Genomic DNA, 110,856 nt, shown 5'->3' with positions numbered 1-110,856 from the left:
GCCGCCGGCCGGACGCCCGCCGGGCGCACCAGCAGCGTCCGCTCGCCCGACGGCGCGCCCTCCGGCACCGGGACCCGGCCCCACACGGTCTCCGCGACCGTGCCCCGCACGGTCGCCGCCACCACGTTCTCGAAGCCGAGGAAGCGGGCCACGAACTCCGAACCCGGCCGCTGCCACACCTCCACCGGCGTGCCCGACCGCACGATCCGCCCGTCCCGCATCACCACCACCCGGTCCGCGAGCGCGAACGCCTCCCCCTGGTCGTGGGTGACCGCCAGGACCGTCGTCCCCAGCCGCCCGAACAACGACCGCAGCTCCACCACGAGCCGCTCCCGCAGCCCCCGGTCCAGCTGCCCCAGCGGCTCGTCCAGCATCAGCAGCCGGGGCCTCGGCGCCAGCGCCCGCGCCAGCGCCACCCGCTGCTGCTCGCCGCCCGACAGCGCGGCGACCGACCGGCCCCCGGCCCCCGGCAGACCCACCAGGTCGAGCAGCTCCGCCACCCGACCGGCCCGCTCGTCCTTCGCCACCCCGCGCATCCGGAGCCCGAAGGCCACGTTGCCGGCGACGTCCCGCTGCGGGAACAGCTGGTGGTCCTGGAACATCAGCCCCACCCCCCGCCGGTGCACCGGCACCCCCGCCTGGTCGGCCCCGCCCAGCAGCACCCGCCCCGCGTCCAGCGCCTGGAGCCCCGCGACCGCCCGCAGCAGCGTCGACTTCCCGGACCCGCTCGGCCCCAGCACGCACACGATCTCGTGCTCGCCGACCTCCAGGTCCACCGCGTCGAGGACCGCGCGCGCCCCGAACCGTACCGTCGCTCCCTCAAGGGTCAGCATCAGAACTCCCCGGTGGTCCGGTCGGTCCGCAGCCGCTCCAGCAGCAGCAGGGAGACCGCGCACACCACCATCAGAATCGTCGACAGGGCCATCGCCTGCCCGTAGTTGAGCTCGCCCGGCCGGCCGAGCAGCCGCGCCACCGCGACCGGCAGCGTCGGACTGTCGGGCCGGGCGATGAAGACGGTCGCGCCGAACTCGCCCAGCGACACCGCGAACGCGAACCCGGCCGCGATCAGCAGCGCCCGCCGCACCAGCGGCAGGTCCACCTCCCGCCAGGCCCGCCACGGCGACGCCCCCAGCACGGCCGCCGCCTCCCGCAGCCGCTCGTCCACCGCCCGCAGCACCGGCAGCATCGTCCGCACCACGAACGGCACACCGACCAGCGCCTGCGCCAGCGGCACCAGGATCCAGCTGGCCCGCAGATCGAACGGCGGCTCGTCGAGAGTGATCAGGAACCCGAAACCCACGGTGACCGCCGACACCCCGAGCGGCAGCATCAGCAGCGCGTCGAAGCCCCGCACCAGCCGCCCCGCCCGCCTGGTCAGCGCCGCCGCCGCGAGCCCGCCGATCACCACCGCGATGGCCGTGGCCGCGACCGCGTACCGCAGCGAGTTCCCCACCGCCTCCAGCGGCGGCACCAGGAACGTACCCGCCTCGTCGAGCGAGCCCAGCGCCCGGTAGTAGCGCAGCCCGTACCCCTCCGGCGTGGCGAAGGAACGCTCCACCAGCACCCCGAGCGGCAGCAGGATCAGCACCGCCACCGACACCAGCACCCCGGCCAGCAGAACCCACTGCCCGGCCCCGCGCGGCCTGCGCGCGGTCAGCTCCGGCGGGACCAGCCGCAGCGCCGTCTCCCGCCTCCGCACCGTCCGGGCGTGCACGGCGAGGATCGCCCCCACCGCCACGAACTGCACCAGCGTCAGCACCGCCGCCGTCCGCAGGTCGAGCAGCCGGGCCGTCTGCCGGTAGATCTCCGCCTCCAGCGTCGTGTACGCGTCCCCGCCGAGGATCTGCACGACGCCGAACGAGGTGAAGGTGAAGAGGAAGACCATCAGCGCCGCCGCCGACACCGCCGGCACCAGCGCCGGCAGCGTCACCGCCCGCCACGCCCGCCACCGGGACGCGCCGAGCACCCGGGCGGCCTCCTCCTGGCGCGGATCGAGCTGCGCCCACAGCCCGCCGACCGTCCGCACGACGACCGCGTAGTTGAAGAAGACGTGCGCGAGGAGGATCGCCCACACCGTCGTGTCGAGCCGCAGCCCCCACAGCTCGTCGGTGAGGCCGCCCCGCCCCACCAGGGCCAGGAACGCCGTGCCGACCAGCACCGTGGGCAGCACGAACGGCACGGTGACGACCGCCCGCAGCACGCCCTTCCCGGGAAAGTCGAAGCGGGCGAAGACGTACGCCCCCGGCAGCGCCACCAGCAGCGTGAGCCCCGTGGAGGCGGCCGCCTGCCACACGGTGAAGCCGAGCACGCCGAGGATGTCGGACCGGCCCAGGGTCGTCCCGATCACGCCCAGGTCCCAGGCGCCGCCGGGCCGCAGCCCGCGCTCGACGATCGACACGACGGGCCAGGCGAAGAAGACCGCGAAGAACGCGACGGGCAGGGCCATCAGGCCGAGCCGCGCCGCGCTCCCCCTGCGGTCACGCCTCACTTGAGGAGCGACGACCACTGCTGGATCCACGCCTCACGCTTCTCGGCGATCTTCTCCGGCGCCATCGTCCGCGGCTTCTCGACGACCACGCCGTGCCGCGTGAACAGCTCCGGCAGGACCGCGTCCTTCGCCACCGGGTTCACGAACATCTGGAGCGGCATGTCCTCCTGGAACTTCTTCGAGATCAGGAAGTCGATGAGCGCCTTGCCGCCCTCGGGGTTCTTCGCCCCGTGCAGCAGGCCCGCGAACTCGATCTGCCGGAAGCAGGTGCCGGTGGACACCCCGGTGGGCGCCTCCTTCGGCTGCGGCTCCGCGTACAGCACCTCGACCGGCGGGCTGGAGGCGTAGGAGACGACCAGCGGACGGTCGCCCTTGGCCTCCTTGCCGCCGGCCGAGCCGGAGAACTCCTGGTTGTAGGCGAGCTCCCAGCTGTCGACGGTCTTCACGCCGTTGGCCTTCAGCTTCGACCAGTAGTCCTGCCAGCCGTCGTCGCCGTACTGCGCGACCGTACCGAGGAGGAAGCCGAGGCCCGGGGAGGACCGCTCCGGGTTCTCCACCACGAGCAGGTCCTTGTACTCCGGCTTCGCCAGGTCGTCGAAGGTCTGCGGCGGCGCCAGCTTCTTGTCCGCGAAGTACTTCTTGTCGTAGTTCACGCAGATGTCGCCGGTGTCGATCGGCGTGACGCGCTTGTCGAGCCGGAAGGTCTCCGGGATCCGGTCCAGGCCCTTCGCCTCGTACGTCTCGAAGATGCCGTTGTCGAGGGCGCGGGAGAGCAGCGTGTTGTCGACGCCGAAGAAGACGTCGCCCTGCGGGGACCCCTTGGTGAGGATCTCCTTGTTGACGGCCTCGCCCGCGTCGCCGGCCTTCAGCACCTTCACGGTGAAGCCGGTCTGCTTCGTGAACTCCGCCAGCACCTCCTTGGAGGCGTTGAAGGAGTCGTGGCTCACCAGGGTCACGGACTTCGGCGCGGGCGTCCCGGTCTTGCCCGCGGCCCCGCGGATGTCCTCGGTGGAGCAGGCGGCGAGGCTCGTGACGCCGAACGCCGCGGCCAGCGCGACGGCGGCTGCCTTCTTGGTGTGCATGTGTTGTCCTCCTGGGTGGGACCAGGAAGAGACGCGGCCCTGCCCGCGTCCGGGAGACCGGACGCGGGCAGGGCGCAACAGCTCGAGTTACGACCGAACTTCCTACCCAGAATGACCTGGGCGAGGTTCAGAGGGTCTGCGGTCTACGGTTACCGCACTCTCAGCGCTGTGGCGCTCCCCTGTCGGAATATGCAGGTGTGTTCGAGCACAGGGTACAAGGTCAGCGTTCGGAGGCCGCGAGCTGTCCACAGGCACCGTCGATCTCCTGGCCCCGGGTGTCGCGGACGGTCACCGGCACGCCATGGCGGGCGATCGCGTCGACGAACGCCTTCTCGTCCTCCGGGCGGGAGGCGGTCCACTTCGAGCCCGGCGTCGGATTCAGCGGGATGAGGTTGACGTGCACCCGCTTGCCCTTCAGCAGCTTGCCCAGCAGGTCACCGCGCCACGCCTGGTCGTTGATGTCCCGGATGAGGGCGTACTCGATGGAGATCCGGCGGCCGGACTTCTCCGCGTACTCCCAGGCCGCGTCCAGCACCTCCCGCACCTTCCAGCGCGTGTTCACCGGCACCAGCGTGTCCCGCAGCTCGTCGTCGGGGGCGTGCAGCGAGACCGCGAGCCGGCACTTGAAGCCCTCGTCGGCGAAGCGGAGCATGGCCGGCACCAGACCCACCGTGGACACGGTGATGCCGCGCTGGGAAAGCCCCAGGCCGTCCGGCTCGGGGTCGGTCAGCCGGCGGATGGCTCCGACGACCCGCTTGTAGTTGGCGAGCGGCTCGCCCATGCCCATGAAGACGATGTTCGACAGCCGCGCGGGCCCGCCGGGCACCTCGCCGTCACGCAGCGCGCGCATGCCGTCGACGATCTGGTGCACGATCTCGGCGGTCGACAGGTTCCGGTCGAGACCGGCCTGACCGGTCGCGCAGAACGGACAGTTCATGCCGCAGCCGGCCTGCGAGGAGATGCACATCGTCACCCGGTCCGGGTAGCGCATGAGCACCGACTCGACGAGCGTGCCGTCGTGCAGCCGCCACAGCGTCTTGCGGGTGGTGTCGTCGTCGCACGAGATGTGCCGCACCACCGACATCAGGTCGGGCAGCAGCTCACCGGCGAGCTTCTCCCGCGCGGCGGCCGGGATGTCGGTCCACGCGGCGGGGTCGTGCGCGTACCGGGAGAAGTAGTGCGTCGACAGCTGCTTCGCGCGGAAGGGCTTCTCGCCGATCGCGGCGACGGCCTCCTTCCGCTCGGCGGGCGTCAGGTCGGCGAGGTGCCGCGGCGGCTTCTTGGCTCCGCGCGGGGCGACGAAAGTGAGTTCTCCGGGGGCCGGACGAGCCACGGCGGCGTCTCTCCTCAAACAGGCACGAGGTCGGACGTCCCGCGACGGCGGGGAGCGCGGCACGGCGGTGCCGGAGCGACCTCACTGGACCGTCCCCGCGGTGGCGAGGACGACGAAAGGGCCCGGGGCGCACGCCCCGAGCCCTTCCAGAGTACCCGCTGTCCGTCAACCCGTTCCGACGAAGAGCTCCGGCGGCCGGCCGGCCGTCCGGTGCCGCCGGAAGGCGCCGCCGCCGTGACCGCTCAGCCCGTGCCCACGAACAGCGCCAGCAGCAGCCACACCACGGGCGCCGTCGGCAGGAGCGAGTCCAGCCGGTCCATGATGCCGCCGTGACCGGGGAGCAGCGTCCCCATGTCCTTGATGCCGAGGTCCCGCTTGATCATCGACTCGCCGAGGTCGCCGAGCGTCGCGCTCGCCGCCACCGCCAGGCCGAGGATCAGACCCTGCCACCAGGAGCCGTCGTCGATGAGGAACTGCATGCACAGCGCGCCGGCCGCCATCGCGAAGGCCACCGCGCCGAACAGCCCCTCGCGGGTCTTGCCGGGGCTGATCCGCGGCGCCAGCTTGTGCTTGCCGAACCGCCAGCCGACCGCGTACGCCCCGGTGTCGCTGACCACCGTGAGCAGCAGGAAGGTCAGCACCCGCCCCGGCCCGTCGTCGGCGGTCAGCAGCATCGCCACGAACGTCGCCAGGAACGGCACGTAGAACGCGGCGAAGACGCCCGCCGTGACGTCCTTCAGATACCCCTCGGGGGGTTCCGTCATCCGCCAGACGAGCACCGCGAGCGCCGTCAGGGCCATCGCGACCCAGGCGCCCTCGGGGCCCCGCACGTACCCGGCGACGACCATGGCCGCGCCGCCGACCGCCAGCGGCACCAGGGGCGCCTTGATCCCCTTGCGCTCCTGGAGGCGGGAGGTGAGCTCCCACAGACCGACGACCACCGCGACCGCCACGACGCCGACGAACGCCGGCGGCCAGATGTACAGCGACGCGATGATCACGGCCCCGAGGCCGACGCCGACCCCTATGGCCGCGCCCAGGTCCCGGCCCGCGCTCTTCTTCTGCCGCGGCGCGGGGGCCGTGGAAGGCGGAGGAGGCGGGGCGGGGCTGGGCATGGGCTCCTGCGGGTGCTCGTGCGGCTGCTCGTCACGGAACAGGGGACCGCGCTGGTGAGCGGCCCCCCGTCCGTGTCCGTCCTGGAATCCGCCGGCGGGTACGTCGGGCACGATGGGCATGGGGCGAGTCTGCGCCGCCTGGTGCCGATCGTGGGCGGGACCCGCCGGGGCAGGCCCCTGGTGGGGTCCGCCGGGACCTGAACCGGCCGCCGGCGCCCCCCAGGATGAGTCGTTCATCAGACCTCGAGGAGCTCGGCTTCCTTGTGCTTCAGCAGCTCGTCCACCTGCGCGACGTACTTCGCGGTGGTGTCGTCGAGCTCCTTCTCCGCGCGGCGGCCCTCGTCCTCACCGACCTCGCCGTCCTTGACGAGCTTGTCGATGGTCTCCTTGGCCTTGCGGCGCACGGAGCGGATCGAGATCTTGGAGTCCTCGGCCTTGCCCTTGGCGACCTTGATGTACTCCTTGCGGCGCTCCTCGGTCAGCTCCGGGAAGACCACACGGATGATGTTGCCGTCGTTGCTCGGGTTGACGCCGAGGTCCGAGTCGCGGATGGCCTGCTCGATGTTGCGCAGCGCGCTCTTGTCGAACGGGGTCACCACGGCCATGCGCGGCTCCGGCACCGAGAACGAGGCCAGCTGGTTGATGGGGGTGATGGCACCGTAGTAGTCGGCCACGATCTTGTTGAACATCGCCGGGTGCGCACGGCCGGTGCGGATCGCGGCGAAGTCCTCCTTCGCGACCACGACGGCCTTCTCCATCTTCTCCTCGGCCTCGAGGAGGGTCTCTTCGATCACCACTTGCTCCTGCGTGTCGTCGCGTTGTGTCCTGCACGGTGTACGACCGGCAGGGCTGTCGTCCAGCCCCGTGCGGGGCGGTTCCCGGCTGGGTCGGGCCTCAGGCCCGGGTGCCCTGGTCGCTCACGAGTGTGCCGATCTTCTCACCCGTCACGGCGCGCGCGATATTGCCCTCGGCGAGCAGTTCGAAGACGAGGATCGGGAGCTTGTTGTCGCGGCACAGGGTGATGGCGGTGGCGTCGGCGACCTTGAGGTCGCGGGTGATGACCTCGCCGTACTCCAGGGCGTCGAACTTCACCGCACCGGGGTTGGTCTTCGGGTCGGAGTCGTAGACGCCGTCCACGCCGTTCTTGCCCATGAGCAGGGCCTCGGCGTCGATCTCCAGAGCACGCTGGGCGGCGGTGGTGTCCGTGGAGAAGTACGGCATGCCCATGCCGGCGCCGAAGATGACCACGCGGCCCTTCTCCAGGTGGCGCACGGCGCGCAGCGGGATGTACGGCTCGGCGACCTGGCCCATGGTGATGGCCGTCTGGACGCGCGAGTCGATGCCCTCCTTCTCCAGGAAGTCCTGGAGGGCGAGGCAGTTCATCACGGTGCCGAGCATGCCCATGTAGTCGGAGCGGGCCCGGTCCATGCCGCGCTGCTGGAGCTCCGCGCCACGGAAGAAGTTGCCGCCGCCGATCACGATCGCGATCTGGGCGCCGTCTCGGACGACGGCCGCGATCTCACGCGCGATGGCGTGCACGACGTCGGGGTCGACACCGAGACCGGTACCGCCGGAGAAGGCTTCCCCGGACAGCTTCAGCATGTAGCGGCCGAGCTTCTTGCCGCTGTTGTCGTCGTCGCCCTGTACGGCGCCCTGATTCATGGAGATCTCCTCGTGCACATACGAAGAAGGCCATTGCCCTGGGTCCTCGTGGGTTTCCCGTACGGCAATGGCCTCCTCGTCACATCTGCGGTCGTCCCGCGCGGGGCGGGACGACTGTCTCAGACCCTACCCGGGTCTGTTGTCCGTCGCGTGGGCGAAGGACTCAGATGCCGACCTTGATGCGGCTGAAGCGCTTCAGGGTGACACCGGCCTCGTCCAGGATCTGCTGGACGGACTTCTTGTTGTCCAGGGCGTACGGCTGGCCGAGCAGCGTGGCGTCCTTGAAGAAGCCGTTGACGCGACCCTCGACGATCTTGGCGATCGCGGCCTCGGGCTTGCCCTCGGCGCGGGTGGTCTCCTCGGCGATGCGACGCTCGGACTCGACGACCTCGGCCGGGACGTCCTCACGGGTGAGGTACTTCGGCGCGAAGGCGGCGATGTGCTGCGCGACACCCTTGGCGACCGCGGCGTCCTCCTTGTCGAGCTCGACGAGAACGCCGATCTGCGGCGGGAGGTCCGGCATGGTGCGGTGCATGTACGCGGCGACGTAGCCGTCGGCGTAGGCGGCGAAGCGGTCGAGGACGATCTTCTCGCCGAGGTTGGCGTTGGCCTCGTCCACGAACGCCTGCACGGTCTTGCCGGCCTCGATCTCGGAGGCGAGCAGGGCCTCGATGTCGGCCGGCTTGGTGGCGGCGACGTGAGCGGCGAGGGCGTCGGCGACGGCGAGGAACTTGTCACCCTTGGCGACGAAGTCCGTCTCGCACTTCAGCTCGACGATGACGCCGGAGGTGTTGTCGTCAGCGATGAGGGAGACCACGGCGCCGTTCTCGGCGGAGCGGCCCTCACGCTTGGCGACACCCTTCTGGCCCTTGATGCGCAGGGCCTCTACGGCCTTGTCGACATCGCCGCCGGCCTCCTCGAGGGCCTTCTTGCAGTCCATCATGCCGGCGCCGGTGAGCTCACGGAGCTTCTTGACGTCAGCGGCGGTGTAGTTCGCCATGAGTCTGTTTCTCTCTCGAAGTCAGAAAGATCTACGAAGATCTACGGCGGGACGGCGGGGGCTTCATGGGCCCCCGCCGTCACCTCCGTGGTGTTCCGGAGTGCGGAAGGGTCAGGCCTGCTCGGCCGGAGCCTCAGCCTCGGCCTCGGCCGGAGCCTCGGCCTCGACGGCCTTCTCGGTCTCGGCGGAGGTCTGGACCTCGGCGCCGGCCTCGTCGGCCTTCTTCTCGCCCTCGAGCAGGTCGCGCTCCCACTCGGCGAGCGGCTCGCCGGCGGCCTTCTCGCCCGGCTTCGAGTCACCGGTCGCGGCACCGGAACGGGCGATGAGGCCCTCGGCGACGGCGTCGGCGATCACGCGGGTGAGCAGGGTGACGGAGCGGATCGCGTCGTCGTTGCCCGGGATCTTGTAGTCGACCTCGTCGGGGTCGCAGTTGGTGTCGAGGATCGCGACGACCGGGATGTTGAGCTTGCGAGCCTCGCCGACGGCGATGTGCTCCTTCTTGGTGTCCACGATCCAGACGGCGCTGGGCACCTTCTGCATCTCACGGATACCACCGAGGGTCTTCTCCAGCTTGGCCTTCTCGCGCGAGAGGACCAGGAGCTCCTTCTTGGTGAGACCCGAGGCCGCGACGTCCTCGAAGTCGATCTGCTCGAGCTCCTTGAGGCGCTGCAGACGCTTGTAGACGGTCGAGAAGTTGGTGAGCATGCCACCGAGCCAACGCTGGTTGACGTACGGCATGCCGACACGCGTCGCCTGCTCGGCGATGGCCTCCTGGGCCTGCTTCTTCGTACCGACGAACATGACGGAGCCACCGTGGGCGACCGTCTCCTTGACGAACTCGAAGGCGCGGTCGATGTACGACAGCGACTGGAGCAGGTCGATGATGTAGATGCCGTTGCGCTCGGTGAAGATGAAGCGCTTCATCTTCGGGTTCCAGCGACGGGTCTGGTGACCGAAGTGGACGCCGCTCTCCAGCAGCTCCCGCATCGTGACGACGGCCATGGCCATCTCCTTGGGTTTCTCGGTTGTGTTCCTGACGCCCCGGCGCGCCGTGCCACGAAGGACCGAAAGGCGCTGCCACCGCGCTCAGCGAGACGAGTGGCGGGGCGTGCGAAGTCGACCCGGTGACCCGGGTCGCCATAGGAAGTGTACGGGAACCCTGGAGCGCCGGGTGACGGCACTGTCCACAGCCGCCCGCCCGTCCACAGAAAACGCCCGCCCCGGTCACCGTCGGTACGCACCGGACACCCTCGTCCCATGCACACGACGACGCTCCTCCTCGCCCTGGCCCTCTGGTGGCCCCTCGGCCCGCCCGCCCCCGAGATCCTCCGCCCCTGGCAACCCCCCGCGGGCCCCTACGCCGCCGGCCACCGGGGCATCGACCTCGCCGCCCCCGAAGGCGCCACCGTCCACGCCCCCGCCGCCGGCACCGTCACCTTCGCCGGCCCCGTCGGCGGGCGAGGCGTCCTCACCCTCACCCTCCCCGGCACCGGCGCACCCCCGCTCCGCACCACCTTCACCCCCGTCACCCCCCTCGTCCCCGCCGGCACCCGCGTCCGCGCCGGAGACCCCCTCGCCCGCGTGGCCCCCGGCGCCCACTGCCCCCGCGCCTGCCTCCACTGGGGCCTCCTCCGGGGCGACCTCTACCTCGACCCCCTGACCCTCCTGAGGAGGACACCGTCACGACTGCTGCCCTTGACGAGGTGACCCCTGCCCACGGGCGCGCGGGGGGGTGGGTGGGGGTGGGTGGGGCGGGGGGGGGAGGGGGCGGGGGGGGAAGGCCCCCTGGATCGTCCGCAGGGCTCGCGGTTCCGTCAGGTCGTGGGGCCCGTGACGCCGTGGAGGGCCATGGTGACGGCGGCTTCGGCGATGCGGTCGGGGTCCTCGGCGGCGCCGAGTTCGATGCGGCGGACGGCCGCGTCGACGACGCCCTGGAGGAGCATGGCGCCGAGGCGGGGTTCGGTCATGCCGAGGTCGGCGAGGGCTTCGACGACCATGGCGACGAGGCCGCCGTGGGCCGCGCGGATCTTCTCGCGGGCGCCGTCGTCGAGCTCGCCGGCGGAGATGGCGACGACGGCGCGGTGGCGGCGGTCGCCGACGAGGTCGAGCTGGGTGCGGACGTAGGCGGCGACCTTGGCCTCGGGGGTGTCCTCGCCGGCCATGGCGAGTTCGACCTCGGCGGCCCAGACGGGGAAGTCGACCGCGCAGAGTTCCTCGACGACGGCGGCGCGGGAGCGGAAGTACTCGTAGACCGACGAGCGCGCGAGACCGGTGCGCTCGGCGAGCGCGGGGAAGGTCAGCGCCTCCGTCCCGCCCTCGGACAGCAGGGATCGCGCGGCGTCCAGCAGGGCGCCGCGCTGCATGGTCCGGTGCTCGGCCACGGAGGCCGCTCGAATCCTGGGCACGGCTCCACTGTACGACCGGTCGGGCGGGGTCAGCGCCCGACGTCGGCAAGCTTGGCGCGAAGCTGGAGGACGGACTTGGTGTGGATCTGGCTGACGCGGCTCTCGGTGACGCCGAGGACGTGGCCGATCTCGGCGAGGGTCAGGCCCTCGTAGTAGTAGAGCGTGACGACGGTCTTCTCCCGCTCGGGGAGGGTGTTGATGGCGCGGGCGAGGAGCCGGCGCAGTTCGCGGTCCTCGGCGACCTCGACGGGGTTGTCGGCGGCCGTGTCCTCCAGGGTGTCCATGAGGGAGAGGCGGTCGCCCTCGCCTCCGACGTGGAGGAGCTCTTCGAGGGCGACGACGTTGGCCAGGGACAACTGGCTGAAGACGGCGTGCAGTTCCTCCAGCTGGATGCCGAGTTCGGCGGCGACCTCGCTCTCGCTGGGGGTGCGGCGGAGCTGAGCTTCCAGGGTGGCGTAGGCGCGCTCGACGTTGCGGGCCTTCTGGCGCACGGAGCGGGGGATCCAGTCGAGGGCACGGAGTTCGTCGATCATCGCGCCGCGGATGCGGGTGATGGCGTAGGTCTCGAACTTGATGGCGCGCTCGACGTCGAACTTCTCGATGGCGTCGATGAGGCCGAACACCCCGGAGGAGACGAAGTCCGCCTGTTCGACGTTGGACGGCAGACCGACGCTGACGCGTCCTGCGACGTACTTGACGAGCGGCGAGTAGTGCAGGATCAGCTGTTCCCGCAGCCGCTCGTCCCCGGTGGTCTTGTACGAGCGCCACAGCTCGTCGAGGGAGGTCGGCGCGGGTGGCCGCACGGTGCCCCGGGCCGCGGGGGGCACCGCAGCGCGGTCAGACCCGGAGGTGTGCTGGGGCATGCGTTGCCTTGAGCCGTTCTGCTGTCGGGTGCGTCGGTCTGGGTGTCCTGTGGGGAATCCTGGTGAGCGTAGCGTGAGTGCGGTGTCGCGGTGAGCGAACGGGAGCGGATCGCGCCGGTCCGGGGGGACACGGTCGGCCACATCTTCGAAGCGGGGCCGTGGCGCGCGTCGGCCCGACGGGTGCGGCCGAGAGAACTCGGTTCCTCATCGGCTTCACCTTTTCACCCGAATGCGCCAGGTCAAGGACCGCCTCGCCGCGCGTTCGACACCGGCTTGCCGTTGTTCGTCAACCTCCATCCGTCGCCGTCGCGCTCGGCGTGACCGAGGGCGTGGAGTTCGTACAGCCGGGCGAGGGCGTCGTCGGGTGTGGTGCCGGCGCGGCGGGCGATCTCCGTGGTGGGGGCGGGCGGGTGGGCGGGGAGGGCTTCGAGGACCTGGGCGGTGGCGGGGTGGAGGAGGTCGCGAGGCAGGACGGGGCCTCGGCGGGCGGGGGCGAGGTCGCCGATGGCGCCGACGAGTTCGACGATCTCGTCGGCGTCGGTGACGAGGGTGGCGCCGTCGCGGAGGAGTTCGTGGACGCCGGCGGAGAGGGCGCTGGTGACGGGGCCGGGGACGCCCATGGTGTGGCGGCCGAGGCGGATGGCTGCGCGGGCGGTGACGAGGGAGCCGCTGCGGTGCTGGGCTTCGACGACGACGGTGCCGCGGGTGAGGGCGGCGATGACGCGGTTGCGGAGGATGAAGCGGCTGGGGGTGGGGTGGCTGCCGGGTGGGAGTTCGCCGATGAGGAGTCCTTGGTGGGCGATGCGGTCGAGGAGTCCGCCGTGGCCTCGGGGGTAGGGGGTGTCGACGCCGCTGGCGAGGACGGCGGCGGTGGCTCCGCCGGCGGCGAGGGCGCCGCGGTGGGCGGCGCCGTCGATGCCGTAGGCGGCGCCGGAGACGACGATCCAGCCGTGGCGGCTGAGGCCGGTGGCGAGGTCGGCGGCGGTGTGGGCGCCGTAGGGGGTGCAGGCGCGGGCGCCGACGAGGGCGACGGAGCGGAGGGCCCAGGTGCGGAGGGAGGCGGGGCCTCGGGTCCAGAGGCCGACGGGGCGGGCGGCGCCGAGGTCGTCGAGCTGGGTGGGCCAGTCGGGGTCGCCGGGGACGAGGAAGCGGCCGCCGAGCCGGGTGATGTGGTCGAGGTCGGCTTCGGGTGTGGTGGTGCGGGCGCGGTGGCGCCAGCCGGCGAGGCGGCGGGTGGGGGTGCCGGGGAGCGGGGGTTCGCGGGGGTCGCGGAGGAGGGCGAGGAGGCCGGTGGCGCCGTGGGTGCGCAGGGCGTTGCCGGCGTGTTCGTCGCCGGGTTCGACGATGCGGGTGAGGGCGGCGCGGGCGAGGCGTTCGGCGTCGGGGTGGGGGCCGGGGGTGGGGGTGGGCCGGTGGGGGGTCATGGGCGGTCTCCGGTGGTGAGGGGGACGCCTCGGGTGATGCCGGTGCGGAGTTCGAGGGCGTGGGCGATGTCGTCGTGGCCGGGGCGGTCGTGTCCGGCGAGGTCGGCGATGGTCCAGGCGACGCGGAGGACGCGGTCGAGGCCGCGGGCGGTGAGGAGTCCTCGTTCGATGTCGCGTTCGGCGTGGGCGAGGGCTCCGGGGGCGGCGAGGTAGCGGGTGCGGAGTTCGTGGCCGGGGATCTCGCTGTTGAGGGTCCAGGGGGTGCCGGTGAGGCGGGCGGTGGTGCGGGCGCGGGCTTCGCGGACGCGGTCGGCGACGGTGGCGGTGGATTCGCCTCGGCCGCCGTGGCCGAGGAGGTCGGCGCGGGTGACGGGTTCGGCTCCGACGCGGAGGTCGACGCGGTCGAGGAGGGGGCCGGAGAGGCGGGCCTGGTAGCGGCGGATGACGGAGGGCGGGCATTCGCAGCCGGCGCCGTGGAGGGTGTGGCGGCCGCAGGGGCAGGGGTTGGCGGCGAGGGCGAGGAGGAAGCGGGCGGGGAGCCGGACGACGCCGGCGGTGCGGGCGATGACGACGTGTCCGGATTCGAGGGGCTGGCGGAGGGCGTCGAGGGCTTTCGTGGAGAACTCGGGGGCTTCGTCCAGGAAGAGGACGCCTCGGTGGGCGAGGGAGACGGCTCCGGGCCGGGGGATGCCGTTTCCGCCTCCGACGAGGGACTGCATGGTGGCGGAGTGGTGGGGTGCGCAGTAGGGGGCGCGGCGGACGAGGGGTTCGCCGGGCGGGAGGATGCCGGCGACGGAGTGGACGGCGGTGACTTCGAGGGATTCCTGCCGGTTCAGGGGCGGGAGGATGCCGGGGAGTCGTTCGGCGAGCATGGTCTTTCCGGCGCCGGGTGGTCCGTGGAGGAGCAGGTGGTGGCCGCCCGCGGCGGCGATCTCCAGGGCGCGGCGGGCGGTGTGCTGGCCGGCGACGTCGGCGAGGTCGGGGCCTTCGCCGGGGTCGGGGGCGAGTCCGGTGCCGATGCCGGCGCCGGGGACGAGGAGTCCGGCGAGCATGGCGTCGGGCCGGCCTTGTTCGATGGGGTCTTCGTCGGGGACGGGTTCGTCGGTGAGGACGGCGATGAGCTGGCGGAGGGTGCGGATGCCGAGGACGGAGACGCCGGGGACGAGGGATGCCTCGCCGGCGGTCTGTTCGGGGACGACGACCTGGTGGTAGCCGGCGTCGGCGGCGGCGAGGACGGCGGGGAGGATGCCGCGGACGGGGCGGACTCGGCCGTCGAGGCCGAGTTCGCCGATGAGGACGAGGTCGGCGACGGAGCGGGGGTCGATGCGTTCGGCCGCGGCGAGGACGGCCGCGGCGACGGCGAGGTCGAAGCTCGAACCGCTCTTCGGGACGGAGGCGGGGCTGAGTCCGACGGTGAGTTTCTTCTGGGGCCATTCGGCGCCGGAGTTGACGACGGCGGCACGGACGCGGTCGCGGCTCTCGCTGAGGCTCTTGTCGGGGAGGCCGACGAGGGTGAAGGCGGCGACGCCCGGTTCGAGGTCGGCCTGGACCTCGACGACGACGCCTTCGACGCCGACGAGGGCGACGGAGCAGGTGCGGGCGAATCCCATCAGGCCACCCCCTGGGCGTGGGTGAGGACGGGGGCGCCGCGTCGGGGCAGGACGATGCCGATGAGGTCGATGCGGACGCCGCCGGCGGGTGGCGGGGTGCCGGTGCGGTCGAGCCAGCAGTGGGCGAGGTGCCGGAGCCGGGCGGCTTTCTCGGCGGTGACGGCGGCCATGGGGTGCTCGAAGCGGCCGATGCGTCGGGTCTTGACCTCGCAGATGACGAGGGTGTCGCCGTGCAGGGCGACGATGTCGATCTCTCCTGTGCGGCCGCAGCGCCAGTTGCGGGCGAGGATGTGCAGGCCGGTACGGGTGAGCCGGCGGGCTGCCAGTTCTTCCCCGTACCGTCCGAGTGCTCGGGTCGCGTTCATGAGGACCACCTCCGTCACCGACTGTGACGGAAGGGTCCTGGGCGTGTGCGGGGCTGTGGACGAGTGGGCGGTCCCGGAGAACCGCGTCACTCACATGGGCGAGTGGAGCGGGGGTCAGCTGCCGGGCAGTTCGAGGTCGCTCTTGTTGAGCTCCTCGATGTTGACGTCCTTGAAGGTGAGGACGCGGACCTGCTTGACGAACCTGGCCGGTCGGTACATGTCCCAGACCCAGGCGTCGGCCATGCTGACCTCGAAGAAGACCTCGCCCTGGACCGAGTGCACCTGCATCTCGTAGTCGTTGGTGAGGTAGAAGCGCCGCTCGGTCTCGATCACGTATTTGAACAGCCCGACGACGTCGCGGTACTCCCGGTAGAGCTTCAGCTCCATCTCGGTCTCGTACTTCTCGAGGTCCTCGGCGCTCATGGCATGTTCCCCTTCAGCCGTGCGTCCCCCTATTGTGCGCCAGTCGCGGGCGCCCCTTGGACGATTTCCGGGGCGAGTACGACGGGCGTGCTCGGGGGTCCCTCGTCGAGCAGCGTGCGCAGCAGCTCGGCGAGCCTGATGGGGTACACGGTCTCATGGGCCACCGACAGTTCGGCGGAGGTCCACCATCTCAGGCCGGAGAGACTGCGGGTCTCCAGTTCGGTGAGGGCCTGGGGGCCGGGTACGGGGCCGGTGCGGCGGGTGCGGGCGAGGTAGTACCACTCGTCCTGGTCCCAGCGGCGGCCGGCGAAGGGGAAGGAGCAGCGGCGCTGCCAGAGGACGGGGCCGAGTTCGACGTCGGTGAGGCCGGTCTCCTCGGCGAGTTCGCGGAGGGCGGCCTGTTCGCGGGTCTCGTCGCCCTCCAGGCCGCCGCCGGGGGTGAACCACCAGGTGTCGGAGGGGTCGTCGGGTTCGTGGCCGTGCATGAGGAGGACGCGGTCGTCGGGGTCGAGCAGGATGATCCGGGCGACCTGCCGTACTTCGGTGGGCGTCGCGTCGTGGCCGGGGGTACGGCCGTCGGGCAGGGCGTCGCCGGCGGCGGAGCCCGTACCGCCGCCGATGGAGGAGCCCGCGCCCGTCCCCGTACCGCCGCCGTTGGAGGAGCCCGCGTCCGTCCCCGTACCGCCGCCGTTGGAGGAGCCCGCGCCCGTCCCCGTAGCGGAGTCCGTTCCGTCCGTCATGCCTTCACCTTCTCGCCCGCGGGCTTCCTCCGCGCTCCCAGCCGGTTGGCCAGCGGCCCGTAGGCGGCTCCGGCGAAGATGAGGGCGGCGCCGGTTGCGATGGCGGTCAGGAGCGGGGTGAGGGGGCCGGGGGTGGAGGTGCCGCCGGGGAGGGCGGCGAAGGAAGCGGGGCGTTCCACGCGTCCGCCGGAGAGGGGCCAGGCGACGGCGTCGACGCGGGCGACGACGGTGGAGCGGGGCACGGAGCCCTGGGCGGCGTCCTCCAGGTGGGTGCGGGAGTCGAGGGAGGAGGCGCGGTCGTCGCCGAGGAGGAAGAGGCTGTCCTCGGGGACGGTGGCGTTGAAGTCCTCGGTGGAGGCGCGGACGGTGCCGTCGGGTCCGGGCCGCAGATACGGTTCTTCGATGGGGGTGCCGTTGACGGTGAGGCGGCCGTCGTCGCCGCAGCAGGCGACGGTGTCCCCGCCGACGGCGACGACCCGCTTGACCATGGTCGCGTCTCCCCACAGCGGGTCCTTGAAGACGACGACGTCGCCGCGCCGGATCTCGTCGCCGTCGACGCGCTGGGCGAGGAGCTTGGAGCCCCCCTCGAAGGTGGGGGCCATGGAGCCGGTGGGCACGGTGTACGGCCGGTAGAGCAGTGCCGCGCCGGCGAAGCCGCCGAGGAAGAGCAGACAGCCGACGGCCACGGCCAGCCCCGACAGCACGCTGCCGAGCCGGCCGTGGCCGTCACGCTTCTTGGTGGTCCCGCTCATGTGCACCCCAGAGGTCCGTGGACGATCTGGGACGGCACCCTACCCGCGGAAAGCTACTCGGCGGTATGCCGCGCGGCCCGCTTCTTGCGCCGCCAGAGGACCAGCGGGATCGCTCCGGCGAAGCCGGCCGCCGCCGCGGCCGGGGTCGCCGCCGCGACCGGGACGGCCGCCGCGACCGGGTTGAGACCCGGCTGGTCGAAGACCTCGGGGACGGGGAGGGTCGCCCAGCGGGTGACGGGCCAGGCGACGACCACGGCGCGGCCGACGACCTGGTCGTTGGCGATGGTCCCGCCGCCGGGGAGCTCCTGGTGGAAGCGGGAGTCCAGCGAGTTCTGCCGGTTGTCGCCCATGACCCAGATGCGGTCCTGGGGGACCTTGATCGGGCCGAAGGAGTCCTGGCAGGGCATGGAGCCGGGGTACAGGTAGGCGGTCTCGTCGAGCTCCTTGCCGTTGAGGACGACCTTGCCGCCCTCCTTGCAGGAGACGGTGTCGCCGCCGACGGCGATGACCCGCTTGATGAGGTCCTTCTCCTCGGCGGACGGCATGAGGCCGATGAAGCTGAGGAACTTCTGGATCGCGTTGGGCTTGGGCGTCTCCGCGGTCTCCAGCCAGCCGCCCGGGTCGTGGAAGACGACGACCTCGCCGCGCTCGGGCTCGGAGCCGAACCAGGGCGTCAGCTTGTCGACGAGGACCCGGTCGCCCTTCTTCAGGGTGTTCATCATCGATTCCGACGGAATCGAGAACGCCTGCACCAGGAAGGTCTTGATCAGCAGCGCGAGGATCAGCGCGATGCCGATGAGGAGCGGCAGTTCCTTCCAGAAGGAACGCTGCTTCCTGGGCCTGGCGCCGTTCTCGTCGGTGTGGTCCGGCTCGCCGCCGGACGACGCACCGTCGCCGCTGGTGTTCTCTTCCGTCACGCTCTCACCTCTGGCCCCGTCGGCCCTGTCCTCGGGCCCGTCGTATCCGGAACGTGCGCCGACGGCCACTTCCCCCACATCCACTCCTCACTCGGTGCAACCGCCCGTCCCGGTTCAGGGACAGGCCCACTACTCCCATAACGAGCAGGAGTTCCGCGGGGGTCGGCGGCCATGGCATTCCGTTCACGTTCCGCGAGGACACACTATGCGACAGACCGAGCGCGGTCTCGGTGGTCGTACGCGCGTCCGGCACCGCGGCGAAGGTCTCGCGCTCCTCCAGGCCCCGCCAGTGGCCGAACGGCCAGGCGATCACCACCGCGCGGCCCACGATCTGCTCCTCGGCGATGGTGCCCCGGCCCGGTTCGTCCAGGTGGTAGCGCGAATCGGCGGAGTCGGAGCGGTGGTCGCCGAGGACGAAGACGCGCCCCGCGGGGACCTTCACCTCGAAGGGGATCGCGGACGGCTTGTCGCCGGGGTTGAGGTACGGCTCGTCCAGCGGCACGCCGTTGACGGTGATCCGGCCGTCCTTGCCGCAGCAGCGGACGGTGTCGCCGCCGACCGCGATCACGCGCTTGATGAGGTCCCGGTCGTCGGCGGAGGGCATCAGGCCGATGAAGGTCAGGGCCTGCTTGACCTGCTTGATCCCGATGGGGTCCTCGGTGGCGGGGGCGGTCTCCTGGTGGAGCCAGTCGCCGGGGTCCTTGAAGACGACGACGTCGCCGCGCTGGGGCTTCGAGCCGAACCACGGGGTGAGCTTGTCGACGAGCACGCGGTCGTCGATCCGGATCGTCTGCTCCATGGAGCCGGAGGGGATGACGAACGCCTGGACCAGGAAGGTCTTGAGGACGAGCGCGATCAGCACCGCGACGCCGACGAGGATGGGGATCTCGCGGAGCGCGGAGCGCTGCCGGCGCCGTTTGACCTTGCGGGCGAGCCGGCGGCGCTCGGCGCGGCCGGGCGGTGACCCCTGGGTGCCCGGTTCGGCGCCCGCACGGATACCGCGGCTACCCATGTCCGCTCCCCCGCGGCCCGACGGTGTGCCCGCCGTCGGGCGGGGCCGGTACGGAGTCGTACGCGTCGGTCTCGGTCACGGTGGTCCAGCGGCCGACGGGCCAGACGATCCAGTCGGCGCGGCCGACGACCTTGTCGACGGGGACCATGCCGCCGCCGGGGCTGCCGAGGTGGTCGCGGGAGTCGCTGGACTGGCTGCGGTGGTCGCCCATCACCCAGAGGGTGCCCGGGGGGACGACGATGTCGAAGGGCACGTCGGAGGGCCGGTCGCCGAGGGTGAGGTACGGCTCCTCGACACGGGTGCCGTTGACGGTGATCCGGCCGTTCCTGTCGCAGCAGACGACCCGGTCGCCGCCGACGCCGACGACGCGCTTCACGAAGTCGGTCTCGTCGGGGGCGGCGAGCCCGAGAGCGGCCGCGGCGTCGTGCAGCAGGCCGGTGACGGGATTGCCCGCCGGCTCCTCCTGGACGAAGGATCCGGTGCCGTCGAAGACCACGACGTCACCGCGGCGCGGCTCGCTGCCGAAACGGTACGCCAGTTTGTTGACCAGGATCCGGTCCCCGACCTGGAGGGTGGGCTCCATGGAGCCGCTGGGGATCAGGAAGGGCTGGGCGACGAAGTGGCTGACGAGCAGCAGGAAGACCACGCAGGCGGCGCCGGTGAGGCCCGTCCTGCGCCAGGAGGGGGCGCGCCCCGCGGAGTCGCCGGCGGCGTCGGCGCCGGGAGCCTCGTCAGCGGCGTCGCCGGGGGTGCGGTCCGGGCCCGGGGACGCGCCGGACGGTGGTGCGGGTGCGTCGTCCGGGGGCGCGGGCGCCCCGGAAACGCGCACGGAGCGCGACCCGTCGTCCGCGGCGGGATCCGGTGGGGGATCCGCCGGGGACGAGGGGTCGCGCTCCGTGTGCTGTGCTTCGGTGTCCATCGGGGGGTGAGCCTATCCGGCCCGCCTGTACGAGGAGTGTGAAGCGCCGCGCGAGCGGTGAGCCGGGGCTCAGCGGTCGCGCTTCTCCTTGATCTTCGCGGCCTTGCCGCGGAGCTCACGGAGGTAGTAGAGCTTGGCGCGACGGACGTCACCGCGGGTCACGACCTCGATCTTCTCGAAGATCGGGCTGTTCACCGGGAAGGTGCGCTCGACGCCGACGGAGAACGAGACCTTGCGGACGGTGAAGGTCTCGGAGACGCCGGAGCCCTGGCGGCGGATGACGACGCCCTTGAACTGCTGGATACGGGAGCGGTTGCCCTCGATGACGCGCACGTGGACGTTCACGGTGTCGCCGGGACGGAAGGCGGGCAGGTCGGAGCGGAGGGAAGCCGCGTTCACCTGGTCGAGCAGGGAGGCCATGGAGGTCTCTTTCCTCGCCGATGCCACAGGCCATCAGCGGTGACGTACGAATCATGGGAGTGCCGTCCGGTCGTTGGCGGGCGGCTCCCCCTGTGGCAGGGGCGCGCGCCGGACGGACGGCAGTCGCCTATTCTTCCACGCCCTCGACCCTGCGCCAAAATCGGCCGCCGGGCTCGGGGGCCCAGCCGAGGATCGAGAGGGTCTCGCGGTCCTTCTTGTCGAAGGCGGCGGGGTCGCAGCGCTCGATGAGGTCGGGCCGGTTGGCGGTGGTGCGCCGGAACGCCTCGTCGCGGCGCCAGCGGGCGATCTTGCCGTGGTGGCCGCTGAGCAGCACCTCGGGGATCTCGCGGCCGCGCCACTCGGGGGGCTTGGTGTAGACGGGGCCTTCGAGCAGGTTGGCCATGGCGCCGGGGGCGAAGGAGTCGTCGCGGTGGGACTCGGCGTTGCCGAGGACACCGGGGAGGAGGCGGGCGACGGCCTCGGTGATCACGAGGACGGCGGCCTCGCCGCCGGCGAGCACGTAGTCGCCGATGGAGACCTCGTAGACCGGCACGCGGGTGGCGTACTCGTCCATGACCCGGCGGTCGATGCCCTCGTAGCGGGCGGGCGTGAAGATCAGCCAGGGCCGCTCGGAGAGCTCGACGGCGAGTTCCTGGGTGAAGGGGCGGCCGCTGGGGGTGGGGACGACGAGGACGGGGCCGTGGGCGCCGGTCTCGTAGCCGTCGGCGAGGGTCTGGTCGAGGGCGTCGCCCCAGGGGTCGGTCTTCATGACCATGCCGGGGCCGCCGCCGTACGGGGTGTCGTCGACGGTGTTGTGCCGGTCGTACGTCCACTGCCGCAGGTCGTGGACGTGGACGTCGAGCTGTCCGCGGGCGCGGGCCTTGCCGACGAGGGAGACGTTCAGCGGTTCGAGGTACTCGGGGAAGATCGTGACGACGTCGAGCCTCATGCGTCGTCGTCCTTCTCGTCCGTCTCCTCGGCGTCGCGGGCGGAGGCGATCTCGGCGCGGTCGTCGATGAGGCCGGGCGGCGGGTCGATGACGGCCCGCTGGTTCTCCAGGTCGATCTCGGTGACGATCTGCTCGACGAACGGGATCATCAGCTCGGTGCCGTCGGGGCGCTCGACGATGAACAGGTCCTGCGAGGGCAGGTGGGAGATCTCGGTGATCGCGCCGACGAGGGTGCCGTCGGCGAGGACCACGTCGAGGTCGACGAGCTGGTGGTCGTAGTACTCGTCCTCCTCCTCGGGCAGTTCCTCGGGGTCGATCTCGGCGATGAGGAGGGTGTTGCGGAGCGCCTCGGCGGCGTTGCGGTCGCGGACGCCCTCGAAGCGGAGCAGCAGCCGGCCGCTGTGCACCTTGCCGGACTCGATGGTCAGCGGTCCGGCGGAGGCCGGGTCGGTGAGCAGGACGGCGCCGGGGCCGAGCCGCAGCTCGGGCTCGTCGGTGCGCACCTCCACGGTGACGTCGCCCTTGATCCCGTGGGCGCGGCCGATCCGCGCGACTACCAACTGCACTGGTGAACTCTCCTGTCGTACGGCAACGGGCCGGGGTGGGCGGTCTGCCCTCCCCGGCCCGTGCCGGTGTCAAACTTTCAGCGGACCTGGTCCACGTCGACGAGGTCGACGCGGATGCCACGACCGCCGATGGCGCCCACGACGGTACGCAGCGCACGCGCGGTGCGGCCGTTGCGGCCGATCACCTTGCCGAGGTCGTCGGGGTGGACCCGGACCTCGAGTACGCGGCCGCGGCGCAGGTTGCGCGAGGCGACCTGCACGTCGTCGGGGTTGTCGACGATGCCCTTCACGAGGTGCTCGAGAGCCTCCTCGAGCATGATCAGGCCTCGGTGGACTCGGTGGACTCGGCCTCGGCCTCGTCCGCCTTCGCCTTCTTGGCCTTCGGGGTGATGGCCTCGCCCTTGTCCTCAGCGCCCTCGAGGGCCTTGGCGAACTCGTCGAAGGAAGCGCGCTTCTCTTCCTTGGTCGCCGGGGCGAGCAGCGGCTTCTCCGGGGCGGGAAGGCCCTTGTGCTTCTGCCAGTCGCCGGTGAGCTTCAGGATGGCGAGGACGGGCTCGGTCGGCTGGGCGCCGACGGAGAGCCAGTACTGCGCACGCTCGGAGTCGACCTCGATACGCGACGGGTTGTACGTCGGGTGGTAGAGGCCGATCTCCTCGATCGCGCGGCCGTCACGGCGGGTGCGCGAGTCGGCGACGACGATGCGGTAGTGCGGCTGGCGAATCTTGCCGAGGCGCTTGAGCTTGATCTTGACTGCCACTGGAGTGGTGTCTCCTGGTCTTGACGTGGTGGGGCACTTGAGATGCCACGTGGGGTTGCGGTACTCGGGTGCCCGATGGACGCGTCAGCCGGAGGAGAGAGGGGTCCTGTGCGACTGTCGAGTACAGCTGACCATTGTGCCACACGCCGCCAGGTCAGCCGGCGGCGCCCACCGTCTCCGGGATCCGGAAGGGCTTGCCGCAGCCGCCGCAGACGATCGGGGCCTGGGCGAGCACCGAGGGCACCACGCGGACGTTGCGCCCGCAGTCGCAGACGGCCTTGACGCGGACGCCGCCGCCCGAGGATCCGTGCCGGGCGGCCGGTCCGCGGAAGGAGCGCTTGGTGTCGGCGGCCGTGGCGACGGTGTGGGCCTTGAGGGCCCGCTGGAGCCGCTCGATGGTGGGCCGGTAGCGCCGCTTCGCCTCGGGGTTGAGCGTGACCAGGGAGAAGCCGCTGCTGGCGTGCGGCTCCTCGGGATGGTCGAGGCCCATCTCCTCGGCGATCGCGAGGAATCTGCGGTTGTGGTAGCGGCCGGCGCGGGAGGTGTCACGGACACCCCGGGCGGCGGCGATGCCGTGGACTGCCTCGTGGAGCAGTCGCTCGAAGGAGAGTTCGGCGCCGCAGGCGGACGAGGACTCTCCGATCAGGGACTCGGGCGCGGCGAGGTCCGGCAGCTCGGGGTGGTACCGCTGAATGTCGGCCCACGCCTGCGCCAGCTCTGCGGCGAGAACAGGTGGTGTCGTGCTCACGTCGGGTACAACGAGCCGGATCCCCTCCGGGTTCCATTCCGGGGCAACTCAAATATTTTGCACGTACCCGTCAGTCGGTACCCAGGCGTCCACAGCTGGTGCACAGCGGCGCATACGCCCCGGCGCGCGGTCGTGTCACGCGCGCCGGAGCGGTGTGGGAGGGGACGTTACCGGGCCGGTGCCCGAGTTCGGGCACCGGCCCCCCTCTCCCGGGGGCGTGCGTCCGCGGGCCCGGCCCGAACTCGTCCGGAGTCGTCCGGCCCGAGCACTGGACGCCGGACGCGAAGCGCAGTTCCCTGGCTACGGGGGGCTTTCGTCCGGCACGGAATGGGGCCTGATCGATGACACCTACGCTCGTCCCGCACCACCCCGCGCGCGACTGGGCCGAGATCCAGGAGCGGATGCTCGTCCCGCTCTACGAGGCGGCCTACGAACGTCTCGGCGTGGGCCCGGGCACCCGCCTCCTCGGCCTGGACTGCGGCACCGGCCTCGCCCTGCTGATGGCGGCGGCCCGGGGCGCGTCGGCCACCGGGGCGGAACGGGACCACACGCGCGTGGAGCTGGCCAGAACCCGTCTCCCCGAGGGCGTGACGGTCGCCTCGGAGGTGCCCGCCGACGGCCCGTACGACGTGATCACCGCCTTCCACGCGGCCGACCGCACCGGCTTCGGGCCGGCCGACCTCACCCGGTCGGCCCAACCGGGCTCCGCGGTCGTGCTGGCGGGCTGGGGGCCGCCGGAACGCTGTGCGACGGAGCCGCTGCTGCGGCTCGCGGACCGGCTCGCGGACCGGCGCCCCTCCCCCCGTACCGACCTCGGCGCCCTCGCCGTCCGTGCCGGACTGCGTCCGGTCGGCTCCGGGCGGGTCTCCTGCCCCTTCGGGTACGCCGACGAGGCCAGCGCGGTCCGCGGGCTGCTCTCCACCGGCGCCTTCGACGCGGCGGCCCGGGCCACCGACCCCGCGCAGGTGGAGAAGGAGATCGAGGAGGCTCTGACCCCGTACCGGCGCCCGGACGGCACGGTGTGGATGCCGAACGTCTTCCGGTACGTGGTCGCGCGCATGCCGTAGCCCGCGCGGTACGGACGAAGGGTCCGGGGTCGGGGATCCGAGGTCCCGGACCCCGGGCTCAGGCCGACCGCTCCGGGCTCAGGCCGGCCGTTCCGGGTTGGGGCCGACGCCCGGCTCCGGGGCGTTCGGGTTGGGCCGTTCGATGCCGGCGGCCCGGTAGGCCGCCTCCTCCTCCAGGGTCTCGCCGGCGAGGAGGGCGGCGCTGAGGGCGTCCAGCTTGTCGCGGTGCTCACGGAGGAGCCGTACGGCGTCGCCGTAGCACTCGTCGACGATCCGGCGCATCTCGGCGTCGACGGTGTCGAGGGTCGCGGGGGCGGCGGAGAGCCCGTACGCCTGCTGGGCGTCGCTGGGGATGGCGGTGAGCCGGCCGACGGTCTCGCTCATGCCCCAGCGGCCGACCATGCCTCGGGCGATGTTGGTGACCTGTTCGAGGTCGCTCTCGGCGCCGGTGGTGATGACGCCGAAGACGACCTGCTCCGCCGCCATGCCGCCGAGGGCGCCGATGATCCGGCCGCGCAGGTACTCCTCGGTGTAGGCGTACTTGTCGGAATCGGGGGTGGAGAGGGTGACGCCGAGGGCGCGGCCGCGCGGCACGATGGTGATCTTGCGGACGGGGTCGGCGCCGGGCTGGAGCATGCCGAGCAGCGCGTGTCCGCTCTCGTGGTACGCGGTGCGGCGGCGTTCCTCCTCGGGCATGACGAGGGGGCGCTCGGCGCCGAGCTGGACCTTCTCCAGGGCGTCGGAGAGGTCTGACTGGGTGACGGCCTTCTGCTCGCGCTTGACGGCGAGGAGGGCGGCCTCGTTGGCGAGGTTGGCGAGTTCGGCGCCGGTCATGCCGGGGGTGGTGCGGGCGACCTGTTCCAGGTCGACGTCCTTGGAGAGCGGGATCTGCCGGGTGTGGATCTTGAGGATGGCCTCGCGGCCGCCGCGGTCGGGCGGGTTGACGTGGACGATCCGGTCGAAGCGGCCGGGGCGGGTGAGGGCGGGGTCGAGGACGTCGGCGCGGTTGGTGGCGGCGAGGACGATGACGCCCTCGGAGCCGGTGAAGCCGTCCATCTCGGTGAGGATCTGGTTGAGCGTCTGCTCGCGCTCGTCGTGGCCGCCCATGCCGGAGCCGCCCCCGCGGGCGCGGCCGATGGTGTCGATCTCGTCGATGAAGATGATCGCGGGGGCGACCTTGCGGGCCTCGGCGAAGAGTTCGCGGACGCGGGAGGCGCCGACGCCGACGATCATCTCGATGAACTCGGAGGCGGAGGCGGAGAAGAACGGCACCCCGGCCTCGCCGGCGACCGCCCGGGCGAGGAGGGTCTTGCCGGTGCCGGGAGGGCCGGCGAGGAGGACGCCGCGGGGCATCCTGGCGCCCATGTCTCGGTATGCCTGCGGGTTCCTGAGGAAGTCGACGACGTCGTTGAGCTCGCCCTCCACCTCGTCGATGCCCGCCACGTCGGCGAAGGTGGTGCGCTTGCCGCCCTCCAGCTCGACCGGCTTGGGCGGCTGCTTGCGGCCGAGCATGCCGCCGGCGCCGCCCATGCCGGCGCTCATCCGCCGGGCGATGAAGACCCAGAGGAGGACGAGGAGGAGCATCGGGGCGAGGGAGAGGAGGAGGTTGGCGAGGAAGGACCGTTCCTGCACCACGGGCTCCGCGGTGACGGTGACCTTCTGCCGGGTGAGCTGTGCCCACAGGTCGTCGTCGGCGAAGGCGGGCCGCTGGGTCTGGAACTTGGTGTAGTCGCCCTTGCCGTCGGGCACCGGCTGCTTGTCCTTCAGCTGGCCCTGGATGGCGTCGCCCTTGGAGTAGATCTTGGTGACGTTCCCGGCGGCGACCTGCTTGCTGAACTCGGTGTACGAGATCGTCGGCCCGTCGCCCCCGTTGAAGAAGGAGAGCACGAGGTTGGCGATGAGGTAGACGGCGAGCGCGGTGAGGATGAGACCGCCCCAGCCTCCCGGCATCTTCTTCTTCGGCGGCGGGGGCGGCGGCGCCCCTTCCGAGCGCCAGGGCTGGTCGGTCCGGTCGCGCGGGGGTACGGGGTTGGCCACGTCGCTCTCCTCGGGGCGGCAGTGGCCTCAGTATCGAAGATCGCGACGAAAGCGGCATTCCGGGTGGCCCGGGTGGACGAGAAGGGGCCCGGGACGGTTTCGCACCGCCTCGGGCCCCTTCTCTCGGGCGTCCTCGGAACGTCAGCCCATGAACTTCTTGAACTCGTCCGGCAGCTCGAAGTCCTGCGGCCCCTGGCCGGCGCCCGGCAGGCCGAAGGCGCCGCCCTGCTGGGCCTGCTCCCGCTTCTGCTGGGCGGCCTGCTCGTCGGCCTTCCGCTTCATCGGGTTGCCGCTCTTGCGCTTGCCCTTGGCCTGCTTGATCTGCTTCTTCTGCCGGCCGGGGCCGCCGCCCATGCCCGGGATGCCGGGCATGCCGGGCAGGCCGCCGCCCTGAGCCATGCGGGACATCATCTTGCGGGCCTCGAAGAACCGCTCGACCAGGCCCTTCACGGCGCTGACCTCGACGCCGGAACCCTTGGCGATACGGGCGCGGCGGGAGCCGTTGATCAGGGTCGGGTCCTGGCGCTCGGCCGGGGTCATCGACTTGATGATGGCGGCGGTACGGTCCACGTCCCGCTCGTCGATGTTGGCGATCTGCTCCTTCATCTGACCCATGCCGGGCAGCATGCCGAGGAGCTTCGAGATGGAGCCCATCTTGCGGACCTGCTCCATCTGGGCGAGGAAGTCGTCCAGGGTGAAGTCCTGGCCCTTCTTCGACGCGAGCTTCGAGGCCATCTTGGCGGCCTCTTCCTCGTCGAAGGTCTGCTGGGCCTTCTCGATGAGCGACATCATGTCGCCCATGCCGAGGATGCGGGACGCCATGCGGTCCGGGTGGAACGCGTCGAAGTCGTCCAGCTTCTCGCCGTTGGAGGCGAACATGATCTGCTTGCCGGTGACGTGCGCGATGGAGAGCGCGGCACCACCGCGGGCGTCGCCGTCGAGCTTGGAGAGCACGACGCCGTCGAAGCCGACGCCGTCGCGGAACGCCTCGGCGGTGTTGACCGCGTCCTGACCGATCATGGCGTCGACGACGAAGAGGATCTCGTCGGGGCTGACGGCGTCACGGATGTCCGCGGCCTGCTGCATCAGCTCCTGGTCGATGCCGAGGCGGCCGGCGGTGTCGACGACGACGACGTCGAAGACCTTGGAGCGCGCGTACTCGATCGAGTCCTTGGCGACCTGGACCGGGTCGCCGACGCCGTTGCCGGGCTGCGGGCCGTAGAAGGCGACGCCGGCGCGGTCGGCGACGACCGAGAGCTGGTTGACGGCGTTGGGGCGCTGGAGGTCGCAGGCGACGAGCAGCGGCGAGTGGCCCTGGCTCTTCAGCCAGAGGCCGAGCTTTCCGGCGAGGGTGGTCTTACCGGCACCCTGGAGACCGGCGAGCATGATCACGGTGGGCGCGGTCTTGGCGAACCGCAGCCGGCGGGTCTCGCCGCCGAGGATGGCGACCAGCTCGTCGTTGACGATCTTGATGACCTGCTGCGAGGGGTTCAGCGCCTTGGAGACCTCGGCGCCGAGGGCCCGCTCCTTGACGTTCTTGATGAACGCGCGGACGACGGGCAGGGCGACGTCGGCCTCGAGGAGGGCGATACGGATTTCCCGGGCCGCGCTGTCGATGTCCTGCTCGGAGAGGCGGCCTTTGCCCCGGAGGGACTTGAAAGTCGCGCTGAGGCGGTCGGAAAGCGTATCGAACACGGTGGTCGCGATCCTCGGGTCGGGGCGGATGGTCGCCACCCAGGGTATCCGGAGCCGGGCGGGCACTGTCCTCGCCGGTCGGATTGGCCGGCGAGGCCCCGCTCACCCCAGCGCCTCCTCCAGTGTCCGGGCGAGGTCGATCGCCTCCTCGTCGGGGAGGAGGGAGCCGTCGGGGCGGGTCACGTACAGGGTGTCGACGGCGTTGGCGCCGAGGGTGGAGACGTGGGCGCTGCGGACCCGTACCGCCGCTCCCTCCAGGGCGCGGCCGATCCGGTGGAGCAGGCCCGGGGCGTCCTGGGCGCGGACCTCCAGGACGGTGGCGAGGCGTGATTCGGCGGGGGCGACGGTGACCCGGGGCGGCGGGGCCTGGACGCCTCGGCGGCGCGGGTAGGCGGCCTCGCGCTCGGCGAGGCGGGCGGGGATGTCGAGGGAGCCGTCGAGGGCGCGCAGCAGGTCGGCGCGGAGCCGGTGGCCCTGGGGCAGGGAGCCGTACTCGGCGGCGACCCGCCAGTCGAGGACGAGGACCGAGCCGGTGCCGAGTCCGGTGGGGAGGTCCACGGCGCGCAGGTCGGCGGCGCGGACGGTGAGGCGGTGGAGGGCGAGGACGCCGGCGACGGCGGGCAGGACGCCGGGCTGGTCGGGGAGGGCGATGACGAGTTCGACGCCGATGGGTTCGGGCTCGTCGGGGTCGAGGGGCTGTTCGTCGCGGGTGTGGAGGGCGAGGACGGGTTCGCCGGTGCGCAGCGCCTCGACGGCGAGCCGTTCCTGTTCGGCGCTGGGGGCGGCGGCCTCGGGGTCGGGCAGGGGCTCGCCCGCGAGGACGCCGGTGACGCGTTTGACGAGGTCGGCGACGAGGGAGGCGCGCCAGGCGGACCAGGCGGCGGGTCCGGTGGCGAGGGCGTCGGCCTCGGTGAGGGCGTGGAGGATCTCGAGGGTGCCGACGGTGCCGACGGCGGCGGCGACGGCCTGGACGGTGGCGGGGTCGTCGAGGTCGCGGCGGGTGGCGGTGTCGACGAGGAGGAGGTGGTGGCGGACGACGGTGGCGACGGTGGCGGTGTCGGTGCGGTCGAAGCCCATGCGGGCGGCGAGGTCGCGGGCGATGGTCTCGCCGACGACGGAGTGGTCGCCGGGCCAGCCCTTGCCGATGTCGTGGAGGAGGGCGGCGACGAGGAGGAGGTCGGGGCGGCCGACGCGGCGGGCGAGGGAGGCGGCCCGGACGGCGGTCTCGACGAGGTGCCGGTCGACGGTCCAGGTGTGGACGGGGTTGCGCTGGGGGCGGTGGCGGACGCGTTCCCAGTCGGGCAGGAGGCGGGTGACGATCCCCTCGGCCTCCAGGGCCTCCCAGACGGGGACGGCGGAGGAGCCGGCGCCGAGGAGGGTGACGAGGGCCTCGCGGGCCTCGGCGGGCCAGGGGACGGGCAGGGCCTTGGCGGTGGCGGCGAGGTGGCGTACGGCGTGCGGGGAGAGCGGCAGGCCGTGCTGGGCGGCCGCGGCGGCGGCGCGCAGCGGGAGGACGGGGTCGCGGTCGATGGGGGTCCCCCCCGTTCGAGCGAGGCCGAGCGCCTGGGGGAGGGCGGAGCGGGCGAGGACGGCCTCGCCGTCCATCTCGACGACGCCGTCGGCGAGCGGGGTGCGTTCGACGGGCGTCTTCGGGCCGGTCCGGCCGCCGAGGAGGCCGCGGAGCCGGGGCCGGGCGGAGCGGGCCTTGAGGACGCGGCCGACCTCGCGCCAGGTGACGTCGGAGGCGTACGTGACGATGCCGGCGGCCTCGTAGACCTCGCGGAGCAGGGTGTCGGCGTCGAGGAGGCCGAGTTCCTGGGCGACGGCGTCCTGTTCCTGGAGGGCGAGGCGGTCGGTGGCGCGGCCGGTGGCGAGGTGGAGGGCGTCGCGGGCGTCGAGGAGGCGGCGGCGGGCGGTGTCGAGGCCGTCGCGGGGGGCGTCGGCGAGCCAGGAGGCGGCGACGGCGCGGAGGGCCTGGGCGTCGCGGAGGCCGCCACGGGCCTCCTTGAGGTCGGGTTCGAGGAGGAAGCGGAGTTCGCCGGCGCGGTCGGCGCGGTCGCGGCAGAGCTCGGCGAGCTCGGGGAGGCGGCGGACGGCCTGGTTGCGCCAGTCGGCGAGGACGGTGGAGCGCAGGGAGGCGGCGAGGGCGGTGTCGCCGGCGAGCGGCCGGGCGTCGAGGAGGCCGAGCTGGACCTTGAGGTCCTCGGCGGCGGTGGCGCGGGCCTGGGCGGGGGTGCGGACCGAGTGGTCGAGGGCGATCCCGAGGTCCCAGACGGGGTACCAGAGGCGGTCGGCGAGGGCGGCGACGGTCTCCTTGGGGGCGCTGCCGTCGTGGAGCAGGAGGAGGTCGAGGTCGCTGCGCGGGGAGAGCTCGGCGCGGCCGTAGCCGCCGACGGCGACGAGGGCGACGCCCTTGGGGGGTGCGGCGGCGGCGAAGAGGGTGGCCAGCCAGTCGTCGGTGAGGCGGGCGAGGGCGGTACGCCGGGAGGGCCCGGTCCGCTCCTTCTCCTGGAGGAGGAGCAGCCGGGCCGCCGCGTAGCCGGATCCCTGTGCTTCGGTCGCGTCCTGCGGTTCGAGGGTGGTCACCGGCGGCTCCTTCGCTCTGCGGGGCGGCGGGGGTGGGGCGGGGGTACGGCGTCAGGGGTACGGCCTCCGGGGCCGGAGGCCGTACCCCTGCGGGAGCCGTGTCCTGATGAGCCGTACCCCCTGGGGTGCTGCTCCTAGAGCGCGTCGGGCCCGCGCTCGCCCGTGCGGACGCGGACGGCGGTCTCGACCGGGACGCTCCAGACCTTTCCGTCACCGATCTTGCCGGTGCGGGCGGCCTTCACGACGACGTCGATGAGCTGTTCGGCGTCCTCGTCCTCGACGAGGACCTCGATGCGGATCTTGGGGACGAGGTCGACGGTGTACTCGGCGCCGCGGTAGACCTCGGTGTGGCCGCGCTGGCGTCCGTATCCGCTGGCCTCGGTGACGGTGAGGCCGTGGACCCCGAACGCCTGGAGGGCCTCCTTGATCTCGTCGAGCCGGTGCGGCTTCACGACCGCGGTGATGAGCTTCATGCGTCCACCTTCTTGTTCTCCGTGACGGCCGGGGCGGAGGGGGCGGTGGTGCGCCCGGAGGTGCCGCCGCCGGCTCCGCTGAAGTCGTACGCGGTCTCGGCGTGCTCGATCTGGTCGATGCCGGAGACCTCGTCGTCCTCGCTGACCCGCATGCCCATGGTCTTGTCGATGATCAGGGCCAGGACGGCGGAGGCGATCAGGGAGTAGGCGAGGACGGCGAAGACGCCGACGGCCTGCTTGCCGAGCTGCTCCAGGCCGCCGCCGTAGAAGAGGCCCTTGGCGTCGGACTGGACGCCGCCGGTGGCGAAGAAGCCGACGAGGAGGGAGCCGATGACGCCGCCGACGAGGTGGACGCCGACGACGTCGAGGGAGTCGTCGTAGCCGAACTTGTACTTGAGGCCGACGGCCATGGCGCAGACGAGGCCGGCGATGGCACCGATGGCGATGGCGCCGAGCGGGGAGCAGGAGCCGCCGGCGGGGGTGATGGCGACGAGGCCGGCGACGGCGCCGGAGGCGGCGCCGAGGGTGGTGAAGGAGCCGTGGCGGAGCTTCTCGTAGGCGAGCCAGGCGAGCATGGCGGCGCCGGTGGCGACCTGGGTGTTGACGAACATGACGGCGCCGACGCCGTCGTCGTTGCCGAGCCACGAGCCGGCGTTGAAGCCGAACCAGCCGAACCAGAGGAGGCCGGCGCCGAGCATGACGAGCGGGAGGCTGTGCGGGCGCATCGGGTCCTTCTTGAAGCCGACGCGCTTGCCGATGACGAGGATGACGCCGAGGGCCGCGGCGCCGGCGTTGATGTGGACCGCGGTGCCGCCGGCGAAGTCGATGACGCCCATCTCGAAGAGCCAGCCGCCGGCGCCCCAGACCCAGTGGGCGACGGGGAAGTAGACGACCGTGACCCAGAGGGTGATGAAGAGGGCCCAGGCGGTGAACTTGACCCGGTCGGCGAGGGCGCCGCTGATCAGGGCGGGGGTGAGGATGGCGAACATGAGCTGGAAGACGGCGAAGACGTACACCGGGATGGTGTAGCCGTCCCACAGCTCGGTGACGCCGATGCCGCTGAGGCCGAGGTAGTCGGAGGACCAGCCGACGATGCCGCCGGTGTCGGTGCCGAAGGCGACGCTGAAGCCGTAGAGCACCCAGAGGACCGTGACGATCCCGAGGCTGATGAAGCTCATCATCAGCATGTTGAGGGTGGACTTGACGCGGACCATGCCTCCGTAGAAGAAGGCGAGGGCCGGGGTCATCAGCATGACCAGGGCGGAGCAGATGAGCATGAACCCGGTGTTGGCGGCGGACAGCTCGGGGGCGTCTGCTGCCAGGGTCGTGATGGCTGGTGCCATCGGCGTCTCCTCGTCGTCGGATGCGGCCTGTGCGGGGCGGGGCCGGCGGTGAGCGGCGGCCTGAGGGGTGGCCGGTTATGGGCCAGAGATTCGCGCAGCGCGGTTTCCGACGATGCCGCTCGATGTTTCGGGGCAGTGACGAAGGACGGGGGCGTGTTACGTGACCGTGAACGCCCGGGTCACGGGGAGGTAACGGGCGTACTCTCCCGGCCGGCCTGGCGGGCGCGGAGGGGGCCGGGACGTGGACCGGCCGCGCCGGCGTCCGTGTGTCCTGTGCGGCGGGGGAGCCGAATCGGGCAGTACGGGACGTCCGGCGCGGCCGGGGTGCGAGGGCTCTCGGGAGCCTGCGGGAGGGTCAGACGGCCTCGGCGGACTCGGGCAGGAGCAGGGTGAGCCGGTCGGTGAGGTCGACGACTTCGGCGACGTCGCCGAAGTCGCGGGCGGCCGTGTCGACGGTCTTGCGGAGGCGGTTGTTGACCCGCTCGGAGCGGATGGAGCGGGCGACCCCGAGGGCCTTCTCGGCGAGGACGACGGACTGCTCGGGCTCGCGTTTGAGCAGGTGGACCGTGGCCATGCCGATGAGGTTGAGGGCGTACGACCGCTGGTGGTCGGGGTCCTTCTCGAAGAGCTCGACGGCCCGCTCCATGACGGGTTCGGCGAGGGAGGCGTAGGTCGGGGAGCGTCCGGCGACGTAGGCGAGGTCGCGGTAGGAGTGGGAGTTCTCGCCGTTGAGCTCGGCCTCGGTGAAGAAGCGGATCCAGTCGGGCTCGGGGCCGCCTTCGAGGTCGGCGTCGGAGAAGGTGTCCTCGGCCATCCGGACGGCCCGCTTGCACTTGGAGGGCTGGCCCATGTTGGCGTAGGCGCGGGCCTCCATCGCATACAGCATGGCCTGGGTGCGGGGGGTGGCGCAGTCCCGACTGCCGTACTGGGCCAGATGGATGAGTTCGAGGGCGTCGTCGGGGCGGCCGAGGTGGATCATCTGCCGGCTCATGGAGGAGAGGATGTACGAGCCGAGCGGCTTGTCGCCGGCCTCCTTGGCGGCGTGCAGGGCGAGGACGAAGTACTTCTGGGCGGTGGGCTGGAGGCCCACGTCGTAGCTCATCCACCCGGCGAGTTCGGCGAGTTCGGCGGCGACGGTGAAGAGGCGCTTGGCGGTGGGGGCCGGCTGGGGCTCCTGGAGGAGGTCGGTGACCTCGTGGAGCTGGCCGACGACGGCCTTGCGGCGCAGTCCGCCGCCGCACTGGGCGTCCCACTTGCGGAACATGGCGGTGGTGGACTCGAGGAGGTCGAGCTCGATCTCGGAGAGCCGGTGGGGTCGGCGGCCGTCGGGTGCGGGCTCGCCGGCGCCGGGCTCGCCGGCGGGGGTGGGCACCAGCCAGCGCTGCATGGGCTCGATGAGGGCGGGGCCGGCGGCGAGCTGGAGCGAGGAGCCGAGGAAGCCGCGCCGGGCGAGCATGAGGTCGCTGCGGGAGAACTCGCTGAGCAGGGAGACGGTCTGCGGTCCCGCCCAGGGGAGGTCGACGCCGGAGACGGAGGGCGTCTGGTGGGCGGTGCGCAGTCCGAGGTCCTCGACGGCGACGACGGAGCCGAAGCGCTCGGAGAACAGCTCGGAGAGGATTCTCGGGATGGGTTCGCGGGGCTGTTCGCCGTCGAGCCAGCGGCGGACCCGGGAGGTGTCGGTGGAGATGTGGTGGGCGCCCATCTGGCGTGCCCTGCGGTTGACTTGGCGGGCGAGCTCGCCCTTGGACCAGCCGCTGCGCACGAACCACGAGCCGAGCCGCTCGTTGGGGCGCTTGCCGGCATTCGTACCGTCTGTGCCGCTGCCGCCCACTGGAACGCCCCCATCCACCTGATTGCCTGTCGTGCGAACCCCTATCAGAATGCCGCGTCCGGCGGCGCTCCGCTCGGTGTTCGGACTCCTTGGGACGGGAAACCGGGTTGCCTCCGGCATACCCACCCGCGCACGCCCCTCCGGGGTTCGGGTACCGAAAGTAATCCTACGATCACCCCTGCCGTGAGGTCGTGACAAGAAACGCCACCATTCGCCACCCCTTCGAATGAACTCGCCGGGCGCTCCACACGATTCACTTGACATGCGACGAGCCGGAGTCGGCGGACGGGAGCGCGATGAGGCGCGCGCCACCGTGCGCACCACCCCCCTCACGTCCGAGCGCCACCCTGGGCGACCGATCCCGGGCGCGGCGTCACCGTGCGTGACACTGGTGTTCCGGGTCGTAACCACCGGCGCGTCCGACCCGTTGGAGGGGGCATGGGCTTCACGATCGGCGGCATTCGTGAGATGCGGTCCGGCTCACGCCGCCGCGCACGCACCACCGAGTGCACAGCGGTGGCCGAATACACCGGACTCTGGGGCTGGGACGTCCAGCCCGGCGCGCGGGCCGTCTCCGGCCAGTGCTCCTGCGGCGACCGGGCCTGCGCGGCTCCGGGCGCGCATCCTCTCTCCTTCGCCGCGCCCGTCCCGGCGGGCGCGGGGCTCGACGACGCGGCCAAGGCGTGGTCGGAGCACCCGGGGGCGTCGCTGCTGCTGCCGGTGGGCCGCGCCTTCGACGTGATCGAGGTGGCCGAGGCGGCGGGCCGGCGGGCGCTGGTCCGGATGGAGCGGATGGGGCTGCCGCTGGGGCCGGTCTGCGCGACGCCGACCGGACGGGCGCAGTTCTTCGTCGCGCCGGGCGCGGCGGCGGAGCTGCCGCGGCTGCTGTACCGGATGGGCTGGGACGACGCGGACCTGGACCTGCACTGTCCGGAGCCGGGCAGCCACATCACCGCTCCCCCGTCGAACCTGGGCGGGCTGGGTCCGGTGCGCTGGCTGCGGCCGCCGACGCTGGACACGGCGGGGGCGCCGCCGCAGCTGCGGCTGCTGCTCGGCACGCTGGCGTACATGTGCCATCGGACGCACGGCTGACCCGTGGCGTACGCGAAGGGCCCCCGCCGTGGTCGGCGGGGGCCCTTTCCTGTGCCGTCGCGGGGTCAGTCGCCGATGAGGGCGTCGACGAAGGCGGCGGGCTCGAAGGGGGCGAGGTCGTCCGGGCCCTCGCCGAGGCCGACGAGCTTGACGGGGACGCCGAGCTCGCGCTGGACGGCGACGACGATGCCGCCCTTGGCGGTGCCGTCGAGCTTGGTCAGCACGATGCCGGTGATGTCGACGACCTCGGCGAAGACGCGGGCCTGGATGAGGCCGTTCTGGCCGGTGGTGGCGTCGAGGACGAGGAGGATCTCGTCGAGCGGGCCGTGCTTCTCGACGACGCGCTTGACCTTGCCGAGCTCGTCCATGAGGCCGGTCTTGGTGTGCAGGCGGCCGGCGGTGTCGACGAGGACGACGTCGGCCTTCTCGGCGATGCCCTCCTTGACCGCGTCGTACGCGATCGAGGCCGGGTCGCCGCCCTCGGGACCGCGGACGGTGCGGGCACCGACGCGGTCGCCCCAGGTCTGGAGCTGGTCGGCGGCGGCGGCGCGGAAGGTGTCGGCGGCGCCGAGGACGACGGACCTGCCGTCGGCGACCAGGACGCGGGCGAGCTTGCCGGTGGTGGTGGTCTTGCCGGTGCCGTTGACGCCGACGACCATGACGACGCCGGGGACGTCCTCGGGGCTCTCGGTGTGGACGGTGCGGTCGTAGTCGCCGAGGAGGGCGATCAGCTCCTCGCGGAGGAGGCCGCGCAGTTCCTCGGGGGTGCGGGTGCCGAGCACCTTGACGCGCTCGCGCAGCCGCTCGACCAGCTCCTGGGTGGGGGCGACGCCGACGTCGGCGGTGAGGAGGGTCTCCTCGACCTCCTCCCAGGTGTCCTCGTCGAGGTGCTCGCGGGAGAGCAGGGTCAGCAGGCCCTTGCCCAGCGAGTTCTGGGAGCGGGCGAGGCGGGCCCGGAGGCGGACGAGGCGTCCGGCGGTGGGCTCGGGGACCTCGACCTCGGGCGCCGGGGGCGCCTCGGCGACGACCGGGTCCTCGACGGCGGCGGGGGTCTCGACCGCCTCCTCGGCGGTCGGGAGGCCGACCTCCTCGACGGTGCGGCGTGGTTCTTCCCGCGGTGTCTCAGCCTCGTCGCCGACGTGCGGCTCGGCGGGCGGAGCGGTGATGGTCGGCGTGGTGGACGGCGGCTCGGCCGGCGGCAGCTGCTTCTTCTTGCGACCGCTGATCACGAGCCCGCTGGTCACGGCGACCGCGACGACCAGAGCGATGACTACAGCAAGGATGAGTTCCATAACCGCTCCAGTATCGGCCACGACCCGGCCGGTGACGCAGTACGTACGCAGCGTGGGTCGCGGTTCCGGGCGTCCGGCGCCGTTCTCATCTGACGCTTCGTCAGCTATGGTCGCCCCTCGCCGGCAGCCCACCCGCGGAGGGGACCTCCCATGGCCTTCAGCGTCGTACGGTTCAACCTGGTCGACCCGCGCGCCACCCCCGAGTCCCTCGCGGACCGCTACCGCGCCGCCCTGGAGATGGCCGCCTACGCCGACGGGCACGGGGTGGACACGGTCCAGACCGAGGAGCACCACGGGGTGGAGAACAACTGGCTCCCCTCCCCCTTCGCCTTCGCGGGCGCGGTCTTCGGCGCCACCCGCCGGATCGCCGTCACGGTCTCCGCGATCATCGGCCCGCTGCACGACCCGCTGCGGCTCGCGGAGGACATCGCGGTCCTGGACCTGCTGAGCCGGGGCCGGCTGGTGACGGTGGCGGGGATCGGCTACCGGCCGGAGGAGTACGAGGAGCGCGGGGTGGACTGGGGGCGGCGCGGGAAGCTCCAGGACGAGCTCCTGGAGACGCTGCTCGCCGCGTGGACGGGCGAGCCCTTCGCCTACCGGGGTCATACGGTACGGGTCACCCCGCGGCCCTTCACCCGGCCCCACCCGCTGCTGCTGGTCGGGGGCTCCTCGAAGGCGGCGGCACGGCGCGCGGCCCGGCTGGGGCTCCCGTTCTTCCCGTCCGCGCACCTGCCGGAGCTGGAGGCGTACTACGCCGAGCGGTGCGCGGAGTACGGGACGGAGGGCTGGACGATGATGCCGGGCCCGGTGACGCCGCTGCTGCACGTGTCGGAGGATCCGGACCGGACCTGGGCGGAGTACGGGGAGCACTTCCTGCACGAGGCGCGGGCCTACGCCTCCTGGCAGTCGAAGGACATCCGCTCGGCGGTGCGGTCGGGGGCGTCGAGCGTGGCGGAGCTGCGCGCGGAGGGGGTCTACCGGGTGGTGACGCCCGGGGAGTGCGCGGCGCTGGGGCTGGAGAGCCTGGTGCTGCACCCGCTGTGCGGGGGGATGCCGGTGGAGGAGGGGTGGCGGAGCGTGCGCCTGTTCTGCGACGAGGTGCTGCCCCGGCTCGGGGCACAGGGCCTCGGGCCGGGGCAGCCGTCGTGAGGAGAGGGGCAGCGGGGAGTTAGCCCATCTCCTCCAACGCCTTGCCCTTGGTCTCCTTGACGTACCTGAGCACGAAGGGGATCGAGAGCACGGCGAAGAACGTGTAGATGATGTAGGTGCCGGAGAGGTTCCAGTCCGAGAGGGACGGGAAGCTGGCGGTGATGGCCCAGTTGGCGATCCACTGGGCGGAGGCGGCGACGCCGAGGGCGGCGGCGCGGATCCGGTTGGGGAACATCTCGCCGAGGAAGACCCACACCACCACGCCCCAGGAGAGGGCGAAGAAGAGCACGAAGACGTGGGCGGCGACGAGGGCCACGACGCCCTGGGTCTCGGGGAGCTTGCCGTCGACGAGGTCGGCGGAGAAGGCCCACGCCTCGAAGGCGAGGGCGATCGCCATGCCGACGGAGCCGACGAGGGCGAGCGGCCGGCGGCCGACCCGGTCGACCAGGACCATGGCGATCACGGTGCCGATGATGTTGATGATCGACGTGGTGAACGAGTAGAAGAACGAGCTCGACGGGTCGATGCCCACGGACTGCCAGAGCGTCGAGGAGTAGTAGAAGGCGACGTTGATGCCGACGAGCTGCTGGAAGACCGAGAGTCCGATGCCGACCCAGACGATGGGCAGGAGGCGGAAGCGGCTGCCGGGGGCGAGCAGGTCCTTGAAGGTGGACTTGTGCTCGCTGCGCATGGCCCGGTCGATCTCGGCGACGCGGCGGTCCAGGTCGACGCCCTTGCCCTCGACCTCGGCGAGCACCTCCTTGGCCCGGTCGGTCTTCCCGACGGAGATGAGGAAGCGGGGGGACTCGGGGATGGCGAAGGAGAGCAGCCCGTAGAGGAGGGCGGGGACGACCATCACGCCGAGCATCCACTGCCATGCCTCCAGGCCGCCGATCTCGCCGCGCTGGTCGCCGTCGGCGAGCTGGAGGATCCCGTAGTTGACGAGCTGGGAGATGGCGATGCCGATGACGATGGCGGCCTGCTGGAAGGAGCCGAGGCGGCCTCGGTAGGCGGCGGGGGCGACCTCGGCGATGTAGGCGGGGCCGATGACGGAGGCCATGCCGATGGCGAAGCCGCCGACGATCCGCCAGAAGGCGAGGTCCCAGAGGGCGAAGGGCAGCGCGGAGCCGACGGCGCTGACGGTGAAGAGGACGGCGGAGATCTGCATGCAGCGGATGCGGCCGATGCGGTCGGCGATCCGGCCGGCGGTGGCGGCGCCGATGGCGCAGCCGATCAGGGCGATGGCGATGACCTGGGCGAGGGTCGCGGAGCCGATGTCGTAGCGGTCGCGGATGGCTTCGACGGCGCCGTTGATGACGGAGCTGTCGTAGCCGAAGAGGAAGCCGCCCATCGCCGCGGAGGCGGTGATGAAGATGACGTGCCCGAGGTGGTCCGGGTGGGCCGCTCGACCTTCGGACGGCGGCGGCGTGGGCGCCTGCGCGGTGTCGGTCACATGGACTCCTCGGTGGGGGGACAGCCCTTCCAGTGGCTTCCAGTGGCGCACAGGATCGCGCCGCCCACCACGTGAAGGTAAAAGCAACGTTGCAGAGACTATGCGTTCAAGTTTTGAAGTCAATAGGCGATGTCGTATGACTTTTACCGCGCTGGCTGCCGACTCACGTTCACTGCTTGAAGAAGTGAAGCCGGTAAGGGCCGACGCCGGCTTCAGCGGAGCCGCTGGCTGATCACCTTCGAGACGCCGTCGCCCTGCATCGACACCCCGTACAGCGCGTCCGCGACCTCCATCGTCCGCTTCTGGTGGGTGATCACGATGAGCTGCGAGGACTCCTGGAGCTCCCGCATGATCCGGATCAGCCGCTGGAGGTTGGTGTCGTCGAGCGCCGCCTCGACCTCGTCCATGACGTAGAAGGGGCTCGGCCGGGCCTTGAAGATCGCGACCAGCAGGGCCACGGCGGTCAGCGAGCGCTCGCCGCCGGAGAGCAGCGAGAGCCGCTTGACCTTCTTGCCCGGCGGGCGGGCCTCCACCTCGACGCCGGTGGTGAGCATGTCGTCGGGGTCGGTGAGCACGAGCCGGCCCTCGCCGCCCGGGAAGAGGCGGGAGAAGACGCCCTCGAACTCGCGGGCGGTGTCCCGGTACGCCTCCGTGAAGACCTGCTCGACCCGCTGGTCCACCTCCTTCACGACCTGAAGCAGATCCGCGCGCGTCTTCTTCAGGTCCTCCAGCTGCTCGGAGAGGAAGCGGTGCCGGTCCTCCAGGGCCGCGAACTCCTCCAGGGCCAGCGGGTTGACCTTGCCGAGCTGCTGGAAGGCGCGCTCGGCCGATTTCAGCCGCTTCTCCTGCTCCGAACGGATGAAGGGGCGCGGCTGGTTGCGGGGGTCGGACGGGTCGTCGGGGAGCGTCTCGCCCTCGGCGGGCGGCGACGGCGGCACGGGCTGGTCGGGGCCGTACTCCGCGGTGAGGGCGCCCGCCCCGACCCCGAACTCCTCCAGGGCCTTCGCCTCCAGCTGCTCGATCCGCAGCCGCTTCTCGGCGCCCAGGACCTCACCGCGGTGGACGGAGTCGGTGAGCTTGTCGAGCTCGGTCTTGAGCTCCCGGCCGCGGGCGCGGGCGGCGCCGAGGCCCTGCTCGCGGTCGGCTCGGGCGGCGGCGGCCGCGGCGCGCTCGCCTTCGGCGCGCTCCAGCGAGACCTCGGTGTGGGCGAGGAGGGTACGGGCTCCGGCGGCGACCGCGTCCGCGACCCGGGCCTCGTGCCGGAGCCGGGTGCGGCGCTGCTCGGCACGCGCGCGTGCCTCCCGTTCGGCACGGGCGGCCCGGTCGAGGGAGTCGGCCCGGCCCGCCAGCCCCTTGACCCGCTCCTCGTGGGTGCGGACCTGGAGGCGGGCCTCCATCTCGGTCTGGCGGGCGTTGGAGCCGTCGATGGCGAGCCGGTCGCGGACGGCGGTGTCGGGCTCCTCCTCGGCCGGGGTCTCCTCGGCGACGAGCAGCCGTTCGGCGAGCTCCTCGGCCTCGGCGCGAGCGCGTTCCAGGGCCTCCTGGGCGCGGGCGACGGCGGCGGCGGTCCGCTCGGCCTCGCCGGCCGCTCCCCTGGCCTGGCCGGCGAGCCGTCCCAGGGCCTGGGCGACGGACGCCTTCTCCTTCTCGGCGCTACGCCGCAGGGCGTCGAGCTCCTCGACGCGCGCGGCGCCGGCCCGCCGGCGTCCGGCGGCCTCCTCCGTGGCGCGGGCGGACTCCTCGCACCGGACGGCCAGTCCGGCCAGTTCGGCGGCGGCCTCGTCGACCTGGGCCCGCACTTCGAGGAGGCTGGGCGCGCCAGCGGAGCCGCCCTGGGCCCAGTGGGCTCCGAGCAGGTCGCCCTCGGCGGTGACGGCGGTGAGCGCGGGGTGGGCGCGGACGAGGTCGCGGGCCTCGTCGAGGTCGCCGACGACGACGATCCCGTCGAGCAGCCGCTGGACGGAGCCGACGAGCCCGGGCGGCCCGGTGACCAGCGCGGCGGCGGCCCGCGCGCCGGCGGGCAGCGGGCGCGGGGCGGTGTCGGGCGCGGTGGCGAGGAGGAGGGTGGCGCGACCGGCGTCCTGTTTGCGGAGGAGGCGGAGCGCCTCGACGGCGGCCGTGGGACCGTCGGCGGCGAGGGCGTCGGCGGCGGCGCCGAGCGCGGCGGCGACGGGGACCTCGTACCCGGGGGTGACGGTGAGGAGTCCGGCGGCGGGGCCGAGGATCCCGGTGAGGCCGGCGGCGAGGAGGGCGCCGGTGCCGTCCTTGCGGCGCAGGCCGAGCGCGAGGGTGTCGTGGCGGGCGCGGGTGGCGGCCCGGCGGCTCTCGGCGCCGGCGGCGGCCTCGCGGGCGGCGCCGAGCGCGGCCTCGGCGTCGGCGAGGGCGCGGCGGGCCTCCTCGTACCGCTCGCCGTGCGCGGTGTCGGCGGCGTCGAGGTCGTCGACCTCGGCCTTGAGCCGTTCGTACTCCTCCTGGGCGGCGACGGCGCGGTCGGCGGCCTCGTCGCGGGCGGCGGCGAGCCGGTCGATCTCGGCCTGGGCGGAGGCGGCGCGGGAGCGGGCGGCGTTGACCTGGCCGTGGAGCCGGGCGAGGCCCTCGCGGCGGTCGGCGAGGGCGCGGGCGGCGTCCTTGAGGCGCCTTTCCTCGGCGGTGAGGGCACGTTCCAGCTCGGCGCGGTGGGCGACGGTGTCCTCCAGGGCCCGTTCGGCGGCCTCCAGGGCGGCCTCCAGTTCGGCCTCCTGTTCGCGGACGCGGGCGGCCTCGCGCTCCAGGTCCTCGGGGTCGCGGCCGCGCCGCTCCTCGGCGGGGGCGTCGGTGGCGCTCTTCACGCGCGCGTCGGCGAGGGAGATCGTGCCGCGGACGCGTTCGGCGAGCTGGGAGAGGGCGTACCAGCTCTGCTGGGCGCGTTCGAGGCGCGGGGCGAGGGCGCGGACCTCGGCCTCCAGGGCGGCCTCGTGGGCGAGGGCGGTGCGCAGCTCCTCCTCGGTGGCCTCCCTGCGGGCCAGGAGGGCGGCCTCGTCGGCAAGTTCGGCGTGGAGGGCGCGCTGGAGGCGGACGAGGTCGTCGGCGAGGAGGCGGAGCCGGGCGTCGCGGAGGTCGGCCTGGATGACGACGGCGCGGCGGGCGACGGCGGCCTGCCGGCCGAGCGGTTTGAGCTGGCGGCGCAGTTCGTCGGTGAGGTCCTGCACGCGCGCGAGGTTGGCCCGCATCGCGTCGAGCTTCCGCAGCGCCTTCTCCTTGCGCTTGCGGTGCTTGAGGACGCCGGCGGCCTCCTCGATGAAGGCGCGGCGGCCCATGGGGTCGGCGTGCAGCACGGAGTCGAGCCGGCCCTGGCCGACGATGACGTGCATCTCGCGGCCGATGCCGGAGTCGGAGAGGAGGTCCTGGATGTCGAGCAGCCGGCAGGTGTCGCCGTTGATCTGGTACTCGCTGCTGCCGCCCCGGAACATGATCCGGGTGATCGTCACCTCGGCGTAGTCGATCGGCAGGGCGCCGTCGGAGTTGTCGATGGTGAGCGAGACCTCGGCGCGGCCGAGCGGGGGCCGCCCGGTGGTGCCGGCGAAGATGACGTCCTCCATCTTTCCGCCGCGCAGGGACTTGGCGCCCTGTTCTCCCATGACCCAGGAGAGCGCGTCGACGACGTTGGACTTGCCGGAGCCGTTGGGGCCGACGACGCAGGTGATTCCGGGCTCGAACCTCAGCGTGGTGGCGGAGGCGAACGACTTGAATCCGCGGAGCGTCAGGGCCTTGAGGTGCACCCCGGGGACTCTACCCGGGGTGTCGCGTTTCGCCCGTGATCGTGCCGGGCAGATCCTCGGGTGAGGAGGGGTGTGACGCGGGGGAGACGAGAGGGTCAAGAAAAGAAGGGACGCCGAAGCGCCCCTTGCCTATTCAGCTGTTCCCACCTGAGCCCCTTCGGGGCGGGGTGTCAGGTGAGCGCAGGCTCCGCCTGGGGTACGTCGAGGTCGATGCGGTCGAGCAGCGACTCGCCCTGCTGAGCGGCGGCAGCGGCGAGCGCGTCGTTCTCGGTCTGGATCCGTACGAGCTCGGATTCCAGGTCCTGGACGCGCTGCTGAAGCCGTCGCATCTCGGCGAGGAGTCGCGGGTCGGAGCCGCCGACGTAACCGAGAAGCGCCTTTGCCATGATGAGTGGTCCTCCACACTGAGTGACCGACCGATTGCGGTGTGGGTCGTGAGGGATGGATTCGCACCCGCGGTGCTCGGCAGTACCTGAGTCGTGCCGGTGTTCTACTGCCACACAGCTAAGGTGCGCGGGGCTTCCAGAGTCTCACCAAAAAGTTTGACGGTCAACACGATCACGCCCCGATCGGTGTGGCACACGGGGAGTTCGCGGCCGCTTCGCAGGCGGCGGCGCCTCTCGACCCGTTGCCCCGGGGCGTGGCGATCATCCTTACCCGGGAAGCCTTGCACGAGTGCCGAATCTTGGCAACCACCAGGCGGTTCCCCTGTTCACCGGCGTTCACGCGCGCGAAACCGGCCCCCCTTCCGGTGCCCGGCGGGGCTTCCGGGCGGAGGGCCGGCGGGTGGTTCCGGGGGGCGGGGTCAGCGGATGGCGAAGCCGTCGTAGCCGCCGCGGGGGGTGTCCCATATCTCGGTGACACCGTCCACGCGGCCGGGCGTGTCATCGGACCGCAGCCAGTCGAGGAGGCGGTGGCAATTGTCACTCGGGCCCTCGGCCACGACCTGGACCCGGCCGTCGTCGAGGTTCAGGGCGAAGCCCTTGAGGCCACCGATCTCCAGGGCGTTTGCCCTGGTGAACCAGCGGAAGCCCACTCCCTGTACTCGCCCACGCACCCAGGCGGTCATCCGTACGTCGTCGCTCATGGCTGCACGCTAGCGGGCGGATTGCCCGAACAGCACGTCGCGGCGGCTTCCCATGGCGTACAGTCCGACGGAATGCGCCTCACCCACACGGGTGCACACCTTTCGGCCATCCGTACGCAGCGTCACGCTCCGTACCGATCCATGCCGAAAGCAAAGGCCGCAAAGATCCAGCAAACAGCCAGCTCAGGGAGGCAGGGCAGATGGGACGCCACCGTCGCTCCGGCGCCGCGCCCGCCGAGGCAGACTACGCGACCGGCACCGACCGCGGTCAGGGGGGTACGCGCCGCAAGCGCCGCCACCCCGTCCGCAACGGACTGATCGGCGCCTCGGCGGCGGTCGCCGTCGGCGCCGTCGCGGTCGCCTCCGGCCTCCTTCCCGGCGGGGAGACCCTCACCGCCGGGAGCGTGGGCAGCAGCCGGCCGACCACCGCGGAGACCCGGCAGACGCCGGAGCTCACCACGCAGGGCGGGGCGACCCGCACCCCGGCCGGCGAGCCGGCGGGTACGGGCAGGGGCACGCCGGACACGAAGAAGTCCCCCGCGTCCGCCGAGGCGGCCCCCAAGAAGGCCACGCCCACTCCCACGAAGACCGCGACCCCCTCCCCCACGCCGACGAAGACGCGCGCCGCGGCCCCCGCTCCCGCCACCACCCCGGTGAAGCCGAAGCCGAAGCCCGAGCCGAAGCCGTCGAAGGCCGCCCCCACCACGCCGGCCGCCGCCCCCGAGCCCGCCCCCACCACGCAGGCCCCGGCCGAGGAGACGACGGCGGCGCCGGCCGGCTCCACCGCCGACCGCGCGGACGCGGCCGAGGCCGAGGTGCTGCGCCTGGTGAACGTCGAGCGCGGCAAGGTCGGCTGCTCGCCGGTCCAGCCCTCGGACGGCCTCGCCCGGCTCGCCGGCGCGTTCAGCGCCGACATGGCGAACCGCGGCTTCTTCGACCACACAGACCCCGACGGCGCCACCCCCTGGTCCCGCGCGCAGGCCGCCGGCGTCACGAGCCTCGGCGCCGAGAACATCGCCCGCGGCCAGGTCGACGCGACCGCCGCGATGGTCTCCTGGATGAACAGCGACGGCCACCGCGCCAACATCCTGAACTGCGACTTCACCACCCTCGGCGTGGGCGTCCACTTCGCCGACGGCGGCCCCTGGTGGACCCAGGACTTCGGCTACTGAGCCTCCCCGGTTCGGAAAACCCCGCGTCCGCGGGCGGGCCGCTCCCCGGCGCCGATCACGGCTCCGGGGGGCGGCCCGCTTCGCGTCCGCGGCCCGCGCCGCTACACGGTCTTGAACTCGACGGTCCCGCCGCCCATCCGGAAGGTGCCGTCGGAGTAGAGCGCCGGGCGGGCCTCGTCGCACTCCTCGCCGTACCGCTCGACGTGGCGGATCCGGACTCCTTCCGGGACGGTGAAGTCGATCAGCGCGATCGCGACCCAGTAGGAGAGCTCGCAGTCGTGGAAGAGGGGCACGGTCACGGTGGAGCCGCGTCCGTCGGTGACCACCGCCTGGGCCCCGAAGGACCTGAAGGAGCCGATGCCGTTCTCCACCGCGCTGTACGCGCAGATCAGGACGTATCCCTGCTGGTCGGGGCGGTGGACGGTGACGGTCTCACGGCCGGGCACGCGCGCGTCGCCGTCGAGGGCGATGTACGGCGGGGCGGACGCGGAGCCCAGGCCGCGGTAGTAGACGGCGGTGCCGGACTCCTGCGCGCGCCCGCCGGGCGGGGTGACGAGGGCCCCCGGGACGTAGAGGGCGTACAGGTCGAGGTCCGCGCCGGCCTCCCGCCGGTCCTCGCTCCCCCCGTCCCATACGAGCGTGGCCGTCACGACGAGCCCCGGGTCGTCCTTGCGCAGGTCGATGGTGGCGTGGCCGTCCTTGGTGAGCGTGACCTTGCCCAGGGGCGCCGCGGCCAGGGGGACGGCCCCCGGTACGGGTGCGGGAGCAGGGGCCGTGGCATACGCGGGAGCCGTGGCATACGCGGGGGCCGTGGGGTACGCGGGAGCCGGTACGGACGCGGGGGCAGGCGGGGGCGCGAAGGCCGGAGCCGGTACGGAAGCCGGGGCGGGGGCGGAAACCGGCGGGGGCGCGAAGGCGGGCGCGGAAGCCGGCGGAGGCGCGAAGGCCGGAGCCGGTACGGAAGCCGGGGCCGGGACGGAAGCCGGCGGGGGCGCGAACGCCGGAGCCGTCGGGGCCTGCGCGTCCTCGCCCACCTCGATGCCGAAGTCCGTGGCCAGGCCCGCGAGACCGGTGTCCCAGCCCTGCCCGACCGCCCGCGCCCTCCATCCGCCCGCGCGCCGGTAGAGCTCCACCAGGACGGCCGCCGTCTCCCCCCGCGCGAAGGGCGGCGGCACGAACGAGAGCCGGTCGGGTCCGCACTCGACGAGCGCGTCCGGGGTGGCTCCCCCGTCGAAGCGGGGGCCGGGCAGGCTCGGGTCGACGCTCGCCACGACGGCGATGCGGTCGACGCCGGCCGGGACCGCCGCCAGGTCCGCCGTGATCGTCCGGCCCGACAGAACCACCCCGTCGTGGGCGGGGTGGTTGTAGAAGACGAGGTCGTCGTCGCCGCGCACCCGCCCGTCCGCGCCGAGCAGCACGGCGGAGACGTCGATGCCGGCCTCGGACGAGCTCAGGGTGACGCGGCAGACGGCGGTGGTCAGGGACGCGTTGCCGCCTTTGGCGAGCGTGCTGGTCATGGATGACGGACCCTCTCAGGATGTGCGTACATCGTGGAGGACGCGGCCGCTCCCCGTACGACGAACACCGATTTCCTGTTCGACCGGCCCCGGCGTTCCCGACGACGTGTCCCGACGACCCGTGCAACCTGTCCCGGCGGCCGGTCCCACCCGCCGCCACGGCCCCACCGACCGCTCACTTTTCGAAAGCGCGGTCTGGTGGTGAGTGGGTGGCCCGCGTACCGTGGGGGGTATGACCGACGATCTCGCCTTCGATGTGTTCGCGCGGGGGTGTGCCTCGCGGGTGACGCTGGAGCACGTCACGGGACGCTGGGGCAGCCTCACCCTCGGGGCCCTCCACGAGGGGTCCTTCCGCTTCAACGAGCTGCGGCGGCGGGTCGACGGCGTCAGCGAGAAGATGCTGGCGCAGACCCTGCACGCGCTGGAGCGCGACGGACTCGTGCACCGGGAGGCGCAGCCGGTCAACCCGCCCCGCGTCGACTACCGGCTCACTCCGCTCGGGCGGGACGTCGCCGAGCGGCTGGTCGGGCTGATCGCCCTGGTCGAGGGGCGGATGCCGGAGGTCGTGGCGGCCCGGGAGGCGTACGACGCCGAGCGCGCGGCCGTCACGGGCTGACGCGCGGCGGGCGCTGGCAGCGCGGGCAGAAGTAGCTGGAGCGGTTCATCCAGGCGCGGCGGCGCATCGGGGTGCCGCAGCGGCGGCAGGGCTCGTCCTCCCGCCCGTACGCGTCGAGCGACCGGTCGAAGTAGCCGGACTCGCCGTTCACGTTCACGTAGAGGCTGTCGAAGCTGGTGCCGCCGGCGGCGAGCGCCGCGTTCATCACGTCGCGGACGTGGCCGAGGAGCTCGGCCGAGCGGGGGCGGGTGAGGGTGGCGGTCGGCCGGTCGTAGTGCAGCTTCGCGCGCCACAGCGCCTCGTCGGCGTAGATGTTGCCGACGCCGCTGATCAGCGACTGGTCGAGGAGCGCCCGCTTGATCGTGGTGCGGCGCAGCCGGAGCGCGGCCTGGAAGGCGGCGTCGTCGAAGGCGGGGTCCAGCGGGTCGCGGGCGATGTGCCCGATGACGTCCGGGAGCCCGTCGGCGCTGTCGGGGGCCCAGTCGTGCAGCGAGAGCCCGCCGAAGGTGCGCTGGTCGACGAAGCGGAGTTCGGTGCCGTCGGAATCGTCGAAGCGGATCCGGATGCGCAGGTGCTTCTCGTCCGGGGAGGCTTCCGGCTGCACCAGGAGCTGTCCGCTCATCCCGAGGTGCCCGAGCACCGAGGTGCCGGTGTCGGCGAGCGGCAGCCACAGGTACTTGCCGCGGCGCAGGGCCGGCTCGAAGCGCTGCCCGGTCAGCCGGGCCGCGAAGTCGGCGCCGCCCGCCGGGTGGCGCCGTACGGCCCGGGGGTGGAGCACCTCGACGCCGGCCACGGTCCGGCCGGCGACCCAGCGCTCCAGTCCGCGCCGGACGACCTCGACCTCGGGCAGCTCGGGCACGGGACTCCTCCGGAGGGGTACGGGGTGGTGGTCCTCGCAGCCTACCGCCGGCGCGCACCCGCCCGGCTCCCCGGAATCGGTGCCCCGGCCGGGCGGCCGGCCGCCCGGACACGGCCACCGGAGACGGCCACCGGAGGCGGAGGATCCGCCCCCGGAAACGGCTCCGCCCGCCCCTGGCGGGGGCGGGCGGGAAGAACTCCGCTTGAAGGAGCGGGAGCGGTCGCGGGAGCGGTCAGGCGGTGGCCGGTGCGGCCCCGTCCTTCCGGTCCTGCTCGCCGGACTCGCCGGCGTCGGCCGCGGCCTTGGCCGCCGCCGCGCGCTCGTCCGCGGCCGCGCGGATCGCGCGCCACGCGGACTCGGCGGCCTGCTGCTCCGCCTCCTTCTTGCTGCGGCCGGTGCCGGTGCCGTACGAGACACCACCGACGCGGGCGGCAGCAGTGAAGGTCTTCTCGTGGTCGGGGCCCTCCTCGGAGACGAGGTACTCCGGCACACCGAGACCCTCGGCCGCGGTGAGTTCCTGGAGACTGGTCTTCCAGTCCAGGCCCGCACCGAGGTTGGAGGACTTCTCGATCAGCGGGTCGAAGAGCCGGTGCACCAGCTCGGACGCCGCGTCGAGGCCCTGGTCGAGATAGACCGCGCCGATCACCGCTTCGAGGGTGTCGGCGAGGATGGATGCCTTGTCCCGGCCGCCCGTGCCCTCTTCGCCCCGGCCGAGCCGGATGAAGGAGCCCAGGTCGAGGCCGCGCCCGACGTCCGCCAGCGCACGCGAGTTGACCACCGCGGCCCGGAGCTTGGCCAGCTGGCCCTCGGGCAGATCGGGGTGGGTGCGGTAGAGGGTGTCGGTGACCACCAGGCCGAGCACGGAGTCCCCGAGGAACTCCAGCCGCTCGTTGGTGGGCAGACCGCCGTTCTCGTACGCGTACGAGCGGTGGGTCAGCGCACGCACCAGAAGGGCGGACTCGAGGTGATACCCGAGCCGCCCTTCCAGAAGCGTGTGGGACGAGGCGCTGTTGATGTTGTCAGACATCGTGCCCCTCACCAGCCCGCTCAGACCGCGAGGACCTGGCGCTTGTTGTAGGTGCCGCAGCTCGGGCACGCGATGTGCTGCAGCTTCGGCTCCTGGCAACGCTCACACGAAACCAGGGTGGGGACCGCAGCCTTCCACTGCGACCGGCGGTGGCGCGTGTTGCTGCGCGACATCTTCCGCTTCGGAACAGCCACGGCTACTTCTCCTGCTTCTCGTCGACACCGGTAGCGGCGTCGCTCATGTTGTCCTTCTCGTCGGATCCCAGCGAACCGGCGAGTTCCTGCAGTGCCGCCCAACGGATGTCGGTGGCGTCGTGGTGGTGGTCCGGGTTGTCGTTCAGGTTGATTCCGCAATCGGAACACAGACCCGCACAGTCCTCCCGGCACACCGGCTGCATGGGCAGCGCGAGTACCACTGCGTCACGCAGCACGGGTTCGAGGTCGAACATGCCGTCCTCGAGGGGGGTCATGCTCTCGTCTTCATCGTCCTCGTCGTCCGTGGCCGCCTTGACGCGGCCCCGGTCGTCGGAGTCGGGGTACGAGAACATCTCCTGGAAGTCCGCGTCGAGCTCAAGCTCGACGGGCTCCAGACACCTTACGCACTCCCCCTCGGCCGATGCACGGGCGGTGCCTGTGACAAGCACCCCTTCCATGACCGACTCGAGTCGGAGCTCGATCTCCACCGGAGCGCCCTCGGGCACTCCGACGACCCCCGCGACGCCGAGATCGGCGGGCGCGTCGACCGTGCGGGAGATCCGCTGGAGGGCACCGGGACGCCGCCCCAGCTCGTGTGTGTCGAACACGAGGGGGTTGCGGTGGTCGAGGCGCGTGCTCAGGGCTCTTCCTGCTTTCGGATCGTTCGCGTCGCAAGTCTCAGGGGGCTGCCGCTTGCGGGCAGCATGGATCGCGGACATACACGCGACCGAAGGGCCAGGATACTGGACGCTTCGCCCAGGGCCCAATCCGGCCCTTTCTCCGGCTACTGCCCCTGCTCGTACCGGCGCAGCTGCTCCAGGTCGATCATGCTCGTGTCGAAGAAGCTGGTCTCGTCGAGCGCGGCCGGCTGCGGCTGGACCTGCGGCTGCTGCGGGTAGCCGTAGGCGTCCTGCTGCGGGTAGCCGTACGGATCCACCTGCTGGGGCTGCTGCTGGTACGCGTAGGGATCCTGCTGCGGGTAGCCGTACGGGTCCACCTGCTGGGGCTGCTGCTGGTAGGCGGCGTACGGGTCGGGCTCGTGCCGGTCCGGGATCTGCGCGGCGACCGGGGCGGGCGCGGGGGCGGGGGCGACCGGCTCCGGGTCGGCGAGCTCCGCGAGTCCGGCCAGGTAGTCGGCGTCGCTGGTGTGCACGGCGTGGCCGAGACCGTCCTGGGCGGCCATGTGCTCGCCGAGGGCGTCGGTGGCGATCCGGCCGTGCAGCTTCTGCCGGCCGCGGCCGACGGCCTCCAGGGTCTTGGAGAGGACCGCCTCGAAGGCGCCCAGCTTGGCGTCCACGTACTCGTCGGCGCGCGCGATCAGGGTCTGCGGGTCGGCGCTGTACTCGGGGGCGTCCTCGTCCGCGTAACCGTGCTCGTCCAGGCCCGGACCGCGGCCGAGGAGCTTCTCGCGGCCGCGGTCGACGGAGCCGATGGTCTTGTTGAGGACGACCTCGAAGTTGGCGAGCTTGGAGTCGACGTACTCGTCGGCCTCGGCGCGGATCTCCTCGGCCTCGCGGCGGGCCTCGGAGAGGATCCGGTCGGCCTCCTCCTGGGACTGCCGCGCGATCTGGGTGTCGGAGACGATCGTGCCGCGCTCGGCGTGGGCGGCCTCGATGATCCGCTCGGCCTCCTGGCGGGCGTGCTCGACCATCTGGTCGCGCCCGCCGATGAGCTCCTGGGCCTGCGCGAGGGAGTTCGGCAGCGCGCCCTGCACCTCGTCGAGGAGGGCGAGCAGATCGGCGCGGTTGACCACGCAGGAGGCCGACATGGGCATCGAGCGGGCGTTCTGTACGGTCGCGACGATCTCGTCGAGCTTCTTCTGCACGTCCACCGGGTGCTCGCCACTCTCTACAGCTGGATGGAGACGGACGGGACGACTGTAAGGGCAGTCGTGGCCCGTCCGACACCAGGTGACGGAGCGTCAGCGGCGGTGGCCGCGCGTCACTTCTGCCGGAGCCGCTCGGTGAGCCGGCCGAGGACCGCCGGGGGCACCAGGTGGGAGACGTCGCCGCCCCAGGCCGCGACCTCCTTGACCAGCGAGGACGACAGGAAGCTGTACGTGGGATTGGTGGGCACGAACAGCGTCTCGACGCCCGACAGGCCGATGTTCATCTGGGCCATCTGGAGCTCGTAGTCGAAGTCGCTGACCGCGCGCAGCCCCTTGACGATGGCGGGGATGTCGCGCTGCTTGCAGAAGTCGACGAGCAGCCCGTGGAAGGACTCCACCTCGACGTTGCCGAAGTCGGCGGTGACCTCGCGGATCAGCTCGATCCGCTCCTCGACCGCGAACAGGCCCTTCTTGGACTGGTTGATCATCACCGCGACGTGCACGACGTCGTACAGCTTGGAGGCGCGGGCGATGATGTCGAGATGTCCGTTGGTGATGGGGTCGAACGACCCCGGACAGACGGCGCGGCGCAACCTGGTTCCCTCGCTCTCCGGTCCGGTCATCGTGCGTCTTCGCACGTAGAGGCGGCGCGACCGTACCAAAACGTTCCCTCGCCGTAGCGACGGGACCGCAATGGTTCGAAGCCGTCCGGCCAGCCGAAAGCGCCGCCTCGGGTGCTGCGCTCCACGGTGACGACGGCATCCTCGCTCAGCCAGCCCCCGGAGCGCAGTGTGAGGAGGATCTCGCGCAGCTCCTCGTCCGCGACGGCGTAGGGCGGGTCGAGGAAGACCAGGTCGTACGGCTCGGCCGGGGCCGGTCCCGTGACGATCTGCTCGGCCCTGCCGGTCCGCGCCTCGGCGCCGGGCAGGCCGAGCGCGCGCACGTTCTCGCGGACGGTGCGGGCGGCGCGGGCGTCGGCCTCGACGAGCAGGGCGTGGACGGCGCCGCGGGAGAGCGCCTCCAGGCCGACGGCTCCGGAGCCGGCGTACAGGTCGGCGACCCGGGCGCCCTCGATGCCGTGGAGCGCCTCCCAGGTGGAGAAGAGGCCCTCGCGCGCCCGGTCGGAGGTGGGGCGGGTGCCGTTGCCCGGGGGCACGGCCAGGCGCCGTCCGCCGGCGGTGCCGGCGATCACGCGGGTCATCGGTGTCCTCGTCCTGCGTCGTCCAGTGCGTACGCCCCAGGATATGGCCGTGCGGGCCGGGGGCGCGGTCAGCCCTTCTCCAGGTACTCCTCCCGCTCCTCGCTCAGCAGGGCGTCCAGGGCGGTGCGCAGGCCCGGGTGGGCTTCGAGGTCCGGGTCGGCGAGGACGAGGGCGGTGGCCTCCTCGCGGGCGGCGGCGATGACCTCCTCGTCGTCGATGACGGCGAGGACCCGGAGGGAGGAGCGGACGCCGGACTGGGCCTGCCCGAGGACGTCGCCCTCGCGGCGCTGTTCGAGGTCGATGCGGGAGAGCTCGAAGCCGTCGAGGGTGGCGGCGACGGCGCCGAGGCGCTGCCGGGCGGGGCTCGCCTCGGGCATCTCGGTGACCAGGAGGCAGAGGCCGGGGGCGGAGCCCCGGCCGACGCGGCCGCGGAGCTGGTGCAGCTGGGAGACGCCGAAGCGGTCGGCGTCCATGATCACCATGGCGGTGGCGTTGGGCACGTTGACGCCGACCTCGATGACGGTGGTGGCGACCAGGACGTCGAGCTCGCCGGCGGCGAAGCGGCGCATCACCTCGTCCTTGTCGTCGGGGTGCATGCGCCCGTGCAGGACGGCGACGCGGAGCCCGGCGAGAGGGCCGGCGGCGAGCTTCTCGGCGACGTCGAGGACGGCGAGCGGGGGCCGCTTCTCGGCCTCGTCCTCGGCGGAGGGCTTGCGCTTGGCGGCCTTCTTCTCGGCGGCCTGGTCGACGTCGTCGCCGATCCGGGGGCAGACGACGTACGCCTGGTGGCCGTTCCCCACCTCCTCGCGGACGCGCTCCCAGGCGCGGGCGAGGAAGTGCGGCTTGTCGGCGGCGGGGACGACGTGGCTGGCGATCGGGGAGCGTCCGGCGGGCAGCTGGTCGAGGACGGAGGTCTCCAGGTCGCCGAAGACGGTCATGGCGACCGTCCTGGGGATCGGTGTGGCGGTCATGACCAGCAGGTGCGGCGGCTGCTTGCCCTTGCTCCGGAGCGCGTCGCGCTGTTCGACGCCGAAGCGGTGCTGCTCGTCGACGACGACCAGTCCCAGGTCGTGGAACTGGACCTTGTCCTCGATCAGCGCGTGGGTGCCGATGACGAGTCCCGCTTCGCCGGTGACCAGGTCGAGGAGGGCCTGCCGGCGGGCCGCGACTCCCATGGAGCCGGTGAGCAGCACGACCTTGGTGGCCCGCTCGGCCCCGCCGAGCATCCCGCCCTCGGCGAGCTCGCCCATCATCTCGGTGACCGACCGGTGGTGCTGCTGGGCGAGGACCTCGGTGGGGGCGAGCATGGCGGCCTGTCCCCCGGCGTCGACGACGGCGAGCATGGCCCGCAGCGCCACCATGGTCTTCCCGGAGCCGACCTCGCCCTGGAGGAGGCGGTGCATGGGGTGGTCGGTGGCGAGGTCGTCGAAGATCTCCTTGGATACCTTCCGCTGTCCTTCGGTGAGGGTGAAGGGCAGCTTGGCGTCGAAGGCGGTGAGGATGCCGTCGTCGGCGGGGCGGCGGGGGACGGCGGGGAGCTGGGTGTCGGCGTGCCGGCGGCGGGCGAGGGCCACCTGGAGGACGAACGCCTCGTCCCACTTGAGCCGGTCGCGGGCGGCGGCGACGTCCGCCTTGGTGCGGGGGCGGTGGACCAGCCGGAGGGCGTCGGGGAGTTCGGCGAGGCCGCGGCCCTCGCGGAGCGCGCCGGGGAGCGGATCGACGGCGTCGGCGGCGGCGGGCAGGACGGCGTCGACGGCCTTGGCGATCTTCCAGGACTCCAGCTTGGTGGTGGCCGGGTAGATCGGGATGAGGGCGCCGGCCCAGGCGTCCACGGCGACGTCGCCCTCGCCGCGCAGGAGTTCGTAGGCGGGGTGGGCGAGCTGGAGGCGCCGGTTGAACAGCGAGACCTTGCCGGAGAACATCGCGCGGGTGCCGGGGACCAGGTCGTGGTGCGGCTTGTGGACGCCCTTGCCGAAGAAGACCAGCTGGAGCCGGCCGAGGCCGTCGGTGATGGTCACTTCGAGCCGCTGCCCGCGGCCCTTGGCGCCGTTGAAGGTGTGGACCCGGGCGTCGGCGACCTGGGCGACGACGGTGACGTGCTCGTCGAGCGGCAGGTCGGAGAGCGTGGTGAGCTCGCCCCGCTCGGCGTACCGCCGGGGGTAGTGGTGGAGGAGGTCGCCGACCGTGTGCAGGTCGAGGGCCTCGGCCATGACCTTGGCGGTGGCGGGGCCGAGGGACTTCTTGAGGGGTTCGTCGAGCGCGGGCACGTGTTCCATTGCACACCACGACGCCGACAGTCGGGGCGCTGCCTGTGGACAACCCGCCGGGGAGGTCCCGGCTACTCGACCCCGATGAGGAGCGGCGGGGCGCCCGCGCCCGCGTGGTACGTGACGGTGTCGACGGCCAGGTAGCCGCGCCGGACGTGGGCTTCGAGGGTGTCGGCGAGGCCGGGCGGGGTGCCGTCGGCGACGACGAGGGTGACGAGTTCGCCGCCGGCCTGGAGCATCCGGTCGAGGACGGTGCGGGCGGTGTCGGTGAGGTCCTCGCCGATGACGGCGACGTCGCCCTCGATGAGGCCGAGGACGTCGCCGGCCTGGCAGACGCCGGCGGAGGTGAAGGACTGGCGTTCGGCGACGGCGAGTTCGGCGTAGCGGGTGGCGCCGGCGGCGGCGGTCATGGCGACGACGTCCTCGTCGAAGCTGCGCTCGGGTTCGTGGACGGCGAGGGCGGCGATGCCCTGGACGGCGGCCCGGGTGGGGATGAGGGCGACCCGGATGCCCTCGGCGCGGGCGCGTTCCGCGGCGGCCGCGGCGGCCGCCCGCAGGTCGGTGTCGTTGGGCAGGAGGACCACCTCGCGCGCGTGGGCGCGGCGGACGGCGGCGAGGAGCTCGTCGCCGGCGGGCGGTTCGCCGGGCCGGGCCTGGACGGTGGTGGCGCCGGCCTCGGCGCAGAGTCCGGCGAGTCCTTCGCCGGGGAGGACGGCGACGACCGCGCGGGGGGCCCGTTCCTCGCGCGCGTGGGCGGGGGTCCCGGCCGGGGCGCCGGTGGCGGGCGCGGGGACGGCGGCCGGGGCGGTGCTCGCGAAGTGGGTGATGCGGATGCGGTGCGGCCGGCCGGCCTCGATCCCGGCCTCGACGGCGGCGCCGGCGTCGTCCACGTGGACGTGGACGTTCCAGAGCCCGTCGCCGCCGACGACGACGAGGGAGTCGCCGAGCGCGTCGAGCCGGGCCCTGAGGAGGTCGACGGCGGCCTCCTCGGCCTCCAGGAGGTAGAGGACCTCGTAGCCGGGGCCGTCGCCGCCGGGCCCGCAGCCCTCCTCCGGTCCGGCGGGGCCGGGCCGGACGCCCGGGGACGGGGGCAGCGCCTCCGGGGCCCGGCCGGTCACCGTCTCCACGAGCGCGCCGAGGACGGCCACCAGGCCCTGCCCGCCGGCGTCCACGACCCCGGCGCGGCCGAGCACGGCCAGCTGGCCGGGGGTGGCCTCCAGGGCCGTCCTGGCCCCGTCGTAGGCCCTCCTGACCACGTCCGGGAGGGTCCCGCCGTCCGCGCAGCCGGCCGCGGCGGCGGCGGCGACGGTGAGGATGGTGCCCTCCTCGGGGTGGGCGACGGCCGCGCGGGCGGAGGCGGCGGCCGCGGCGAGGGCGCGGGCGAGGTGGTCGCCGTCGGCGCCCTCGGCGAGGACGGCGGCCATGCCGCGGAGGAGCTGGGACAGGATGGTCCCGGAGTTGCCGCGGGCGCCGAGGAGCGCTCCGTGGGCCATGGCCCGGACGGCGTCGGTGGTGTCGGGGGCGGACGTGCCGGCGGCGCCGGGGGCGGTGAAGACGGCCTCGACGGCCCGGTGGGCGGCGTCGGCGGTCAGGTAGAGGTTGGTGCCGGTGTCCCCGTCGGCGACCGGGTAGACGTTGATGGCGTCGATGGCGGCCCGCTCCCGTCCGAGTGCCTCGGCCGTCCGCGCGCTCCAGGCCCGTACCGTCCCCGCGTCGAGGAGGAGACGCTCGTCACTCCGGACGGTGTGGTCGAAGGGCTGCGGGGCTCGCGACAACGGGGGTCCTCCTTCGGCGGTGAAGCTCACCGCAGGGTAGACGGGGGGTTCCCGGACCGGGGGGCCGGGACGGCGCCGGCCCGGACCGTGGTAGTTTCGTTCCACGGGAGCAGCCGTTGTATGCTGCTTCGGTTGCCCGGCACTCGCCGGGACATTCCCGGCAAGCCACTTCAGACTCCTGATTCCGGTGCGCCGGATCTCACTGTAAATCTGAAGTCTTTGGAGTGACCCGTGGCTGCCAACTGCGACGTCTGCGGCAAGGGGCCGGGCTTCGGCAACAACATTTCGCACTCGCACCGCCGTACGTCTCGTCGCTGGAACCCGAACATCCAGCGTGTGCGTGCCGTGGTCGGTCGGACGCCGAAGCGGCTCAACGTCTGCACCTCGTGCATCAAGGCCGGCAAGGTCTCGCGCTAATCGCGACGTTTCCGTGTCGTAGCGCAGCCCCTGCGGTTGCCTTGAGAGGCCGGTTCACCTCGGTGGACCGGCCTTTTGCCTTGCCTGCGTGAATATGCGTGATCCGCACGAGACGAAGGGCGGGTCCGGCCGATGGCCGGGCCCGCCCCTCGTCGTGGTTCAGCGGCGCAGGGCCCAGCCGTGGTCGACGGGACCGATGCCCTGCCCCAGGGCGAAGCCGGCGGCTATGGCGCCGGTCACGTACTCCTTCGCCTCCCGTACGGCCTCCGGCACCGCGAGGCCCCGCGCCAGCCCGGCGGCGATCGCCGAGGCCAGGGTGCAGCCCGTGCCGTGGGTGTGCCGGTTGTCGTGGCGGGGGGCGCGGAGCCAGTGCTCCTCGGCGCCGTCGGTGAGCAGGTCCACGGCCTCGGTGCCGGTGGGCAGATGGCCTCCCTTCACGAGGACCCACTGCGGCCCGTACGCCAGGACGGCCTCGGCGGCGGTCCTCATGTCGCCCTCGCCGGCGACGTGGACGCCCGTGAGCTGCGTCACCTCGTCCAGGTTGGGGGTGGCGACGGTCGCGGTCGGCAGCAGCCGGCTCCGTACCGATTCCAGGGCGGAGGCGGCGAGCAGCGGGTCGCCGTGCTTGGAGACGCCGACCGGGTCCACGACCACCGGCACCCCGGGGGTGCCCGCGAGGAGCTCGGCGACGGTCTCGACGAGCGGGGCGGTGGCGAGCATGCCGGTCTTGACCGCGTGCACGCCGATGTCGTCGACGACGGCCCGGTACTGGGCGCGGACGGCTTCCCCGGGGAGCTCCCAGACGCCCCGCACGCCCTGCGAGTTCTGGGCGGTGACGGCGGTGAGCACGCTCATGCCGTGGACGCCGAGGGCGAGCATGGCCTTGAGGTCGGCCTGGACGCCGGCGCCGCCGCCGGAGTCGGATCCGGCGACGGTCAGGACGAGCGGCGGGGCGGGGCTCACTCGGTCTCCCCGAAGTGGTCCCAGCCGCCGGCGCTGTGCCAGGGGGCGCCGTCGACGGTCACCTGGGGCAGTGCGGAGGGGGCGATGACCTCGCCGATGACCTTCCAGCGGGCGGGCAGCTTCACGTCGGGCGGGAAGGTGGCCACGATGGCGTGGTCCTCTCCCCCGGTGAGCACCCACTGGAGCGGGTCGACGCCGACGGCCTGGCCGATGTCGTGCATCTGGCTGGGGATGTCGATGAGTCCGGAGCGCAGGTCGATGCGGACGTTGCTGGCCTCGGCGATGTGGCCGAGGTCGGCGATGAGGCCGTCGCTGACGTCGCACATGGCGGTGGCGCCGAGCCCGGCGGCGGCCGGACCCGCGTGGTACGGCGGTTCGGGGCGGCGGTGGGCCTCGACGAAGGCGCGGGGGGAGCGGAAGCCGCGGGAGAGGACCGCGTATCCGGCGGCGGACCAGCCGAGCCAGCCGGTGTAGGCGACGACGTCGCCGGGCTCCGCGCCGCCCCGGGTGACGGGATCGTGGTTCCGGAGGTCGCCGAGGGCGGTGATGGAGACCATGATCGTGTCGCCGCGGACGACGTCGCCGCCGACCACCGCCGCGCCCGCGACCTGACATTCGTCGCGCAGCCCGTCCATCAATTCCGTGGGCCAGGTGACGGGCAGTTCGGCCGGGACGACGAGGCCGAGGAGGAGCGCGGTGGGGACCGCGCCCATCGCGGCGATGTCGGCGAGGTTCTGCGCGGCGGCCTTGCGGCCCACGTCGTACGCCGTCGACCAGTCGCGGCGGAAATGCCGCCCTTCGAGCAGGATGTCCGTGCTGGCCACCACGCGCCGGTCCGGGGCGGAGACCACGGCGGCGTCGTCGCCGGGCCCGATCCGTACCGCCGGGGTGGAGGTGAGCCGGGACGTGAGCTCCTTGATGAGCCCGAACTCGCCCAGTTCTCCGACTGTGCCCTTCACCGCGTCTCACCTCGTGTCGTCGTGCCGGCCGGCGGTCGGCGGAGCGTCCGTTCGCGCCGCGGGTCGCGGGCCGTCACCGTGCTGGGTACCGTCAAGTTGACCGTCAACTTCTGTCCTGTGTACGCCACACTCCGAGCGCCCCGGAAGGCGCGGGTCTCCCCGTGGCTTCCGGCGACGCGGTACCGTGGCGTCTCTTTCTCCCACAAGATCCTCGTGGCCGCCCTGGAGGTTCCGTGGTACAGGCGTACATCCTGATTCAGACCGAGGTGGGCAAGGCGTCGACCGTCGCCGACACCATCGCCAAGATCCCGGGGGTGATCCAGGCAGAGGACGTGACCGGACCGTACGACGTGATCGTGCGGGCCCAGGCCGACACGGTCGACGAGCTCGGCCGCATGGTGGTCGCGAAGGTCCAGCAAGTGGACGGCATCACGCGCACCCTGACCTGCCCGGTCGTCCATCTGTAGCCCCCGTCTACCCTTGGCCGGTGACGTCTTCCCACCGGCCTCTCGGCCTGCCCGTCTCAGCCGCCGTCCTGCTGCTGGCCGTCACCGGCTGCTCCGCCGGCGCCCAGGCGTCCGCGCCGGTGCCGACGCCGCCCGCGGCGGAGGCGGCGCTCTGCCGTGCGCTGGCGCAGGAGCTCCCGGACACCGTGGCGGGGCAGGAGCGGAGCGATCCGTCCCCCGACTCCGAGCTGACCGCGGGGTGGGGCGACGGAGCGATCGTACTGCGCTGCGGGGTCCCCCGGCCCGAAAAGATGAGCGATCCACAGGCGGAGGGGATCTCCGCCGAGGGCGTGCGCTGGATGCTGGAGCAGCCGGCGGACGGCGGACCCCGTTTCACCTCGGTGTACCGGAAGACGTACGTCGAGGTGACCCTGGGCGAGCCGTACGCGCACGACATCGGGCCGCTGGTCGATCTCGCCGCCCCGGTGGAGCGGGCGGTGCCCTGTGCCCTGGAGCCCGAGTGCCGTTAGGCCGTTTCTTTCGGGTCCTGCCGGGCCCTCGCTTCCGGGTGACGGAGGCGAGGGCCACGGCGTCGGCTAGCGCAGGCCCGTGGAGCGGGTCAGCGCGGCCTGGATCAGCCGGTCGACGAGCTCGGGGTAGCTCACGCCGCTCTCCTGCCACATGCGCGGGTACATGGAGATCGGGGTGAAGCCGGGCATGGTGTTGATCTCGTTGATGACGAAGTCGCCGTCCTCGGTGAGGAAGAAGTCGGCGCGGACCAGACCCTCGCAGGAGACCGCCTCGTAGGCGGCGACGGCCAGGCGCTGGACCTCCGCGGTGGCCTCGTCGCCGATGGGGGCGGGCACCAGACCGGAGGCGGAGTCGATGTACTTGGCCTCGAAGTCGTAGAAGTCGTGGTCGGTGACCGGCGGGATCTCGGCGGGCACGCTGGCGCGCGGGCCGTCCTCGAACTCCAGGACGCCGCACTCGATCTCGCGGCCGCGCAGCAGCGCCTCCACGATGATCTTCGGGTCGTAGCGGCGGGCCTCCTCGACGGCCTCGTCCAGGCCGGAGAGGTCGTCGACCTTGGTGATGCCGACGGAGGAGCCGCCGCGGGCCGGCTTCACGAAGAGCGGCCAGCCGTGGTCGGCGGCGAACTCCACGATCTTCTTGCGGGCCTCGGCCGGGTTGCGGTCCCACTCGCGGGGCCGGATGACCTCGTACGGGCCGACGGGCAGGCCGTAGGAGACGAAGACCCGCTTCATGTACTCCTTGTCCTGGCCGACGGCGGAGGCGAGGACGCCCGCGCCGACGTAGGGGATGCCGGAGAGCTCCAGGAGGCCCTGGAGGGTGCCGTCCTCGCCGTACGGGCCGTGGAGCATCGGGAAGACGACGTCGACCTCGCCGAGCGCCTGCGGCAGGGAGCCGGGCTCGTGCAGGACGACCTCGCGGCTGGCCGGGTCGACCGGGAGGACCACGCCGCCGGTCTCCGACTCGGCGAGCTGGGCGACGTCCGGCAGGGAGCGCTCGGCGATCGCCATCCGCTCGGGGGCGTCGGCGGTCAGCGCCCAGCGCCCCTCCCGGGTGATGCCGATGGGAAGCACGTCGTACTTGGTCCGGTCGATCGCCTTGAGGACGGCGCCGGCGGTGACGACGGAGATGGCGTGCTCCGAGCTGCGTCCGCCGAAGACGACGGCCACGCGCGGCTTGCGGGGGCTCTGGGTGTTCTCGCTCATATCGCGATGAGCGTACCTTGCGGTGTCCGAACTCCTGAGCGCCCCGCTCGACGCCTCGCGCGTCCGGCTCAGCGACGCTCGGGCTTGGCGCTGCGCGACATCAGTTCCTTGAGCGCGACCGTCGGCGGCTTGCCGTCGTGGACGATCGAGACGACGGTCTCCGTGATCGGCATGTCGACGCCGTGGCGGCGGGCGAGGTCGAGCACCGACTCGCAGGACTTGACGCCCTCGGCGGTCTGCTTGGTGGCCTCGACGGCCTCCTGGAGGGTCATCCCGCGGCCCAGGTTGGTGCCGAAGGTGTTGTTCCGGGAGAGCGGCGAGGAGCAGGTGGCGACGAGGTCGCCGAGGCCCGCGAGGCCGGAGAAGGTGAGCGGGTCGGCGCCCATGGCGAGGCCGAGGCGGGTGGTCTCGGCGAGGCCGCGGGTGATGAGCGTGGCCTTCGAGTTGTCGCCGAGCCCCATGCCGTTGGCGATGCCGACGGCGAGGCCGATGACGTTCTTCACCGCGCCGCCGAGTTCGCAGCCGACGACGTCGGTGTTGGTGTACGGGCGGAAGTACGGGGTCATGCAGGCGGTCTGGAGCCGCTGGGCGACCGACTCGTCGACGCAGGCGGCGACGGCGGCGGCGGGCTGCCGGGCGGCGATCTCCCGGGCCAGGTTGGGGCCGGTGAGGACCGCGACGCGCTCCGCGGGGACGCCGGCGACCTCGGTGATGACCTCGCTCATCCGCTTGGCGGTGCCGAGTTCGATGCCCTTCATCAGGGAGACGAGCACCGTGCCGGGGCCCAGCTTCGGCGCCCAGGCGGCGAGGTTCTCGCGCAGCGTCTGGGAGGGGACGACGAGGACGGCGAAGTCGGCCCCCTCGGCGGCCTCGGCGGCGTCGGCGGTGGCCGTGATCCCCTTGGGGAGTTCGACGCCGGGCAGGTAGTCGGGGTTGGTGCGGGTGGCGTTGATGGTCCCGGCGAGCGCGGGGCGGCGGCCCCAGAGGCTCACCTCGCAGCCCGCGTCGGCCATCACCATGGCGAAGGCGGTGCCCCAGGACCCGTTGCCGAAGACGGCGGCCTTGGTCATTTGGCGCCTCCCTCGGCGGCCTTGCGGCGCTGCTCCAGGCGGGCGCGGCGCGGGTCGTACGGCTCGGCGGGGGCCTGCTCGCCGCGGACCTCCTCCAGGAGGGCGGTGATGGCGGCCATGATCGTCTCGGTGGCCTCGCGCAGCACCTCGGGGGTGGGCTCCAGGCCGTCGAAGCGGGAGAGGTCGACGGGCGGGCCGGCCTGCACGATCAGCGTCTTGCGCGGGAAGAAGCTGAACTTGTCCTTCTTGGCGTACGGCGGCATCGCGAGGTTGGCGCCCCACTGGGCCACCGGGATGACCGGCGCCTTGGTGAGCAGCGCGACGCGGGCGGCGCCGGTCTTGCCGGGCATGGGCCACATGTCGGGGTCGCGGGTGAGGGTGCCCTCGGGGTAGAAGGCGACGCACTCGCCCCGCTCGATGGCGTTCACGGCGGCGCGGAAGGCGTCCAGGGCGTTCGCGGTCTCCCGGTAGACGGGGATCTGGCCGGTGTTGCGGAGCATGGTGCCGACGAATCCGGCCTTGAAGAGGCCGGCCTTGGCCAGGAAGCGGGGCACGCGGCCGGTGTTGTACTGGTAATGCGCGTAGGAGAGCGGGTCCAGGTACGAGTTGTGGTTGACCGCCGTGATGAAGCCGCCCTCGGCCGGGATGTGTTCCGTGCCGCGCCAGTCCCGCTTGAACAGAACCACCAGGGGGGGTTTGGCGATGACCGCCGCGAGGCGGTACCAGAAGCCGATTCTGCGGCGGGGCACTCGGGGCACCTTTCTCCGGGTCTTGCTGGCAGGGGGTCAAGTGTCGCCCCATGCTCCTGCTCTGTCGAGGACACCGTACGCCCCGGGGCCGGGGCCCTACCGCCGGGGCGGGACAGAATGGGCGGCGATGAACACGGATGCGGACGACGGCTGGTCCCTGGTCGTACCCCTGAAACCCCTGGCCCTGGCGAAGAGCCGGCTCGCCCCGGCGGCCGGGGAGCGGCTGCGTCCCCGGCTGGCCCTGGCCTTCGCCGAGGACACCGTGGCGGCGGCGCTGGACTGTCCGGAGGTCCGGGACGTGGTGGTGGTCACGGACGATCCGGCGGCGGGCCGGGCGCTGGCGGCGCTGGGGGCCCGGATCGTGCCGGACGCACCGGCGGCCGGGCTCAACGCGGCGCTGGCGCACGGGGCCCGGGCGGTGCGGGAGCGGCGTCCGCACGCGCGCGTGGCGGCGCTGAACGCGGATCTGCCGGCGCTGCGCCCGGCGGAGCTGGCGCGGGTCCTGGCGGTGGCCCGGCAATTCCCGAGGGCATTTCTCGCGGATGCCGCCGAAATAGGTACGACATTCCTCTCGGCGGCTCCGGGGGTGGAATTGGAACCGGCATTCGGAGGTCCGTCGCGGCTTCGGCATTTGTCGTCGGGGGCGGTGGAAATACGGCTGGCCGGGGTGGATTCCGTGCGCCGGGACGTGGACACCGGCGAGGACCTGGCGGCGGCGGGGTCGCTGGGGCTCGGGCCGCGGACGGCGGCCCGGCGGCCGGCGCCGGCCGGATAGGCTGCGGTCCATGCAGGCGACCGCGTACACGTACGACCCCGAGACCCGCAGCGGCAGTGTGCTGCTCGACGACGGCACCCCGGTGGAGTTCGGGACGGATGCCTTCGACGCGGGCGGTCTGCGACTGCTGCGGCCGGGCCAGCGGGTGCGGATCGAGACGGAGCCGGGCACCTCGGGCGCGGGCCCGCGGATCACCCTGGTGACGCTGCAGACCTTCTGAGCCGTCCGCTCCCCCGGTCCGCGCGCACGCGCCGCGGGCCGGGCTCCCGTGCGGGGAGCCCGGCCCGGCGGACGTGCGACGGCCGTCCTACTTCTTGGCGGCGGCCTTCTTGGCCGTGGCGGTCTTGCGCGCCGTGGTCTTCTTGGCGGGCGCCTTCTTCGCCGTGACCTTCTTGGCCGGGGCCGTCTTCTTGGCGGCGGCCTTCTTGGCGGTGGCGGCCGTGGTGGCCTTCTTGGCGGCGGCGGTGGTCTTCTTGGCGGCCGCCGTCGTCTTCTTGGTGGCGGCGGTGGTGGTCTTCTTCGCCGCCGCGGTGGTGGTCTTCTTCGCCGGGGTCGCCTTCTTCGCGGCGGCGGCCGTGGTCTTCTTGGCGGGAGTGGCCTTCTTGGCGGCGGCCTTCTTGGCCGTGGTGGCCTTCTTCGCCGCGGCCTTCTTCACGGTGGCGGAGGCGCCGCCGGTCAGGCTGCCCTTGGGGGCCTTCTTGACGGAGACCTCGCCGCCCTTGGGGAGCTTCTTCGAGCCGCTGACCAGGTCCTTGAAGCCCTGGCCGGCGCGGAAACGCGGAACCGAGGTCTTCTTGACCCGCACGCGCTCGCCCGTCTGCGGGTTGCGGGCGTAGCGGGCCGGGCGGTCGACCTTCTCGAACGAGCCGAAGCCGGTGACCGAGACCCGGTCGCCGGACACCACGGCGCGCACGATGGCGTCGAGCACGTGGTCGACGGCTTCGGCGGCCTGCTGGCGACCGCCCAACTTGTCGGCAATCGCTTCTACGAGCTGCGCCTTGTTCACGTCTTCCCCTTCGGAGACTTTGCCGGAACGAAAGTGTTCAAGCGTTTTCGCACGTTAGGCATGTATATACCGCAAATCAAACACGAAACGGTCTAATCACCCTTGTGCCGCAACGCGGAAGTGCCGTTGCGGAGTTCCTGGTGTCAGTCGTCTTCAGGGAATCGGCCCTCGTCGAGGTCCTTCATCAACCGGTCCAGACGCGTGGCCGCGTCCGCGAGATCGTGCTTCGCCGCGGCCGTGACGACCAGCAGCTTCCGGGACAGCGCCATCCTTACGCCCTCCGGGACTTGCAGTGCGCGCACCCGGGAGTGCGCTTCCTTCAATCGGGCGGCGACTGCCTCGTAGAGCTCGAGTTGGCTGTCGCGTTCCATGCACCGATTGTGCCATCTAGGGCGAGTTGTCGCCCGACAGGGTCTCAACAAGCGACTGCGCCCCCCACCGGAGGGTGGGGGGCGCAGTCTTGGAAAAGCGCTGCTCAGGCCGTAATTGTACGGGGCTTGAAGGACGGCCTCGCCGTCTCGTAGGCCGCGATGTCGGCTTCGTTCTGAAGGGTGAGGCTGATGTCGTCCAGACCGTTCAGGAGCCGCCAGCGGGCGTTCTCGTCGAGCTCGAAGTCGGCGTCGATCCCGTCCGCCAGGACCTTGCGGGCCTCCAGGTCGACGGTGATCTCGGCGGTGGGGTCGGCCTCGGTCAGCTTCCAGAGGGCGTCGACCGTCTCCTGCGGCAGGACGACCGTCAGCAGACCGTTCTTCAGCGAGTTGCCGCGGAAGATGTCGGCGAAGCGGGACGAGACGACGGCCTTGAAGCCGTAGTTCTGGAGCGCCCAGACGGCGTGCTCGCGGGAGGAGCCGGTGCCGAAGTCGGGGCCGGCCACCAGGACCGTGGCGCCCTGCCGCTCGGGGCGGTTGAGGACGAACTCGGGGTCCTTGCGCCATGCCTCGAAGAGGCCGTCCTCGAAGCCGTCGCGGGTGACCTTCTTCAGCCAGTGCGCGGGGATGATCTGGTCGGTGTCGACGTTGCTGCGGTGCAGCGGGACGGCCCGGCCGGTGTGCGTGGTGAAAGCTTCCATGGTTCCTCAGACCCCCGCGGTGGTGACGGCGTCGGACAGGTCGGCCGGGGAGGCCAGGTGGCCCAGGACGGCGGTGGCGGCGGCGACCTGGGGGGAGACCAGGTGGGTGCGGCCGCCCTTGCCCTGCCGGCCCTCGAAGTTGCGGTTGGAGGTGGACGCGGAGCGCTCACCGGGGGCCAGCTGGTCGGGGTTCATGCCCAGGCACATGGAGCAGCCCGCGTGCCGCCATTCGGCGCCGGCCTTCTTGAAGACCTTGTCCAGGCCCTCCTCGACGGCCTGCAGGGCGACCCGGACGGAGCCGGGGACGACCAGCATGCGGACGCCGTCGGCGACCTTGCGGCCCTCCAGCAGGGAGGCGGCGTTGCGCAGGTCCTCGATGCGGCCGTTGGTGCAGGAGCCTACGAAGACGGTGTCGACCTTGATGTCGCGCAGCGGCTGGCCGGCGCTCAACCCCATGTACTCCAGGGCCTTTTCGGCGGCGAGGCGCTCCGAGGGGTCTTCGTACGAAGCCGGGTCGGGGACGTTCGCCGAAAGCGGCGCGCCCTGGCCGGGGTTGGTGCCCCAGGTGACGAAGGGCGCCAGCGCGGCGGCCTCGATGACGACCTCGGCGTCGAAGACCGCGTCCTCGTCCGACCTCAGCGTCTTCCAGTAGGCGACGGCGGCGTCCCAGTCCTCGCCCTCGGGGGCGTGCGGACGGCCCTTGAGGTAGGCGAAGGTGGTCTCGTCGGGGGCGATCATGCCCGCGCGGGCACCGGCCTCGATGGACATGTTGCAGATGGTCATGCGGGCCTCCATCGAGAGCTTCTCGATGGCGGAGCCCCGGTACTCCAGGACGTATCCCTGGCCGCCGCCGGTGCCGATCCTCGCGATGATCGCGAGGATGAGGTCCTTGGCGGTCACGTCGGCGGGCAGCTCGCCGTCGACGGTGATGGCCATGGTCTTCGGGCGGGCCATGGGCAGCGTCTGGGTGGCGAGGACGTGCTCGACCTGGCTGGTGCCGATGCCGAACGCCAGGCCGCCGAAGGCGCCGTGCGTGGAGGTGTGGGAGTCGCCGCAGACGACGGTCATGCCGGGCTGGGTCAGGCCCAGCTGCGGTCCCACCACGTGGACGACGCCCTGCTCGACGTCGCCGAGCGGGTGGAGCCGGACACCGAACTCGGCGCAGTTCTTGCGCAGGGTCTCCAGCTGGGCGCGGGAGACCGGGTCGGCGATCGGCTTGTCGATGTCGAGGGTGGGGGTGTTGTGGTCCTCGGTGGCGATGGTGAGGTCCAGGCGCCGCACCTGCCGGCCGTTCTGCCGGAGGCCGTCGAACGCCTGCGGGCTGGTCACCTCGTGCAGCAGGTGAAGATCGATGAAGAGGAGGTCGGGCTCGCCCTCGGCGCGCCGGACGACGTGGTCGTCCCAGACCTTCTCCGCGAGTGTCCTACCCATCGCTTTCCCTCCGGCCGGCGGCTGCGCCGGCACCACTAGAGACCGTTGTGCGGGCCGTTGTGCGGCCGCCCCACCAGAGTGACAAGTTCCTCGGGAAATTGAACTTGCGTTTCACAGAGTGAGACGCGAATATCGTTGCATGGACAACTCTAGCGGCGTAGGCGTTCTCGACAAGGCAGCCCTTGTCCTGAGCGCCCTGGAGTCCGGTCCGGCCACCCTCGCAGGACTGGTCGCGGCGACGGGACTCGCACGACCCACGGCCCACCGGCTGGCCGTGGCATTGGAACACCACCGGATGGTGGCCCGCGACATGCAGGGCCGTTTCATCCTCGGTCCGCGGCTCGCCGAGCTGGCCGCGGCGGCCGGTGAGGACCGCCTCCTGGCGACGGCCGGGCCGGTGCTGACGCACCTGCGCGACGTCACCGGGGAGAGCGCGCAGCTCTACCGCCGCCAGGGCGACATGCGGATCTGCGTGGCGGCGGCCGAGCGGCTGTCCGGTCTGCGGGACACGGTCCCGGTGGGCTCGACGCTGACCATGAAGGCCGGCTCGTCGGCGCAGATCCTGATGGCCTGGGAGGAGCCCGAGCGGCTGCACCGCGGTCTCCAGGGCGCCCGCTTCACGGCGACGGCCCTGTCGGGCGTACGGCGCCGCGGCTGGGCCCAGTCGATCGGCGAGCGGGAGCCGGGCGTCGCGTCCGTCTCCGCGCCCGTCAGGGGCCCTTCGAACCGCGTGGTGGCCGCCGTGTCGGTCTCCGGTCCGATCGAGCGCCTGACGCGCCACCCGGGCCGCATGCACGCCCAGGCGGTCATCGACGCCGCCGCCCGTCTCTCCGAGGCCCTCCGCCGCAACGGCTGACCCTTCTCTGTTCACCTGTACGTTCTCCGGCCCACCGCTCCAACGCCGCAGCGGTGGGCCGGAGTTGTGTCCGGGTGCGGGGGTGCGCGGGGAACAGCGAAGAAGCCCTCCCCCGAAGGGAAGGGCTTCTTCGTTTCGCGTACCCCCGACCGGATTCGAACCGGCGCTACCGCCTTGAGAGGGCGGCGTGCTAGGCCGCTACACAACGGGGGCTTTGGATCATGCAGACGTTGCCGCCGCAGATCCGAGCTGGTCTACCTGGACTCGAACCAAGACTAACTGAACCAGAATCAGTCGTGCTGCCAATTACACCATAGACCAATACGTGGTTAGACCAGCGTCGTACCCCCGACCGGATTCGAACCGGCGCTACCGCCTTGAGAGGGCGGCGTGCTAGGCCGCTACACAACGGGGGCCCTAGCGATCCTGCATCGGGTCCACCTGGGAGCTACCCAGGTGATCCCGCGGGAAGGATCTGTACCCCCGACCGGATTCGAACCGGCGCTACCGCCTTGAGAGGGCGGCGTGCTAGGCCGCTACACAACGGGGGCTTTGTGGATGCCATCCACGGTTTGCAGATGAGCTCTGCGAGCTGGCCTACCTGGACTCGAACCAAGACTAACTGAACCAGAATCAGTCGTGCTGCCAATTACACCATAGGCCACCGGGGCAACCTCCCCGTGAAGGGGATCTTGCTCGGCTTGCGCTTTCCGGGTTCTTGCCTTTCGGCTTGTTCCCCTCGGCGCAGGAAGAACATTACCCGAAGGTGGACGGTGCTCCAAAACGGGTATCCCCGCGGAGCAGCGGCGGGAGCTGGTGGAGGTCGGTGATGCGGCGCAGGCCGGGCTGTTCGCCGGTGCCGGCGCGGTCCAGCCAGATGCCGTGGAGCCCCGCCGCCTGGGCGCCGAGGGCGTCGATGTCGGGCCGGTCCCCCACGTACGCCACCTCGTGGGGGGCGAGGCCGAGGGCGGCGCAGGCGGCGTGGAACGCCTCGGCGGCCGGCTTGGCGCTGCCCAGCTCGGCGGCGCACAGGACGGCCTCGAAGCGGTCGCGGACGCCGAGGGCCCGGAGCTTGGGCTCCTGGGCGTGGATGCTGGAGTTCGACAGGACCGCCTGCCGGTAGTCGGGGGCGAGCAGGTCGAGGACGGGCAGGGCGTCGGGGAAGAGCTCCCAGGCGGCCTCGTAGTGGGCCACGTACCGCCCGAACCAGGCGTCGGCCTCGGGGTCGGTCATGTCCGGCCGGTCCAGGAAGTCGCGGACGCGGTGGCGGCGCTGGTCCTGCCAGCTCCCTCCGGAGCCGTCCTCGAAGCGCCGCCAGTAGAGCTCGGTGAGCTCCTTCCAGTGGCGCAGGGCGTCCTCGACGGAGCCGTGCAGTCCGGACAGGCCCTCGGCGGCGAGGTGGGCACGCATGCCCGTGCGATCGGCCCGCGCGTAGTCGAAGATCGTGTCGTCCACGTCCCAGAGGACGGCGCGGATGCTCATGGGATCGACGGTACGCCGCCGGTGGGCCCGCCGGGGGCGGTTCTACGCGGTCCGGGCGAAGCGGAAGGGGCGGAGGTCGACGACGAAGCAGGCGGCCTCGCCGTCGGCGTCGCGGCCGACCCAGGTCGGGTAGAGGCCGTCGCCCCAGCCCGAGGCGAACACGGCGATGGTGTGGCCGTTCTCACCCTCGGCGACGAAGGCGGTCGGTCCGGGGGTGTCGGCGTCCAGCCCTTCCCACACGACACCCGAATCGTCGTCGGTGCCGGGGAAGGAGTGGTGGGCGTCGGTGTCGAGGAAGCAGCCGGCCCCGGCGTCGACGCCGAATCCGAAGGAGTCGTCCCCGGGCTCCGCCTCGCCGGGGACGAGGGCGGGCTCCCAGCGGACCACCGGGGTGTCGCGGATCACCAGCCGGGCGGCGGCGTTCACGGTGTGGTCGACCGGATACGTGAAGGTGGCCTCGGCGGTCTGGACCCGGTAGCGGCCGGGCGGGACCGTGACGGCGAAGGGCTCGGGGCGTTCGTCGTCGTGGCAGAGGTGGACGATCGGGTCGCAGGCGACGAGGCGGCCGCTGGGCAGGTCCAGCTCCCCCACCTCCCGCACGCCGAAGACGACGTCCCTCCTGTCCTCGGTCGGGACGACGGCTCCCGGGGTGAACCAGTGGGCGAAGTCAGGCGGTGTCATGAACATGAGCCGACCCTAGGGGGTGGGTACGACAGCGGGGCGGACACGACGACGGGGGCGGCGGCCGGAACCTCTCCGGCCGCCGCCCCCGTGGCGTACGGCGTGCGGCTAGGCGGCGAGCTTCGCCAGGGCCGCGTCGATGCGGGCCAGGGTCTTCTCCTCGCCCAGGATCTCCAGGGACTCGAAGAGGGGGAGGCCGACGGTGCGGCCGGTGACGGCGACGCGGACCGGGGCCTGGGCCTTGCCGAGCTTGAGGCCGTGGGCCTCGCCGGCGGCCAGGACGGCGTTCTTGAGCGACTCGGGGTCGTTCCAGTCGGCGTCCACCAGCTTCTCGCGGGCGGTGGTGAGGAGGGCCGCGGGCTCGCCCTTCATCGCCTTGTCCCACGAGGGCTGGTCGAAGGCCGGCTCGGAGAGGAAGAGGAAGTCGACGTTGGCCGTGATCTCGGAGAGGACGGTCAGGCGGGTCTGGGCGTGCGGGGCGATCCGCTCCCAGGCCGTGCGGTCGAAGTCCTCGGGGGCCCAGGGGGCGTGCGGGGCCTGGAGCCAGGGCTCGCACGCCTCGGTGAACGCCTTCACGTCCAGCATGCGGATGTGGTCCGCGTTGATGGACTCGGCCTTCTTGAGGTCGAAGCGGGCCGGGTTGGCGTTGACGTCGGCGATGTCGAACTTCGCCACCATCTCGGGGATGGTGAAGATGTCCTGGTCGGCCGAGAACGACCAGCCGAGCAGCGACAGGTAGTTCAGCAGGCCCTCGGGGAGGAAGCCGCGCTCCCGGTAGAGGTTGAGGGACGCCTGGGGGTCGCGCTTGGAGAGCTTCTTGTTGCCCTCGCCCATCACGTACGGCAGGTGGCCGAAGGCGGGGATCTCCTTGGCGACGCCCAGCTCGATCAGCGCCTTGTAGAGGGCGATCTGGCGGGGGGTGGAGGAGAGCAGGTCCTCGCCGCGCAGGACGTGGGTGATCTCCATCAGGGCGTCGTCGACCGGGTTGACCAGGGTGTAGAGCGGGGCGCCGTTGGCCCGGAGGATGCCGTAGTCCGGCACGTTCTCCGGGGTGAAGGTGAGCTCGCCGCGGACCAGGTCGGTGAAGGTGATGGCCTCGTCGGGCATCCGGAAGCGGACGATCGGCGTGCGGCCCTCGGCCTCGTACGCGGCGACCTGCTCGGCCGGCAGCTCGCGGCAGTGGCCGTCGTAGCCGGACGGCCTGCCGGCGGCGCGGGCGGCCTCGCGGCGCTCGTCGAGCTCCTCGGTGGTGCAGTAGCAGCGGTACGCGTACCCGCCGGCGAGCAGCTTGTCGGCGACGTCCTTGTAGAGGTCCATCCGCTGCGACTGGCGGTACGGGGCGTGCGGGCCGCCGACCTCGGGGCCCTCGTCCCAGTCGAGGCCGAGCCACTTGAGGGAGTCGAGCAGCTGGTTGTACGACTCCTCGGAGTCGCGGGCCGCGTCGGTGTCCTCGATGCGGAAGACCATGGTGCCCTGGTTGTGCCGGGCGAAGGCCCAGTTGAAGAGGGCGGTGCGGACCAGGCCCACATGGGGGTTGCCGGTCGGGGACGGACAGAAACGGACGCGGAGGTTCGCGTTAGCCACGCTTGATCACCCTGTTGGTGAGAGTGCCGATGCCTTCGATGGTGACGGCGACCTCGTCGCCGACGGTGAGGGGGCCGACCCCGGCGGGAGTGCCGGTGAGGATGACGTCGCCGGGGAGCAGCGTCATGGCCTCGGTGATGTGGACGACCAGGTCCTCGATGGAGCGGATCATGTCGCTCGTCCGACCGAGCTGGCGTTGTTCGCCGTTGACCGTGGCCTGGATGGTGAGGTCGCTCGGGTCGAGGTCGGTCTCCACCCAGGGGCCCAGCGGGCAGCTCGTGTCGAAGCCCTTGGCGCGGGCCCACTGGGCCTCGCGCTTCTGGACGTCGCGGGCGGTCACGTCGTTGGCGCAGGTGTAGCCGAAGATCACGTCCTTGACGCGCTCCCGGGGCACCTCGCGGCACATGCGGCCGATCACCACGGCCAGTTCGGCCTCGTGGTGCAGCTCGCTGGAGAAGGAGGGGTACTCGATGGCGTCACCGGGGCCGATGACGGAGGTGGTCGGCTTGAAGAAGGCGACCGGGACCTCCGGGACCTCGTTGCCGAGCTCCTTGGCGTGCTCCGCGTAGTTGCGGCCGATGGCCACGACCTTGTTGGGGAGCACCGGCGGCAGGAGCCGTACCTTGCTCAGCGGGACCTTGACGCCGCTGAGCTCGAAGTCGGTGTACGGGATGCCCTTGATGATGTCGAGGACCAGGCCGCCGGACTCGACGGTCCCCTCGCCCTCGACCGCGCCGAAGGCGACATTGCCGTCGATGGAGAATCTGGCGATGCGCACGAGTGCTGTCGCCCCTCACTTGGTACTGGCTGGAGTCTGACGCTCCAGGCTAACGCGGCGCGGGGCGCCCGACCGGCGGATATCGCCGGTGGCGGGCGGGCGGAGGGCCGGATCAGGCTTCGGTGAGGTAGGCCGGGACGTAGGGCGCGGGGGCCTGCATGAGGACCGTGCGGCGCGGGTTGGCGGTGGTGCCGGGCAGCTCGGTCGCGTACTCGGGGGTGGCGCCGCGGCCGAGGGCGTCGGCGTCCGCGAGGTGGGCGAGCGTGGAGCGGCGCGGGTTGGCCGTGGTGGCGGGGGTGGGTGCAGTCATCGCGCTGGCAGACCTTGTCCGGGACGGGCGCCCGTGCGGGCGCGAGAATGATGTAAAGCGTCAGGCTAAATCAAGGCGTTCCGTTCGAATGCATGGCGGAGACATCCATTCCCGTGTGAGTTTGCTCACCACTGGGTGGATATTCCGGTCATTACGGACGGGCATGTCAGGTCACGGAAAGGGACATTCCGCCACTGAACCCTTCATTCCGCTCCTGATCATCGCGACTGGGACACTCGGGGACGCCGGGACATTGGAGGGGAAAAGTCCGAATCCTCCGTGATCATCTTCTACGCCGGGTGACATCGTGCGCACGGTTGGTCATCCCCTCTGCGGTACAGACCGCAGCCCTTGTTGGAGTTCCGGCACTGTGCTGGAATTCCACGCATCCGCCGCGGGTTCGACGCCGGCACGCAGGGGGCGCAACGCAGCGCCGGCCGAGTGGCGGGAAAGGGGGATCTGCGCCGGTCACCGACGACCACCCGGGGCGCACCGATGCGTCCCATCGACGCCGACACCGTCCACTCCGGTTCCACCCGGAAGGACGCCTGGTCCAGAGGTTGCGACGCTAGTGCAGGGACGTTTCAAGAGGGATGGCGCGGGCTCTGCCCAGGCCCGCAAGGGTCGCGCGGAGGCTCCGTCGGAGCAGGATCCGCGTGCCGGGACCGATCGTGGTCCCGCGGCCCCGCACTCCACCCAGCAGGCGCCCGGCGCGGGCGGCCAGGGCAGGAACCAGGGCAAGGCCGCACGGCCGAACGGCGAGTCCGGCGACGGCTCCGCACGCCGTTCCGGTCCGTCGGGCGCGCCCGGCGACCAGAAGGGCGCGGCCACGGCGGCACGCGGGGAGAAGGGCGACGCGCCCGCGACCCCCGAGAACGCCACCGGCCCCCGAATAGCGCTGCGCAACTGGCGCATCTCCACGCGCCTCGTGGCCCTGCTGACCCTCCCCGTGGTCGCGGCCACCAGCCTCGGCGGCATTCGTATCAACGAGTCCCTCCAGGACATGCAGCAGCTCGACCACATGCAGCTGCTGACCAAGCTGACCCGTGAGGCGACCGCGCTCGCGCAGGCCCTCCAGGCCGAGCGCGACCTCTCCGCCGGTCCGCTCGCCAACGGGCGCCCGACCAGCGACTACCAGGTCGCCAACCCGCGCCGCCGCACCGACCGCCAGTACGACGCCTTCCTCGACGCCACCCGGGCCATCCCGAACACCGAGGACGACGAGGCGCTGCAGAGCATCCGCTCCAACGTCGGCACCATCGCCGCCCAGGTCATCGACCTCCACAACATCCGGACGACCGCCTACAAGGGCGACGTCCAGCAGTCGGTGACGGTCGAGGCGTACAGCCGGCTCATCCGCTCGCTGCTCAGCCTCTCGCAGGACATGGCGCAGGCGACCAGCAACCCCGAGATGATCAAGCGGACCCGCGCGCTCGCCGCGTTCTCGTCCGCCAAGGAGTACGCCTCCATCCAGCAGGCGATCATCGCGGGCGCCCTGCCGGCCAGCGACAAGACCTCCGGCAAGATCCAGCCCGGCGACCGCCTCTACGGCGAGGCCGCGCTCAACAGTGAGAACAACGCCTTCAAGACGTTCACGGCGATCTACGAGGGGACCGGCGGCGACGCCACCGACCTCACCGACTCGCTCCGCTCCGGCAACCCCACGATCGTGGACGCCGAGAAGTACGCCGAGCGCGTCCTGAAGTCGGACTCCGCCATGAGCAGCGAGAAGTCGCGGCGCGGTTACCTCAACTTCACCGACGAGTACGAGACCAAGATCGCGGCCATGGGTCGCATCGAGAACCAGCTCCTCGGCGACATGGAGACGATGGCCCGTGAGCTGCGGCAGGAGTCGCAGCGCGAGGCCATCATCAACGGTGCGCTGATCCTCCTCGTCCTCGGCGTCTCGCTCATCGGCGCCTTCGTCGTGGCCCGGTCCATGATCCGCTCGCTGCGCCGGCTCCAGGACACCGCGACCAAGGTCGCCCAGGAACGCCTGCCCGAGCTGGTCAAGCAGCTCTCCGAGTCCGACCCGCAGGACGTCGACACCTCCGTCGAGTCCGTCGGTGTGCACTCCCGGGACGAGATCGGCCAGGTGGCCGCGGCCTTCGACGACGTGCACCGCGAGGCCGTCCGCCTCGCCGCCGAGCAGGCCCTCCTCCGGGGCAACGTCAACGCGATGTTCACCAACCTCTCGCGCCGTTCCCAGGGCCTCATCCAGCGTCAGCTCTCGCTCATCTCCGAGCTGGAGTCCCGCGAGGCCGACCCGGACCAGCTCTCCTCGCTCTTCAAGCTCGACCACCTCGCGACCCGTATGCGCCGGAACGGCGAGAACCTCCTCGTCCTCGCCGGCGAGGAGCCGGGCCGCCGCTGGACCCGCCCGGTCCCGCTGGTCGACGTGCTCCGTGCCGCCGCCTCCGAGGTGGAGCAGTACGAGCGCATCGAACTGGCCGCGGTCCCGGCGACCGACGTCGCCGGCCGCGTCGTCAACGACCTCGTGCACCTCCTCGCCGAGCTGCTGGAGAACGCCACCTCGTTCTCCTCCCCGCAGACCAAGGTCCGGGTCACCGGCCACGCGCTGCCCGACGGGCGCGTGCTGGTCGAGATCCACGACACCGGCATCGGCCTCTCCCCCGAGGACCTCGCGGCGATCAACGAGCGGCTCGCCTCGCCGCCCACCGTGGACGTCTCCGTCTCCCGCCGCATGGGCCTCTTCGTGGTCGGCCGCCTGTCCCTGCGACACGGCATCCGCATCCAGCTGCGCCCGTCCGACTCGGGCGGCACCACCGCGCTCGTCATGCTCCCGGTCGACGTCGCCCAGGGCGGCCGCAAGCCGGTCCCCAAGCAGGGTCCGGGCTCCCAGGGCGCGGCCCCGCAGGGCGGCAACGCCCCCGGCGGCCGTCTCCCCGGCGGCCCCGGCGCGGCCGGTGGTCCGGGTGCCGGTGGTCCCGGTGCCGGACGTCCGGGTCTCGGCGGCCCCTCGGCTCCGGCCGGCCGCCTCGGCGCCGGTCCCGGTGCCGCGCGTCCCCAGGTCGGCCCCGCGGGCGGTCCCCGCACCGCGCTGCCCGCCCGGGACGGCGCGCCGCAGGCCCCGCAGGCCCCGGCCCCGCAGCAGCCCCGGCAGCCGCAGCCGGCCGAGGCCCAGCTGGAGCAGACCGGCCAGCTGCCGCAGCTCCCCCAGCCTCCGCAGCCCGGCCCGGGTGCCGGTCTCATCGGCGGTGCCGCCAGCGCCATCCCGTCCCGCACGGACGTGTGGGGCGGCCGTCCGCAGAACCAGCAGGCGCCGCAGGCCCCGCAGCAGCAGGACCCGCTGGGCGCCCCGAACGGCTTCCCGCGCGCCGAGCTGCCCGGCGGCAACCCCCAGCCGCAGCGCCCGCAGGGTGCGAGCTGGGGCAGCGACCCGGCCCAGCAGCCGGTGCGCCGCCCGCAGCAGGACATGACGCCGCTGGACGCCCCGCGCGGCCACGAGGACCCGGAGACCTCCGGCTCCTTCGCCGCGCCCGGCGCGCCGCAGGGTCCCGGTTCGACGGGCCAGTTCCCGCGCCCCGACTTCGGCACCCCGCAGGCGCCCCAGGCTCCGCAGGCGCCGCAGTACCAGGACCCGGCGTCCACCGCGCAGTTCCCGCGGCCGGACTACGAGGCGCCCCTGGCCCCGCAGGGCCCCGGCTCCACGGGCCAGTTCCCGCGGCCGGACTTCGCCCAGCAGGCGCCCCAGGCTCCGCAGGCGCCCCAGGGTCCCGGCTCGACCGGCCAGTTCCCGCGCCCGGACTTCGGCGCCCAGCAGGTTCCGCAGGCGCCCCAGCTCCCGCAGGCGCCGCAGTACCAGGAGCGTCCGCCGTACGGCAGCCAGCCCTTCGTGCCGCAGGCGCAGCAGCAGGCCCCGCAGCCTCCGGCCCCGCGCCGGCCCACCGGCAACGAGTACGCGCCGCAGCAGCCCGCGCCGCAGGCCCCGCAGCACGTCGCCCCGCAGGCGCAGGCCCCCGAGCCGCGGCAGCCGCAGCTCGGCCGGCCGCGCCGTCCGGAGGCCCTGCCGCCGGCGCCGGGCAACGGTGACGGGCGTACCCCGCTGTACGACACGCTGGAGACCAACTGGTTCCACCAGGAGCAGGGTCAGCAGCAGGCTCCGGCCCAGCCGGCGCAGCAGCGGATGCCCGAGGTCGACCAGACCATGCAGACCCCGGTCGTGCAGCAGCCCGCTCCGGCGGGTCCGCGGCCGGCCGGCGGTCCGGCCGCCGGTGACGGCGGCCGGCCGGGCTCGGGCTCGTGGCGGCCCTCGCCCAACGACGATCTGGTGCGCCAGGCCGAGCGGGCGCGCAAGCCCTCCGCCGGCGGGGTCACCACTTCCGGTCTTCCGCGCCGTGTGCCGAAGGCCAACCTCGTACCCGGGACCGCACAGGAGCAGGCCCACACGGCCGGCCCCCAGGTCTCGCGTGCACCCGACGACGTCCGCGGCCGGCTCACCAATCTGCGCCGCGGTATCCAGCAGGGCCGACAGGCGGGCAACTCGACCACGGGTAGCTTCCACCTCGGTCCGAACCACCAGCAGGAGCGATAGTTGAGCGCGATGAGCCAGGCGGCGCAGAATCTGAACTGGTTGATCACCAACTTCGTGGACAACACCCCTGGGGTGTCCCACACGGTGGTGGTCTCCGCCGACGGCCTCCTGCTGGCCATGTCCGAAGGGTTCCCCCGTGACCGCGCCGACCAGCTGGCGGCGGTCGCCTCCGGGCTCACCTCGCTGACCGCGGGTGCCTCCCGGATCTTCGAGGGCGGTCCCGTGGCACAGACCGTGGTGGAGATGGAGCGCGGCTTCCTCTTCCTCATGTCGGTCTCGGACGGCTCCTCGCTGGCCGTGCTCGCGCACCCGGAGTGCGACATCGGCCTCGTGGGCTACGAGATGGCGCTGCTGGTCGACCGGGCCGGCAGCGTCCTCACCCCGGATCTCCGCGCGGAGCTCCAGGGCAGCCTGCTGCACTAGCGGTCCCCACCCGTCCGCGGCACCTCGTCCCCTCGCCGGTGCGGTACGTCCCCACCCGTACCGCACCCGGCACCGTTCAATCGTCCGGCCGCCCCACCCGGCCCCCCACCGGCCCCATCAGACGGCAGATGTCTTGCTGTCACGCCCGGAGGATTCATGACCCCGCCCCCCGCCTCTCACGATCCGTACGGCGGCTCGTCCCTGGACGATCCGTACGGTCATGAGGGCGACCAGCCGCTGGTCCGTCCGTATGCGATGACCGGCGGCCGGACCCGGCCGCGCTACCAGCTCGCCATCGAGGCGCTGGTCAGCACCACGGCCGACCCGGCGCACCTCGCCACGCTCCTCCCCGAGCACCAGCGCATCTGCCACCTGTGCCGTGAGGTCAAGTCGGTGGCCGAGGTGTCCGCCCTGCTGTCGATGCCGCTCGGTGTCGCCCGGATCCTCGTGGCCGACCTGGCCGAGGCGGGCATGGTGGCCATCCACCAGCCGGGCAACGGAGAAGCCGGCGGCACGCCGGACGTGACACTGCTCGAAAGGGTGCTCAGTGGACTTCGCAAGCTCTAACGGCGGCGCGGCCAGATCGACCACCAGCGCGAAGATCGTGGTGGCCGGTGGCTTCGGCGTGGGCAAGACCACGTTCGTGGGTGCCGTCTCGGAGATCAACCCGCTGCGTACCGAGGCCGTGATGACGGCGGCCTCCGCCGGGATCGACGATCTGACCCACACCGGCGGCAAGACCACCACCACGGTGGCGATGGACTTCGGCCGCATCACGCTGGACCAGGACCTGATCCTGTACCTGTTCGGCACGCCCGGCCAGGACCGCTTCTGGTTCATGTGGGACGACCTGGTCCGCGGCGCCATCGGCGCCGTCGTCCTCGTGGACACCCGCCGTCTCGCCGACTGCTTCCCCGCGGTCGACTACTTCGAGAACTCGGGCCTCCCCTTCGTCATCGCCCTCAACGGCTTCGACGGCAGCCAGCCGTACACCCCGGACGAGGTCCGCGAGGCCCTCCAGATCGGGCCGGACACCCCCATCATCACCACCGACGCCCGCCACCGCGCGGACGCCAAGAGCGCCCTCATCACCCTCGTCGAGCACGCCCTCATGGCCCGCCTCAAGTAGGCTCTCCATCACGGCAGTTGTCATATGCCCCCGTAACGGGGCGGCCGGAGTGGATCTGTGTCCTTCGACACGGCCGTCCCGGGCTTCATAACATTTCGACAGAGAATTCGGGCGCCTCGGACACCCGACGCATCCGATCGGTGTCGCTGCGCTCACATGAGCCCCGCCATTTGGCGGGGCTCGTTCTTTATGCCCGTTTTACGTGAGGCGTGGACCACTGAAAACGGCCCCGTCCCGGTGTTTGGAACGGACCCCCTTCACGTGCTGCAATTCATGAACTCCCGAGTAGTACGGCCCTGAACGAAACACCGGCACGACGTAGGTGCCGACGCGGAGAGGTTGTTGGTCGAGTGAGGCGAAGCATGGATGGCTCCGCGGAGCAGGAGGCGCGGGGCAACTTCACCCCGCCGTCGCGCGGCGCGATATCGCCCGCGGACGTGCCGGTGACGCCCGCGCCCGCACCCGCCCCCCGGGGCAGCTCCAGCAAGCTGTCCCCGCGCAACTGGCGCGTGCCCACCCGCCTGAACGCGATCCTCCTCATACCCGTGCTCGTCGGCCTCGTCATGGGCGGCTTCCAGGTCAAGGGGTCGATCGACACCTGGCAGGAGGCCCAGGACGCCGAGAAGACGGCGCTCATCGTGCGCGCCGCCTCGGAGTACTCCACCGCCCTCCTCAACGAGCGCGACCTGACGGCGGCCCCGCTGCTGGCCGGCAAGGACCGCGGCGGCGAGGAGATCACCCGGGCGTACGCGGCCACCGACGCGGCCCGCGCCAAGTTCGACGAGGCCGTCCGGAACATGCCCTCGGGGCAGGGCCTCGAACGCCGTCTCCAGGCGTTCAAGAACGAGGAACCCAAGCTCGCCGCGCTCCGCAAGGCCGCCTACACGGCCGCCCTCGACCCGGTGAACACCCAGCTCGGGTACACCGGCGTCCAGCACTACCTCATGGAGTTCTCCAACGAGCTCGGCCTGGGCACCGGCAACATCACCACCTACGGCCGGACCGTCTACGCGATCCAGCTCGCGCAGGCCGCCGGTTCGCTCCAGCGCTCCATCGGCACCCACCTGCTCGTCCGCCCCAGCGCCAAGGACGCCGTCTTCGCCCAGCAGTCGGTCGCGTTCAACTCGTACAACTACCTGGAGCAGATCGCCCTCGGCGAGTACAACTCCGGTGGCACCGCCGAGGACGTCGAGCGCCTGAAGAAGGTGATGGCCGGCAAGGCCGCCGACGGCGAGAAGCAGATGCGGGCCGCCGACGTGACCCTGCCCAAGGGCAAGGACGGTTCGGTCTACTCCGGCGCGGCCGGCCTGATCGGCACCGCCGAGGACGCGGACGCCATCAAGGCCCTCGCGGCCAAGGGCATCAACGCCGACACCTGGATGGCGATCGCCACCGCCAAGTTCGAGGGCTACAGCGAGGTCGAGAAGATCCTCGTCGACAAGGCCGTGGCCGAGGCCACCACGATCTCCTCCGACGCCAAGACGGACGCCTGGGTCACCGGCGCCAGCGTCGTCATCGCCCTGCTCGCCGCCTTCATCCTCGCCGGGATGATGGCCCGGCAGATGAGCCGCTCGATGCGCGAGCTGCGCACCGCCGCCTTCGGCATCGCCGAGCAGCGCCTGCCGATGCTGGTCGACCAGCTCTCCCGTACCGAGCCGGGCCGGGTCGACACCCGCGTCCAGCCCATCCCGATCGACTCGCAGGACGAGATCGGCGAGGTCGCCCGCGCCTTCGACCAGGTCCACCGCGAGGCCGTCCGGCTCGCCGCCGAGCAGGCGATGCTCCGGGGCAACGTCAACGCGATCTTCACCAACCTCTCGCGCCGCAACCAGTCGCTGATCGAGGGCCAGCTGACCCTCATCACCGACCTGGAGAACAACGAGGCCGACCCGGACCAGCTGGAGAACCTCTTCAAGCTGGACCACCTGGCGACCCGTATGCGCCGCAACGGCGAGAACCTCCTCGTCCTCGCCGGCGAGGAGCCGGGCCGCCGCTGGGACCAGCCGGTCCCGCTGGTCGACGTGCTCCGCGCCGCCTCCTCCGAGGTGGAGCAGTACGAGCGCATCGAGATCGCCGGCGTGCCGGAGGCCGAGATCCACGGCCAGGCCGTGACCGACCTCGTGCACCTGCTCGCCGAGCTGCTGGAGAACGCCACCACGTTCTCCTCCCCCCAGACCAAGGTCCGCGTCACCGCGACCCGTCTCCCCGACGGCCGTGTGATGGTCGAGATCCACGACAAGGGCATCGGCCTCACCGCCGAGGACTTCGCGGACATCAACCACAAGCTGGCGAACCCGCCCACCGTGGACGCGGCCGTCTCCCAGCGCATGGGCCTCTTCGTGGTCGGCCGGCTCTCCGACCGCCACGGCATCCGCGTCCAGCTCCGCCCCTCGGGCGAGCAGGCCGGCACCACCTCGCTGGTCATGCTCCCGGACGCCATCACCCACGGTGGCGGTGGCGAGCAGCCGGTCCAGAGCGACTTCACGGTCTCCCAGATCATCCCGCACCAGCAGCAGGGCGGCTTCGAGCCCGCGGTGGCCCCGATGCGGACCGCGGCCGAGCTCGGCTTCGACGACTCGCGCTACGACCAGCAGGGCGAGGGCCAGCAGCTGGACCCGGTCAACCGCTCGCTGATGCGCGAGGAGCGCCGCGCGGCCCTGGAGGCCCAGGTGCAGGGCGGCGACGAGTCCGGGCAGGGCCAGGAGTACGGCGCCGAGTACGGCCAGGAGCAGGGCTACGGCCAGGAGTACGCCCAGGGCTACGACCAGCAGGGTCAGGCCCAGGGGCAGGTCCAGGGCCAGGAGTACGGTCAGGAGCCCGTCCAGGGCTACGGCCAGGAGTACGGCCAGGGCTACGAGCAGCAGCCCCAGGACGGCTACGGCTACCCCCAGCAGCAGGGTTACGAGGGCTACGGACAGCAGCCCGAGGCGTACCCGCAGCAGGCGTATGCGGAAGCGGCGTACGGCACTCAGGACCAGACCCACGCCGGATACGACCAGGCGTTCGAAAACCCGTCCCACCAGGGCGAGTGGCCGGAGCAGAGCTCCTACCAGGGCGCTTTCGACCAGGGTTACCGGCCGGAATCGGAATCTTCGCAGGTCGCTCCCGAACAGGGCCGCGAGCGCGTAGGCTTCGACCGTCCGGCTCCGGCTCCGAGTCCCGCTCCGGACACCGGCCACGGACTGACCGACGCCGGTCTGCCGCGCCGCGGCGGTGCCGCTCCGCAGGCGCCCCAGGCGCAGCGGCCCGTGCCGCCGGCCCAGCCCGCCCAGCCGGTGGGGCAGGACGAGCAGAACCAGAACGACGGCTCCGAGGAATGGCGCTCGGCCAACGACGAGCGCTGGGAGCAGGCCAAGAAGCTCCGCGAGCCGAAGGCCGGCGGGGTCACTCCGTCCGGTCTCCCCCGGCGCGTCCCCAAGGCCAACCTGGTCGAGGGCACCGCGGAGCAGACCCCGCAGGGCGGCCCCCAGGTCTCCCGCGCACCCGAGGACGTCCGGGGCAGGTTGAGCAACCTGCGCCGGGGTGTCCAGCAGGGACGCACCGCGGGGTCGGACACGAACGGATCGGGCCTCGGCCCGGGTAGTACCTACAACCAGGAGCGTTAGTGTGAGCCCGATGAGCCAGGCGGCGCAGAATCTGAACTGGTTGATCACCAACTTCGTGGACAACACCCCCGGGGTGTCCCACACGGTGGTGGTCTCCGCCGACGGACTCCTGCTGGCCATGTCCGAGGGGTTCCCCCGGGACCGTGCCGACCAGCTGGCGGCGGTCGCCTCCGGGCTGACCTCGCTGACCGCGGGCGCGTCCCGGATCTTCGAGGGCGGCGCGGTCAACCAGACCGTGGTGGAGATGGAGCGCGGCTTCCTCTTCATCATGTCGGTCTCGGACGGTTCCTCGCTGGCCGTCCTCGCCCACCCCGAGTCCGACATCGGTCTCGTGGGCTACGAGATGGCCCTGCTGGTGGACCGCGCGGGCTCGGTCCTCACCCCGGACCTGCGGGCGGAACTCCAGGGAAGTCTTCTCAACTAACAGACACACAGTGCGTATCTGGTCACCGCACCGTTAGGGTGCGGTGACGCGGCTCCAAGGGACATGGACCGCGAGGCAGTCGGAGGAGGAGACGTGGGAACACCCCCGGGGGCGAACCCCTACAACGGTTTCGATGCGCATCAGGCGCCGATGGGCGACGCCGCGCAGAACCGGTACAACTTCCCTTCCGCACCCAGCAGACAGGGTGTCCAGCCCTACGGGCAGCCGCAGGCGCAGCCGGTGGCCCCGCGCTCGGCGGGCAGCTCCAGCGCCGGCGGCGGGCACAACCCGCTCGTGCGGCCGTACGCGATGACCGGCGGCCGGACCCGGCCGCGCTATCAGCTCGCCATCGAGGCGCTGGTCAGCACCACGGCCGATCCGTCCCGGCTGCAGGGGCAGTTGCCCGAGCACCAGCGGATCTGCCAGCTGTGCTTCGAGATCAAGTCGGTCGCGGAGATCTCGGCCCTCCTCTCCATCCCCCTCGGCGTTGCCCGGATCCTCGTCGCCGACCTGGCCGAGGCCGGACTTGTCGCCATTCACCAGCCCGGCGGCGACGAGGCCGCCGGCGGTCAGCCAGACGTGACACTGCTCGAAAGGGTGCTCAGTGGACTTCGCAAGCTCTAGCGGCGGCGCGGCCCGTTCAACCACCAGCGCGAAGATCGTGGTGGCGGGCGGCTTCGGCGTGGGCAAGACCACGTTCGTGGGTGCCGTCTCGGAGATCAACCCGCTGCGTACCGAGGCCGTCATGACGTCCGCGTCCGCGGGCATCGACGACCTCACCCACACCGGCGACAAGACGACGACGACTGTCGCCATGGACTTCGGCCGCATCACGCTGGACCAGGACCTGATCCTGTACCTGTTCGGCACGCCCGGCCAGGACCGCTTCTGGTTCATGTGGGACGACCTGGTCCGCGGCGCCATCGGCGCCGTCGTCCTCGTGGACACCCGCCGTCTCGCCGACTGCTTCCCCGCGGTCGACTACTTCGAGAACTCGGGCCTCCCCTTCGTCATCGCCCTCAACGGCTTCGACGGGAACCAGCCCTACAACCCGGAGGAGGTCCGCGAGGCCCTCCAGATCGGGCCGGACACCCCCATCATCACCACCGACGCCCGCCACCGCGCGGACGCCAAGAGCGCGCTCATCACCCTCGTCGAGCACGCCCTCATGGCCCGCCTGCGGTAAGTCCCGCCGGGCTCGTCGGCCGCACCGCCCACGCGAAAGGGCCCCCGCTCCTCGAAGGAGCGGGGGCCCTTTCCGTACGTCCGGGGCGTCAGCGCCAGCTGTGCGGGGCGCGGAAACCGTTCTCGCGCTCCAGGCGGCGCCAGCCGGCGGTGGTGCGGCCGTGGCCGGCGACGGCGGGCTCGGGCTGTGAGGCGGCGCGGGCGAGCAGGACCGCGGTGATGGCGGCCAGCTCCTCGGGGTCGGCGTGGCCCTTCTCGACGCGGAGAAGGTTGGCTGTGGCAGGCGTGGTCACTTCGGTGGGCTCCTCTTACTGAGGCGGGTTGCCGTGCTTGCGGGACGGCAGGTCGGCGTGCTTGGTGCGGAGCATGGCGAGGGACCGGATGAGCACCTGGCGGGTGTCGGCGGGGTCGATGACGTCATCGACGAGACCGCGCTCGGCCGCGTAGTACGGGTGCATCAGCTCGGCCTTGTACTCCTTGACCATGCGGGTGCGCATGGCCTCGGGGTCCTCGGCCTCCGCGATCTGCTTGCGGAAGATCACGTTGGCGGCGCCCTCGGCGCCCATGACCGCGATTTCGTTGGTGGGCCAGGCGTACGTCAGGTCGGCGCCGATGGACTGGGAGTCCATGACGATGTAAGCGCCGCCGTACGCCTTGCGCAGGATCAGCGAGATCCGGGGCACGGTCGCGTTGCAGTACGCGTACAGCAGCTTCGCGCCGTGGCGGATGATTCCACCGTGCTCCTGGTCGACGCCCGGGAGGAAGCCGGGGACGTCCAGAAGGGTGATGATCGGAATGTTGAAGGCGTCGCACATCTGCACGAAGCGCGCGGCCTTCTCGGACGCCTCGATGTCGAGGACGCCGGCGAGGGACTGCGGCTGGTTGGCGACGATGCCGACGACCTGGCCGTCGAGGCGGGCGAGGGCGCAGATGATGTTGCGCGCCCAGCGCTCGTGGATCTCCAGGTAGTCGCCCTCGTCGACGAGCTCCTCGATGACCTTGTGCATGTCGTACGGGCGGTTGCCGTCGGCGGGCACCAGGTCGAGCAGGACGTCCGAGCGGCGGTCGGCCGGGTCCTCGGAGGCGACGGTCGGCGGGTTCTCGCGGTTGTTCTGCGGGAGCATCGACAGGAGGTAGCGCACCTCGGCGATGCAGGTCTCCTCGTCGTCGTACGCGAAGTGCGCGACGCCGGAGGTCTCGGCGTGCACGTCGGCGCCGCCGAGGCCGTTCTGGGTGATCTCCTCGCCGGTGACCGCCTTGACGACGTCCGGGCCGGTGATGAACATCTGCGAGGTCTCGCGGACCATGAAGACGAAGTCCGTGAGGGCGGGGCTGTAGGCGGCGCCGCCGGCGCACGGGCCGAGCATCACGCTGATCTGCGGGATGACGCCGGACGCCTTGGTGTTGCGCTGGAAGATGCCGCCGTAGCCGGCGAGGGCGGAGACGCCCTCCTGGATGCGGGCGCCGGCGCCGTCGTTGAGGGAGACCAGCGGGGCGCCGGCCGCGATGGCCATGTCCATGATCTTGTGGATCTTGGTGGCGTGGGCCTCGCCCAGCGCGCCGCCGAAGATCCGGAAGTCGTGGGCGTAGACGAAGACCGTGCGGCCCTCGACGGTGCCCCAGCCGGTGATGACACCGTCGGTGTAGGGCTTCCTGGACTCCAGGCCGAAGCCCTGGGCGCGGTGCCGGCGGAGCTGCTCGACCTCGTTGAAGGAACCCGGGTCGAGGAGCAGCTCGATGCGCTCGCGCGCGGTCAGCTTGCCCTTCGCGTGCTGGGCCTCGGTCGCGCGCTCGCTGGGGCCGGCCAACGCCTGCTGCCGCAGGTCGTGCAGTTCGGCGACGCGGCCACGTGCGTCGGTGGGCTCGCTCGGGATCTCGTCGACAAGGGTCATGTACCGACCCTACGAACTCGACCAAGGAAACCCCGCCGTCGACTCCGTACAGTCTCGCGTGTCGATTCCTGGCGGGGCCGGACAGAACCTGGGACCCGACGGAGCGAGTCCACAGCCAGGAACCCCCTTTGCTTGTGGAGGTTCCACAAACGCATCGCGCGGGCCCCCAAGCCGCGGGGGCCCGCGCGGTCGGCGGCGGGGTGGGTCAGCAGCCGCCGCAGTTGTAGAAGGTCACGTCCCAGTGGTTGCCCTCGTCGGCGTAGACGTTGCCCGCGCCGGAGCGCCACTGCGGGGCGCCGTCCCCGCGCACGCCGATGTAGGTGAACGTGTTCTTGATGTAGTTCCCGAGGCACGTGTACTTGCTGAAGTCCAGCTTGTAGCCGTTCCAGTGCGAGTAGGTGCCGCCCGCGTGGCCGGTCTCGGTGCCGCCGGTGATGTTGAGCGCGCAGCCGCTGGCGCTCCTCAGGGTCTGGGCGCCCTGGGCGGTGGCGAGGTTGAGCTGTTCGAAGGAGGTGCAGGTGGGGTTGGTGCGGGTGGAGCAGCCTCCGGAGGACGACCAGGTGATGCCGGAGGAACGGAACATCGAGGTCGCGGTGGCGTGGCTGATCTTGGTGGCGGCGTGGGCCTCGCCGGCGGCGGTGAGGGCGCCGAAGCCGGGGGCGAAGAGGGCGCCGAGGACGAGGGCCAGGGCGGTGAGGACGGAGCGGAGCTTCACGGGGGTCTCCTCCTGCTGGTGACCGTGACGGGTGGGGACGGCTGTGCAGGTGGTGCTCGTCGCGCAGGGAGATGGTGCCGCAGTTCTACGCGCGTCCGCCAGAGGGCGTCGGCGCCCGCGTGACGCCGTTCGGATGAACCTCGGCGCTAGATGTTGAAAGTTGAACCGAATGGGGTTACAGTCGTTCTCGTTGAAGGTTCAACAACACCCCGTCTTCAACGACACCCCCCGACAAGGAGCACGTCATGGGTCTCTTCGGCCGCAAGAACACCGAGTCCGCCACCACCACCCTCCCCGTGGACCCGGCCCTGGCCGCCCTGACCGGCGACTACACCATCGACGCCGCGCACAGCAGCATCGGCTTCACCGTCCGCCACGCGATGGTCACCAACGTCCGCGGCTCCTTCGGCGAGCACGAGGGCGCCCTGACGCTGAACGGCAGCGACCCGGCCGCGTCCAGCGCCTCCATCGACGTCCGGATCGCCTCCATCGACACCGGCATCGGCGACCGCGACACCCACCTGCGCAGCGGCGACTTCTTCGACGCCGAGCAGTTCCCGCTGATGACCTTCCGCTCCACCGAGGCGGCGCAGCTCGGCGGCGACAAGTACCGCATCACCGGCGACCTGACCATCAAGGACGTCACCAAGCCGCTCTCCATCGACCTGGAGTTCAACGGCACGGCCACCGACCCGTACGGCAACGAGCGCGTCGGCTTCGAGGGCTCCGCCGAGATCCTCCGCTCCGAGTGGGGCCTCACCTGGAACGCGGCCCTGGAGACCGGCGGCGTCGTGGTCAGCGACAAGGTGAAGCTGAACTTCGACATCTCCGCGATCAAGAACGCCGCCTGACCCTCTCCCGCAGGGCCCGGACACGAGCGCGCCCGCCCTCCGCTGCACAGCGGACGGCGGGCGCTCGGCGTTCTCCGGAGCGGGTGGCGGGCGGGTCGCCGGCGGCCGGGACGGCCCGGGGCGCTCACAGGCCCGGGGCGCCTCACAGGGCGGGGGCGCTCACAGGGCGGGGGCGGGCCTCCGGCGCCGAGCCGGCGAGGAGGAGTCCGGCGGTGAGCAGGACCACGACCCCGGTGGCGGCGTGGATGCCGAGGGCCGCCGCGTAGCCGCCGCCGTGGGTGAGGACGGCCGCGGCGTCGCCGAAGGGGACGATCGCCATCAGCACCACCACGCCGAGGGTGCGGCGGCGGCCGAGCGCGAGCAGGGTGAGCGCGGACACCGTGAGCGCGCGCGCTCGGCTCCACGGCCCGGCTGCGGCCCGGCCCGCCGCGCGCCTGGAACCGCTCGCCGACGCCGTTGTCAGAGGCGGCCGTTAGCGTCGCCGGCATGGAGATCCACATCGACAGTGCCGTCCTGACCGAAGCCGTCGGACGGGCCGCGCGCGTCCTGCCCGCCCGCTCCCCCATGCCCGTCCTCGGCGGACTGCTCCTGGAGGCCGGGGAGGACGGCCGGCTGAGCGTCTTCGGGCTCGACCACGAGGCGTCGGCGCGCGTCGAGGTCGACGCGGAGACCGTGATCCCCGGCCGCGCCCTGGTGCTCGGCCGGCGGCTCCTCGACATCTGCAAGGTGCTGCCGCGCGGCCGGACCGGCCTCGCCGTGGAGGGCGCCCGGCTCTCGGTCACCTCCGGCGACGTGCGCTTCGGCCTCTCGCTGCTGCCGCTCGACGCCCATCCGGCGGCGCCGGCGCTGCCGCCGGTCCTCGGCGAGGTCGACGCGGCCGCCTTCGCGGAGGCGGTCGGCCAGGTCACGGCGGCCGCCGGGCGGGACGACGCGCTGCCGGTCCTCACCGGCATACGGCTCGCGCTGGACGGGCCGGTGATGACCCTGGCCGCCACGGACCGCTACCGGTACGCGGTCCGCGCCCTGGAGTGGTACCCGGACTCCGGCGCCGCCCCCGCCGAGCCCGCCGACGTCGTCGTGCCCGCCCGCCGTCTCGCCGAGACCGCGCGCTCCTTCCTCGCGGGCGGCCGGGTCCGGCTCGGGCTCGACGCCCACTCCATCGGCTTCGAGAGCGCCGGTCTGCGCACCACCGCCCGGCTGCTCGACGGCCGGCTCCCCCGCCACGACAAGCTGTTCGCCCTCGGCGACCACACCGTCGCGGTCACCGGCCGGACCGCGCTCGTCGAGGCGGTGAAGCGGGTCGCGGTGGTCGCCGAGGGCGACAGCCCGGTCCAGCTCGCCTTCGACGGCACGGTGCTCCGGCTCCAGGCGGGGTACGAGGACGACGTGGCCTCCCAGCGGCTGCCCGCCACGCTCACCGGCTCCGGCGCCATGACGGTCGCGTTCAACCCGGGCTATCTGCTGGACGCCCTGGACCGGTTCACCGCCGAGGAGGTACGGCTCCACCTGCTGGGCCCGGGCCAGCGCGCCCTGCTCACCGACGGCGACGACGACCGCCACCGTCACCTGCTGATGTCGGTGAAGCCGCTGGTCTGACGGGTGCGGGGGCGGGTCGGGCGGGGGCGACGAGCGCGAGAACGGGGGCGGGCGGCGGACGGGGCCGTCAGAAGCCTCCGCCGCCGTCGAAGCCGCCACCGCCGCCGAAGTCGCCGCCGCCGAAGCCCCCGCCTCCGCCGAAGTCGCCGCCCCCGAAGTCGCCGCCGAAGTCGCCGCCTCCGCCGAAGTCGCCGTCCTGGAAGTCGGGGCCTCCGTACTCGGAGGCGTACGCCGGGGTGGAGAGGGTCGAGCCCAGGAGGGTGCCCATGAGGAGGCCGGGCAGCAGACCGCCGCCGAAGTAGCCGCCCGCCCAGGGGCCGTACGCCGGGCCCGCCTCCCAGTAGGGGCGGCGGCCCGAGCCGGTCTCGACGGTTCGGGCGGCCGGCTCCTCGCCGTCGTCCAGCCGGGCCGCGTCGGCGGCGCAGACCGGGATCTCGCGGGAGGCCCCGCCGGCCGGGGTCCAGGTGCGGTCCTCGGTGGACGGGCCGTGGCGCGGGTCGAAGAAGCACGGGGGCCGGCGCTCGGGCAGCGGGCGGGAGCCGCGGCGGGCGTCGAGCACCGCCAGCGCGTAGCGGCCGTCCTCCAGGGCCTGGGTCACGCCCCGGACGTCGTGCGGTCTGGTCGCCGAGCCCATCCGGGACTTCGCCCGGTCGTAGGAGTCCAGGGCCTGTTCGTAGTCGGCGCGCATCGCCTCGTCGGCGCCGCGCTCGGCCGGGTGGAAGTCGAGCCGTTCCAGCTCCTCGCCAAAGGCGGTGATGTCCTCGTCGACGACGACCTGGAGCTTCTCCAGCGCGGCCCGCTCCTCCGCCTCCTTGCGCTTCCGCCGGCCGCGCACCACGGCGTAGGCGCCCGCGCCGCCGGCGGCGACGACCGCGCCGAGGGTGACGAGGCCGGCGACCGGCACGCCGGAGTCGGACGATCCGCCGGCCCAGGCGTCCGGCGCGGTGCCGCGCATGGCGGGGAGGGCCTGGTCGGCGAAGGCGTTCAGTTCGGTGGCGGCGTCGGCGCCGGGCCGGTCGACGGCGGTGACCATGTTCTCGACCGCGCCCGCCGACAGCACCCGGGTGTCGGCCTTCGCGTCGAAGCGGTCGCCGAGCCGCACGGCGTACACGCCGGCGATCCCGGTCTGCTCGCGCACGTTGTCGATGAGCCCCTGCGGCGGGTACTCCGCACCCTCCGGCAGCACGGCCACGAAGAGGGGCTTGTCGGCGTCCTCGATCCGCTGGGCGAGGGCGGCCGCGTCGGCCGCCGAGAGCTGGTCGGCGGCGCCGGGATCGACGTAGACCGGCCCCTCTCTCAGCGCCGCGCCCACGTCGGGGACGCCGGTGGCCCTGGCCCCCGCCGACGCGGGGGCCAGGGCCAGGAGCAGCAGGAGGATCAGCCCGGCGAGGGCCGACCACACCGATATCGCCCTGGTCCTCATGGTTCGAAATTACCCGAACGGGATCGAACTAGACATATCTGGCGAAGATCGGTCTCATTCGGCGGGGTCGACCCCGGCCCGCAGCAGACCGTAGGTGAAGGCGTCCTCGATGGCCTGCCAGGAGGCGGCGATCACGTTCTCGCCGACGCCGACGGTGGCCCACTCGGTGTTGCCGTCGCTCGTGGTGACGAGGACGCGGGTGGTGGACTCGGTGCCGTGCCGGCCTTCGAGGATGCGGACCTTGTAGTCGACCAGCTCGAACTTGGCGAGCTGCGGGTAGATCCGCTCCAGGGCCACCCGCAGGGCGCGGTCGAGGGCGTTGACCGGGCCGTTGCCCTCGGCGGTCGCGAGCATCCGCTCGCCCTTGGCCCACAGCTTGACGGTGGCCTCGTTGGCGTGGGTGCCGTCGGGACGGTTCTCGGTGATCGCCCGCCAGGACTCGGTGCGGAAGTAGCGGCGGGCCCGGCCCTCGGCCTCGGCGCGGAGCAGCAGTTCGAAGGAGGCGTCGGCGGCCTCGTAGGTGTACCCCTGGAGCTCGCGCTCCTTGACCCGCTCGACGACCCGGGCGACCAGGGCGCGGTCGCCGCCGAGGTCGACGCCGAGCTCCTTGCCCTTGAGCTCGATGGAGGCGCGGCCGGCCATGTCGGAGACGAGCATCCGCATGGTGTTGCCGACCAGCTCGGGGTCGATGTGCTGGTAGAGGTCGGGGTCGACCTTGATGGCGGAGGCGTGCAGGCCGGCCTTGTGGGCGAAGGCGGAGACGCCCACGTACGGCTGGTGGGTGGAGGGGGTGAGGTTGACGACCTCGGCGATGGCGTGCGAGATCCGGGTCATCTCGGCGAGGGCGCCGTCGGGCAGCACCTTCTTGCCGTACTTGATCTCCAGGGCGGCGACGACCGGGAAGAGGTTGGCGTTGCCGACCCGCTCGCCGTAGCCGTTGGCGGTGCACTGGACGTGGGTGGCGCCGGCGTCGACGGCGGCGAGGGTGTTGGCGACGGCGCAGCCCGTGTCGTCCTGGGCGTGGATGCCGAGCCGGGCGCCGGTGTCGGCGAGGACGGTGGCGACGACGGCCTGGACCTGGGCGGGGAGCATGCCGCCGTTGGTGTCGCAGAGGATGACGACGTCGGCGCCGGCCTCGTGCGCGGCGCTGACGACGGCCTTGGCGTAGGCGGGGTTCGCCTTGTAGCCGTCGAAGAAGTGCTCGCAGTCGACGAAGACGCGGCGGCCCTGGGCGCGCAGGTGGGCGACGGTGTCGCGGACCATCTCCAGGTTCTCGTCGAGCGTGGTGCGCAGGGCCAGTTCGACGTGCCGGTCGTGGGACTTGGCCACCAGGGTGATCACCGGGGCGCCGGAGTCGAGCAGCGCCTTGACCTGCGGGTCGTCGGCGGCGCTGCCGCCGGCCCTGCGGGTGGCGCCGAAGGCGACGAGCTGCGCGTGCTGGAAGGTGATCTCCTGGCGGGCGCGGGCGAAGAACTCGGTGTCGCGCGGGTTGGCGCCGGGCCAGCCGCCCTCGATGAAGCCGACGCCGAACTCGTCGAGGTGCCGGGCGATGGTCAGCTTGTCCGCGACGGTGAGGTTGATGCCCTCACGCTGGGCTCCGTCGCGGAGCGTCGTGTCGAAGACGTGGAAGCTGTCGTCGGCCGGGCCGGCGCCCGGACGGGGGCTCTCGCCGTTCTCGGTGGTCATGACTGTGTTGGCTCCTGTCGGATGTGGCTCCGGAAGGTATGGATCCACTTGCCCCCATTCTCACGCGCTGTCCGTCTCCGGTTCGGGTGGGGCCGGAAAACGAAAAAACCCCTCGCGGGTGCGAGAGGTCTGCGCGCGGGTCTGGGGCACGGTGGCCGCCGTCACGGGGGTGGAGTCCCGGGGTTCAGCGGTCACTGCGGACCGGCGCGCTGCTGCCGATAATCATCGTGGTAGCAAGCACGCCCGCAGTCTGCCACAGGCCCGCGCGGTTCAGGACTCGGATCTCACGATGCGGAATTCACGGCGGTGCCGGTCCTCCTGGCCGGCGGTACGGGGTCGGGCGCGGCGGCCGTTCCCCCGGAGGTGCCCACCCGGGCCAGGTCGATGTCGCGGGTCTCCCGCATCGTCAGGTAGACGATCAGCGAGACGGCCGCGCAGCCCGCCACGTACCAGGCGAAGCCGGATTCGACGCCGGCGTTCTTGAACCAGAGGGCCACGTACTCGGCGGTGCCGCCGAAGAGGGCGTTGGCGATCGCGTACGGCAGGGCCACCCCGAGGGCGCGGATGCCGGTGGGGAACAGCTCCGCCTTCACGCAGGCGTTGATCGAGGTGTAGCCGGTGACGACGAGCAGCGCGAGGAGCGAGAGGCCGAGGGCGGGCCAGAAGGAGTCGGCGCGCTTCAGCATCGTGAGGATCGGCACCGTGAGGAGGGTGGAGCCGACGGCGAAGGTGACGAGGAGGGGGCGGCGGCCGATCCGGTCGGAGAGCCGGCCGGCCAGCGGCTGGAGACAGGCGAAGACGATGAGCGCGCAGAAGGAGACCAGGGTGGCGGTCTGCTTGGGCAGGCCGGCGCTGTGGGAGAGGTACTTGGTCAGGTAGGTGGTGTACGTGTAGTAGGCCACCGTGCCGCCCATGGTGAGGGCGATGACGAGGAACGCCTCGCGGCGGTGGTCCCAGAGCGCGCCGAGGGTGCCCTGCCGGCCCGGGGCGACGCCTGCGTCGGCGGTCTCCTCGTACACCTCGGTCTCCAGCATGTTCCGGCGCAGGTAGAAGACGACGGCGGCGCCGAGGGCGCCGATGACGAAGGGGATGCGCCAGCCCCAGCTGTGCAGGGCCTCGGTGGAGAGGGTGTGCTGGAGGACGATCTGGAGGCCCAGGCCGAGGACCTGTCCGGCGGTCATGGAGACGTACTGGAAGCTGGAGGCGAAGCCGCGGTGGCCGGGGGCGGACGCCTCGGTGAGATAGGTGGCGCTGGCCGCGTACTCGCCGCCGACGGAGAGGCCCTGGAGGAGGCGGGCGACGAGGAGGACGGCGGCGCCGCCGTAGCCGGCGACGGCGTAGGTGGGGGCGACGGCGATGAGCAGCGCCGAGGCGGACATGAGGGTGACGGTGAGGGTGAGCGCGGCCTTGCGGCCCTTCCGGTCGCCGACCCGGCCGAGGAGCCAGCCGCCGACGGGGCGCATGAAGAAGCCGACGGCGAAGATGCCGGCGGTGTTCATGAGTTTGGCCGTGTCGTCGCCCTCGGGGAAGAAGGCGCCCGCGAAGTAGACGGCGAAGCTCGCGTAGACGAACCAGTCGAACCACTCGACCATGTTGCCGGCCGAGCCGACCCAGATCTTCTTCCAGTGATCTCGTCCCATGGTCCGGAACCGTGCCGGAGGGAACCCCCGCACAACAAGGGCGCAGAGGGCGACGATCGGGAGTACTTGCGTGCGTTACGTTCGCGGGATCAGGGTTTCGTCGATGAACTCCCTTACCTGAGCGAGGACTTCGTTCCGCCCTGTGCCGGGCAGGCCGACCGCGACGTGCACGCTGAATCCGTCCAGGAGTGCGCGCATCCGGGTGGCGAAGCGGTCCGGGTCCACGGGCCGGAACTCACCGCGCGAGACGCCCTCGGCGAGGATCGCGACGAGGTCCCGGTGCCAGGCCCCCTCGATGGCGGCCTGGCGGGCGCGGGCGTCCTCGGCGGCGTTCTGCGAGCGGTTCCAGACCTCCAGCCAGAGCGTCCAGTGCGGGTCGCGCGGCCCGACGGGCACGTACACGTCGACGTATCCGTCGAGGCGCTCCCGCGAGGTCCCGGGGCCGGAGAGCAGCGCCCCGCGCTCGGCCCCGAGCCGTCCCTCGCTCCACTCCAGGGTCTGGAGCAGCAGCTCGTCCTTGGTCCGGAAGTAGTACAGCAGGTGGCCGCTGCTCATCCCGACCTGCCGCCCGAGTCCGGCCATCGTGAGCCCGTCGAGCCCGCGCTCGGCGACGGTGTCCATCGCCGCCGCGAAGACGTCCTCACGGGGCGGGGCCGCCTGGTTGCGGCGGCGGGCGGGGGCCGGGTTGCTGCGCTGACTCACTCGTACGTTCTACAGGATGCGGCCGTCCGGCCCGCGCCCCGAGGCGTGCGGCACGACGGCGTACGGGATCCGCCGCTCGTGCGGCCGCGGCGAGCCGGTTCCCTACACCGCCGGCTGCTGCTGGGTGATGCAGTGGATGCCGCCGCCGCCCGCGAAGATCGTGCGGGCGTCGACCAGGACGACCTCGCGCTCCGGGAAGAGGCCGCGGAAGACGTCGGCCGCGATCTCGTCGTTCGGGTCGTCGAAGGCGCAGAGGATCACGGCGCCGTTGCACAGGTAGTGGTTGATGTACGAGTAGTCGACCCAGTCGCCCTCCTCGTCCTTCAGGACGGTGGGGGCGGGGATCTCCACGACCTCCAGGGGGCGGCCCTGCGCGTCGGTCCGGCCGCGGAGGATCTCCACGTACGTCTGCGAGCGGACGAAGTCCGGGTGGGCCGGGTCCTGCTGGCTGTGCACGACGACGGTGCCGGGCCGGGCGAAGGCCGCGACGATGTCGACGTGGCCCTGGGTGCCGTACATGCCGTAGTCGCCGGCCAGGCCGTGCGGCAGCCAGATCGCCTTGGTGGTGCCGAGCTTGGCGTGGATCTCGGCCTCGACCTGCTCGCGGGTCCACTCGGGGTTGCGGCCCGGGCCGAGCTGGACGGTGTCGGTCAGCAGGACCGTGCCCTCGCCGTCGACGTGGATCGCGCCGCCCTCGTTGACCAGCGGGCTGCTCAGGACGGGGACCTCCGCGAGCTCCGCGACGTGGCGGGCGGCCCGGGAGTCGTGCTCCCAGCGGGCCCAGTCCTGGGCGCCCCAGCCGTTGAACACCCAGTCCACGGCGGCCAGGCGGCCGTCCTCGTCCTTGACGAACGTGGGGCCGATGTCGCGCATCCACGCGTCGTCCAGCTCGCGCTCGACCAGCTCGACGTCGGGGCCGAGCAGCTCGCGGGCACCCTCGCCCTGGCCGGGGCCGTGCACGACGGTCACCGGCTCGAAGCGGCGCACGGCGCGGGCGACGGAGGCCCAGGCGGCGCGCGCGTCGGCCAGCTCGGCGTCGTCGGTGAAGGTGGGGTTGGGGCTGGGCCAGGCCATCCAGGTGCGCTCGTGCGGGGCCCACTCGGCGGGCATGCGGTAGGTCATGGCGGTGAGTCCTCGAGGAAGTAGAGGCGGTTCGGGGAGACAGGGGTCGACCAATTTGAGCGACACTCTAAATGCTGAGACGGTGACATCCAAGCATTGACGAGCAGTACAGGCACAGGTCACATTGAGCGGCACTCAAAACTGTCCCTCTTCTGCTCCTCCGGAGGTCCCATGGCGATCGAACAGCGCGGAGTCGACACCATCCCCGAGGCCGAACGCACCAGCGGCCCCCGCGACCTCGTCGCGATCCTCCTCGGCTCCAACCTCTGCCTGGGGGTGATCGTCTTCGGCTGGCTGCCCGTCTCCTTCGGCCTCGGCCTGTGGGGCTCGGTGACCTCCGTGGTCGCCGGCACGGTCGCCGGCGTCGCGGTCACCGCGCCGCTGGCCCTGGTGTCCCTGCGGACCGCCACCAACCTCTCCACCTCCTCCGGCGCCTTCTTCGGCGTCCGCGGCCGGCTCGTCGGCTCCGTGGTGGGACTGCTGCTCTCCCTGGGCTACACCGCCCTGACCCTGTGGATCGGCGGCGACGTCATGGTGGGCACCCTCGCCCGTCTGACCGGCCTCTCCGCCGGCGACGGGGCGCACGCCGTCGCCTACGCGCTGCTCGCGGCCTGCACGGTGGTGGGCGCCGTGTACGGCTACCGGCTGCTGCTCCGGCTCAGCAAGGCGCTCGCGGTCGGCATGACCGTCCTCCTCGCGGTGGGGATCGCCGCCTACGCGGGCGACTTCACCGCCGCGCCCGTCCCGGACACCCCGTACCTGCTCGGCTCCTTCTGGCCGACCTGGCTGTTCTCGGCGGTCGCCGCCGGCCTCAGCGGCCCGGTCGCCTTCATCACCCTGCTCGGCGACTACACCCGCTACGTCTCCCCCGCCCGGCACAGCGCCCGGACCGTCTGGCGGGCCACCTGTCTCGGGCTGCTCGCCGGCCTGCTGGTGCCGCAGCTCTTCGGCACGTTCACGGCGCTCGCCGCCCGCGCCGGCCTCGACTACGCGGGGCCGCTGGTCGCCGCCTCCCCCGCCTGGTACCTGGTCCCGCTGCTGCTCGCCGCCACCGCCGGCTCGATCGGCAACGCCGGCCTGATGCTCTACTCGATGGGCCTCGACCTCGACGCGATCCTGCCCCGGGCCACCCGGGCACGCGCCACCCTCGTGGTCGCCGCGGTCGCCACCGGCTTCGTCTTCCTCGGGCACTTCGCCTCGGACGCCCAGTCGGCGATGACCTCGTTCGTGCTGCTCCTGACGGCGATCGGCACCCCGTGGGCGGTGATCACCCTGATCGGGCACGCCCGCTGCCGGGGCGCGTACGACCCGGAGGCGCTCCAGGTCTACAACCGGCGCTCGCGCGGCGGGGTCTACTGGTTCTCGGCCGGCTGGCACCCGCGCGCCACGGTCTCCTGGGCGCTCGGCGCGGCGGTGGGCCTCGCCGCCGTCTCCACCCCGCTGTACGAGGGTCCGCTGCTCACCCTGACCGGCGGGATCGACTGCAGCTTCGTCCTGTCGGGACTCACCGGCGGCCTGCTGTACGCGGTCCTCACCCCCGCGCCGGAACGCGACGCGCCCGGGACGGAGGCCGTCCCGGGCGCGCTGGTCGACTGACCCGCGTCACTTGCCCAGCTGGTGGACCCAGCCGTGGGTGTCCTCGGCCTTGCCGGTCTGGATCGCCAGCAGGGCCTCGCGCAGCCTCATCGTGACCTCGCCGGGCTCGCCGCCGGACTGCTGCCACTCGCCGCGGGCCGACTTGACCGTGCCGACGGGGGTGATGACGGCGGCGGTGCCGCAGGCGAAGACCTCGGTGAGGGTGCCGTTCGCGGAGTCCTCCTGCCACTGGTCGATGGAGACGCGGCCCTCCTCCGCCTCGTAACCGAGGTCACGGGCGACCTGGAGGAGGGAGTCGCGGGTGATGCCCGCGAGCAGCGAACCGGTGAGGGTGGGGGTGACGATCTTGTTCCCGTACACGAAGTACAGGTTCATGCCGCCGAGCTCCTCGACCCACTTGTGCTCGACGGCGTCGAGGTAGGCGACCTGCACGCAGCCCTTCTCGGCGGCCTCGGCCTGGGCGAGCAGGGAGGCGGCGTAGTTGCCGCCGGTCTTGGCGTCGCCGACGCCGCCGGGGACGGCGCGGACGCGGTCCTCGGAGGCCCAGATGGAGACCGGCTTCACGCCGGCCGGGAAGTACGCGCCGGCCGGGGAGGCGATGACCACGAAGAGGTACTCGTTGGCCGGACGGACGCCCAGTCCGACCTCGGTCGCGATCATGAACGGGCGCAGGTAGAGGGACTCCTCCCCACCGTGCGGCGGGACCCACGCCTCGTCCTGGCGGACCAGGACGTCGCACGCCTCGATGAAGGTCTCGACCGGGAGCTCCGGCATGCCGAGGCGGTGCGCCGAGGACTGGAAGCGGCGGGCGTTGGCGTCGGGGCGGAAGGTGGCCACCGAGCCGTCGGGGCGGCGGTACGCCTTCAGGCCCTCGAAAATCTCCTGCGCGTAGTGGAGGACGCTGGTCGCCGGGTCGAGGGAGAGCGGGCCGTACGGCACGAGCTGGCCGTCGTGCCAGCCGCGGCCCTCGGTCCAGCGGATGGTGACCATGTGGTCGGTGAAGTGGCGGCCGAATCCCGGGTTGACCAGGATCGCCTCGCGCTCCGCGGTGGACAGCGGGCTGGAGGAGGGCTTGAGCTCGATCGAGGGCTTGGTCATGAGTGCGTGTCCTTCACCGGTTGTGTGGGTCGGACCGCGCCCACGGCGTGCCCGCATGCCGCGGCCCCACGTTCGATTATCGCCCGGGGGGACCGGTGGACGAAACGGGTGTACGCGGCGCGGGTGAGCGCGATCCGGTGATAGGGAGGGTAGGGCCTGCCCGGAGGTCCTGGGGGGCCCGGCGCCCCGTGACCGCGTACGCGGAACAGCCGCCGGGCGTCTGTACGACCCGGCGGCTGCTCCGTGGTGTCCGTGTGGCGGCGCGGGTCAGCTCGCTACGCGCGCGGCGAGCGCGTCGCCGATCTCGTCCGTCGTGCGGACGGAGTCGCCCCGCTCGGTGAGGTCGGCCTCGACGGCCGCCTCGACCCGGGCGGCCTCGGCCTCGTGGCCGAGGTGGCGCAGCAGGAGGGCGACGGAGAGGACGGTGGCCGTGGGGTCGGCCTTGCCCTGGCCCGCGATGTCCGGCGCGGAGCCGTGGACCGGCTCGAACATGGACGGGAAGTCGCGGCTCGGGTTGATGTTGCCCGAGGCGGCGACGCCGATGCCGCCGGAGACGGCCGCGGCGAGGTCGGTGATGATGTCGCCGAAGAGGTTGTCGGTGACGATGACGTCGAAGCGGGCCGGGTCGGTGACGAGGAAGATCGTCGCGGCGTCGACGTGCAGGTAGTCGGTGGTGACCTCGGGGAACTCCTGGGCGACACGGTTGAAGGTGTCGGTCCAGAGGTGGCCGGCGAAGGTCAGCACGTTGTTCTTGTGGACCAGCGTCAGCTTCTTGCGCGGACGGGCCTGGGCGCGGGCGAAGGCGTCCCGGACGACCCGCTCGACACCGAAGGCGGTGTTGACCGATACCTCGGTGGCGACCTCGTGCGGGGTGCCCTTGCGGATGGTGCCGCCGTTGCCCGTGTACGGGCCCTCGGTGCCCTCGCGGACCACGACGAAGTCGATCGCGGGCTGGCCGGCGAGCGGGGTCGATACGCCGGGGAGCAGCTTCGAGGGACGCAGGTTCACGTGGTGGTCGAAGGCGAAGCGCAGCTTCAGCAGGAAGCCGCGCTCCAGGACGCCGGACGGGACCGAGGGGTCGCCGATCGCGCCGAGCAGGATGGCGTCGTGCTTCTTGAGGGAGGCGAGGTCGGCGTCGGTGAGGGTCTCACCGGTGGCGTGGTAGCGCCGGGCGCCGAAGTCGTACTCCTCGGTCTCCAGCTTCACGTCCTGGGGAAGCACGGCCGCGAGGACCTTGAGGCCCTGGGCCACGACCTCCTGGCCGATGCCGTCGCCGGGAATGACTGCGAGATTGATGCTGTGAGACATGGCGGCACCCTACTCTTCGTCCCATCGTCTGACACGCATCGTCCACCATGTGGACGAACGGACAGGCTCCGGACGGGTCAGTGGCCGGTGGAGCCGCCGTTGTCACGGCGGTCGAGGGCGCGCTGGAGGGCGGCGGCGGCGTTCTGCCGGGCCTCGTCGCTGGGACGGGTGGCGGAGTGGCGGACGCGGGGGGCGGTCTGAGCGGCCATGAGGGATCGACTCCTTGAGATCAGTGGTGATCCGGATGTGCGGAGATCAGCTGCGATCGGGAGATCGGGTGATCGGAGGCGCCGGAAGGGGGCGGGGAGCGCCGCCGCAGGGGTTGCCTGCACAGGGCGTCGCGCTCTCGACCGCCATTCGCTGATGAAGCGAGACGTTCGGCTTCTACAAAGCTAGGGCAGGCGCCCTCATCTGTCTCCACAATTACTCGGACTTCCTACTATCTGAGACGGCACCCCGGCTCTTGCGTAGCTATCTAGTTTGCGTTCCTACCTAGCTGGTGATCCAATGCAGTCATGGCCGCAGACCGCAGATCCAGCTGGCTCAAGGGAGTCCTCGACCTCCTCGTCCTCTCCCGCCTGACCGACGGAGAGAGCTACGGATACGAGATCGGCAGGGCGCTCGCCGAGGCGGGCCTCGGCGAGATCAAGGGCGGGACGCTCTACCCCGTCCTGAACCGGCTGGAAGAGGGCGGCCTGGTGGAGGCCGAGTTCCGCGCGTCGGAACGCGGACCGGGGCGCCGCTACTACCGGCTCACCGCCTCCGGGCGCGAGCTGCTCGCCGCCGAGAGCGCCGCCTGGCGGGACTTCCACCGCTCCGTAGGAACCATGCTCGGCCCAGGGGGGACCACCGCACCATGACCACCGACGCCTACTTCACCGAGCTCACCGGCGCGCTGCGCCGGGCCGGCGTGCCGGACGCCCAGATCGCCGCCACCGTCGAGGACCTGCGCGGGCACCTGGCGGAGACCGGTGCGGCACCGGAGGAGGAGTTCGGGCCCGCCGCCGCGTTCGCGGCGGGACTCGGCGGGCTCGCCCCGGCGCCCGGGGAGCCGGACGCCGCGGCCGAGTCCTGGACCTGGACCGCCGACCTGTTCAACGACCGCCGGATGCTCGCCGTCCACGGCGAGCAGGGCTGGGAGGTGGAGGGCCTGGACCCCCTCGGCCGGTTCGTCTGCCGGCGCTCCCGGTCGGCGGCGCTGCGCTGGGAGTACCGCCGCGAGGTCGTCGGCGGCCGGCGCCGCGCGAAGGTCCTGGCGGAGCTGGAGCCGGAGGGCTGGGAGCCGTGCGGGGAGTGGCTGGTGTACGGCTACTTCAAGCGGCCCCGGGCGGCGACGGCGGGCCCGGCGGGCGCCCTGGAGACCCGGCCGGAGACCCCGCTGCGCCGGCTGTTCCTCAGCCGCCGCGGCAAGGCGGCGCTCGTGGTCTGGGCGGTGGTGGTCGGCGGCGCGACGACGGCGTGCTTCGTGGGGGCGCTCGGCACCGGCGGGCTCGCGCTCTCGATCGCCCTCGCCTCGGCGTTCTCCGCCCTGGTCACCTCCCAGCTGGAGACGGCCCGGGGCCGGGCGGAGCAGGCCGCCCGGCGCCCTTGACCCTCCCTCACACCACGTCGCCGTCCCGCCAGTCGAAGACCAGCGGGGCGGCGGCGTCGGGCAGCGCCGCGGCTCCGGCCGCGCGGACGTACACGCCGCCCTCCTCCTCCGGGAGGCGGACGGTCCCGCCGGGCCCGAGCACCTCGATCCGCCCCTCCCAGACCCGCCAGCCGCGCGCCCGGTAGAGCGCCGCGCCCTCGTCGGACGCGGAGAGCGCGCCGAAGGCGTGGGTGGCGTCGACCACCCGCTCCAGGGCGCCCGTCAGGGCGCCGCCGAGGCCCCGCCGGCGCACGTCGGCCCGGACGGCGACCCCTTCGACGTACCCGATCCGGTACGAGCGCCCGCGGTGCAGCACCCGGCGCTGGACGACGGCGCCGTGCGCGGCGATCCCCCGCCCGTCCTCGATCCAGGCGTGGATCCCGCCGAGCGTGTGGTCCCAGTCCTCCTCGGAGAAGTCCCCGTCGAAGGCGGCGTCGAGCAGGGCGCGGACGGCGTGGAGCCGTCCGGCACCGAGTTCATGGGTGGGCGCGGTCCTCACGATCATCCCCCCACCCTCCCACGCGCCCCCGGAGGGGCACATGAATACCGCCCCCGACCCCGGCCTGGGGGGACCGGGGAGGGGGGCGGTGATCAGGGGCCGCTCACGCGGCGGGAGGGCGTCAGCCCATGTGCGGGTAGCCGTACTCGGTCGGCGGGACCAGCGTCTCCTTGATGGCGCGGGTCAGCGTCCAGCGCATCAGGTTCTGCGGGGCGCCGGCCTTGTCGTTGGTGCCGGAGGCGCGGCCGCCGCCGAAGGGCTGCTGGCCGACGACGGCGCCGGTCGACTTGTCGTTGATGTAGAAGTTGCCCGCGGCGAAGCGGAGCTTCTCCATCGTGTACGCGGCGGCCGCGCGGTCGTTGGAGATGACCGCGCCGGTGAGGGCGTAGTCCGAGACCGACTCCATCTGGGTCAGCATCTCGTCGTACTTCTCGTCCTCGTACACGTACACCGCGAGGATCGGGCCGAAGTACTCGGCCTTGAAGACCTCGTTCTCCGGGTCGGTGCACACGATGACGGTCGGACGGACGAAGTAGCCCTCCGAGTCGTCGTAGGTGCCGCCGGCGACGATCGTGCAGCTCGGGTCGGAGGACGCACGGTCGATCGCCGCCTTGTTCTTCGCGAACGAGCGGTCGTCGATGACGGCACCGATGAAGTTCGACAGGTCGGTGACGTCACCCATCTTGATGCCGTCGACCTCGGCCGCGAACTCCTCCTTGAAACCGTCGTTCCAGAGGGAGGCCGGGACGTAGGCGCGCGAGGAAGCGGAACACTTCTGGCCCTGGAACTCGAAGGAGCCACGGGTCAGCGCGGTCTTCAGGATCGCGCGGTCGGCGCTGGGGTGGGCGACGACGAAGTCCTTGCCGCCGGTCTCGCCGACGATCCGCGGGTAGGAGCGGTACTTCTCGATGTTGGTGCCGACCGTCTTCCACAGGTGCTGGAAGGTCCGGGTCGAGCCGGTGAAGTGGATGCCGGCCAGGTCGCGGTGGTTCAGGGCCACCTCGGAGACGGCGATGCCGTCGCCGGTCACCAGGTTGATGACGCCCTTCGGCAGGCCGGCCTCCTCCAGGAGCTCCATGAGGAGCACGGCGGAGTGGGTCTGCGTGGGGGACGGCTTCCAGACCACCACGTTGCCCATGAGGGCGGGGGCGGTGGGCAGGTTGCCCGCGATGGCCGTGAAGTTGAACGGCGTGATCGCGTAGACGAAGCCCTCCAGCGGGCGGTGGTCCAGACGGTTCCACACACCCGGGGAGTTGGCCGGCGGCTGCTCGGCCAGGATCTGGCGGGCGTACGCCACGTTGAAGCGCCAGAAGTCGACGAGCTCGCACGGGGTGTCGATCTCGGCCTGCTGGGCGGTCTTCGACTGGCCGAGCATGGTGGACGCGGCCAGCGTCTCGCGCCACGGGCCGGCGAGCAGCTCGGCGGCGCGCAGGATGATCGCGGCACGGTCGTCGAAGGACATCGCGCGCCAGGCCGGGGCGGCGGCCAGGGCCGCGTCGATCGCGTCCTGGGCGTCGGCCTCGGTGGCACCGCGGAAGGTGCCGATGACGGCCTTGTGGTTGTGCGGCTGGACGACCTTGAACTCGTCGCCACCGCCCATGCGCTTCTCGCCGCCGATGGTCATCGGCAGCTCGCGCGGGTTGTCGGCCAGCTCCTTGAGAGCGGCCTCCAGACGAGCGCGCTCCGGGGAGCCGGGGGCGTAGCCGTGCACCGGCTCGTTGACGGGAGCGGGGACCTGGGTCACAGCGTCCATGAGTCTCGGAACTCCTTCAAAGAGGGGTAGTGGGCTCAGCCCTTGGTCAGGATGGAGCGGACGAAGAAGAGCAGGTTGGCCGGCTTCTCCGCGAGGCGGCGCATGAAGTAGCCGTACCAGTCGGTGCCGTAGGCCGTGTAGACGCGCATGCGGTGGCCCTCGGCGGCGAGGCGGTTCTGCTCCTCGGAGCGGATGCCGTACAGCATCTGGAACTCGTACTCGTCCAGCTTGCGGCCGGCGCGGCGGGCCAGCTCCTGGCCGATGGAGATGAGGCGCGGGTCGTGCGAGCCGATCATCGGGTAGCCCTCGCCGTCCATCAGGATCTTCATGATCCGGACGTACGCCTTGTCGATCTCGGGCTTGTCCTGGACGGCGACCTCGGCGGGCTCCTTGTAGGCGCCCTTCACGATGCGCACGCGGGAGCCGTTCGCGGCCAGGCGGCGGGCGTCCTCCTCGGTGCGGAAGAGGTACGCCTGGATGACGCAGCCGGTCTGCGGGAAGTCCTTCCGGAGCTCCTCGTGGATGGCGAACATCGAGTCGAGGGTGGTGTGGTCCTCGGCGTCGAGGGTGACCGTGGTGCCGATCTCGGCGGCGGCCTCGACGACCGGGCGCACGTTCGCGAGGGCCAGCTCGTGGCCGTTCTCCAGCGACTGGCCGAACATCGACAGCTTGACGGACATCTCGGCGCGCTCGCCGAGGCCCAGCTCCTTGAGGCGGCCGATCAGCTCCAGGTAGGCGTCACGGGCGGCGTACGACTGCTCGACGGTGGTGATGTCCTCGCCGACGACGTCGAGGGTGACCTCCAGGCCCCGGTCGGTCAGGTCCTGGACGATCGGGACGACGTCGTTCACGACCTCACCGGCGATGAAGCGCGCCACGACCTGCTTGGTCCCGGGCGCGGCCGACACGAGACGGCGCATCTTGTCGCTGCGCGACGCGGCGAGGATCACGGGACCCAGCACGGGGCACCTCCAAAGGGGCGAGGGTAGAACGGGGCCATTACCGGTCACAGGGGTACGAACCGGGAACAGCACGGAGAACCACCGTGAAACCTAAGGATCGCTCCGATCCTGCGCCATCTACAGCTGTCACGCATCCGTGAGCGCGCCCTCAGACATCTGTCTGAAGGACCGGGCGGCGGGTGCGAGAATGGGGCGCGTGAAGGGCGATTACCAGGAGCTGGTGGACGAGATCTCGGCGCTGCTCGGCGCCCCGGCGACCCTGGAGAACCGCGACTTCGGGCTGATCGCCTTCGGGGCCCACGACAGCGACGACGACAGCGCCATGGACCCGGTCCGCACCCGCTCGATCCTGACCCGGAAGTCCACCCCGGCCGTCCGCGCCTGGTTCGAGGGCTTCGGCATCACCCGCGCCACCGGCCCCGTCCGCATCCCGGCCGCCCCGGACGCGGGCGTCTTCCGGGACCGGATCTGCCTCCCGGTACGCCATCGGGGTGTCGTCCTCGGATACGTCTGGCTCCTGGACGCCGAGCCAGGCCCCTCGCACGCGCAGCTCACGGCCGCGATGGACGTCGCCGCCCGGATCGGCGAGCTGCTCGCCGACGAGGAACGGGCCGGCGCCGACCTCTCCCGCGAGCTGCGGGCCGTCCTCGCCGCGGAGCGCGGCTGGCAGTACGACATGGCCGTCGCCGCCCTCCGTACAGCCCTGGGCCCGGACGCGGAGGGCCTGCACGCCCTGGTCTGCGTCGCCCCCTGGACCGGCGAGGACTCCCCCTCGCCCCGTACGGTCCCCGGCGCGGCCGCCCTCTGCGCCCTCCCCTGGCACGGCCCGGCCGGTCCGTACGCCATCGCCCCGGCCCGCGCCGGCGCGTCGAAGCGCCGCGGGGAGACCGGCGGCCCTGCCGGCGACACCGGTACGGCACCCGGCGGCGCCCACGGCCCGGGCCCGGCGCCCGACGGCGGATACGCCCCCGGCCCGGGCCACCGGCGGGCGCTCGCCGTCCTGGTGCGGCTGCGCTCCGCCGACAACCTCTCCCCCGCCACCACCGCCGCCGAGCGGCTCCGCACGGCGGCCGGCCCGGCGGCCGTCGCCGGGATCGCCGCACCCCGCCGGGGGCTCGGGGACCTGGACCACTGCTGGCACGAGGCGACCGCCGCGGCACGTGCCGCGCACGCCCAGCCCCGGCTCGGCCCGCTCGCCCACTGGTCCGACCTCGGCCCGTACCGGCTGCTCACCGCCCTCCCCCAGGCCGAGCCCGATCCGGCGGTACGGACGCTGCTCGGCCCCGCGCACACGGAACTGGCCCGCACGGCCGAGGTGTTCCTCGACCACGCGGGCCAGGCGGGCCGCGCCGCGGCGGCCCTCGGCATCCACCGGCAGACCCTCTACTACCGCCTCTCCCGGGTCGAGCAGCTCACCGGACTCGACCTGGACGCCGGCGAGGACCGCCTCCTCCTGCACATGGCCCTCAAGGCGGCCCGGCTCTGACCTCCCCGCCGCGGCGGGGACCGGACGGACCGGTCACTCCCCCATGAGGACCTTGAGCCCCTCCGTGAGGTCGTCGGCGCTCGGGGCGGACTCGGGGTCCGCCATCCACTGGATCATCACGCCCGCCGCGAGGGCCTGGAGGAGCAGCCCGGCGACCCGGGCCCGCTCCGGCTCGGCCCCCGGGTCGAGGCCGAGCGCGCCCTCGGCGATGACGCGCCGCGCCTCGCCCTGGGGGGCCTTGATCGCCTCGCGCAGCTTCTCGTCGTCGTCGAGGCGGGTGACCACCTCGGTCTGGAGCCTCCACACCGGGCGGCTCTCCTCGGCGACGCCGACGAGCCGCGCCCAGAAGGCGTGGAAGCGCTCGTACGGGTCGGCCGGGAGCTCCCCGCCGGTCTCGTCCGCCACCACGACGGCCCGCTCGCCCCACTCCTCGGTCAGCGCGAGGTACGCCCGCTGGAGCAGGGCGTCCTTGGAGCCGTAGTGGTAGCCGATGGAGGCGAGGTTGGTGCCGGAGGCGGCGACGATGTCGCGTGCCGTGGTGCGCCCGTACCCCTTCTCCAGGAGGCACCGCTTGGCGCCCTCCAGCAGGTCTTCCTTGTGTCCCATGGCAGCACTGTACCCGGGTGCTGAACAACCGTCTGAGACGGTTGTCCCACACCCGGGTACGGGGAACGCGTGCCCGAACGGGTCAGATCAGGTTGACCGAACGGGCCGACGTGGCGCCGATCTCCGTGGCGATCTCCGCGATCACGGCCGCCGGGACGGTGTCGTCGACGGTGAGCACGACGAGCGCCTCGCCGCCCTCCTCCGTACGGGAGACCTGCATGCCCGCGATGTTCAGACCGGCCTCGCCGAGGATCCGGCCGACGGTGCCGACGACGCCGGGACGGTCCTCGTAGCGGAGCACGACCATGTGGTCGGCGAGCGCGAGGTCCACGTCGTAGTCGCCTACGGCGACGATCTTCTGGAGGTGCTTGGGGCCGGCCAGGGTGCCGGAGACCGACACCTCCTCGCCACTGGAGAGCGTGCCGCGCACGGTGACCATGTTGCGGTGGTCGGGCGACTCGGAGCTGGTGGTGAGGCGGACCTCGACACCGCGCTCCTGCGCGAAGAGCGGGGCGTTGACGTACGACACGGTCTCGTCGACGACGTCCTCGAACACGCCCTTGAGCGCGGAGAGTTCGAGCACCTTGACGTCGTGCTGGGTGATCTCGCCGTACACCTCGACGTCGAGGCGGGCCGCGACCTCGCCCGCGAGGGCGGTGAAGATGCGGCCGAGCTTCTCGGCGAGCGGCAGACCCGGCTTCACGTCCTCGGCGATGACGCCGCCCTGGACGTTGACCGCGTCCGGGACCAGCTCGCCGGCGAGCGCGAGGCGCACCGAGCGGGCGACGGCGATGCCGGCCTTCTCCTGGGCCTCGTCGGTGGAGGCGCCGAGGTGCGGGGTGCAGACGACCTGGTCGAGCTCGAAGAGCGGGGAGTCCGTGCAGGGCTCCTTCGCGTACACGTCGAGGCCGGCGCCGGCGACGCGGCCCTCCTTGAGGGCCGAGTACAGCGCGGCCTCGTCGACGATCCCGCCGCGGGCGGCGTTGACGATCCGGACGCTCGGCTTGACCTTGTGCAGCGCCTCGTCACCGATGAGACCGACGGTCTCGGGGGTCTTCGGCAGGTGGACGGTGATGAAGTCGGCGACCTCCAGGAGCTCGTCCAGGGCCAGCAGCTTCACCCCCATCTGGGCGGCGCGGGCCGGCTGCACGTAGGGGTCGTACGCGACGATCTTCATGCCGAAGGCGGACATGCGCTGGGCGACCAGGACGCCGATGCGGCCGAGGCCGACGACGCCGAGGGTCTTCTCGCTGAGCTCGACGCCGGTGTACTTGGAGCGCTTCCACTCGCCGTTCTTCAGCGCGGTGTTGGCCTGCGGGATGTTGCGCGCGGTGGCGACGAGCAGACCACACGCGAGCTCGGCGGCGGTGACGATGTTGGAGGTCGGGGCGTTCACGACCATCACGCCGGCCTTGGTGGCGGCGGAGACGTCCACGTTGTCCAGGCCGACACCGGCACGGGCGACGACCCGCAGCTTCTTGGCGGCGGCGATGGCCTCCGCGTCGACCTTGGTGGCCGAGCGGACGAGGATGGCGTCGACGTCGGCGATCGCGGGGAGCAGCTCGGCGCGGTCGGCGCCGTCGCAGTGCCGGATCTCGAAGTCCGGGCCCAGGGCGTCGACGGTGGCGGGCGACAGCTCTTCAGCGATGAGTACGACAGGTTTCGAGCTCACGTGAGTCCTCACAGAGGCAGTGCGGACGGCCGTCCCGACGGCCGCAGGCGGTGGAGGGGGCTTGCCGCGTGAAAGCGCACGACGCTGTGGGCCAGACGCGATGTTGTTGAGCAGTGTAGTGCCGCATCGGCGCACGTCGTACGCCTCGTTGGAAGGATCACCCGTCCGTGGTTGGACGGGGTGTCCAAGGAAACGGCACGGGGCCGGACGAAGTGTCCGGCCCCGCCCCGAGGGGCTTACGCCTCCTCGTCGTTCACCCAGCTCATGAGCTTGCGCAGCTCCTTGCCGGTGGTCTCCAGGAGGTGCTTCTCGTCCTGGGTCTTGTACTCGTTGTACTTCTTCAGACCGCCGTGGTACTCGTCCATCCAGTTCTTGGCGAAGGTGCCGTCCTGGATCTCGGTGAGGACCTTCTTCATCTCGGCCTTGGTGTCGGCGGTGATGACGCGCGGGCCGGTGATGTAGTCGCCCCACTCGGCGGTCTCGGAGACGGACCAGCGCATCTTCTCCAGGCCGCCCTCGTACATGAGGTCCACGATCAGCTTCAGCTCGTGGAGGCACTCGAAGTACGCGATCTCCGGCTGGTAGCCGGCCTCGACCAGGGTCTCGAAACCGGCCTTGACCAGGGCGGAGGCGCCACCGCAGAGGACGGCCTGCTCGCCGAAGAGGTCGGTCTCCGTCTCCTCGGTGAAGGTGGTCTTGATGACGCCGGCGCGGGTGCCGCCGATCGCCTTGGCGTAGGAGAGGGCGAGCGCGAAGGCGTTGCCGGTGGCGTCCTGCTCGACGGCGGCGATCGCGGGAACGCCGCGGCCCTCCTCGTACTGGCGGCGGACGAGGTGGCCCGGGCCCTTCGGGGCGACCAGGGCGACGTCGACGCCGGCCGGGGGCTTGATGAAGCCGAAGCGGACGTTGAAGCCGTGGGCGAAGAACAGCGCGTCGCCGTCCTTCAGGTTCGGGGCGATGGACTCCTCGTAGACCTTGGCCTGGATCGGGTCCGGGATCAGGATCATGATGAGGTCGGCCTCGGCCGCCGCCTCGGCGGGGGTGACCACGCGCAGGCCCTGCTCCTCGGCCTTGGCCTTGGACTTCGAGCCCTCGTGCAGACCGACACGGACGTCGACACCCGAGTCGCGGAGCGACAGCGCGTGGGCGTGGCCCTGGCTGCCGTAACCGATCACCGCGACCTTGCGGCCCTGGATGATCGAGAGGTCGGCGTCGGCGTCGTAGAACAGCTCGGCCACTGGGATTCTCCTTGAGGTGCTGGTGTTGCGTCCCACCGTACGGCGGGGAGCGGAAGGAAGGTTGAGGGGTCTCGTCAGGCGGACCGCCGGGTGGACCGGCGGCCGGCCCCCGTGGACGGTGCGGAGCGTCAGGCGCTGCGGTCGAGCGCCCGCAGGGACCGGTCCGTGATGGACCGGGCGCCACGCCCTATGGCGATGGTGCCCGACTGGACCAGCTCCTTGATGCCGAACTGCTCCAGCATCTTGAGCATGGCGTCCAGCTTGTCGCTCGAACCGGTGGCCTCGATGGTGACGGCCTCGGGCGAGACGTCGACGGTCTTGGCGCGGAACAGCTTGACGATCTCGACGATCTGGGAGCGGGTCTCGTTGTCCGCGCGGACCTTCACCAGGACGAGCTCGCGCTGGATCGCGGCGCTGGGCTCGAGCTCGACGATCTTCAGGACGTTGACCAGCTTGTTGAGCTGCTTGGTCACCTGCTCCAGCGGCAGGGACTCGACGTTGACCACGATGGTGATGCGGCTGATGTCGGGGTGCTCGGTGACGCCGACGGCGAGCGAGTCGATGTTGAAGCCGCGGCGGGAGAACAGGGCGGCGATCCGGGCGAGGATGCCGGGCGTGTTCTCGACGAGGACGGAGAGCGTGTGCTTGGACATGGTGTGTGGGTCTCTTCCCTGTGGCTCGTCGCTGCTCAGTCGTCTTCGCCGTCGCCGAAGTCGGGGCGGACGCCCCGGGCGGCCATGACCTCGTCGTTGGAGGTGCCGGCGGCGACCATGGGCCAGACCTGGGCGTCCTCGTGGACGATGAAGTCGACGACGACCGGCCGGTCGTTGATGGCGTTGGCCTCGGCGATGACCTTGTCGAGGTCGGCCGGGGACTCGC

Annotated in this window: 107 protein-coding genes, 5 tRNA genes and 1 riboswitch (2 of these 113 cut by a window edge); of the genes, 26 read left to right on the top strand and 86 right to left on the bottom strand. The window is 72.2% G+C overall.

What is annotated here, in order from left to right; translation table 11 throughout:
* From ACFVU3_RS02195 to rpsB, 9 genes are all read right to left on the bottom strand, one after another.
* Positions 1-833 carry the 5' portion of an ABC transporter ATP-binding protein gene (locus ACFVU3_RS02195; protein WP_390062864.1) on the bottom strand. Its footprint begins 205 nt before the window's first position, so only the first 833 of its 1,038 coding nucleotides appear in the window; it begins with the start codon at positions 831-833; its stop codon lies off the left edge, out of view.
* Positions 833-2,446 (bottom strand): ABC transporter permease, encoded by a 1,614-nt coding sequence (locus ACFVU3_RS02190; RefSeq protein ID WP_390063016.1) that lies wholly within the window; start codon positions 2,444-2,446, stop codon positions 833-835. The genes ACFVU3_RS02195 and ACFVU3_RS02190 overlap by 1 nt, the downstream gene beginning before the upstream one ends.
* A gap of 38 nt (positions 2,447-2,484) precedes the next feature.
* The gene (locus ACFVU3_RS02185) at positions 2,485-3,570 is read right to left on the bottom strand and encodes a thiamine ABC transporter substrate binding subunit (RefSeq protein ID WP_390062863.1); all 1,086 of its coding nucleotides are present in this window, start codon (positions 3,568-3,570) and stop codon (positions 2,485-2,487) included.
* Positions 3,571-3,651: 81 nt separating this feature from the next.
* Positions 3,652-3,761: riboswitch (TPP riboswitch) on the bottom strand.
* Positions 3,762-3,790: 29 nt separating this feature from the next.
* Positions 3,791-4,903 (bottom strand): 23S rRNA (adenine(2503)-C(2))-methyltransferase RlmN, encoded by a 1,113-nt coding sequence (rlmN, locus tag ACFVU3_RS02180; RefSeq protein ID WP_390062862.1) that lies wholly within the window; start codon positions 4,901-4,903, stop codon positions 3,791-3,793.
* A 242-nt stretch (positions 4,904-5,145) separates the two neighbouring features.
* The gene (locus ACFVU3_RS02175; RefSeq protein ID WP_390062860.1) at positions 5,146-6,255 is read right to left on the bottom strand and encodes a phosphatidate cytidylyltransferase; all 1,110 of its coding nucleotides are present in this window, start codon (positions 6,253-6,255) and stop codon (positions 5,146-5,148) included.
* Positions 6,255-6,812: a ribosome recycling factor gene (gene frr / locus ACFVU3_RS02170; RefSeq protein WP_383822912.1), complete on the bottom strand. Its 558-nt coding sequence runs from the start codon at positions 6,810-6,812 to the stop codon at positions 6,255-6,257. The genes ACFVU3_RS02175 and frr overlap by 1 nt, the downstream gene beginning before the upstream one ends.
* A 100-nt stretch (positions 6,813-6,912) precedes the next feature.
* On the bottom strand, positions 6,913-7,680 hold the full coding sequence (gene pyrH, locus ACFVU3_RS02165) for a UMP kinase (RefSeq protein ID WP_390062858.1): 768 nt from the start codon (positions 7,678-7,680) through the stop codon (positions 6,913-6,915).
* 163 nt (positions 7,681-7,843) lie between these two features.
* Complete coding sequence (gene tsf / locus ACFVU3_RS02160; RefSeq protein WP_390062857.1) at positions 7,844-8,680, bottom strand: translation elongation factor Ts; 837 nt, start codon at positions 8,678-8,680, stop codon at positions 7,844-7,846.
* A 111-nt stretch (positions 8,681-8,791) separates the two neighbouring features.
* Positions 8,792-9,682 (bottom strand): 30S ribosomal protein S2, encoded by an 891-nt coding sequence (gene rpsB / locus ACFVU3_RS02155; protein ID WP_390062855.1) that lies wholly within the window; start codon positions 9,680-9,682, stop codon positions 8,792-8,794.
* Positions 9,683-9,937: 255 nt separating this feature from the next.
* Here rpsB and ACFVU3_RS02150 point away from each other — a divergent pair, with 255 nt between their 5' ends.
* Entirely contained in the window at positions 9,938-10,387 is a 450-nt protein-coding gene (locus ACFVU3_RS02150; protein WP_390062854.1) for a murein hydrolase activator EnvC family protein, read from the top strand.
* A 107-nt stretch (positions 10,388-10,494) separates the two neighbouring features.
* On the opposite strand, the gene ACFVU3_RS02145 is transcribed toward ACFVU3_RS02150, so the two are convergent.
* The 17 genes from ACFVU3_RS02145 to ACFVU3_RS02065 all read right to left on the bottom strand — a co-directional run bounded on the left by ACFVU3_RS02145 (position 10,495) and on the right by ACFVU3_RS02065 (position 23,550).
* Positions 10,495-11,061, bottom strand: coding sequence for a TetR/AcrR family transcriptional regulator (locus tag ACFVU3_RS02145; protein WP_390063015.1), 567 nt, complete (start codon positions 11,059-11,061; stop codon positions 10,495-10,497).
* Positions 11,062-11,114: 53 nt separating this feature from the next.
* Positions 11,115-11,948, bottom strand: coding sequence for an RNA polymerase sigma factor WhiG (gene whiG, locus ACFVU3_RS02140; RefSeq protein WP_390062853.1), 834 nt, complete (start codon positions 11,946-11,948; stop codon positions 11,115-11,117).
* 239 nt (positions 11,949-12,187) lie between these two features.
* A complete protein-coding gene (gene dprA, locus ACFVU3_RS02135; RefSeq protein WP_390062851.1) occupies positions 12,188-13,372 on the bottom strand; it encodes a DNA-processing protein DprA in 1,185 nt (394 codons plus the stop codon).
* Positions 13,369-14,982: a YifB family Mg chelatase-like AAA ATPase gene (locus ACFVU3_RS02130; RefSeq protein ID WP_390062849.1), complete on the bottom strand. Its 1,614-nt coding sequence runs from the start codon at positions 14,980-14,982 to the stop codon at positions 13,369-13,371. The genes dprA and ACFVU3_RS02130 overlap by 4 nt, the downstream gene beginning before the upstream one ends.
* Positions 14,982-15,347 carry a YraN family protein gene (locus ACFVU3_RS02125; RefSeq protein WP_390062847.1) on the bottom strand — a complete coding sequence of 122 codons (366 nt, stop codon included), beginning with the start codon at positions 15,345-15,347 and terminating at the stop codon, positions 14,982-14,984. The genes ACFVU3_RS02130 and ACFVU3_RS02125 overlap by 1 nt, the downstream gene beginning before the upstream one ends.
* 114 nt (positions 15,348-15,461) lie before the next feature.
* Entirely contained in the window at positions 15,462-15,770 is a 309-nt protein-coding gene (locus ACFVU3_RS02120) for a DUF2469 domain-containing protein (protein WP_005311352.1), read from the bottom strand.
* Between the two features lie 29 nt (positions 15,771-15,799).
* Positions 15,800-16,354 (bottom strand): NUDIX hydrolase, encoded by a 555-nt coding sequence (locus ACFVU3_RS02115; protein WP_390063013.1) that lies wholly within the window; start codon positions 16,352-16,354, stop codon positions 15,800-15,802.
* Positions 16,355-16,506: 152 nt separating this feature from the next.
* On the bottom strand, positions 16,507-17,262 hold the full coding sequence (gene lepB, locus ACFVU3_RS02110; RefSeq protein WP_390062846.1) for a signal peptidase I: 756 nt from the start codon (positions 17,260-17,262) through the stop codon (positions 16,507-16,509).
* 53 nt (positions 17,263-17,315) lie between these two features.
* Entirely contained in the window at positions 17,316-18,248 is a 933-nt protein-coding gene (gene lepB / locus ACFVU3_RS02105) for a signal peptidase I (RefSeq protein WP_390062845.1), read from the bottom strand.
* Entirely contained in the window at positions 18,184-19,191 is a 1,008-nt protein-coding gene (lepB, locus tag ACFVU3_RS02100) for a signal peptidase I (protein ID WP_390062844.1), read from the bottom strand. The genes lepB (ACFVU3_RS02105) and lepB (ACFVU3_RS02100) overlap by 65 nt, the downstream gene beginning before the upstream one ends.
* Positions 19,184-20,110, bottom strand: a complete 927-nt coding sequence (lepB, locus tag ACFVU3_RS02095; RefSeq protein ID WP_390062842.1) for a signal peptidase I — start codon at positions 20,108-20,110, stop codon at positions 19,184-19,186. The genes lepB (ACFVU3_RS02100) and lepB (ACFVU3_RS02095) overlap by 8 nt, the downstream gene beginning before the upstream one ends.
* Before the next feature lie 69 nt (positions 20,111-20,179).
* Entirely contained in the window at positions 20,180-20,530 is a 351-nt protein-coding gene (gene rplS / locus ACFVU3_RS02090; protein WP_043229374.1) for a 50S ribosomal protein L19, read from the bottom strand.
* A gap of 127 nt (positions 20,531-20,657) precedes the next feature.
* Positions 20,658-21,479: a tRNA (guanosine(37)-N1)-methyltransferase TrmD gene (gene trmD, locus ACFVU3_RS02085; protein WP_390062841.1), complete on the bottom strand. Its 822-nt coding sequence runs from the start codon at positions 21,477-21,479 to the stop codon at positions 20,658-20,660.
* The gene (gene rimM, locus ACFVU3_RS02080; protein WP_390062840.1) at positions 21,476-22,045 is read right to left on the bottom strand and encodes a ribosome maturation factor RimM; all 570 of its coding nucleotides are present in this window, start codon (positions 22,043-22,045) and stop codon (positions 21,476-21,478) included. Before rimM ends, trmD begins: the two co-directional genes overlap by 4 nt.
* A 77-nt stretch (positions 22,046-22,122) precedes the next feature.
* Positions 22,123-22,362: an RNA-binding protein gene (locus ACFVU3_RS02075; protein WP_005311361.1), complete on the bottom strand. Its 240-nt coding sequence runs from the start codon at positions 22,360-22,362 to the stop codon at positions 22,123-22,125.
* Between the two features lie 2 nt (positions 22,363-22,364).
* Complete coding sequence (gene rpsP, locus ACFVU3_RS02070) at positions 22,365-22,802, bottom strand: 30S ribosomal protein S16 (RefSeq protein ID WP_390062839.1); 438 nt, start codon at positions 22,800-22,802, stop codon at positions 22,365-22,367.
* A gap of 154 nt (positions 22,803-22,956) precedes the next feature.
* Positions 22,957-23,550 carry a hypothetical protein gene (locus tag ACFVU3_RS02065; RefSeq protein ID WP_390062837.1) on the bottom strand — a complete coding sequence of 198 codons (594 nt, stop codon included), beginning with the start codon at positions 23,548-23,550 and terminating at the stop codon, positions 22,957-22,959.
* A 341-nt stretch (positions 23,551-23,891) separates the two neighbouring features.
* On the opposite strand from ACFVU3_RS02065, the gene ACFVU3_RS02060 reads away from it, so the two are divergent.
* Positions 23,892-24,617, top strand: coding sequence for a class I SAM-dependent methyltransferase (locus tag ACFVU3_RS02060; protein WP_390062835.1), 726 nt, complete (start codon positions 23,892-23,894; stop codon positions 24,615-24,617).
* Between the two features lie 78 nt (positions 24,618-24,695).
* Here the strand turns inward: ACFVU3_RS02060 and ftsH are convergent, their stop codons facing one another.
* The 6 genes from ftsH to ACFVU3_RS02030 all read right to left on the bottom strand — a co-directional run bounded on the left by ftsH (position 24,696) and on the right by ACFVU3_RS02030 (position 34,582).
* The gene (gene ftsH, locus ACFVU3_RS02055; protein ID WP_390062833.1) at positions 24,696-26,654 is read right to left on the bottom strand and encodes an ATP-dependent zinc metalloprotease FtsH; all 1,959 of its coding nucleotides are present in this window, start codon (positions 26,652-26,654) and stop codon (positions 24,696-24,698) included.
* Positions 26,655-26,795: 141 nt separating this feature from the next.
* Positions 26,796-28,349: a signal recognition particle protein gene (gene ffh / locus ACFVU3_RS02050; RefSeq protein ID WP_390062832.1), complete on the bottom strand. Its 1,554-nt coding sequence runs from the start codon at positions 28,347-28,349 to the stop codon at positions 26,796-26,798.
* Between the two features lie 102 nt (positions 28,350-28,451).
* Complete coding sequence (locus ACFVU3_RS02045) at positions 28,452-30,935, bottom strand: [protein-PII] uridylyltransferase (RefSeq protein ID WP_390062830.1); 2,484 nt, start codon at positions 30,933-30,935, stop codon at positions 28,452-28,454.
* Between the two features lie 134 nt (positions 30,936-31,069).
* On the bottom strand, positions 31,070-31,408 hold the full coding sequence (locus ACFVU3_RS02040; protein ID WP_015036464.1) for a P-II family nitrogen regulator: 339 nt from the start codon (positions 31,406-31,408) through the stop codon (positions 31,070-31,072).
* Entirely contained in the window at positions 31,405-32,751 is a 1,347-nt protein-coding gene (locus tag ACFVU3_RS02035) for an ammonium transporter (protein ID WP_390062828.1), read from the bottom strand. Before ACFVU3_RS02035 ends, ACFVU3_RS02040 begins: the two co-directional genes overlap by 4 nt.
* A 355-nt stretch (positions 32,752-33,106) precedes the next feature.
* Positions 33,107-34,582, bottom strand: a complete 1,476-nt coding sequence (locus ACFVU3_RS02030; protein ID WP_390062827.1) for a hypothetical protein — start codon at positions 34,580-34,582, stop codon at positions 33,107-33,109.
* Positions 34,583-35,020: 438 nt separating this feature from the next.
* Here ACFVU3_RS02030 and ACFVU3_RS02025 point away from each other — a divergent pair, with 438 nt between their 5' ends.
* Complete coding sequence (locus ACFVU3_RS02025) at positions 35,021-35,674, top strand: bifunctional DNA primase/polymerase (RefSeq protein ID WP_390062825.1); 654 nt, start codon at positions 35,021-35,023, stop codon at positions 35,672-35,674.
* Positions 35,675-35,739: 65 nt separating this feature from the next.
* On the opposite strand, the gene ftsY is transcribed toward ACFVU3_RS02025, so the two are convergent.
* Positions 35,740-36,966: a signal recognition particle-docking protein FtsY gene (gene ftsY, locus ACFVU3_RS02020; protein WP_390062823.1), complete on the bottom strand. Its 1,227-nt coding sequence runs from the start codon at positions 36,964-36,966 to the stop codon at positions 35,740-35,742.
* Positions 36,967-37,116: 150 nt separating this feature from the next.
* Here ftsY and ACFVU3_RS02015 point away from each other — a divergent pair, with 150 nt between their 5' ends.
* Entirely contained in the window at positions 37,117-38,115 is a 999-nt protein-coding gene (locus ACFVU3_RS02015) for an LLM class flavin-dependent oxidoreductase (protein ID WP_390062822.1), read from the top strand.
* A 19-nt stretch (positions 38,116-38,134) separates the two neighbouring features.
* On the opposite strand, the gene ACFVU3_RS02010 is transcribed toward ACFVU3_RS02015, so the two are convergent.
* The 4 genes from ACFVU3_RS02010 to ACFVU3_RS01995 form a co-directional block, all read right to left on the bottom strand.
* The gene (locus ACFVU3_RS02010) at positions 38,135-39,568 is read right to left on the bottom strand and encodes a sugar porter family MFS transporter (RefSeq protein WP_390062821.1); all 1,434 of its coding nucleotides are present in this window, start codon (positions 39,566-39,568) and stop codon (positions 38,135-38,137) included.
* A 212-nt stretch (positions 39,569-39,780) separates the two neighbouring features.
* On the bottom strand, positions 39,781-43,326 hold the full coding sequence (gene smc / locus ACFVU3_RS02005; RefSeq protein WP_390062820.1) for a chromosome segregation protein SMC: 3,546 nt from the start codon (positions 43,324-43,326) through the stop codon (positions 39,781-39,783).
* Between the two features lie 170 nt (positions 43,327-43,496).
* Complete coding sequence (locus ACFVU3_RS02000; protein WP_351843409.1) at positions 43,497-43,712, bottom strand: hypothetical protein; 216 nt, start codon at positions 43,710-43,712, stop codon at positions 43,497-43,499.
* A 419-nt stretch (positions 43,713-44,131) separates the two neighbouring features.
* Positions 44,132-44,413 carry an acylphosphatase gene (locus tag ACFVU3_RS01995; RefSeq protein WP_360314502.1) on the bottom strand — a complete coding sequence of 94 codons (282 nt, stop codon included), beginning with the start codon at positions 44,411-44,413 and terminating at the stop codon, positions 44,132-44,134.
* Positions 44,414-44,613: 200 nt separating this feature from the next.
* On the opposite strand from ACFVU3_RS01995, the gene ACFVU3_RS01990 reads away from it, so the two are divergent.
* On the top strand, positions 44,614-45,585 hold the full coding sequence (locus tag ACFVU3_RS01990; protein WP_390062819.1) for a CAP domain-containing protein: 972 nt from the start codon (positions 44,614-44,616) through the stop codon (positions 45,583-45,585).
* Between the two features lie 101 nt (positions 45,586-45,686).
* Here ACFVU3_RS01990 and ACFVU3_RS01985 read toward each other — a convergent pair whose 3' ends face one another.
* Positions 45,687-47,102, bottom strand: a complete 1,416-nt coding sequence (locus tag ACFVU3_RS01985) for a TerD family protein (protein ID WP_390062818.1) — start codon at positions 47,100-47,102, stop codon at positions 45,687-45,689.
* Positions 47,103-47,334: 232 nt separating this feature from the next.
* Between ACFVU3_RS01985 and ACFVU3_RS01980 the strand changes: the two genes are divergently transcribed.
* Positions 47,335-47,718 carry a winged helix-turn-helix transcriptional regulator gene (locus tag ACFVU3_RS01980; RefSeq protein ID WP_390062817.1) on the top strand — a complete coding sequence of 128 codons (384 nt, stop codon included), beginning with the start codon at positions 47,335-47,337 and terminating at the stop codon, positions 47,716-47,718.
* Here the strand turns inward: ACFVU3_RS01980 and mutM are convergent.
* From mutM to ACFVU3_RS01935, 9 genes are all read right to left on the bottom strand, one after another.
* Positions 47,708-48,577, bottom strand: a complete 870-nt coding sequence (mutM, locus tag ACFVU3_RS01975; RefSeq protein ID WP_390062815.1) for a bifunctional DNA-formamidopyrimidine glycosylase/DNA-(apurinic or apyrimidinic site) lyase — start codon at positions 48,575-48,577, stop codon at positions 47,708-47,710. The genes ACFVU3_RS01980 and mutM overlap by 11 nt on opposite strands.
* 232 nt (positions 48,578-48,809) lie before the next feature.
* Positions 48,810-49,604, bottom strand: coding sequence for a ribonuclease III (rnc, locus tag ACFVU3_RS01970; protein ID WP_390062813.1), 795 nt, complete (start codon positions 49,602-49,604; stop codon positions 48,810-48,812).
* Between the two features lie 20 nt (positions 49,605-49,624).
* A complete protein-coding gene (gene rpmF, locus ACFVU3_RS01965; RefSeq protein ID WP_043229344.1) occupies positions 49,625-49,798 on the bottom strand; it encodes a 50S ribosomal protein L32 in 174 nt (57 codons plus the stop codon).
* Positions 49,799-49,800: 2 nt separating this feature from the next.
* Positions 49,801-50,517, bottom strand: coding sequence for a YceD family protein (locus ACFVU3_RS01960; RefSeq protein WP_390062811.1), 717 nt, complete (start codon positions 50,515-50,517; stop codon positions 49,801-49,803).
* Positions 50,518-50,582: 65 nt separating this feature from the next.
* A complete protein-coding gene (locus ACFVU3_RS01955; protein WP_390062809.1) occupies positions 50,583-51,629 on the bottom strand; it encodes an ATP synthase F0 subunit B in 1,047 nt (348 codons plus the stop codon).
* A 110-nt stretch (positions 51,630-51,739) separates the two neighbouring features.
* Positions 51,740-52,219, bottom strand: coding sequence for a pantetheine-phosphate adenylyltransferase (gene coaD, locus ACFVU3_RS01950; RefSeq protein WP_390063011.1), 480 nt, complete (start codon positions 52,217-52,219; stop codon positions 51,740-51,742).
* 26 nt (positions 52,220-52,245) lie between these two features.
* The gene (gene rsmD, locus ACFVU3_RS01945; RefSeq protein WP_390062807.1) at positions 52,246-52,827 is read right to left on the bottom strand and encodes a 16S rRNA (guanine(966)-N(2))-methyltransferase RsmD; all 582 of its coding nucleotides are present in this window, start codon (positions 52,825-52,827) and stop codon (positions 52,246-52,248) included.
* 68 nt (positions 52,828-52,895) lie between these two features.
* Positions 52,896-55,103 (bottom strand): ATP-dependent DNA helicase RecG, encoded by a 2,208-nt coding sequence (recG, locus tag ACFVU3_RS01940; protein WP_390062805.1) that lies wholly within the window; start codon positions 55,101-55,103, stop codon positions 52,896-52,898.
* A gap of 62 nt (positions 55,104-55,165) precedes the next feature.
* Positions 55,166-56,869 carry a DAK2 domain-containing protein gene (locus ACFVU3_RS01935; protein WP_390062804.1) on the bottom strand — a complete coding sequence of 568 codons (1,704 nt, stop codon included), beginning with the start codon at positions 56,867-56,869 and terminating at the stop codon, positions 55,166-55,168.
* A gap of 231 nt (positions 56,870-57,100) precedes the next feature.
* On the opposite strand from ACFVU3_RS01935, the gene rpmB reads away from it, so the two are divergent.
* Positions 57,101-57,286, top strand: coding sequence for a 50S ribosomal protein L28 (gene rpmB / locus ACFVU3_RS01930; RefSeq protein WP_003957616.1), 186 nt, complete (start codon positions 57,101-57,103; stop codon positions 57,284-57,286).
* A gap of 159 nt (positions 57,287-57,445) precedes the next feature.
* On the opposite strand, the gene thiD is transcribed toward rpmB, so the two are convergent.
* On the bottom strand, positions 57,446-58,249 hold the full coding sequence (gene thiD / locus ACFVU3_RS01925; protein ID WP_390062802.1) for a bifunctional hydroxymethylpyrimidine kinase/phosphomethylpyrimidine kinase: 804 nt from the start codon (positions 58,247-58,249) through the stop codon (positions 57,446-57,448).
* Complete coding sequence (locus tag ACFVU3_RS01920) at positions 58,246-59,208, bottom strand: thiamine-phosphate kinase (protein ID WP_390062800.1); 963 nt, start codon at positions 59,206-59,208, stop codon at positions 58,246-58,248. The genes thiD and ACFVU3_RS01920 overlap by 4 nt, the downstream gene beginning before the upstream one ends.
* 233 nt (positions 59,209-59,441) lie before the next feature.
* Between ACFVU3_RS01920 and ACFVU3_RS01915 the strand changes: the two genes are divergently transcribed.
* Both ACFVU3_RS01915 and ACFVU3_RS01910 read left to right on the top strand, forming a co-directional pair.
* Positions 59,442-59,675 carry an Lrp/AsnC family transcriptional regulator gene (locus ACFVU3_RS01915; protein WP_030496958.1) on the top strand — a complete coding sequence of 78 codons (234 nt, stop codon included), beginning with the start codon at positions 59,442-59,444 and terminating at the stop codon, positions 59,673-59,675.
* A 20-nt stretch (positions 59,676-59,695) separates the two neighbouring features.
* Positions 59,696-60,184, top strand: coding sequence for a DUF3515 domain-containing protein (locus ACFVU3_RS01910; RefSeq protein WP_390062798.1), 489 nt, complete (start codon positions 59,696-59,698; stop codon positions 60,182-60,184).
* A 66-nt stretch (positions 60,185-60,250) separates the two neighbouring features.
* Here ACFVU3_RS01910 and ACFVU3_RS01905 read toward each other — a convergent pair whose 3' ends face one another.
* The 3 genes from ACFVU3_RS01905 to ACFVU3_RS01895 form a co-directional block, all read right to left on the bottom strand.
* Positions 60,251-61,390, bottom strand: a complete 1,140-nt coding sequence (locus tag ACFVU3_RS01905; protein ID WP_390062796.1) for a D-alanine--D-alanine ligase family protein — start codon at positions 61,388-61,390, stop codon at positions 60,251-60,253.
* 68 nt (positions 61,391-61,458) lie between these two features.
* Entirely contained in the window at positions 61,459-62,460 is a 1,002-nt protein-coding gene (locus ACFVU3_RS01900; RefSeq protein ID WP_390062794.1) for an NAD(P)H-dependent glycerol-3-phosphate dehydrogenase, read from the bottom strand.
* Positions 62,457-63,209, bottom strand: a complete 753-nt coding sequence (locus ACFVU3_RS01895) for a lysophospholipid acyltransferase family protein (RefSeq protein ID WP_390062792.1) — start codon at positions 63,207-63,209, stop codon at positions 62,457-62,459. Before ACFVU3_RS01895 ends, ACFVU3_RS01900 begins: the two co-directional genes overlap by 4 nt.
* A gap of 127 nt (positions 63,210-63,336) precedes the next feature.
* Between ACFVU3_RS01895 and cofC the strand changes: the two genes are divergently transcribed.
* Together cofC and ACFVU3_RS01885 are read left to right on the top strand one after the other, a co-directional pair.
* On the top strand, positions 63,337-63,984 hold the full coding sequence (gene cofC / locus ACFVU3_RS01890; RefSeq protein WP_390062790.1) for a 2-phospho-L-lactate guanylyltransferase: 648 nt from the start codon (positions 63,337-63,339) through the stop codon (positions 63,982-63,984).
* Positions 63,985-63,994: 10 nt separating this feature from the next.
* Positions 63,995-64,204: a hypothetical protein gene (locus tag ACFVU3_RS01885; RefSeq protein ID WP_390062788.1), complete on the top strand. Its 210-nt coding sequence runs from the start codon at positions 63,995-63,997 to the stop codon at positions 64,202-64,204.
* 87 nt (positions 64,205-64,291) lie between these two features.
* Here the strand turns inward: ACFVU3_RS01885 and ACFVU3_RS01880 are convergent, their stop codons facing one another.
* The 4 genes from ACFVU3_RS01880 to leuC form a co-directional block, all read right to left on the bottom strand.
* Complete coding sequence (locus ACFVU3_RS01880) at positions 64,292-64,990, bottom strand: HU family DNA-binding protein (protein ID WP_390062786.1); 699 nt, start codon at positions 64,988-64,990, stop codon at positions 64,292-64,294.
* A gap of 143 nt (positions 64,991-65,133) precedes the next feature.
* Positions 65,134-65,361: a hypothetical protein gene (locus ACFVU3_RS01875; protein WP_030496950.1), complete on the bottom strand. Its 228-nt coding sequence runs from the start codon at positions 65,359-65,361 to the stop codon at positions 65,134-65,136.
* Positions 65,362-65,465: 104 nt separating this feature from the next.
* Positions 65,466-66,059, bottom strand: coding sequence for a 3-isopropylmalate dehydratase small subunit (gene leuD / locus ACFVU3_RS01870; protein WP_390062784.1), 594 nt, complete (start codon positions 66,057-66,059; stop codon positions 65,466-65,468).
* A gap of 6 nt (positions 66,060-66,065) precedes the next feature.
* A complete protein-coding gene (gene leuC, locus ACFVU3_RS01865; protein WP_390062782.1) occupies positions 66,066-67,490 on the bottom strand; it encodes a 3-isopropylmalate dehydratase large subunit in 1,425 nt (474 codons plus the stop codon).
* 139 nt (positions 67,491-67,629) lie between these two features.
* Between leuC and ndgR the strand changes: the two genes are divergently transcribed.
* Positions 67,630-68,346, top strand: coding sequence for an IclR family transcriptional regulator NdgR (ndgR, locus tag ACFVU3_RS01860; protein ID WP_005311436.1), 717 nt, complete (start codon positions 67,630-67,632; stop codon positions 68,344-68,346).
* A 140-nt stretch (positions 68,347-68,486) separates the two neighbouring features.
* Here ndgR and ACFVU3_RS01855 read toward each other — a convergent pair.
* The 10 genes from ACFVU3_RS01855 to ACFVU3_RS01810 form a co-directional block, all read right to left on the bottom strand.
* A tRNA-Glu gene (locus ACFVU3_RS01855) sits at positions 68,487-68,559 on the bottom strand.
* Positions 68,560-68,595: 36 nt separating this feature from the next.
* Positions 68,596-68,667 (bottom strand) — tRNA-Gln (locus tag ACFVU3_RS01850).
* 22 nt (positions 68,668-68,689) lie between these two features.
* Positions 68,690-68,762: transfer RNA gene (locus tag ACFVU3_RS01845), tRNA-Glu, on the bottom strand.
* 62 nt (positions 68,763-68,824) lie between these two features.
* Positions 68,825-68,897, bottom strand: a tRNA-Glu gene (locus ACFVU3_RS01840).
* A 41-nt stretch (positions 68,898-68,938) separates the two neighbouring features.
* Positions 68,939-69,010 (bottom strand) — tRNA-Gln (locus ACFVU3_RS01835).
* Positions 69,011-69,102: 92 nt separating this feature from the next.
* Positions 69,103-69,828, bottom strand: coding sequence for an HAD family hydrolase (locus tag ACFVU3_RS01830; RefSeq protein ID WP_390062780.1), 726 nt, complete (start codon positions 69,826-69,828; stop codon positions 69,103-69,105).
* Positions 69,829-69,870: 42 nt separating this feature from the next.
* Positions 69,871-70,515, bottom strand: a complete 645-nt coding sequence (locus tag ACFVU3_RS01825; protein ID WP_390062778.1) for a DUF4241 domain-containing protein — start codon at positions 70,513-70,515, stop codon at positions 69,871-69,873.
* A gap of 102 nt (positions 70,516-70,617) precedes the next feature.
* Complete coding sequence (gene gltX / locus ACFVU3_RS01820) at positions 70,618-72,093, bottom strand: glutamate--tRNA ligase (RefSeq protein ID WP_390062776.1); 1,476 nt, start codon at positions 72,091-72,093, stop codon at positions 70,618-70,620.
* Complete coding sequence (locus tag ACFVU3_RS01815; RefSeq protein WP_390062774.1) at positions 72,086-72,871, bottom strand: fumarylacetoacetate hydrolase family protein; 786 nt, start codon at positions 72,869-72,871, stop codon at positions 72,086-72,088. The genes gltX and ACFVU3_RS01815 overlap by 8 nt, the downstream gene beginning before the upstream one ends.
* 112 nt (positions 72,872-72,983) lie before the next feature.
* Entirely contained in the window at positions 72,984-73,181 is a 198-nt protein-coding gene (locus ACFVU3_RS01810) for a hypothetical protein (RefSeq protein ID WP_390062772.1), read from the bottom strand.
* A gap of 571 nt (positions 73,182-73,752) precedes the next feature.
* Between ACFVU3_RS01810 and ACFVU3_RS01805 the strand changes: the two genes are divergently transcribed.
* The 8 genes from ACFVU3_RS01805 to ACFVU3_RS01770 all read left to right on the top strand — a co-directional run bounded on the left by ACFVU3_RS01805 (position 73,753) and on the right by ACFVU3_RS01770 (position 84,503).
* Positions 73,753-77,736, top strand: a complete 3,984-nt coding sequence (locus tag ACFVU3_RS01805) for a nitrate- and nitrite sensing domain-containing protein (protein ID WP_390062770.1) — start codon at positions 73,753-73,755, stop codon at positions 77,734-77,736.
* Between the two features lie 9 nt (positions 77,737-77,745).
* Entirely contained in the window at positions 77,746-78,159 is a 414-nt protein-coding gene (locus ACFVU3_RS01800) for a roadblock/LC7 domain-containing protein (protein WP_030496942.1), read from the top strand.
* 156 nt (positions 78,160-78,315) lie between these two features.
* A complete protein-coding gene (locus ACFVU3_RS01795) occupies positions 78,316-78,726 on the top strand; it encodes a DUF742 domain-containing protein (protein ID WP_031013914.1) in 411 nt (136 codons plus the stop codon).
* Positions 78,707-79,288, top strand: a complete 582-nt coding sequence (locus tag ACFVU3_RS01790) for an ATP/GTP-binding protein (protein ID WP_189848077.1) — start codon at positions 78,707-78,709, stop codon at positions 79,286-79,288. The genes ACFVU3_RS01795 and ACFVU3_RS01790 overlap by 20 nt, the downstream gene beginning before the upstream one ends.
* A gap of 350 nt (positions 79,289-79,638) precedes the next feature.
* A complete protein-coding gene (locus ACFVU3_RS01785; protein ID WP_390062767.1) occupies positions 79,639-82,893 on the top strand; it encodes a nitrate- and nitrite sensing domain-containing protein in 3,255 nt (1,084 codons plus the stop codon).
* A gap of 10 nt (positions 82,894-82,903) precedes the next feature.
* Positions 82,904-83,317: a roadblock/LC7 domain-containing protein gene (locus ACFVU3_RS01780; RefSeq protein ID WP_030496939.1), complete on the top strand. Its 414-nt coding sequence runs from the start codon at positions 82,904-82,906 to the stop codon at positions 83,315-83,317.
* A 93-nt stretch (positions 83,318-83,410) separates the two neighbouring features.
* Positions 83,411-83,941 (top strand): DUF742 domain-containing protein, encoded by a 531-nt coding sequence (locus ACFVU3_RS01775; RefSeq protein WP_390062765.1) that lies wholly within the window; start codon positions 83,411-83,413, stop codon positions 83,939-83,941.
* A complete protein-coding gene (locus tag ACFVU3_RS01770; RefSeq protein WP_226651380.1) occupies positions 83,922-84,503 on the top strand; it encodes an ATP/GTP-binding protein in 582 nt (193 codons plus the stop codon). Before ACFVU3_RS01775 ends, ACFVU3_RS01770 begins: the two co-directional genes overlap by 20 nt.
* Before the next feature lie 88 nt (positions 84,504-84,591).
* On the opposite strand, the gene ACFVU3_RS01765 is transcribed toward ACFVU3_RS01770, so the two are convergent.
* The 3 genes from ACFVU3_RS01765 to ACFVU3_RS01755 form a co-directional block, all read right to left on the bottom strand.
* Positions 84,592-84,795 (bottom strand): acyl-CoA carboxylase subunit epsilon, encoded by a 204-nt coding sequence (locus ACFVU3_RS01765; protein ID WP_360317315.1) that lies wholly within the window; start codon positions 84,793-84,795, stop codon positions 84,592-84,594.
* A gap of 15 nt (positions 84,796-84,810) precedes the next feature.
* Positions 84,811-86,394 carry an acyl-CoA carboxylase subunit beta gene (locus ACFVU3_RS01760; protein WP_390062763.1) on the bottom strand — a complete coding sequence of 528 codons (1,584 nt, stop codon included), beginning with the start codon at positions 86,392-86,394 and terminating at the stop codon, positions 84,811-84,813.
* Between the two features lie 205 nt (positions 86,395-86,599).
* Positions 86,600-87,109 carry a hypothetical protein gene (locus ACFVU3_RS01755; RefSeq protein ID WP_390062761.1) on the bottom strand — a complete coding sequence of 170 codons (510 nt, stop codon included), beginning with the start codon at positions 87,107-87,109 and terminating at the stop codon, positions 86,600-86,602.
* A gap of 245 nt (positions 87,110-87,354) precedes the next feature.
* On the opposite strand from ACFVU3_RS01755, the gene ACFVU3_RS01750 reads away from it, so the two are divergent.
* Complete coding sequence (locus ACFVU3_RS01750) at positions 87,355-87,960, top strand: YceI family protein (protein ID WP_390062759.1); 606 nt, start codon at positions 87,355-87,357, stop codon at positions 87,958-87,960.
* Positions 87,961-88,102: 142 nt separating this feature from the next.
* Here the strand turns inward: ACFVU3_RS01750 and ACFVU3_RS01745 are convergent, their stop codons facing one another.
* On the bottom strand, positions 88,103-88,339 hold the full coding sequence (locus tag ACFVU3_RS01745) for a DUF4267 domain-containing protein (RefSeq protein ID WP_390062757.1): 237 nt from the start codon (positions 88,337-88,339) through the stop codon (positions 88,103-88,105).
* Positions 88,340-88,446: 107 nt separating this feature from the next.
* Here ACFVU3_RS01745 and dnaN point away from each other — a divergent pair, with 107 nt between their 5' ends.
* Positions 88,447-89,556 (top strand): DNA polymerase III subunit beta, encoded by a 1,110-nt coding sequence (dnaN, locus tag ACFVU3_RS01740; protein WP_390062755.1) that lies wholly within the window; start codon positions 88,447-88,449, stop codon positions 89,554-89,556.
* A 67-nt stretch (positions 89,557-89,623) separates the two neighbouring features.
* On the opposite strand, the gene ACFVU3_RS01735 is transcribed toward dnaN, so the two are convergent.
* The 5 genes from ACFVU3_RS01735 to ACFVU3_RS01715 form a co-directional block, all read right to left on the bottom strand.
* Positions 89,624-90,979, bottom strand: a complete 1,356-nt coding sequence (locus tag ACFVU3_RS01735; RefSeq protein ID WP_390062753.1) for a hypothetical protein — start codon at positions 90,977-90,979, stop codon at positions 89,624-89,626.
* A gap of 54 nt (positions 90,980-91,033) precedes the next feature.
* Complete coding sequence (gene cimA, locus ACFVU3_RS01730; protein WP_189848069.1) at positions 91,034-92,665, bottom strand: citramalate synthase; 1,632 nt, start codon at positions 92,663-92,665, stop codon at positions 91,034-91,036.
* A gap of 284 nt (positions 92,666-92,949) precedes the next feature.
* Positions 92,950-94,305 carry an MFS transporter gene (locus ACFVU3_RS01725; RefSeq protein ID WP_390062751.1) on the bottom strand — a complete coding sequence of 452 codons (1,356 nt, stop codon included), beginning with the start codon at positions 94,303-94,305 and terminating at the stop codon, positions 92,950-92,952.
* Positions 94,306-94,380: 75 nt separating this feature from the next.
* Positions 94,381-94,926, bottom strand: coding sequence for a TetR/AcrR family transcriptional regulator (locus tag ACFVU3_RS01720; RefSeq protein ID WP_390063009.1), 546 nt, complete (start codon positions 94,924-94,926; stop codon positions 94,381-94,383).
* A gap of 183 nt (positions 94,927-95,109) precedes the next feature.
* Positions 95,110-96,129 (bottom strand): agmatine/peptidylarginine deiminase, encoded by a 1,020-nt coding sequence (locus ACFVU3_RS01715; protein ID WP_390062749.1) that lies wholly within the window; start codon positions 96,127-96,129, stop codon positions 95,110-95,112.
* A 171-nt stretch (positions 96,130-96,300) separates the two neighbouring features.
* Between ACFVU3_RS01715 and ACFVU3_RS01710 the strand changes: the two genes are divergently transcribed.
* Positions 96,301-97,725 carry a cytosine permease gene (locus ACFVU3_RS01710; RefSeq protein WP_390062748.1) on the top strand — a complete coding sequence of 475 codons (1,425 nt, stop codon included), beginning with the start codon at positions 96,301-96,303 and terminating at the stop codon, positions 97,723-97,725.
* A 6-nt stretch (positions 97,726-97,731) separates the two neighbouring features.
* Here the strand turns inward: ACFVU3_RS01710 and ACFVU3_RS01705 are convergent, their stop codons facing one another.
* The 3 genes from ACFVU3_RS01705 to ACFVU3_RS01695 all read right to left on the bottom strand — a co-directional run bounded on the left by ACFVU3_RS01705 (position 97,732) and on the right by ACFVU3_RS01695 (position 100,340).
* The gene (locus ACFVU3_RS01705; RefSeq protein WP_390062747.1) at positions 97,732-98,823 is read right to left on the bottom strand and encodes a branched-chain amino acid aminotransferase; all 1,092 of its coding nucleotides are present in this window, start codon (positions 98,821-98,823) and stop codon (positions 97,732-97,734) included.
* Between the two features lie 267 nt (positions 98,824-99,090).
* The gene (locus ACFVU3_RS01700; RefSeq protein WP_390062745.1) at positions 99,091-100,131 is read right to left on the bottom strand and encodes a 3-isopropylmalate dehydrogenase; all 1,041 of its coding nucleotides are present in this window, start codon (positions 100,129-100,131) and stop codon (positions 99,091-99,093) included.
* Between the two features lie 77 nt (positions 100,132-100,208).
* Complete coding sequence (locus tag ACFVU3_RS01695) at positions 100,209-100,340, bottom strand: hypothetical protein (protein ID WP_268254967.1); 132 nt, start codon at positions 100,338-100,340, stop codon at positions 100,209-100,211.
* Positions 100,341-100,646: 306 nt separating this feature from the next.
* Between ACFVU3_RS01695 and ACFVU3_RS01690 the strand changes: the two genes are divergently transcribed.
* Together ACFVU3_RS01690 and ACFVU3_RS01685 are read left to right on the top strand one after the other, a co-directional pair.
* Positions 100,647-100,991, top strand: a complete 345-nt coding sequence (locus ACFVU3_RS01690) for a PadR family transcriptional regulator (RefSeq protein ID WP_390062744.1) — start codon at positions 100,647-100,649, stop codon at positions 100,989-100,991.
* Positions 100,988-101,722, top strand: coding sequence for a hypothetical protein (locus ACFVU3_RS01685; protein WP_390062742.1), 735 nt, complete (start codon positions 100,988-100,990; stop codon positions 101,720-101,722). The genes ACFVU3_RS01690 and ACFVU3_RS01685 overlap by 4 nt, the downstream gene beginning before the upstream one ends.
* A gap of 7 nt (positions 101,723-101,729) precedes the next feature.
* On the opposite strand, the gene ACFVU3_RS01680 is transcribed toward ACFVU3_RS01685, so the two are convergent.
* The 3 genes from ACFVU3_RS01680 to ACFVU3_RS01670 form a co-directional block, all read right to left on the bottom strand.
* Positions 101,730-102,266: a GNAT family N-acetyltransferase gene (locus tag ACFVU3_RS01680; protein WP_390062741.1), complete on the bottom strand. Its 537-nt coding sequence runs from the start codon at positions 102,264-102,266 to the stop codon at positions 101,730-101,732.
* A gap of 115 nt (positions 102,267-102,381) precedes the next feature.
* A complete protein-coding gene (gene pruA / locus ACFVU3_RS01675) occupies positions 102,382-104,013 on the bottom strand; it encodes an L-glutamate gamma-semialdehyde dehydrogenase (RefSeq protein WP_390062739.1) in 1,632 nt (543 codons plus the stop codon).
* A 35-nt stretch (positions 104,014-104,048) separates the two neighbouring features.
* On the bottom strand, positions 104,049-104,975 hold the full coding sequence (locus ACFVU3_RS01670) for a proline dehydrogenase family protein (protein WP_390062737.1): 927 nt from the start codon (positions 104,973-104,975) through the stop codon (positions 104,049-104,051).
* A 196-nt stretch (positions 104,976-105,171) separates the two neighbouring features.
* Here ACFVU3_RS01670 and ACFVU3_RS01665 point away from each other — a divergent pair, with 196 nt between their 5' ends.
* Positions 105,172-106,461 (top strand): PucR family transcriptional regulator, encoded by a 1,290-nt coding sequence (locus tag ACFVU3_RS01665; RefSeq protein WP_390062736.1) that lies wholly within the window; start codon positions 105,172-105,174, stop codon positions 106,459-106,461.
* 33 nt (positions 106,462-106,494) lie between these two features.
* On the opposite strand, the gene ACFVU3_RS01660 is transcribed toward ACFVU3_RS01665, so the two are convergent.
* The 5 genes from ACFVU3_RS01660 to ACFVU3_RS01640 all read right to left on the bottom strand — a co-directional run.
* Positions 106,495-107,067, bottom strand: a complete 573-nt coding sequence (locus ACFVU3_RS01660) for a TetR/AcrR family transcriptional regulator (RefSeq protein WP_390062734.1) — start codon at positions 107,065-107,067, stop codon at positions 106,495-106,497.
* 82 nt (positions 107,068-107,149) lie between these two features.
* On the bottom strand, positions 107,150-108,739 hold the full coding sequence (gene serA, locus ACFVU3_RS01655; protein ID WP_390062733.1) for a phosphoglycerate dehydrogenase: 1,590 nt from the start codon (positions 108,737-108,739) through the stop codon (positions 107,150-107,152).
* Positions 108,740-108,975: 236 nt separating this feature from the next.
* A complete protein-coding gene (gene ilvC, locus ACFVU3_RS01650) occupies positions 108,976-109,977 on the bottom strand; it encodes a ketol-acid reductoisomerase (RefSeq protein ID WP_043219930.1) in 1,002 nt (333 codons plus the stop codon).
* A gap of 128 nt (positions 109,978-110,105) precedes the next feature.
* Complete coding sequence (gene ilvN / locus ACFVU3_RS01645; RefSeq protein ID WP_043219928.1) at positions 110,106-110,630, bottom strand: acetolactate synthase small subunit; 525 nt, start codon at positions 110,628-110,630, stop codon at positions 110,106-110,108.
* Positions 110,631-110,665: 35 nt separating this feature from the next.
* Positions 110,666-110,856, bottom strand: the 3' portion of a protein-coding gene (locus ACFVU3_RS01640) for an acetolactate synthase large subunit (protein ID WP_390062730.1). It continues 1,663 nt past the right edge of the window; only the last 191 of its 1,854 coding nucleotides appear in the window; its start codon lies off the right edge, out of view; it ends in the stop codon at positions 110,666-110,668.

The organism is Streptomyces sp. NPDC058052 (assembly GCF_042885515.1).
Lineage (GTDB): Bacteria > Actinomycetota > Actinomycetes > Streptomycetales > Streptomycetaceae > Streptomyces.
Note: the sequence above shows the minus strand (reverse complement) of the source record. Positions and strands in the feature narration are given on the sequence as shown.

Excerpts from the sequence above, each read along its gene's own strand:
- ACFVU3_RS01660 (WP_390062734.1), bottom strand. The coding sequence starts at position 107,067 with ATGGGACACAAGGAAGACCTGCTGGAGGGCGCCAAGCGGTGCCTCCTG.
- rpsB (WP_390062855.1), bottom strand. The coding sequence starts at position 9,682 with ATGGCCGTCGTCACGATGCGGGAGCTGCTGGAGAGCGGCGTCCACTTC.
- ACFVU3_RS02120 (WP_005311352.1), bottom strand. The coding sequence starts at position 15,770 with ATGAGCGCCGAGGACCTCGAGAAGTACGAGACCGAGATGGAGCTGAAG.
- ACFVU3_RS02075 (WP_005311361.1), bottom strand. The coding sequence starts at position 22,362 with ATGCTCGAGGAGGCTCTCGAGCACCTCGTGAAGGGCATCGTCGACAAC.
- ACFVU3_RS01705 (WP_390062747.1), bottom strand. The coding sequence starts at position 98,823 with ATGACCAAGCCCTCGATCGAGCTCAAGCCCTCCTCCAGCCCGCTGTCC.
- ACFVU3_RS01710 (WP_390062748.1), top strand. The coding sequence starts at position 96,301 with ATGGCGATCGAACAGCGCGGAGTCGACACCATCCCCGAGGCCGAACGC.
- leuC (WP_390062782.1), bottom strand. The coding sequence starts at position 67,490 with ATGGGTAGGACACTCGCGGAGAAGGTCTGGGACGACCACGTCGTCCGG.
- ACFVU3_RS02060 (WP_390062835.1), top strand. The coding sequence starts at position 23,892 with ATGACACCTACGCTCGTCCCGCACCACCCCGCGCGCGACTGGGCCGAG.
- ACFVU3_RS01780 (WP_030496939.1), top strand. The coding sequence starts at position 82,904 with ATGAGCCAGGCGGCGCAGAATCTGAACTGGTTGATCACCAACTTCGTG.
- dprA (WP_390062851.1), bottom strand. The coding sequence starts at position 13,372 with ATGACCCCCCACCGGCCCACCCCCACCCCCGGCCCCCACCCCGACGCC.
- ACFVU3_RS01795 (WP_031013914.1), top strand. The coding sequence starts at position 78,316 with ATGACCCCGCCCCCCGCCTCTCACGATCCGTACGGCGGCTCGTCCCTG.
- tsf (WP_390062857.1), bottom strand. The coding sequence starts at position 8,680 with ATGGCGAACTACACCGCCGCTGACGTCAAGAAGCTCCGTGAGCTCACC.
- trmD (WP_390062841.1), bottom strand. The coding sequence starts at position 21,479 with ATGAGGCTCGACGTCGTCACGATCTTCCCCGAGTACCTCGAACCGCTG.
- ACFVU3_RS02000 (WP_351843409.1), bottom strand. The coding sequence starts at position 43,712 with ATGGCAAAGGCGCTTCTCGGTTACGTCGGCGGCTCCGACCCGCGACTC.
- ACFVU3_RS01800 (WP_030496942.1), top strand. The coding sequence starts at position 77,746 with ATGAGCCAGGCGGCGCAGAATCTGAACTGGTTGATCACCAACTTCGTG.
- ilvN (WP_043219928.1), bottom strand. The coding sequence starts at position 110,630 with ATGTCCAAGCACACGCTCTCCGTCCTCGTCGAGAACACGCCCGGCATC.
- ACFVU3_RS01720 (WP_390063009.1), bottom strand. The coding sequence starts at position 94,926 with ATGGACACCGTCGCCGAGCGCGGGCTCGACGGGCTCACGATGGCCGGA.
- ACFVU3_RS02130 (WP_390062849.1), bottom strand. The coding sequence starts at position 14,982 with ATGGGATTCGCCCGCACCTGCTCCGTCGCCCTCGTCGGCGTCGAAGGC.
- ACFVU3_RS01985 (WP_390062818.1), bottom strand. The coding sequence starts at position 47,102 with ATGACCAGCACGCTCGCCAAAGGCGGCAACGCGTCCCTGACCACCGCC.
- ACFVU3_RS01680 (WP_390062741.1), bottom strand. The coding sequence starts at position 102,266 with ATGATCGTGAGGACCGCGCCCACCCATGAACTCGGTGCCGGACGGCTC.
- ACFVU3_RS02175 (WP_390062860.1), bottom strand. The coding sequence starts at position 6,255 with ATGAACGACTCATCCTGGGGGGCGCCGGCGGCCGGTTCAGGTCCCGGC.
- ACFVU3_RS01760 (WP_390062763.1), bottom strand. The coding sequence starts at position 86,394 with ATGACCCTTGTCGACGAGATCCCGAGCGAGCCCACCGACGCACGTGGC.
- lepB (WP_390062844.1), bottom strand. The coding sequence starts at position 19,191 with ATGGGTAGCCGCGGTATCCGTGCGGGCGCCGAACCGGGCACCCAGGGG.
- cofC (WP_390062790.1), top strand. The coding sequence starts at position 63,337 with ATGAACACGGATGCGGACGACGGCTGGTCCCTGGTCGTACCCCTGAAA.
- rplS (WP_043229374.1), bottom strand. The coding sequence starts at position 20,530 with ATGGCCTCCCTGCTCGACCAGGTGAACGCGGCTTCCCTCCGCTCCGAC.
- ACFVU3_RS01900 (WP_390062794.1), bottom strand. The coding sequence starts at position 62,460 with ATGACCAAGGCCGCCGTCTTCGGCAACGGGTCCTGGGGCACCGCCTTC.
- pyrH (WP_390062858.1), bottom strand. The coding sequence starts at position 7,680 with ATGAATCAGGGCGCCGTACAGGGCGACGACGACAACAGCGGCAAGAAG.
- ACFVU3_RS02125 (WP_390062847.1), bottom strand. The coding sequence starts at position 15,347 with ATGAACGCGACCCGAGCACTCGGACGGTACGGGGAAGAACTGGCAGCC.
- ACFVU3_RS02185 (WP_390062863.1), bottom strand. The coding sequence starts at position 3,570 with ATGCACACCAAGAAGGCAGCCGCCGTCGCGCTGGCCGCGGCGTTCGGC.
- ACFVU3_RS01995 (WP_360314502.1), bottom strand. The coding sequence starts at position 44,413 with ATGAGCGACGACGTACGGATGACCGCCTGGGTGCGTGGGCGAGTACAG.
- pruA (WP_390062739.1), bottom strand. The coding sequence starts at position 104,013 with ATGGACGCTGTGACCCAGGTCCCCGCTCCCGTCAACGAGCCGGTGCAC.
- whiG (WP_390062853.1), bottom strand. The coding sequence starts at position 11,948 with ATGCCCCAGCACACCTCCGGGTCTGACCGCGCTGCGGTGCCCCCCGCG.
- ACFVU3_RS01980 (WP_390062817.1), top strand. The coding sequence starts at position 47,335 with ATGACCGACGATCTCGCCTTCGATGTGTTCGCGCGGGGGTGTGCCTCG.
- ACFVU3_RS02025 (WP_390062825.1), top strand. The coding sequence starts at position 35,021 with ATGGGCTTCACGATCGGCGGCATTCGTGAGATGCGGTCCGGCTCACGC.
- ACFVU3_RS01735 (WP_390062753.1), bottom strand. The coding sequence starts at position 90,979 with ATGAGGACCAGGGCGATATCGGTGTGGTCGGCCCTCGCCGGGCTGATC.
- ACFVU3_RS01830 (WP_390062780.1), bottom strand. The coding sequence starts at position 69,828 with ATGAGCATCCGCGCCGTCCTCTGGGACGTGGACGACACGATCTTCGAC.
- ACFVU3_RS01700 (WP_390062745.1), bottom strand. The coding sequence starts at position 100,131 with ATGTCTCACAGCATCAATCTCGCAGTCATTCCCGGCGACGGCATCGGC.
- ftsY (WP_390062823.1), bottom strand. The coding sequence starts at position 36,966 with ATGGAACTCATCCTTGCTGTAGTCATCGCTCTGGTCGTCGCGGTCGCC.
- recG (WP_390062805.1), bottom strand. The coding sequence starts at position 55,103 with ATGGAACACGTGCCCGCGCTCGACGAACCCCTCAAGAAGTCCCTCGGC.
- ACFVU3_RS01685 (WP_390062742.1), top strand. The coding sequence starts at position 100,988 with ATGACCACCGACGCCTACTTCACCGAGCTCACCGGCGCGCTGCGCCGG.
- leuD (WP_390062784.1), bottom strand. The coding sequence starts at position 66,059 with ATGGAAGCTTTCACCACGCACACCGGCCGGGCCGTCCCGCTGCACCGC.
- rsmD (WP_390062807.1), bottom strand. The coding sequence starts at position 52,827 with ATGACCCGCGTGATCGCCGGCACCGCCGGCGGACGGCGCCTGGCCGTG.
- rnc (WP_390062813.1), bottom strand. The coding sequence starts at position 49,604 with ATGTCTGACAACATCAACAGCGCCTCGTCCCACACGCTTCTGGAAGGG.
- ACFVU3_RS01725 (WP_390062751.1), bottom strand. The coding sequence starts at position 94,305 with ATGGGACGAGATCACTGGAAGAAGATCTGGGTCGGCTCGGCCGGCAAC.
- ACFVU3_RS01715 (WP_390062749.1), bottom strand. The coding sequence starts at position 96,129 with ATGACCTACCGCATGCCCGCCGAGTGGGCCCCGCACGAGCGCACCTGG.
- ACFVU3_RS02190 (WP_390063016.1), bottom strand. The coding sequence starts at position 2,446 with ATGGCCCTGCCCGTCGCGTTCTTCGCGGTCTTCTTCGCCTGGCCCGTC.
- ACFVU3_RS02150 (WP_390062854.1), top strand. The coding sequence starts at position 9,938 with ATGCACACGACGACGCTCCTCCTCGCCCTGGCCCTCTGGTGGCCCCTC.
- ACFVU3_RS01905 (WP_390062796.1), bottom strand. The coding sequence starts at position 61,390 with ATGAGCGAGAACACCCAGAGCCCCCGCAAGCCGCGCGTGGCCGTCGTC.
- lepB (WP_390062842.1), bottom strand. The coding sequence starts at position 20,110 with ATGGACACCGAAGCACAGCACACGGAGCGCGACCCCTCGTCCCCGGCG.
- lepB (WP_390062846.1), bottom strand. The coding sequence starts at position 17,262 with ATGAGCGGGACCACCAAGAAGCGTGACGGCCACGGCCGGCTCGGCAGC.
- ACFVU3_RS01990 (WP_390062819.1), top strand. The coding sequence starts at position 44,614 with ATGGGACGCCACCGTCGCTCCGGCGCCGCGCCCGCCGAGGCAGACTAC.
- ACFVU3_RS02040 (WP_015036464.1), bottom strand. The coding sequence starts at position 31,408 with ATGAAGCTCATCACCGCGGTCGTGAAGCCGCACCGGCTCGACGAGATC.
- ACFVU3_RS01825 (WP_390062778.1), bottom strand. The coding sequence starts at position 70,515 with ATGTTCATGACACCGCCTGACTTCGCCCACTGGTTCACCCCGGGAGCC.
- ACFVU3_RS01750 (WP_390062759.1), top strand. The coding sequence starts at position 87,355 with ATGGGTCTCTTCGGCCGCAAGAACACCGAGTCCGCCACCACCACCCTC.
- ACFVU3_RS01885 (WP_390062788.1), top strand. The coding sequence starts at position 63,995 with ATGCAGGCGACCGCGTACACGTACGACCCCGAGACCCGCAGCGGCAGT.
- ACFVU3_RS02035 (WP_390062828.1), bottom strand. The coding sequence starts at position 32,751 with ATGGCACCAGCCATCACGACCCTGGCAGCAGACGCCCCCGAGCTGTCC.
- ACFVU3_RS01695 (WP_268254967.1), bottom strand. The coding sequence starts at position 100,340 with ATGGCCGCTCAGACCGCCCCCCGCGTCCGCCACTCCGCCACCCGTCCC.
- ACFVU3_RS01960 (WP_390062811.1), bottom strand. The coding sequence starts at position 50,517 with ATGTCCGCGATCCATGCTGCCCGCAAGCGGCAGCCCCCTGAGACTTGC.
- ACFVU3_RS01810 (WP_390062772.1), bottom strand. The coding sequence starts at position 73,181 with ATGACTGCACCCACCCCCGCCACCACGGCCAACCCGCGCCGCTCCACG.
- ACFVU3_RS01875 (WP_030496950.1), bottom strand. The coding sequence starts at position 65,361 with ATGGAACGCGACAGCCAACTCGAGCTCTACGAGGCAGTCGCCGCCCGA.
- ndgR (WP_005311436.1), top strand. The coding sequence starts at position 67,630 with ATGGACAACTCTAGCGGCGTAGGCGTTCTCGACAAGGCAGCCCTTGTC.
- ACFVU3_RS01690 (WP_390062744.1), top strand. The coding sequence starts at position 100,647 with ATGGCCGCAGACCGCAGATCCAGCTGGCTCAAGGGAGTCCTCGACCTC.
- dnaN (WP_390062755.1), top strand. The coding sequence starts at position 88,447 with ATGGAGATCCACATCGACAGTGCCGTCCTGACCGAAGCCGTCGGACGG.
- ACFVU3_RS02015 (WP_390062822.1), top strand. The coding sequence starts at position 37,117 with ATGGCCTTCAGCGTCGTACGGTTCAACCTGGTCGACCCGCGCGCCACC.
- cimA (WP_189848069.1), bottom strand. The coding sequence starts at position 92,665 with ATGACCACCGAGAACGGCGAGAGCCCCCGTCCGGGCGCCGGCCCGGCC.